This is a genomic window from Marinoscillum sp. MHG1-6 (genome assembly GCF_024714475.1).
Classification (GTDB): domain Bacteria; phylum Bacteroidota; class Bacteroidia; order Cytophagales; family Cyclobacteriaceae; genus JAMZMI01.
Genome location: NZ_JAMZMI010000002.1, coordinates 519,044 through 634,386, shown reverse-complemented (window position 1 = coordinate 634,386; position 115,343 = coordinate 519,044). Strand labels below are relative to the sequence as shown.

The window sequence follows — 115,343 nt, the reverse complement described above, 5'->3', positions numbered from 1 at the left end:
TGAGACTACAGCGGAATATTCGTATGTCTGAGAAAGTGAGGGAGCTGATCGCGGCCTGATCCGTCTTAATTCAAAGTATACCGGAAATAGTTATCTGAAGTTTCTGTGGCTTGAGAGCCATTAATAAGAAGCTTGTCTAACAGAATAATTTCCCCACAATTACCTTGTACGGTAGCATATTTTAAGGTCATTTCCAGCACATCGGCAGTATCAGCCAACTGTATATTATAGAGACTGGAGTCGCCTTCCGTATCAAAATAAATAGCAAGAGCTCCCGGAAAGCTGCCTCCCAGGTTTTCCTGAAAAGGTATATCGTTGCCCGTTTCACTATTCCAGATTTCAATCGAATCAGGATCGTAAATTCCTAAATCCCCGATAACAGGATTGGAAGCTGAGTCAACAATGTAAAGGTTAAAGTATTGTGGTACCGGATCTTCACGGCATTGATCTTCCTGCCAGTCACAGCCCACAATTAAAAGCATTAAGCAAAAAATCCCGACAAAAGGGACGGGTATTCTGGTTGTATTCTGTCGGGATCTTTTCATTTTCTTTTTTTATTAAAAGGCAAGGCCAAAACCAGAATTGATCATTAATCCTTTGGACAAGATGCTTGGTACTGCTTCGGTGTCTGTCGATCCATCCGGATATTTCACCTTAAATTCTGAATCACCCAATAAGGCAGCATACCCGATTTCAGACATGAAATAGAATGTACCTCCGGATTTTACGCCAAGCTTAAAGTTGAGATAGCTAAGATTTACGCTACCAGATCCTTCCAAACCACTTTTAGTGTAAGATCCTTTAAAACTTTGATTACCATACCCGACATGTGCGTATGGACCTTTGCCTTTTCTTAGGTAAACGTTGCCTCCCAGGCTAAAGTATGAGTAATCGAATTCTGCACCGAACAATGAGATTGTTGGCATTTTCGTAAAGTCAACATTGGGGGCGATTCTCCCACCAAGAACAGGGAGTACATATTCCCCAGTTAAGCCGGCCAGGTTAGGGAAACCAAACTTTAGTCCTACGCGTACTTTCTTGTCTTGAGCTGATACTGTTGCTAGCAATGCTACGCTCAGCGTTAAATAAATAAAGAGTTTTTTCATTTCTGATGGTTGAGTTGAAATTGAATTATGAGGGATCAATTTATTTATAATTTTCTTCTAAATACAAGCTGATCCACGGCTTCTTTCCCATTCTCAAATACCGGCTCCTTATAATATTGGATAAAATGTCCCTTTACGGTGGTTTCATGTTCGAATTTTAACTTTTTGTAAAATTCGATTTGATGGTCACTTACATCGGCCGTCTTCACGATTAGAGACTGGTACGTTTCCATACGCGCCTGTCTGATAGCATACTTAATCAATTCCATCCCAATGCCCTTTCCCTGGAACTGAGGATATACAGAAAGATTTTTGACTTCTAATTCATCGTCAGATATTGGGGCCATAAGAAATCCGCCCACGATTGTCTCACCCAGCTTAGCACAAAATGCCTCACTAAAGGGGAGGTATTTTTCAATGAGATCCTCAGAAGGGTCGCCAACAAGGAGCAGGTCCATGGGCAGACTTTCTGAATGATCCATTTTGCTAATTCTTAACTCACTTAAATCCATGGCGCGAAAATAACAAGCCTATGCAATCTCACTTCAAGGAGTGTCAACAATTTTGAAGCATGATCAAGCTTTAAGGGTATTTTAAGAAACGGTGATGCAGGTTTGTTTGAAGATAACTTATTTTCTCCTGACAACCTAGATATGCACAAATCTTGACCTGACCTCTGAACCAAAAAAATGAACGGCGTGCTGATCAAAGTTAGTGGTGGAATCGGTGGTTAAAAACGTCTGTGTGCCTCCGATAGAACATTTTTCCACCATCTCAGGATGTCTGCTTAGGTAATCTTTCAGACTGTCCGCAACGACTTTTCCCTGACTAATAATTTGAATGTGCTTGGGAAGAAATTGCTGGATTTTGGAAAGTAGGAGGGGGTAATGTGTACATCCCAGTAATAGGGTGTCAACCTTTTCTGATTGGTTGAGAATGGCATTGAGGTCTTTTTGAATAAAATAATCCGCGCCATCTCCTTCGTACTCTCCATTTTCCACCAGCGGTACCCACATTGGGCAGGCATGTTGATAGACCGCAATCCCCGGTGTCTGCTTTTCGATCTCGATAACATAAGAATCAGACTGAATGGTGCCCGAGGTTCCAAGGACACCGACATGGCCACTTTTAGAGATTTTGCCAATCATTTCCGCAGTTGGGCGGATCACTCCAAGTATGCGCCTATCCGGGTCGATCCCGGGTAAATCGCGTTGCTGAATGGTTCGAAGGGCTTTCGCGGAAGCGGTATTACAGGCCAATATGACCAGGTGGCATCCCTGATCAAAAAGAAACTTCACGCATTCCAGCGTGTATTCATAGATAGTCTCAAATGATCTGGTCCCGTAGGGTGTTCTTGCATTGTCACCTAGATAGATATAATCATATTCCGGCATGGTGGATACAATTTCTTTCATCACAGTGAGTCCACCATAACCGGAGTCAAAGATGCCAATCGGGCCTTTTTTCATCAGGTGAGCAAATTAGAACGGAAGCAGATCAACTATCTTTTGCATTTTCCGATCGGAATAGCCTCCACTTGTAGCATAAACGATCTTGCCACTATCATCCAACAAGTAGAAGTAAGGAAGGTTCTTATCATCAATGCCCAATGCGTCTTTATATTCTTTCAATGTTCCTTTATAAAAGAGTACATGTGGGTGAAGCTGTTTGTCCACATCTTCCTCTACTTTTTTCATAACCTGCTCATAGGCCGGTCGCTTCGCACCCGTCAGCATAGGTACGAAGAATACGTTCACATCATAATCCATCGCAAACAGTTCATTCGGGCTTGGTTCTTTTATCAACTGCTGATAGACAGGGTTAAACCAACCTTTAAGATCGGTCTCTGATTTTTTTGAAAAGGCTAACCCAATAAGCGTGTACTTGCCCTTGGTATCTTCAGGGATATTGACAGCGCCGTGTACCAGGCTTTCACCGTCCAGATTAGGGAACATATCTCCGGTTTGTGCTTGTGCAACGCAAACCAAACCAAACAGTAGTGGGATAATGAATTTCTTTAGCATACCTCAATTTTAATAGATTCCAAATGATTCCTTTTAGTGTCGGCGGTATATCGTTTTGATCTACAGGCGAATTTCGTGCCTAAAACTAAAAATAATCCGGATGGGTAGGTTTTGTTATGTTTTAATTATTTCAAGATTTTTTATAATAAAATCTGCTTCCGATGATTTAAATTAGTCATCCACCTTTATTGTTACTTAATATGCCGTTCACTCCCTTAGCCGATCCGCTCGGTAAAAAGAGAGCCGCCCATTTTTTGAGAAGAACCTGCTTTGGAGCGTCTATCACAGATATTGACACCTTTGCAGCACTCACTCCTGCTCAGGCATTCGCACAGATTTATGATACCAATTTGCCGTCAGTGCCATTGCCCATTGATCCTGCTACAGGGTCGGAATGGATTACCACGGGCACCACAGATGCCAATAGTGAGGAATTTGATTTGCGCAGGTTTCTGAATGCATGGCAAGTTAGGCAGATGTTGGCGGCGGATGTTCCTGATGCCCAGCAACTGGCATATAAGTTTAGAGAACGACTGGTCTTTTTTCTGCACACTTTGTTTACTACCAAGCAATCAATCGTGGCCAATAGTCGGTCACTTTATTATCAAAGTGCGCTATTTAGGAAGTACGCTTTTGATCGTGAAGACGGGACAAGGCCCGCTGAAGATCCATTACTGCCGGATGTGGATGTGCCAGTAAACCTGAAGGCGTTGACCAACAAAATTTCTGTAGAGAACGCCATGTTGGTGTTTCTCGATGGGCGCTATAATGTGAAAGGAAGCCCAAATGAGAATTATGCCCGAGAAATGCTGGAGCTGTTTAGTATAGGCAGGGGCCTGGAGGGGTTTGTTCCCGAGCCGGAATTTGATGGAGATTATTACAACTATACTGAAACTGATGTTCAGGAGGCCGCGAGAGTGTTTTCAGGGTTCAATTTTGACGATACCTTTTCGAATCTTGATTTGGATACAGATCTGCCAAGGGGCGTGGTTCGGGGCGACGCGGAAGAAGCCATTCAGCATGATAACGGCACCAAAACTTTCAGTGCCAGATTGGATGGCGCCACCATTAGTCCAGACCCTAATCTTTTGGTGAATGGTGCAGCTACGGAGGACAGTGCATTGGAGGAGATCAGCCAGCTGGTGGATTTGATTTATTCTAAAGAAGAGACGGCAATTAATATTTGTCGCAGGCTATATCGGTTCTTTGTTTATCACGAGATCAATGATGTAATACAAGCAGGTGTCATTCAGGATATGGCGGATGTTTTCGTTGCTAATAACTTTAAGATCTATCCCGTTCTGGAAGCTTTATTTACCAGTGAGGAATTTTACGGAGGAGGAGTCGGATATGATGATGACCAGTTTGGTAGTATCATTAAGTCACCATTGGATGTAGTAATTGGCTTTGTGAATAATTTTGAAATAACCATTCCTGATTTTAGTACTGAGGTTGGGACGGAATATGAATTTGCACGGGAACTACTCAGTGCGACCTCACTGCAGGGGATGGATTATTATGAGCCTTTCGAGGTGGCTGGATATCCGGCTTATCATCAATTCCCCATCTACAACCGGAGCTGGATCACAACGAATTACCTGACCTCACGATATGATTTTGTGGCGGAAACCCTGGCGAATGGAATCGGAGGAATGGATGGGGTTGACCTGTATGCTTTTGTGAGAGCCAATATTCCCGATAGTACGGCTCGGGTTGGGCAGGATTTGATTATCTCACTGGCAGAATATTTTCTTCCGGTATCCGACAGTCTATCATTCAGCACACCATCCACAAGCGAGCTGACTCCCGAAAGACTTAATTATTTCCTGGATGCTTTCTTGTACAGAGATAACATAGATGTAGATCCTGAAGCTTCATGGACGTTCAGGTATGATAATCAAACTGACCTGGAGACCATGTCAATGCAATTATCTAATTTGTTCAATGCACTGTTGCAGAGCCCCGAATACCAATTGATGTAATATGCGAAGACGAAATTTTATCAAGCGACTAGGTTTTGCGGCGGGAGCTCCCATCGCGTTCCATGGGGTTCCTCTACAGATTCTGGCTTCTCATAGAAACTTACAGGAACTGGCAGCGCAAAGCTCCAATGATCGAGTACTGATCATTCTACAAATGCATGGTGGAAATGACGGTCTAAATACCTTTATTCCACTAGCAAACTATGATGAATACTACAGCCGAAGAGCCAATATTGCTTTGCCTTATAAGTCCGGATTGAGGACGGTCATTCCCTTGGATAGTACCATAGCCGACTCCGATCAGATAGGGCTACACCCTGATATGCAGGATTTTAAGGAAATGTACGATCGGGGTAAGGCAGCCGTTTTTCAAGGTGTTTCATACGAAAATAATAATGGATCGCATTTCCGAGGAAGAGATATTTGGTTCATGGGAGGTGATGCAGATGATTACTTCTCATCAGGTTGGATAGGACGTTATCTCAACCAGGAATATGCGCCGCTTTCTTACCCTGATGATTTTCCTTCTGCTGATATGCTTGACCCTTTAGCGTTGGAGATGGGAAATGACGTATCACTTTTGTTTCATCAGACCGGAAACATTCCAACTTCAATCAGCCTCGGTAGCGGACCCTCGGGCCTCGCAGCTCTGGTGGAAAACCTGGAAGGATTTACCGATGAAGGGATCGACCCGCGCGGGACTCCACCTGCTTTTTTGAATAATAGCGCCTACGGTAAGGAGATGAACTGGATTTTGGGGCTGGAGGATAAATCTGAGTATTATATCAAGCGTCTTGCGGCTATCTATGAAAGTGCGAGCGAGACCAAAGTCACCTATCCTGAATATTACCCATTTAATGCCCCGGCAGGAAGCAGAAGAAACAATCTTAATGGACAACTTCAGTTAATTGCTCGTTTGCTCGAAGGGGGCATTAAAACCAAGGTTTTTCTGGTAAAAATTGGTGGATTTGATACGCATGCAGATCAGAGTGAGTCGTATGATTCTACAATGGGAGCTCACGGAGCCTTACTGTACCATATCTCTTCGGCCATGCGGGCGTTTGATGCAGATCTTAGTCAAAGGGGACTTGCCCAGAGGGTACTGACAATGTCGATGTCTGAGTTTGGAAGACGAATACACAGCAATGGTAGCTACGGGACTGATCATGGGACCGGAGGTCCGGTGATGATGTTCGGAGCTGGTGTGAAACCGGGGGTGTACGGGACCAACCCTGACTTAAGTCAGAATAATGTTCAGATGCAGTTTGATTACAGGCAGATCTATGCCAATGTCCTGAACGAATGGATGGGAGTTGAGCCCCAGGTGATTACAGATCATATTTTCTTCAGGGACTTTATTTCTGGTCCTGCGCCTGATGGGTCTAATTACGAACCAATGGATTTGATAAAAGAAACCATTACCTCAGGTTCTGATTTTTTAAGAGCGAAATATAAAATTGATTCTTTATATCCCAATCCAGCTAGCAACTATACCCAGGCTAATATTGTGGTCAATGACTACCAAGCGGTGACTGTTGAGTTGATCGATATGCAGGGGAAGGTGGTGATGCGAACAGTGCGTAATATGAGTCCGGGAAAGCATATTGTGACTTTCCAATTGAACAACGCCCGCCCGGGTATTTATTTTGTTAAAGCCAAATCTCAAAAACTGAATGACACGAAGCGTCTATTTATCCGCAAATAGAGGTCTGCTAACCATCGTTTGCTGCCTGTTTACATTAAGTCTCCTGGCTCAGCGTCCCAAGCAGATGCCGTCATCATTTGATTCTTTCCTGGATACACAGTGGTGGCTTGGTATTCGATTTGGGGCAAATTTCTCTCAACCTTTTCCGAGTGATAAAGTGAGTGCCTTTAGTCCAATAGATTATGAGACAAGCGAGTTGGAAAAGGATTATCATAATTTTCAGGATATCGGAGCCATGGCAGGCATGGATATCTCTTTTTATCATAAGGGCATTTCCATTGGACTGCAACCTTCTTACAAACATGTTAACTACTCGTACACAAGCGAACGACAATGGTTTGGGACAGGTGGGGAGACACAATTTGCCACGCAATATGATGTGAGTCAGTATGTCAACTTTCTGGAGATTCCGCTGGTGTTGCAATATGAGATTTACAGAAGAGGTCAAATTAGTCCTTTTGTCTTTGGAGGCTTATTTTATTCGTTTGTTATCTCAGCCGGAAAGGATGCTAAGGTTACCTATTTTGATTACAGCTCAGGTGGTGGGGTAGAGTCCCCGGGTGGGCAGTTTTCCATTGGAGTGACAAAGGAGTTTCAGAACTATTTTGGAGCCCTTGGTGGACTAGGAGCCGCTTTTGATTACTTCAATGTGAGGACGATACTGGCTGCGTCCTATCAACAGTCCTTTAGATCTATAACGGACAGGGAAAAGCAATACCGGGATAATGAACTATCCTCTTTAGGTGAAGCAAATGATAAGATCAATTTGAATAATATCAATGTCTCGGTCAGCCTGGTGTTTCCGTTGCGATATATTGACAAAACCTTTCAACCTTATTAATCATGAGAAGAGCGTATATAATTCTGCTTGCCGCTTACGGTTTCTGGTCATGTGGGGATGAAAGCTTTGATGCAACTGACTCATTTACCAAAATATATGATCACAGTTCAGCTGAGGTCGCTTATCACCCTATTGACATGGTGAAGACTGAAGAGGGCTTTCTGATTCTTGCAGCTACCCAGTTAGATGAATCTGATTTTAGCGGTGTCCAAGTGATACAATTGGATGAGAAGGGAGATTTCGTGGCTGAGCAAACTGCCGATGTTGAATATGTGGCTCCTGTGGGTGGTTTCATGCAAGTAGATACCGGGTATTTCTTCTTTGCCATGCATGAACCCACGTTGTCAACTGTATTGATATCAGTGACTCCTACATTGTCAGGCTTTAATATCGCGACGGCTGTGGCCGGACCATCTTATCCATTGGCGGGTTCGGTTAACGATGCGGATGAGTTGTTGGTGCTTACTTATAATCCGGAAGCACTTCAGACGGTCATTTCAAGGGTCTCCGCTGATGGAACTTTCTTGCAGGGTATTGGCTATACCATCGGGGCAGGGAGTGATGTTGAAGCTCAAATTATTTCACATTTCGTAGATAATGAAAGATCAGGACTCCCATTTTTCTGCGGGGAATTAGCGGGTACTGGTCAGGTGTACTTTAATGGCTTTTATAACTATACACTTTCCTTGGTGTTCAGCAGTTTTGGAGATGCGCCTGATGGCGTGTTGCAAGGCCAGGCAACTGATGGTGGAGTTTCTGCAGCCATGCCGGTAATAGGTAGCAACTTCTCGCTAGTGGGCTTCCAGTTCAATGACAATTTTGTCACACCTGCGGCTACCCTGGATCCTAATGGGATCAATTCAAGTATTGATTTGGCTCAAGGGACCATTTCGGAACTTAAATCAAGAAGCAAAGCGGATATTGTCCTTTGGGAAAACGGGGGCAATCAATATGTAGTTGTAGCTGCTGAGACTCAGAACAGACAAGTCGTGCTATATATCTATGATTACGCCTCTGGTCAGATGGTGGGCATTGAGCGAATTGGTTATCAAAATGCGTTTACACTCTCTTCAATAAAAGTTGATGATGAGAATGCTCTGTTGGTTCTTGGCTCAACCTATGTTTCAGGAAGGTTTGAGCGGGCATTTTTAAAGAAGCTTAGTGCAGATCAGCTAAAATCATTCATTCAGTAAATATTGTAAAGCTGTGTCACTATCCTGCTGACTGCGGGACAGATCAGCGTGTTGTTATAAGTTAAGTCTGTGATCTGAAACATTCTTTTACGATCAGTGTGAGGATATTCTCGGCACGCTTTAGGTCTGCTTTCATAAACGATGCATTTATTGTCATCACCCAGAAAGGGGCAAGGCGCCTGTTGTAGGATATAGTCTCCCTCTTCGTCCCGCTGGAGGTAACTATTAATAAAATCAGGAACTTTCATTTTCAGCGCTTTCGAAAGTCGCTCAATATCAGATTCCAGAAATAGAGGGGAAGTGGTTTTGCAGCAGTTAGCACATTCAAGGCAGTCAATTTCCTGAAACACTTCTTCGTGCAAGGCATGAAATTGATCATCCAGATCTTTAGGCTTTTGCTTCTTTAGTTTTTTTAGAAGCGAACGATTGGGCTTTCTGTTTTTGTCTGCTTGCTCCAGGTCTTTCTGGTAAATCATATGCAATGATAGACTCTCTAAGCTTTTGAGTAATGCTTTGTATGAGAAATGAGCATGTAGAGTTGGCCGAGATGATAGATGTCATGATGGATAATTCCCTTCAGCATATGCTCGAAGTTATAGTCCCTTCCGATAACTTTTTCTTTTAGCAGATCATCCGGTGTTTCTTCCAGGGTCTGTATAAGTATCTTTTGAGTTTCCCGAAGTTTACCCACCAGTAGGTCTTTATCGGATGGTAGGTATTTCTTTTTCGGCCAGTCAGCTTCATTGGTTTGCCCTATGGACCAGGTTTCAGTGCCACCATGAGGGTTTTGGATTTTGTCTATCACAAATTGCCGCCAATGAATCATATGGTTCAGTATTTCGCCAATAGAATTTCCTCCATCAATTGAGAAATTGAGCTCATCACCCTTTATCTCCTGGATGTAAGAGGATAGGCTTTGACCAAACCATGGGGTTCCTTCAAAGACCTCATTAAGATCCTTAATGGTTTCGTTGATTGTCATGATAGGCGTTGAATGGTACTAATAAGTTAGCGAAAAAACGATTAAAATTCTAATGCCTTTTTAACCAAATGAGCCTATTTAATGAGGTTGTGTGCCTTTTGCTTGATCACCTCAGCAACCGGACGGTTTTCAATTTTACTGTCTAGCCAGGAAATAATGTCAAAGTATACAAATGGTCGCTTATCATATTTGCTCGCTGAGAGCTCAACCATTTTCTTCCTTAGCCAAATGAAACGCTCTAAAAGGCTTGTTGTGGTGTCTTTGCTTAGGCTCCGAATGAAATCCAGAATATACTGCTGGTACAAGTGCATGTCGTGTTTTTTCAAAAGGAAACGGTAGGTAGATCGAATGTAATATTCAATCACATCGTTGTTCCCTAGCTCATAATGGACTATGAGGTTCAGGATTCTTGCGAAGGAGTGCACATCCTCTCGTATGTCCTGATCTTCAGAGTTGATGATACGATTGAGCCATTTAAGCGCATCCCTGTGATCATCATTTCCCAGGTAGAGGCTGGCGATTTTATAGAAAAGCACTAACTCGGAGTGCTTGTCCAGCATGCCGATAAAACCTTCCAATCGTTTCTCGATTTTTCTTAGAAGTTTCACGGCCTTTTTGAACTCTCCGGTCATTATATACCCATTGAACTGATGTGCGTAGGAGTATTTGAACAGACGTATCTGGATGTTTTCATTCATCTTAACAACCCTGTGGTTGGCTAACTCCCTCAACAGTCTATGCGTTTGGACAAAATCCGAACTTAGATAAAGTCGTTCCTGCATATTGAGGAGGTGATTTAATCCTCTCAGGTACTTTTCGAAGTTGTGAGAGGAGGAAGGAACCACGGGAAATAAGTTTACCCATTTATAAGCAAATTCATGTGCCTGCTCAAAATCCTGGATGAAGTTGTAGTAGCTAAAATGAATGTCATACCAAATCAGCTTTTCCGAAAAGGAGAGGACGGCTTCGTCATACTTTGGAAGCTTGTCTACGAAGATCTCGTTGATATGTAAGAAATCCTCTTTGTTTCTAAGGTAGCCCAACTTGATGTAGATGGCATTGAGCTCCACGGTCAGGTTTGTAAGCAGGTTGATACGCGAGATACGTTCGTTTACTTCGTTGCTTTCATCAACGATCTGCTTTACTCGTTCCTGATTATTTTTCCCCAGGGAATAAGGGAGGAGGTTTTTCTCCCATTTTAGCACTTCAAGGTGCAGCTCCTGATTATCGCTTTTCTTAACTGCCTTTTTGACCTTCTGCAGTAGCTGCATGCTTTGGCTGTACAAACTTCTATCAAAAAGGATTTGTATATAATCGATGTTTTCCCTGATGGATATATCTTCGTTTGTGCTGGTGGTATACTCTTTTAGGCTTTGGAGAATTTTCTTGTAAAGATTGGCTTTCAGATTACTGAATTGGTCCTTCCTGATCCACTCATTTTCTTTCAGTACCTTTTCCTCATTGAACTCCTTCATGTTGTCCATTTCATCAAAGAGTTTCAGGTATTTATGGTCAGATCCGCTTACAGGACTGTTTCGTAATTTAAAGTATCTTTTCTCACTCTTCTTCAGTGATTTGATGAGGGTGAATAAATGATCTGACCGTTCTTTAGACATTGTACTTAAATCGATTCATTTGTAATGATATTAAAATATTGCGAACTTTATTGAATAGGTACTTGCATTAGAAATCGTAATTAAAATCTAATTTGGTTTCTAATGGGCTATAAAGAGTCATACTTTTGTTGAAGCCCAAATTCAAGATTTGTGTGACAGGATAGCTGCGTCATAAAAAAGGGATTAACAGGAACGTTGTAGGGTCTGAATTGGGTTATATAAAAAGTTAAAAACAGTATTATATGAGCGATAAAGTTTATGTTTTTGATACCACCCTTAGGGATGGTGAGCAGGTGCCAGGTTGCCAGTTGTCTACTCCGGAAAAAATCGAAATTGCGAAAGAGCTTGAGATACTGGGAGTTGACATCATTGAAGCTGGTTTTCCAATCTCCAGCCCGATGGATTTTAATTCGGTAATAGAGATTTCTAAGGCGGTAAGTGAACCTACCATATGTGCGCTGACAAGAGCCGTAGAAAAGGACATAGATTTTGCTGCGGATGCTTTGAAATTTGCAAAACACAAGCGAATTCACACCGGTATTGGGGCGTCAGATTATCATATCAAATACAAATTCAGAAGTAACCGTGAGGGTATTTTGGAACGTGCGATAAAGGCTACGAAGTATGCGAAGAAGTATGTTGAGGATGTAGAGTTTTACTGTGAGGATGCGGGTAGAGCCGATAATGAATATTTGGCTCGTATGGTAGAGGCAGTAATCGCTGCCGGAGCTACGGTTGTGAATATCCCGGACACTACCGGATACTGTCTTCCTGAGGAATACGGTGCTAAGATCAAATACCTTAAGGATAATGTAAAGGACATCGATAAGGCAATTATCTCATGTCATTGCCATAACGATTTGGGATTGGCTACAGCTAATACTATTTCTGGGGTGCTGAATGGAGCGCGCCAGGTGGAGGTGACCATCAATGGTATCGGAGAGCGTGCAGGTAACACTTCACTAGAAGAAGTTGCCATGATTCTTCAGACCCATAAGGATGTAGATCTACACACGAACATTCAGAGTAACAGAATATATGCCTTGAGCCTTTTGGTGAGCAAAATGATGCGAATGCCAGTGCAGCCTAATAAGGCGATTGTTGGTAGAAATGCCTTTGCTCATAGTTCTGGTATTCACCAGGATGGAGTGATCAAGCATAGAGAGAGTTATGAAATCATGGATCCGGCAGATGTTGGGGTTCCTCAAAACTCCATCATTCTGACTGCCAGAAGTGGTAAGGCCGCCTTGAAATATCATTTGGAGCGACTGAACTACGATCTATCAAACGAAAGGGTAGAGCAAGTTTACGAAGAGTTTCTAAAGCTAGCCGATGAGAAAAAGGACATCTCAGACGATGACTTGATTGTATTGGTAGATGGAAAACTTCCTGAAGGTGGCTTCAGTTTTGAAAATGTTCAGCTGTCGTATGAAAGCAATGGACAGGTAACTTCAACGATCACCATGAAGGTGGGAAGTGAAGAGATGACAGCCACTGCGACTGGTGAAGGTTCTGTGGAGGCTTCTTATAATGCTGTTGACAAAATCATTGGTGAGAAAGTGAACATTGATGAGTTTTTGGTGCAATCAATAGGAGACAGAAGCGATGCTGGAAAAGTTCACGTAAGGGTGAAGTACCAGGAGCAAATGTATATTGGATTTGGAGTGCACCAGGACGTCGTAATTGCTTCAATCAAAGCATATATTGATGCCATTAATAAGATTGCTTCCATAAAGAATAAGTCTCTGGCCGGTACGGTTTAAAAGATTTTTTCTGATTCATAATATTCAAAGGCCTTGATCATGTCCTCTTTTGAGTTCAGGTCAAGGTTTTTTGTTTTTATGTGATAAGCCATCCATTTGTCATCATCCCCAAAGACCTTCAAGATGTCTTTGTTTTTGAAGATTGGCTCCAGTTTTCCTTTTTCGAAGATAAAAAATGGAGGTGTTGTTTCGATATCGGTAGGGAAGTACTTAAAATTTTCCCGGTATACGATCATCATTCCGTTTTGCGCACATAACATTTCAAATAGTCGAGGGTTTTCCCCGGCGTCCAATCCAACGTACGTTCCTTCCGGAGTGACCGCTTTGGTGATTTCGCGTGCAGTAACCACCCGGTACCTTGATCCATTTTTCAATACGAGGTGGTCTTGATCCATTTTGATTTGAATTATGCCTTTAAGTGTATCCTGCTCCAGTATAACCAGGCCTTTGGAGTAGCCTGTGGTGGTAGTTTCGTCAGCTTCGGAAGGGGAGATGAATGTGTGGGTTAGTGCCAGTAGCGCGGTGAGTAATTGCATGATCTAACAGAATTATGTGCATGAAATTACCGGGTTACGGGAGGCATTCAAACCCAATTGAAGAGCTTAACGATTTATTAACTGGTTGGTAAGTAATTGGTTAAATGGCAGAAATATCATTAACATTCTCATAAAACTGCTCCATAAAAAAAACCTGCAATTAGCAGGCTTTCATCACGAGGTGAACAGTATTTTCTAATAGCGTTTTACTGATCCATTACCATCTTCTTCTATATTGATATTGGAGTTTCCTTTGTATCGAATGGTACTGGCTCCATCGGCTCTCGCTTCAATTGATTTCGAGCCAAATACAGTGGCTTTGGAAGCCCCCTCTGCTTCAATGTCAATGTGATCTACCAAATAATTCAGGCTGTTCAGGTTGGAGGCCCCTTCAACGTTAGCATCGAGGCTTAAGCCCTTACCCACTAAATCAATAGAAGCGATGCCCTCAAGATCAATATCCAGATCAGTGACGTTTACATTCACATAAAGGTCAGAAACTCCTTCAATAGTAATATTCATCTGTTCTTCATCGAATCCAATCACATCGCCATCGCAGGCTCCCTGAATTTCAAGGTCAGTCAGGTGAGGCATCTTTACCTGAAGTTTAATACGCTCCTTTTGCTGCTTTTTCCACCATTTCCATTCGTCTCGTTTGAAATTGACTTCCAACCGGTCACCTACCTGATTCAGGTAAACATCTTCCAATAGTTCTTCGTCACCGTACAGGACAACTTTGAATTCATCAGCACGGGAGATCTCAAGATCGAAAACAGATCCTATAACGAGTTGGTCAAATTTTTCAAATGGGTAGTCAATGTGGTGAACCCCATCATAGGAGGGTCTGGGGGTGACATCCAGGTCGTCTGTGGGGCCATAGTAGCTGATGTCGTCATCATCATCAGATCTGATTGTACAGGTGAGACAAACCAGACCTTCACCCTGTTTAAATACCCAGTCATTGCCCGGGATGTCATAAACCCGGTATCCACTTTGGTGAATGGTATTGAATAGGATATCTGACAAGTCTTCGTCCATCCTAAAAACCTTTCCATATGGGATGAAAAAAGTCACATTTACATGCTGAAAACGAAATTTGGCACTGTCGTTAAATGTGTAGTTAGAATTGAAGTAAATATCCTCTCCATCCTTTCTGATCGCATAGTCAACCATGGCTGCATTGGCTTGTGCCTGTGTTCTTGACTGACCTCGGCTTTCCGTTTCGATCAGTGCCGTGTAAACGCTATCACTTTGTCCCCTGAGCATAAGGTCCACTCCATCCCAGTCTATGCCGCCCAGATTATTAAGTTTTAACACAGGAGTAGCATCAGTAAGCGCAAATTTCTCTTCTCTTTGGATATCAGCCGTTTGATGGAACTCTGAAACAAAGGATGGAATGGTGACGGCTCCCAGGATAATTCCGACCACCCAAATGGTAAATAAGGACCACCCGACAGCTGAATTGATCAACCATTTTTTGGAAATGACTACCAGACCCAATATAGCCAGGAATAACGCAGGAATAATAGTGATAAAAAATACTCCCACAAGCATATATCCATTGATCGATTGCTGAATAAGTTCGAAAGGAATCAGGAAGTCTTCAACCATAAAATTCCCCGATGACCCATATAGTGCTGATATCATACCAATCAAGGCAGCGGTCATGATAAATCCAGCGAAGACAAGAATGGCTCCGAATAATACGCGAACCACGTCGACTACGAATTTGAGTAGTGGCCCCAGTATTCGGCCTATTCCCTGTATAAGGGCGGCGAGTAACCTAAAAGGGAAGAGCAGCACCTTGGTGAGGGGCTTTTCCTCACCTTCAGTCATCTTAAAGCTTTTTTTTAAACTGTCTTCGATGTTTTGGAGTGTCACGGGTTGTCCACTCATCTGCATTTTTTCCGTGACCGTTTTAGCTATTGGAGTAATGATCCATAGCACGATATAAAGCAAAGCTCCGGATCCGCCCAGGAACAAGGTCAAAACAAATAACAATCTGATGACTACTACATCGACTCCGAAGTAGGCGGCAATACCGGCAGCAACTCCTCCAAGAACGCGATCATCATTGTTTCTATATAATTTTTTGATCTTGGTGTTTTCCTGAAGATCATCGGACGGAGGCATCACGAACCAAAGGATAATGTACGCCACAAAAATGGCGGTGCTAAGTCCGTAAAAGAAAATATTAATTAACAGTGCAAGAAATAACAGTCTGACCCACAGCGGGTCAACTCCAAAATAGTGCGCAATGCCCGCAGCTACTCCACCTATTAAGCCTCTGTTGGTATCTCTAAATAGCCGCTTGGGTTCAGCTTCCTGAGCTTCTTCCTTAGGGGCTTCATCAGTCTTTGTCTTTTCTTCCTGCTTTTCTTGTTCGGATTCCGGAGCGTCCTCTTCGATACTAGCTTCGAAGTCGGTAGTTGTACCCATTGTCGCAATGAGTTCATTAATGTCTTCAACGTTCAGCGTCTGTCTGCCATCGTTGAGTTTCATTAAAAACAGTTCAGCGATACGTCCTTCAATATCTGACATGATCTCTGAACTTTCCTCAAAGGTTGAGAAGTAGCGATTGATGGAGTCCAGATATTGCTTTAGTTTATCGTATCCGTCTTCTTCAATGTGGAAGATAATGCCTCCTATATTGATGCTAATTGTCTTTTTCATGGGATTCAGTCAGATGCGTTTTTAGCGGAAATAATTTTATCGGTTGATGACACGAGGTCGCGCCAGGTTTCGTCCAGAGCGGAAAGAAAGGTTTCTCCGTTTTCTGTTAACGTATAATACTTTCGAGGTGGTCCGGAATTAGACTCTACCCATTTATAATCGACCAGCCCGGACTTTCTAAGCCGGGTCAGTAGTGGGTACAAAGTTCCTTCCACCACCATAATACGGGCAGAGGTAAGTTCGTCCAGCATGTCTGATGCGTATACCTCCCCTCTGGAAATGATGCTGAGTATGCAAAACTCCAGCAACCCTTTTCTCATTTGTACCTGTGTATTTTCTATGTTCATTGTCGTTGCTGTTCCCGAAATCCATAAGCAGATCTTTATCCGTACTTAAGACATTCGGTGATGATTGTTCGATAGTGTATACGAAAAGGTACTATGTAAGGCCAAGTACTGGGTGAAAAAATGTGTATTAGGGCTAATATTCTTTTTATATTCATAATTAAAATGTAAAAAGTTATATTTTTGAATACTCACCGATGAGATTAATCAGTTGATCTAAAAAGATGAGATTAATTGTATTGAAGGAGTAGTTTTGTGTCATACGTAGACGTCGAATGCGATATTTTACCGTCATATATATAGTTTGCTTCGCCAGTTCTATGCTCTTTGGACAAACCCGTACCGCACCTAAATACAGCAATGAATTTCTGAGTTTAGGTGCAGGAGCCAGGGCTTTTGGGTTAGGGCTTAGTGCAACTTCCTATGTGGATGATGCCAGCGCACCCTATTGGAATCCGGCTGGATTGAATAAGTTGAAGACTGACAACCAACTGATGCTGATGCATTCAGCCTATTTTGCTGGTATTGCCAACTACGATTTTCTGGCTTTCGCTACTCAGGTAGACTCAATAGGCTTTTTTGGCATTTCCTTATTACGTTTTTCAGTGGATGATATAGCTGACACGAGATACTTAATTGATGGTAATGGAGGTGTTAACTACGATAACATCAGGTATTTTTCTGCGTCCGATTATGCTTTGCTACTAAGTTATGCACGTAAAGTTCAGTTGCCCCTGGTTGGTGATTTGGACATTGGAGGAAACGTAAAGATCATCCGAAGGGTGGTAGGGAAATTTGCCAGCTCCTGGGGTTTCGGGATAGATGTTGGAGCCTGTAAGGACATTTCAGGATGGAAACTGTCTTTGATGGGTAGAGACCTTTTTGGGACTTTCAATAGCTGGTCTTATAATGACGTAGCGCTAAATGAGATCTATACTCAAACGGGAAATGAGATTCCTGTGAATGGGTTGGAAGTGACACTTCCAAGATTAATTCTTGGAGTATCTCGTCAGGTGGAAATTGGAGAACGTTTCAGTGTGCTCGGGACCCTTGACCTCAATAATACCTTTGATGGTAAAAGAAATACCCTGATCAGGACGAACCTGATTTCTGCGGATCCGTCCTTCGGAGTTGAAGGGGGCTTCAAGCAAATGGTTTTTCTGAGAATGGGAGTTAATCAATTTCAGCAGATCAAGGACTTTGATGGCAGTCAAAGCTGGTCTTTTCAACCGAGTATTGGGCTAGGCTTGAAACTTCAGGAGTTGACTATTGATTATTCCTTTACAGATATAGGTGATCAGGCGGCAGGTATGTATTCGCATGTGTTTTCAGTTAAAGTAGATTTTTATGACGCTAAAAAATAGACTTCAGCTGACCGTTGCTTTAATGTTATCCTGCATTGTATCTATGGCGCAATATGCTAATGACTGGATCGACTATAATCAGCGCTATTTTGAAATTCCTGTTTCTGAAGATGGGCTATACACGATAACCCAGAGTCAAATGATCGCTGCGGGCATTCCGGTCAATTCAATTAATCCGGACCGGTTCCAGATGTTCAGAAGAGGAGAGGAGCTGGCAATCAGGGTTGAGTCATCAGGTAATGTTGTTACCAAAATCCACTTCTATGCAAAGAAAAATGATGGGGTTGGAGACGCTGAACTGTATGAGGTACCCACCAATCAACCTCATCAATATTATAGCCTTTTTACCGAGACAGCTACCTATTTTCTTACCTGGAAACTTTTTGGAACGGGTAAGCGAATGACTTTTGATGGTGACCTCACACCCGCCACGCAGGAATCTTATCATTGGGAGGAAGACTTTAGGATTGAATTTGCGAATTATGAATCAGGGGAAAAATACGGATCCGGAAATATCCTCTCCTCTGGTCAATATGCTTTAGGCGAAGGCTGGACAGGAGCGGCCAAAGGTAAGACGGGAGTTTTTACCTATACGTTTGATCTCACCGATCAAAATAATTCAGTGGGGGCTTTACCCCAATTAGAGTTGTTGCTTGCCGGTAGAAACAATCTGGATCACCGAATGGAAGTCTCAATCAATGGTTCTATTGAGGATACGATTTCAGGATTCACAGGGAAAGAATACATTTTGCATTCAATGTCTATTGATTGGGGGTTAGTAGCCTCTAATCAAATCGTGGTCAGCCTAAAGGTCCTGGGCTATCCTTCCACAAGTGACCAGCTTTCGATTTCCTACATCCGCTTGAAATATCCTCAAAACCTCAGTCTGGGTGCTGGAGAGAACAAACTTTTTCAACTCCGTGAGTCCGCAGGGGGGAGTTTATATGTGGGATTGACCACCTCTGAAAGTGGCGCAGCGATTTATGATGTTACGGATCCCATAAATCCGGTGATTCGAGGAACCCAATATTCGTCGGGGACACTTTATTTTGTTGCGGATAATCCTGTTCAATCAAGACAAATTCAGGCAGTCACAACTGAAACGCTGGTGACATCGCTAACCGAGGCTATGCTTGACCCCATCAATCCATCCGGTGCAGATTACCTGATCATTACCCATAATGATCTACGTGCCCCCGCTTCAGATGGACTGGATCAGATCCAGGCTTATGCTAACTATCGATCCGCTGATTATAGTGTCTACATAGTCGAAATCAATGACCTTTTTGACCAGTTCAATTACGGTGATCCGAGTCCCCTGGCCATCAAAAATTACCTTCGATATGCTCTTGGTGTTACCAGTTTAAAATATGTCTTTTTGATTGGAAAAGGGACCACTCATAATTTCAACCCTTATAGACCCACCTCCACGGCATCTGTTCATTATATACCTACTTACGGAGTTCCCGGGTCTGATGCCTTGTTTGCGGTTGGACTGTCTGGGATGAATGGGAGTACCGTTCCGGAGATTCCCACAGGAAGGCTCAATGCCAGAACCAGTGAACAAGTCAAAAATTACCTTGAAAAGGTGAAAACGATGGAATCGTTAGGTTATACGGAGCTTTGGCGTAAAAACATGATTCACTTGAGCGGAGGGACGAATACGGGAGAGTTGACGATATTCAGGAATGCCGTGAATGACTTTATCGACATAGCTGAGTCTGATTATCTGGGTGGAAAATCATTTAATAAATCAAAGGAAACCGCAAGTGACGTTGAGTTCATCAATGTGGTAGATATAGTAAATGACGGAGTTGGGCTGATTACCTTTTTTGGTCATTCCAGTAGTCAGGCTACCGATATTGAGATTGGCTTGGCGAATGCTTCCAATGGGTATGCCAATACTGGCAAGAACCCGGTGATCATTCAGAATGGATGTAATGGAGGGGCTATTTTCGGGAATGCGCTGACCTTTGGTGAAAATTGGCTTTATGCCCAGGATTTAGGTGCCATTGGAGTGATAGCTCATTCGGATTTTGCTTTATCAACTAACCTGAGGAGGTATACCAATTTGATTTATGAATATGGTTTTGGAAGTGATGAAACCTTCGGATCTTCTCTTGGAGAAATCATGCTATTGACACAAAATGAGTTCTTTAATGCATATGGTACTTCTGAAACTGTTAAATCACAGGTTTATGGAATGTTGCTGGAAGGAGACCCTGCAGTAAAAATGTTTGATGCGGCTGCTCCTGACTATGAAACTACGGATCAGGATATCACCGCATCACCAATCAATGCTCAACGTATATTATCTACCTCTCCATCTTTTTCATTGGACATTGCCATTAGAAACTATGGTCGTACGGTGGATGATTCTCTGACCATAAAAGTGGATCGTACGTTAGCGGATGGCTCTATTGTTAGCTACACAAAACAATTTGAACGGCCGTTGTATCAGGACACGGTGTCCTTCGAAATTATTAATGACGGAGCAAACAGAAATGACGGGACCAATTTTTTCATTATTACCCTTGACCCTGATAACGCGACCCCGGAGCTGAACGAAATCAACAACAATGCAGCTTTTGAATTGTACCTCCCCAAAGGGAATACGATCAACCTTTTTCCTCAGGAGCACGGTGTGACAGATCAATCAACTGTGGAGTTTATATGGCAGCCTGCAAATATTTTGGAAGATGAACGCAGCTATAGCTTCGAGTTAGACACTACTATCAATTTTGATAGTCCATATCAGTTTTCAACGGAACTTTCAGGGAGTTCACTTCTCCGCTTAACTCACAACATTATGGGCTTGCCGGATTCAACAACTGTTTACTGGAGAACTCGCTTCGCTGAGAAAAAGCAGGATGAAGATACCTCATGGGTATTGACCTCATTCACCTACGTTGCTGACCAGGCATCAGGGTGGGGGCAATTTCAAGACGATCAGGTTAGGCAAAACAGCGTTACTGGCCTAACGTACGACGAGTCTGCCAGGCGTTGGGAGTTTCAGGAGACCACTCAAGCTGTTTTTATAAGCACCCACGGTCCGAATAATGAACTGGGATATGGTTACAATGATTTTCAGGTAAGGGTCAATGGTATCGATATTTTTAGTACCGATAGTCCCTCGTTTCCTAAGTGTGCAACAAATACAATTAACGCCGTGGTATTTGATCGTGAGACTGCCAACCCAAGGCCCCCTCAGGATTTGCTTGGTGGTAACTACAGTGCTTTATCCTGTGGTCTGGAACCCCGTTTGATTTGCAATTTCCAGTCCTCTGAGGTTGCAGCGGATTATGTTGATCTGATGATCTCCAATATGGAGGTGGATGATTGGGTGGTGATCTTTTCCCTTGACTCAGTGAAATACTCTGATTGGGATACTCAACTTAAGACCTCTCTGGCTTCTGTTGGAATTAGTGTTGATACGATTAATGCCTTAGTGGATGGTCAGCCAGTGATCTTTGTGGGCAAAAAGGGGCTGGCGGAAGGTGAGGCCGTGATGATTGTGGATAATGAAAGTGGATCACCCATAAAGGAACAGGTGCTGGAGCTGGATGACAATATTACCGGTGTGTATACTTCCGGAGTGATAAGCCTGAATGTTGGTCCGGCCAAATCATGGAGAACGTTCGGATACAAGGTCCAGGATCTTGGCACGGATGATATTTTTTTCCGTGTAAGAGGGATTCAGAATTCGGGGCAACAGGACGAGTTAATTTATGCAGATAAGAATCAGTCAGTTGATTTGAGCGGTATTAATGCAGATGTATATCCTAACCTGAACTTGAGCTTTGAGGTTTTTGATAATGACAATCAGCTTCCACCACAGCTCTCACATTGGGCGATTGACTATGTGCAGGTGCCTGAGGGGATTTTGATACCCGAGGATAAGAGCAGTATTGAGATTCCCGAGGGAGGGCAGTTTGAACGAGGTTTCAAGTTTGTTAATATTTCGGATCAGAACTTTGAAGATTCACTTTTATTGAATGCACGATTGATCAATATTTCGGGAGGAGATATGGCAACATCTGATCAGTTGATAGCGGGTCCTGCAGCCGGGGATACAGCTTTAATGGCAGTGTCCTTTTCAACCCTGAATTACCCGGGAGACAATAACCTTTCGGTTAGTGTTCGTGCGAATGAGGCAGAGCAATATGATGTCAATAATACAATCAACCTGACTAGGGTCCTAAATGTGAAAGAGGACATGACCAATCCGGTTCTGGATGTCACCTTCGATGGAATATATATCCTGGATGGAGATATTGTCTCTCCTGCACCTCGCATCTTAATTCAATTCAAGGATGACAATCAATTCCTTATTAAAGAGGACACGGTGGGGATGGATATTTGGCTGAAGGCACCTTGTGCCTCGTGTGATTATGAACGAGTGAATTTGTCCGATTCAAAGATCAGCTACACACCGGCATCTGAGAACAATGATTTTGAGATTGAGTACTTGCCCGGCCCGCTTGAGGACGGTATTTATCACCTGCGTATCCAGGGTGAAGATGCCTCTGGTAATGAATCTGGAACACAACCTTATGAAATTTCCTTTGAAGTGATCAATGAGTCGACGGTGACCCATTTTTACCCTTATCCCAATCCCTTTTCAACAAGTACAAGGTTTGTCTTTACGCTTACAGGCAGCGAGATTCCGGATCAGATAAAGATCCAGATCATGACCATTTCAGGGCGGGTCGTACGAGAAATTACACAGGATGAAATTGGCCCCCTGAGAATTGGGAATAACATGACTCAGTATGCATGGGATGGTCGGGATGAGTTTGGTGACCTTTTGGCTAATGGAGTTTATCTCTATAAAGTATTTGTTCAGCAGTCAGGAGAAAAGCTCAAGCACCGCACTACCTCTGCTGATCGTGCATTTAAGAATGGGTTTGGGAAGATGTATTTGTTAAGGTAAGATCAGAGTATGGAGGCCAGTTTCATGGCAACGGCCTTATCTCCATCGATTTTCATTTTTCCCATCATAAAAGCCATCATTGGATTAAGCTCACCCTCCAGCAGTTTTTCAAAATTATTGAGGTCCATGATGATCGTACAGGGTGTTTGCAGATCGTCATTGTTCACGGTCGTTGGGGAGGCAGTGTCATCTAAAAAAATAACACCCTCCGGAAACTGGAATTTCAATTTCGACTGCAACTTAGCCTGGTTCCTTTCCGCGAGCTCGGTAACTTTTTGGGTTGCTTCCTGTAGTGTCATAGATTTGGGGTTATTGCTCTATAAGTTCGATCTCAAAGAGTTTAGGCCAGAGTTTTCCGGTCACTAACAACTCTTTTGAATTCGGGTTAAATGCGATTCCATTCAAGACATCTGCACTTTGGTATTCTGAAGGTGTCAACAATCCTGATAGATCAATTTCTTTCATTACCCGACCTGTTTCGGGCTCAATGACCACCACATAGTCTGATCTCCAGATATTGGCGTAGATCAGTCCGTTGATGACTTCAAGCTCATTTAGCTCATCGACTTTATCTTCATTATTGTAGACTTCAATTTTTCCCACTTCCGAGAAATCCCGGGGATCGATCAAATGAATGACGTGAGAGCCATCAGTGATATAAAGCAGATCATTGTAGGCCGTAATTCCCCATCCTTCATACGAGTAATTAAAGGTACCAATTGGCTTAATCTGTCGATCATAAACGAAGCCTTGCTGAGAGGTATAGGTCAGCTGAATAATCTGTCCATTCCAGAAACATGTTCCTTCTCCAAAGTAATCCGATGGCATGTCATACTTTTGATAAATTTCTCCGGTTTTCTGGTTCAGTTTGGCGATGTAAGATTCTCCTCTTTGTCCGGTACTTTCTATAAGCGTGTCTTCCATAAAGAAAAGTCCTTGTGTGAAAGCAGTTTTGCTATGAGGGTAGGTGTTTAGAATAGAATAAGTATACTTTTTGGGTGCTACATCAGAAAGGAAAACAACTTTTGGATAATGAGTTTCACTTTCTCCACCAAAGAAAGCCTGAACCCTGATCTTTTGTGCGCCGGTTCTTTGTTTGGCGGCTCTCCATTCAAAAGCGGTTGTGTTGAATGTTTGTTCCTCACCTTCGTATTCGATAAGCACAGAGTCGATTGCTGTTTGTCTGGAGCTTAGCTCGAAATGTATAGAGTCACCTATAGTCAGAAAGGTTCCCGCTTTAGGAGAAACGATTTTCGTGTTTCTGATAATTCTTGGAGAATCACCTGAGCTGTCGCCAGTCGATTCGGAGTCTCTGCATGAAGAGGCTATCCCCGTAAGAAAAATGAAAATAACGATAAAGCTGTGCCAAATTTTCATGGTCGCAAATCTAAACGATTTGGATCAACGCAGAGTTTCAAGTTTGGTTTTAAGGTTAGATCAGAACTCCTTGTTTGATTTGAAGCGCGCGGTCATCAATTGCGGTACGGTTAACCCTTGGTACAGCACTGAACATACCACCACGATGTAAGTCATCGTCACGATGATATCTTTCCCATGAAAATCAATCAATGATAGCGACAGGGCTATCGGTAAACCACCTCTCAAAGCCCCCCAAGTTAGCACCGAGACCGTATTGGGTTGAAAGGTCCTTTGAAAGGACATTAATTTTATTGGAATGAAAACACTTAACCACCGTCCAAGCAATACAATATTCACCGCAAAGAATCCCGCAGCGAAATAGTCAAGCCTCCATGGAATCACCAGCATTTCCAGGCCGATCAATACAAAAAGCATCGCAGCCAGGGACTCTTCAATCAGGTTCCAGAATTTAAAAACGTAGTCTCCGGCCGCACTGGTAACGTGTTCACCTCGTCCTTCATTTCCAATTACCAGCCCCATTACTACTGCGGCTTGTTTGGATGAAACGTGTATGAAATCTGCCAGGAATGAACCAGCCATTACCACAGCCAGTGTGATAAGAATTTCAACCTGAACTTGCTCATTATCTACATATTTCAATAACCTGTAGCCAATATAGCCGAGGAATAGTCCGATGAAGATACCACCCCCAATATCTGCACATACAATATACCCTGTTTCAAATACACTCAGGGCATGATCTTCCTGGGCATGAGCCAAATCTAAAAGTGTTAAGGCCAATACCACCGCAACCCCATCGTTAAACAGGGATTCGCCGGCAATTTTGATTTCAAGCTCTTTGGCTAGTTTAAATTTCTTGATAGTCTTTGTTACTGCAATAGGGTCAGTTGGGGAGATAAGAGCACCGAATACAAAACAGTAAAGGATATCCAGTTCGATACCCAGAAAGTCCAGCATATAATGCACTAATGTTCCTATGACCGCCGTGGAGATGAGTACTCCTGTTGTAGCAAGGACGAGAACCGGTGTGCGTTCTTTTGATAATTTCTTAAAATCAATCTGTAGTGCACCGGAAAAGAGCATAAAGCTCAAAACGACCTGATAAAGTACCTCCGGATAGTCGTACTCTTCAAGTTCGGCAGCACCAATTGAAAGACTCGGGAATATTTTTCCAACGATTAGCAAGATCACCGACAAAGTAATTGCCAGAATCATGAGACCAATAGACGACGGGAGCTTTAAGAAAAACGTGTTTATGAAAATAAACAGTCCCGCAAAAAATATGAATAAAGCGATGATGTCAAATATGTGCATACCTTACTGCCTGACTAATTTGGTAACTGGATTGATCCAACTCAAAAATATTGCAATTTTGGATAAAATTGTCATGGTCATGCTTAAGTATGACCCGCTTGTTTCGTAAACGAGCACTGACATAGGGTGGTTTATAGGGGTATGACCTCTGTCATACTTGTATCGAAGATAGTTTTTTTCATTCTGAATCCAAAAACTGTTTCTCATAAATACTTATCTATCAGGTATTAAACTTGCAGTGCTTATAGGGATAACTTTAGATAATAAAGGAAAAACCATTTGTAAGAAAAAGGCGATACTTATCATAAATTTTTAATCATTAGGTTGCAATCCTTTTATATTCGCTAATCATGAATTCCACCCTCCAAAGAGAGTTTGATAAGATTGATAAGAGAAAATCCCGGCTGCTGGCACGTTTGGATAAGATTGATGATGATTACCTCACGGTACAGGTAGAGGAGGGGAGTTGGTCTGTGGTGCAGGTATTGCGTCATGTCAGTTTGTCGGAAGAAATGAGTCTTCAGTATATCAAGAAGAAAATTTCGGCCGGAGTGTTGATGCCTGATAGCAGTTCTTTTGATCGTTTCAAAATGAGATTAGTGAACTGGTATTTGATTTCAGGATTAAAATATAAAGCTCCCACTGTGCTTCCAAAGCCTGAGGACAAACTGAATTATCAGGATGTTTGCATTGATTGGTACAACACCAGAAAGGCTCTGGCTGAGTTTTTAAATAATTATCCGGACAGATTTCTATCAAAGGCGATTTTTAAGCATCCGATCGTGGGTCGAACGGATATTAAGTCGATGCTCGTTTTCTTTAATGCGCACCTAAAGCATCACGAGTATCAGATTAAGAGGGTTTTGGATAAAATACTTATTCCATGATTCAGATTGCCGGGTTAAGTCATTGCTTCAGCGATAATGTTGTGATCAGCTATCCCGACTGGCAGGTAGCGGATGGTGAACACTCCCTGATATTGGGTGCTTCCGGATCAGGGAAGACAACACTCCTTCATCTGATGAGTGGGTTGCTAAAGCCTACTAATGGAAGTGTTATTTTTGATACTCAGGAAATCAATCAACTGTCACCCAGTCGTATGGATAAGTTTCGTGGAGCACATGTTGGTTTGATATTTCAGAAACCCCATTTGATTGCTGCCCTGACAGTTAAGGAAAACATCAAACTATCTACTTTTTTGGGGAAGAAACCAGAGCACAACAGGCACATCGAAGAGATGCTGGATTCTTTAGGGTTAATTGAATTGGCACATAGAAAAGTACATCAGCTTAGTCAGGGACAGGCTCAGCGCGTTGCCATTGCAAGAGCTCTGATCAATCATCCCAAATTTGTATTTGGAGATGAACCAACTGCCAGTCTGGATGATGAGAGCTGCATGAAGGTGGTTGAGTTGCTTAAAAGGCAATCAGATCAACATGGTGCAACACTGGTCATTGCTACTCATGATCAACGGGTTAAAAATCACTTTTCAAACAAGCTAGAATTATGAATATTCCTTTGCTCAGCTTGAAGAGTATCTTATCCAGGCCATTAAGCACCTTGCTTAGTTGGTTGCTGATGAGTTTTGGGGTGACAATCGTTGTATTGATTCTCCTGGTCTCCGCTCAATTGAAAAATGAAATCAGCAAAAATGCTCAGGGAATAGATCTGGTAGTTGGGGCGAAAGGGAGTCCGCTTCAATTGATACTTTGTAATATTTTCCATGTGGATTTCCCGACAGGGAATATCTCATTGAAGGAAGCAAACAACCTGAGTCGGAATCGATACATTGAATCGGCTATCCCAATGTCGCTAGGGGACAGCTACCGTGGCTATCGAATTGTCGGAACGACGAAAGCCTATGGCGATCTGTATGGAGCAGAGATCCAGTCAGGTCAGTGGTTTGAGGAAGATATGAAGGCTGTTGTTGGAGCTAATGTTGCAAACCTGCTTGGTCTCAATTTGGGTTCGCAATTCCAAAGCCAGCATGGCATGTCAGAGGAGGGTGAAGAGCATGAAGAGCAATCAATCATCGTAGCGGGTATACTCGCCCCTTCAAGTACCATCCTGGATGACCTTATTTTGGTCAGCATCCCATCGATATGGAATGTGCATGAACATGAAGAGGAGCCCGGCGAACATGAGGGTGAAATAATTGATTTGCCAAAGTTGGGTATTGCGGTAAGCCAGGAACAATTAGAGGAAGAAGAGATCACGTCAATTCTGATAAAGTATCGGTCACCGATGGCCGCGGTAATGCTGCCTCGGATGGTGAATGAGGTTGGTAACTTTCAGGCTGCTTCTCCGGCCTATGAGACCGCACGACTTTTCAATATCATAGGTGTAGGGGTGGATGTGGTCAATATTATTGGTATTCTCATTGTGGTCATTTCGGCTATCAGTGTATTCATCGCTTTGTTACATTCTCTGAAAGATCGAAAATATGATATCGCCATTATGAGATCGATGGGCGCTACCAGAAGACAGATTTTTGTGCATGTTTTGATGGAAGGGCTTCTGATTGCCATACTTGGATGTATATCAGGTTTAGTGCTGGCTCATGCTGCCATAGGAATTTTGGCATTCTATTTGGAAAAACTGAATCTGTCATGGAGCTTTTTTGTTAATGACGAAGTCTGGGTGCTTACCGGAGGATTGATTATTGGCATGCTTGCGGCAATCATTCCGGCCGGTCTGGCGTATAAAACTGATATCTCTAAAACACTTTCAAAGGCATGAAATACACCTTAACGATACTTTCCATTCTAATAACACTGATCGGAACTGCACAATCCGTCGAAACTAATCATTGGAAAACCCTGGAAGAGCTGGAGTATGAAAAATCACAGGATGATTATGGTGAGATTTATATTCCAAAATTCAGCAATGCAATAAAAGCCTTGGCGGGAAAAGAAATTTCCTTGTCGGGATACATTATTCCATTCGAGGGGATGTTCAAGCCGGATCATCTAATCATCTCTTCCTTGCCTATTGCATCATGTTTTTTCTGTGGAGGAGCAGGTCCCGAATCTGTAGCGGAAGTATATTTGGACGAAACAGTGAAATACACAGCTAAGAAAGTTACGGTTAAAGGGGTGCTTACTCTCAATGACAAGAACATGGATGAGCTGATGTATATCCTGAAGGACGCCAAATTAATCCAGTAATAAAATGAAAAATATTATAGCTATTGCTATCCTTTCAATTGCACTCGGTGCTTGCTCGAGCACAGGTGAAAAAGCAGAAAAACCACTTTTCGATCAGGTCATGGATCTTCATGATGAGGTGATGCCTAAAATGGGGGATTTGAATAAAGCCAAGAAGGCTCTCATGGCGAAGGCGGCAAGTGCAGAAACGGATTCCGCAAAGCAAAGCCTTGAAATGCTTGCTAATAACATTGAACTGGCCAATGAAGCCATGATGGACTGGATGCGAAACTTCGATCCCAACTTTGAGGGCACCGAAGAGGAAGTGGAAGAATACCTGACCAAAAAGAAAAAAGGTATTGAAAAGGTGTCAGAGATGATGAATAACTCTCTCGCTAAAGGTCAGGAAGCGCTCAATTAATTTGAGCACTCGGTCAACCACTTTTCAACATCCTTTACTCCGGATAGACCCTTGCCATTATCCCATGCATTGGTGATGAATGTGAGTATTTCGGCTATCTCCAGTGGTGTGAGATCATTGGCAGGCATTATCTGGGTATACTCCCTGCCATTCACGACGATAGGATCTGTTGCTCCGTTTTTGATAACACAAGCTGCACGAGGAAGGTCTTCAAGCAAATAATCAGAACCAGCCAGAGGAGGGAAAAGATTTGCCAGTCCTTCACCATTTTGCTGGTGGCAATTGACGCAATAAGTGGCATAAAGTTGTGCGCCTTTTACCTGGTATTGCTTTAGACGGATTTCATTTCGGTCGTTGAGTCCATCATCGTTTGAAGTTGTTTCCTTATTGCCTTTTCCTCCGCATGCCGCTAATAGGATGATCAGGGAAAGGAGTAAAGTCTTATTAAATATTTTCATCGTTCTTTTTAGTCAGTTTTTTGATATCAGCAATTAGGAGATCCACCTGTTCGGGTACCGTTCCGTCGTACACGCCCCTGATCCTGCGTTTCTTATCAACTAATAGAAAAGCTCCACTATGGATATATCCTCCCGGAGCGTTGGGATCATCATTGGCCACTACCATGTAACTCGTTTCTCCAATAGTGTATATACTGTCTTGATTGCCGGTAACGAAGTGCCACTTCTCGGCCTTTACTCCCAGTTGCTCAGCAAACGCCTTCAATACAGCCACGCTGTCATGTTTTGGATCAATAGTATGAGATAATATGGCTACCTCCGGATTGTTTTCATAGGCCTCGTAAACGCGCAACATTTCACGCTTCATGATTGGGCAGATGGTTGGGCAACTGGTAAAAAAGAAGTCAGCAATGTATACCTGGTTCTGAAACGTTTCATTGGTGATGGTGTCCCCATTTTGATCAACGAAAGAAAAATCAGAAATGGTATGCTCAACAGTGTCCTTGACAATTTTACCGTTTACCTCTTTTTCAATTATTTCCGGCCTCCCAAGTACAGGAAGTTCAAAATTCTTTTTTTTGTTCAGGCTACAGCTAATCATCATTATTGTGGTGATTAACATGATACCCTTTAGTAAATGGCTTTGGTACATTACTATTCTTTTTTCGTTCTGATTTTTTTATAAATCTTGATGGCGAGCATTAGCAGCAAAGCAAATAAAGCCATGCCCACAACACCCCAAACCCAGTCAATATTGGATTTAACTACGATGAGAAATACAACTGCCACAAGAATGATTGTGGCTACTTCATTCCATATCCTGAGTTGGCTTGAACTATATTTTACTACACCATTTTGCAATTGCTTATAAATATGCTGACACGAGAAGTGATACAAATAAAGTAGAAACACAAAGGTCAGCTTGATGTGCATAAATGGCATTTGAAGCCATGAAGGTTGTGACCACAGCAAAGATCCTCCAAAGATCAATGTGAGTATGGCTGAAGGCCAGGTGATACCCAACCAAAGTCTTTTGGACATCAACGCGAATTGCTTAACCAAAATGGATTTTTCCGGATCTTCTTTTTGATAAGCTTCCGTGTGGTAGATGAAAAGCCGCACAATGTAGAATAGACCGGCAAACCATGTCACAATAAAAATGATGTGCAGTGCTTTAAGGTATAAATAATCCATCGGGACTTTTTTCTCGTATTTGTTGTTAAAAAATCAACTCGGCAAAAATGCGTATCTATTCTGACTTTTCAAGAATTTGTGTCATCGAGATCTGATTCCTTGATAAAAATGGTCAGTTGAATTTGAGTTGGCCAATTGAATAGCATGTGATAATTTAGAATTTGACCTAATAGTTAAACATGAGCGAACACTCCAATATTTGGTATTTTGAAGAAACGGATTTGTATGAAATTCTTTGTCCGCATAAAACCCCGGGAATGGAAGACAAGCACAAGCCCAATATTTATAAGAAGGATGAACATATCTATTTTCAGGATGCTGCGTCTGATACCATTTATATGGTTGCGAATGGAAGGGTGAAGATTGGGTCAAATGTGGACGGTGATAAGGAAATCGTAAATGCCATATTGACGAAAGGGGAGATTTTTGGTGAAATGGCATTGACCGGAGAAGGGAAGCGATCGGACTTCGCGCAAGCCATGGACAATGACACGCGGGTTTGTCCAATGACTATAGAGGACTTGCAGGGGCTGATGAAAGATAATAAGGAACTTAGTTTCAAGCTTTTTAAGATTATTGGGCTACGATTCACTCGCATGAAGAGGCGAATAGAGGCTTTGGTTTTCAAAGATGCAAGAACAAGAATTGTGGAGTTTTTGAGGGACACTGCTATAGAAAAGGGACAAAAGGTAGGTTTTGAGATGATGATCAAAAATCACCTTACACATAAAGATATCGCAAGCCTTACTGGTACATCGAGACAGACTGTTACCACTATCATGAATGAGCTGCGAGAAGAGAACATTATCAACTTTGACAGAAGACGTATTCTGATTCGGGATATGGAAAAGCTGGTGTAATCAGAGCTGATCTACAATCTGAAGAAAAACTAACCGCCAGTTCACTGTGGGTTTATGGGTGGAATTGACGGCAACTATCACAATGTCCTTTTTTGGCATCATATAGATATACTGATCGTAGAGCCCCTGGGCCATAAAGTCACCATATTCTTTGAGTCCAAGAATAACATGATATTGGTATCCCCAAATTCCACCTTCCTCCATGCTTCTCTCGTGTGTCTTGTCAATCCAGTCGGCAGGGATAATCTGCTCACCATTCCAATTGCCTCGATTCAGCATTAGACGGCCAAACCTTGCGAGGTCAATGGTAGAACTATTAAAGCAGCAGAATGCTTTTTCTACCGGTTGTTTTTCGTAGGTACTCCAGGAGGCATCAAGCTCAGTTCCGATTTTGGACCAGATACGGCTTTCCATATAATCAGCGATACTCATTCCCGTAGCCCGGATGAGTATCAAACCCAGTAGCTGTGTGTTCGCACTATGGTAATGGAAAGATTGTCCGGGTTCCGTTTCCAATTTCAGCTTTTCAATGGCTTTATAGACATCCTTGCCATAGTAATATCTGGCCACGTCATTATTAAATGGGTTGATATAGCGTTCTTTAAAACGAATACCGCTTGTGTGCTTTAATAGGTGCTCAATAGTAATTTTCTGAAATCCATGATCCGACAATGAGGGCAGGTAGTTGACGATTGGATCATGAATGCTGTTGATGCTACCCTCTTCCAATGCAATACCAATGAGCATTGAAATGATGGTTTTGCTCACTGAAAAAGTAGTAACGATAGATTGATCAGAATATCCGTCAGCATATCGCTCAAACAGAATTGAGTCATTTTTGATGACAACAAATGCAAGGTTATGCTTAAAGTCACTTAAGAATTCCTCCAGGGGGATGGCGTTCGACCCGTGGTGGCTATAATGATCAATATAAAAATTGGATGGCGTTAGTTCTTTTGCAAAATCAAAAGTGCTGCTGTCTTTTCTAATGGTATTAGAAGGAAATCTTTTAATGTCTTTCTGACCGGCAAAATTCCAGAAGAGGCTCCTGCTTACGGTGCAGGAGGACAGAGTCAATAAAAGAATACTTGCGCATAGAAGCGCCTTTGGGCATTTGATCATAAGGTACCACAAGTACGGGGACTGTGTCCCGTGGCTATCAATCGTCATCACTCACAAATTCAAAATCAATACCTGAATCTTTGAGGTCATCGAATGTGTCAATATCGTTTAATTCCGGTAGCAAGTGAAAGCTCAAATCTAACGAAGCAATCTCAGCAAGCAACTCTTTCAATACGTTTTCGTGACTGAATTTTTTGTTTTGAAAAAGGGCCGGAAAAAGCTCTTTCATGCCCAGTAAGTAATAACCGCCGTCAGATGCAGGACCAATCACTAAATCGTTTTTATCAAGTTCGTCGAGCGCTTCTTCAATATGAGTTTTTTGTAGTTCGAAACAATCAGATCCCACGATGATGGCCTTTTCATACCCGGCATCGAAGCTTTTCTGAAAGGCATTTAACATACGCTCCCCCAGATCCTTTCCTTTTTGAACTTGCATCTGATATTTCCCATTGTCGAAGATGTCCTCTATTTCCACATATTCCGAGTAATAAACGATTTTATCGCTTTCGACCTTGTTGGTTTCTTCAAAAGTGTGCTCCACTAAAAACTGGTACACATCTAATGCTCCTTCGATACCTATCTCTTCAGCCAATCTGGTTTTCACTGTTCCGGGGATCAGGTTCTTTACAAATAGGATTAATAGGTTCTTACTCATATACTTTTATTCCTTTTAGTAGCCACTTGGACCAATTCTCATTATACGTATGCAGACTGTCAGTCAGTTCGTTATTCTCATTGACCACCTGCATGCCGTTGTTTTTCCATTCAAAAATACCACCATATAAATTGCAGATGTTGGTAAACCCCAATTCTTGCAAGTATTCTCCGACTTTTTCACTTCTGTAACCCACGCTGCAGTAAACCACAATCGGGGTTTCTCTTGGTAGTTTTTCAAACGATCTGTCTGAAAAGGAGGAATAATCTATAAATGTTGCGTTCGGTAGATGGCTTACTTCAAACTCAACGGGAGACCGGGTATCAAAAATGGTGATATGTTTCTTGTTCAGTAATTGCCCAAGAGAGTCGACCTTGATCAGTGGGACTGAAAAGCTGTATATGCTTTCAAGCTTTTCATCATATGAACTTTGTCCACACGTAGTCAGGGTAAAAAGCGTGAGCAGGTTAAAGCCGACCCATTTTAATGTTATTTGTCTTGAGATAATATTCAAAACCAATGAAAATCCATAATCCGACATATTCCAAAACAACCCAAAACGAGGATAGTTCGAATCCTGTAATCTGATATCCGAAGTAAGACATAAAGATGAGCATACTCCAGGCAATCGGAAAATAATAACCTGATAATATGCCCAGGGGAATCAATGGGAGAACGTACCAGGGGTGAATAGTGGTAGTAAAACTTAGATAAATGAACAGGATGATGAGCCATATTTGACTTACTTCCCATTTTCGTTGTCCTGCGAACCATGAAATGAGTAAGATGGCAGCTCCGGATATGATAGATAAGATCGGTCCCAGCGTACCAATAATATTGTATCCTTTGATCATAAAACCTATTTCTCGGAACAGGTAATAGAAGGACGCGTTGAATTCGAAATGCTGAAAATATAGCCCCAGACTAGTACCCATATTTTGGAGATCCTTAGAAAGGAAAACGGGTAAGAGAGTCATGAGCCCCACCGAAAGAGAAATTCCTGAAATCAGGACACTTTTTTTCCAATCATATCGAAATAAAAGGGTCGGAATAAAAATGAGTGGTATCAGTTTAGTTCCAATGGCAAGTCCCATCGAAAGAGAGCCGAATAGATTTTTGTTTTTCTCCAATAGCCCCAGACCAAGTATCAAAAACATAATCATGAGTCCTTCAAAATGAACATTTCCCGCCATCTCCAGTATAACCAAAGGGTTGAGAAAGTACCAATAGGAGAGATTAGGGCTTTTGCCCTTTATAGTCAGCAGCTTCTTGAGAGCGTAAAAAGTGAGTAGGTCAGCAGCCAAAAGTACGCATCGAATGATATTGGTGGCTAGTAACCAACTTTCGCCTCCGGTTTTCACCCCAATCCAAAAAATAATTTGATTGAGGGGAGGGTATACCGTAAAGTAATCGGGTGAGTTTAGTTGTTGAAAAAGTGCATTGTCCACGCCAATGATACCGGTGGTATGTTGCATCACCATACTCGGTGTATCACCAAAAGGGTCCAGACCAGAAGCGCTGAGGTATCCATCCCATAAAAAACGATAGATATCGTCGGAAAGCGATGGTAAACTAAAAAAGAGGATAAAACGGATCAGAAGACCAAGAGGAAAAAGAATTTGGCTTTCAGAGTGAAACCTGACGATCCAGAAGTAGCTAAAAAATGCAGCGAAATAGGCGAGTCCCAGAATTACGGATTCTTCCCTGTTAATACTGAGACCAATAGTCCCAATACCTCCGAGAAATATAAAAATCAGACTATAGAAGGCACTGGAGGATTTTTCAGACTTCATTTGGATCTTAAAGTGAGATAGAACACCGCACCAAAACCTATAGAGAGCATTAAGTGGAATAGGATCAAGCCGTAATCCTCAATTTTGATCCCATAGTAAATACCATATAGGAAATATAGCGAGAGCAGGCCTTCAATAAACAGCACCGGACTCAAGGCCTTATTCAGGTATTTATTTCCTTTCCAGGTGTCTGATGAAGACGTTATGTTGAATTTAGGTGTTCGAATGAACGGTGTTTTTCTGCCAAGATACCCTTCAGCAACTGCAATGGCATTGTGAAGACTCAAGCCCATACAGAACGTTAAAAAAATAGGAAATTCATAAATGAAGTATTTCCAGGTGTTCCTGGGTCGATCAACCCGTGCTGAGATCCAATAGAAAATGGTTGTCCCCAAAAAACCGATAATGAAAACAATCGCCAGATCGAAGGCTGAGGAAAGGTCGGTCCTATGATGTTTCACCTGAAGTAACGGGATACTGAGTACAGCCCCGATTAACAGGAAAATAAATATCGAGGAATTTAAAAGGTGCATAAGCCCATGGAATTTCACCTTGAAAGAAAGCTTTGATCTGAATAGAGAGGCCAGGTTTTTACGTGCTGTTTCAGCTGCGCCTTTATTCCAGCGGTACTGCTGTGATTTGATCGCGGGAATAATTACCGGTAGTTCGGCTGGAGTAGTTACATCCTCGAGGTATTTGAATTTCCAGCCTTTCAATTGTGCTCGATAGCTTAGGTCTAAATCTTCAGTAAGGGTATCATGTTGCCATCCTCCCGCTTCTTCGATACAAGTCTTTCGCCAAACCCCGGCAGTTCCGTTAAAATTCATCAGTTTCCCCGAGGAGGACCTCCCCGTTTGCTCCACAGTAAAATGGGCATTTAGCCCAAACGCCTGCATTCGGGTTAGAATACTGTAATCCTGATTGATATGGCCCCATTTAGTTTGGACCATTCCCGTATCCTGATCAAACGCTGAAATGGTTTGGGTGAGAAAGTCTTTTTCAGGTAAAAAATCAGCATCGAAAATGGCAATAAATTCCCCCTGAGCCAATCCCATGCCATAGGCCAGTGCCCCTGCTTTATATCCTATTCGGTTTGGTCGGCGCACTAGTTTAATATTCATACCCCGATCGGACCATTCCGTAACTTTTTGCGTCGTCAGCTCCAGCGTCTCATCATCGCTGTCATCCAATACCTGGATTTCCAATTTTTCCGTGGGGTAGTCTAGTTGACATACCTTGTCGATCAATCGGTTTATCACATATTTTTCATTGTAAATTGGCAATTGTACGGTGATGTAGGGGTAGGCTTTCAGGTTGTTTCTCTGGTCATTTTTTTTTGATCGGGAATAGATCCATGCCAGATACAATTGCTCAGCGCTGAAAACGCAAATGACCGTCAGTGCTATTGAATATCCTCCTATAATGAGCCAGTCCATCGCTTACAAATATCTAAAAATGGTGAACAAGATTTTAAAGCCGGCCAAAACAGTTCCTTTAACCGTGCCGGAAACTTTGGAAGTACCGATCCTTTGACGATAGTTAACAGGAACGTCCAACGTGTTAAAACCCATTTTAGCTGCTTTTAACTGCATTTCAACCGTCCATCCATAGTTAGTATCCGACATGCCAATAGCCATTAACGAGCTGTATTTGATTGCGCGAAAGGGGCCGAGATCAGTATAATTTGCCTTGTAAAATAATTTTAACAGGCTGGTAGCAAGCCAGTTTCCAAAAATCTGCTGAGGCGTGATGCTACCTTTTTCTTTTTTTCCCAGGCTTCTTGAGCCGATGACCAAATCCGCTTTACCCTCGATGATCGGTGTGACAAGTTGAGGAAGCTGTTCTGGATAATCAGAATGATCCCCATCAATAAATACTATGATGTCGGGAGTTGAGTTGGATGTTTCAATGTACTCAAGCCCTCTGAGACAGGCCTGACCATATCCTTTTCGGGATTCTCTCAATGCTGTCGCACCTCTGCTAAAGGCAGTTTCATAGGTATTGTCTGTTGAGCCATTATCCACTACAATGATTTCATTTACCCAGTCTTTAGGTATTTCATCAATTACAAGTCCTACTGCGTTTTGCTCGTTGAAAGCGGGAATAATGACCCTGATATCCGTTTCCCTCAATGATCCGTTTGTTAAGACAAAGTCAAATTTAGGCTAATTGATTCCCACGAGCTTGTCTGGTAAGGGACAAATAAAAAACTTGTGTAGTTTAATCATCCATTAAAATGAAACGTCGAGACTTTAACAAGAAATTAATTCTGGGAACTTCGGCCTTAACATTTTCAGGTTTTGATATGGCTACACTATTTAACGATAACGAATTGCGGGCTTCAGACTTTGGTGAAAGTTTTGATTGGGGCTGTGCTGCGGCAGCCTTTCAAACCGAAGGAGCCTGGAAAATTGATGGGAAAGGTCTTTCAATTTGGGATGATTTCACCCATCAAAAGGGGAAGGTTCATAGTGGTCAGAATGCAGAAATAGCCTGTGATTTCTATCATCGATATACAACCGACTTAGACCTGTTAAAGGGGATGAATTTTGGGAATTTTAGATTTTCACTGGCCTGGTCAAGACTATTGCCTGATGGAGTAGGAAAGGTAAACCAAAAGGGGTTGGACTACTATCATCGATTAATGGATGCCTGTCTCGAGCGGGGTGTTACTCCCTGGGTGACACTCTATCATTGGGACTTACCATTAGCACTGCACGAAAAAGGAGGCTGGACCAACAGAGATATGTTGGGGTGGTTTAGCGAATTCACTGATCTCGCCACTCGTAGTTTTGGCGACAGGGTCAGGAACTGGATGGTTTTAAATGAGCCGGCGGCGTTTGTGGGACATGGATATGGATCGGGCTATCATGCTCCGGGTGAAAAAAGTGTGAAGAAATTTATTCAGGCGACGCATCACGCTGTATTGTGTCAGGCAGTAGGAGGCAGAGTGATTAGAGCAAATATCTCGGACCCACATATTGGTACCACATTTTCTTGCTCGGAAGTAACTCCTCTCCAGGAAGGAAGAGATAATAAAGCGGCCAAGACCTATGATGCGCTGTATAATCGCTTGTTCATCGAACCCTCCTTAGGATTAGGCTATCCAATTGAAGACCTGGCAGCCATTAAACCTATTACGAAATATATGAAAGCTGGTGATGAAGAGCGCATGAAGTTTGATTTTGATTTTATCGGCATTCAAAACTATTTCAGGATAGTTGTAAAGCGAAGTTTGTTCCCTCCGGTATTATGGGCAAAGGAGGTTATGCCGGAAAAAAGAGGAGTGGAAACAAACAGCATGGGGTTTGAGATTTTTCCAAAAGGGATTTATACCATGCTCAAAAAATTCAGTTCTTATGAAGGGGTCAAGAAAATCGTCGTGACCGAAAATGGTCTTTCACTTGATGAAAATATGGTTGATGGTCAGGTTAATGATGACAGGAGGGTACAATTTTTTAAGGACTACCTGACTAACACCCTCAAGGCGAAAAATGAAGGGGTGCCTGTTGAAGGCTATTTCGTTTGGTCATTAACCGACAATTTCGAGTGGAGTGAGGGCTATGATCCGCGTTTTGGGCTGGTCTTTATTAATTATAAAAACCAGGAACGGACCGTAAAAAAAAGTGGTCACTGGTGGAAAGATTTTCTTACAAAATGATGGGTGAAGGGACCAACATTCATGATAGAAATGGTTTCCACTTTGAAGATCATTCTTAGTTTTGAGGAAATTTTGATGATGAAAAAAATCTATTATTTATCAACTTGTAGTACCTGTCAGCGAATTATGAAGGATCTGAGGATAGGGGATGATTTTGTGCAGCAGGATATCAAAAAGGAGGCCATTACTCCTGAGCAAATAGATGAAATGCAGTCATTGTCAGGGTCTTATGAGGCACTTTTTTCGCGCGTTGCCATGAAGTATAAGGCCTGGGGGCTAAAAGAGAATAGTCTAGATGAGCAAGACTACCGATCCTATATTCTGGAGGAGTACACTTTTTTGAAAAGACCGGTATTTATCATAGATGGAGAGATATTCATCGGGAACTCCAAAAAGAATGTTGAGGCAGTACGTCAAAAGTTAAAGGCTTAATAGTTTTTCAACCTGTTTTAACTCCCTCTAACACAGTTCAATTTCCTTTCTCAAACAGTTGATGGACCTTCAATTCAAACTTTGAAGGAGGAATAATTCCTTGATTTAAGCTGTTTATTGATTTATTTGAATAAAAAATTATATTTTATCAATATATTATTAACTTTAAATTGATCCTTTGAGATAATGAATCTTAATTGCGGGAAAGGTATTACTATTTAATCACCCGCTTAAAGGTTTAATCATGTTTAGAAAATTCTGGCTGGATGTTATCCTGGCAACTGCGTTTATTTTCGGTGTCATGGGCTTATTTGCCTCGGCTACCGCTTTCAAGATATTTGATGTTTTTGACCCAATAGGTGAGGCTTTCAGTGATATGGAAGTGACCGATGTGGTGTTCTCACAGCTAAGGGATGAGCCCGTGGCTGATGATCGAATAGTGCTGGTCAATATGGGGACATTGAGTCGGGGAGAGATCGGCATGATGCTTCAGATTATTGGAAAATATAATCCGGCTGTCATTGGGATTGACTCCTTCTTTTATTTTCCAAAAGAAGATACTTTAGGTGATCAGATGTTGATGGAGGGATTGGCAGGTATCGAAAATCTGGTCCTTGCTTCTAAGATCATTTTTCAGGATGCAGAGGATGCCTCAATGGATTCTATGGCGTATTCCTGGGAGGCATTTAATCAATTTGCGGCCTCTACAGCTTATGCGAATTTGGTGACCGATGCACAGGAGCAGGCAGATTTGAAAATGTGCAGAACCTTTGTTCCTAAGCAAGACGTGAGAGGAGAGGAACGCTATGCATTTGGTGTAGAATTGGCGAAATATTACGATGAGGAAAAAGCCGAGAAGTTCCTTCAAAGGAATTATTTAGAGGAGGTCATTAATTATCGCGGAAATGTACTTGACTATGGAGCGACCAAGTTTGGTACGACTTACTTTGCCCTGGATATACCTGATGTATTTAATGAAAACTTCGTTCCGGAGATGATCGAGGGAAAAATTGTCATGTTTTGTTATCTCGGGAAATATCTAGGTGACAGGGAATCATTAGAAGACAAATATTACACTCCGTTAAATCAAACATATATTGGTCGTGCATTTCCGGATATGTATGGGGGTGTAATCCATGCAAACATTATTTCAATGATCCTGAATGAAGATTATATTGACTCCATGGGTGAGGAGCAAGGAATTGTTTTGGGAATTTTTCTCTGTCTGTTAAATGTGGCACTATTTTCGTGGGTGTATCGTAGGCTTCCGAAGTGGTATGATGGGATCACCAAATTATTCCAATTAGTAGAGATAGCAGCACTAACGTTCCTGATGATCTACGTGTTGGATTATGCGTCTTTCAAGCTGAATTTGGGGTTAGGTGTTGTGGCAGTTGCATTAGCAGGAGACTCACTGGAAGTGTATTTTGGAGTGGTTAAAAACGCATTCACCAAAGAAGGAAGAAGGTCATTGTTTAAAATGGATAAGTTGTAACTTTACACTAACTATTAACGCTATAATCATGAGAAATTTCATTTCTGTATCACTCACCATCGTGGTGTTACTTTTTGCCACCCTGGTAAACGCTCAGGGATACACATTTAGAGTGTTGGCAAATAAGGGGGATAACAAAGTAAAGAAGGCTGGATCAGGTACTGCTGTTGCTTTGAAAACAGGTGCGACTTTAAACGCTAATGATATATTGATATCTTCTAGCGATGCTTATATTGGATTAATGCATAAAACGGGTAAGACTACCGAAATTCGCGGTAGTGGTACCAAGAAAGTTTCAGACATTGAAAAGCAAGTCAATGTTGCGAGTACAAGTGTTGCTAACAGGTATGCTCAGTTCGTAATGAACAAGCTAAATGAAGAAGAAAACACTAATTACCGAGCGCGGCAGTATGCAACCGGAGCGGTATCCAGAGCAACAGGTTCTGCGGCTATTAATGTGCTTGCTCCTGAACAAGTGGAAGTTTTAGAAGATAAAACGGTTGTTAGATGGAATGCTCCTGAGGGAATGGAAGAAGGGGAGACCTATACAGTTAAAGTGAGAAATATTTTTGATGAGGTGATCTATGAAACCGAGACGGAAAAAACTTCTGTTGAATTGGATTTCACTGCTGAGTCTATGCAAAATGATGCTGGTTTGTATCTGGTAAAAGTTTACAAGACCTCTGATGAAGAAATTGCTTCAGGAGAAGTGGGTATTAAGAAAGTGAAAGAAAATGATAAGGTCGAGGTACAGGAAAGCCTTGCTGCCTTGAAACAGGAAGTTTCAGAGGACTCACCTTTGAATAAATTAATCTTCGCTTCTTTCTATGAAGAAAATGGTCTCATCCTGGATGCTCTGACCAAATATGAGGAAGCAATTAAAATGTCACCTGATGTTGATGATTTTCAGGAACTGTATCAGAACTTCCTGATCAATAATGGGCTTGCTCAGTAATTGATTTAGGAAAAAGAAAATTGGACCCCGGCATATGTCGGGGTTTTTTATTTATATCTCACCTAAAAATCCGGATTCCTATCTACGGATGTGTTGAGTACAGTTTGAAGTGATTGGTGTTTTCGATTCGTTAAATAATTGTGAATATGTAACTGAGGGCTTTGAACGGTTATTATGTTCAAAATCTGATAAAATTAGCAGTAGTTTTTTGGTGTTTTTGCACCTGATTTAGCGTACTTCATTTTTGTATCCAAAACGCATTGAGAATCCTCATTAATTGTATTTTTTAAAGAAATTTACCGGGGAATATGGTCATATGTGTTTCATTAATGGATTATAAAAAGTCAATGGCAAAACTCATTTTTTTCTTAAAAAAAAATCTGACAACTTTGATGTCCCTCTCTGTTATGGGTAGCTATTTTAAACCGCTTTAAAAGAGAAAAATTTCACCACCAATGCACCAGAAAATATGGGAGAATTGTCTCCTTTTTATAAGGGAGAGTATTCCGGGACAAAGTTTCAAGACATGGTTTGAGCCCATCCAACCTCTAAAGTTGGAGAGCGATGTCCTTACTATCCAGGTGCCAAGCCAGTTTTTTTACGAATGGCTTGAGGAGAATTACGTACATCTACTGAAACAGGCTATCAAAAGAGAAATCGGTCCAAATGGAAGATTGGAATATTCTGTTGTGATGGATCGAGGTGATGAAGTGCAAAAACCTGTCACCATCAATGTGTCAGGATCTTCGAATAGCCAAAACGCCAATCGAGTGAACGGGTTCGATCAATATAAGAATCCGGATTTTCTGGTTAAGCTAAAACATCACTCAGATTTAAACCCCACTTATCGATTTGATAATTTCATTGAAGGTGACTGCAACCGTCTCGCAAGATCAGCTGGATTTGCAGTAGCACAAAAGCCAGGGGTTACCTCTTTCAATCCTTTGATGTTTTATGGCGGTGTGGGATTAGGTAAAACCCACCTGGTGCAGGCTATTGGTAATGAAATTAAGAGTGAGCATCCTGGAAAGCGAATTGTATATGTCGCTTCAGAGAAGTTTACAAATCAGTTTATAGAGGCATTAAGAAATAATAATATTCAGGATTTCATCAATTACTTCCGGGAAGTTGATGTGTTAATCCTGGATGATGTTCAATTCTTAAGAGATAAGGAAAAAACTCAGGAGATTTTCTTCCATATATTCAATCATCTTCACCAGGGGGGCAAACAGATCATTATGACATCTGACTGTGCTCCAAAGGATCTGAAGGGACTTCAGGAAAGGTTGGTTTCCAGGTTTAAATGGGGGCTTACGGCAGATTTGCAGCAGCCCGACTTTGAAACCAGAATGGCTATCATTCAAAAGAAGATGCAGGAGGATGGGATCGCTATTCCTGATCAGGTTGTGGAATATATAGCCTATACGGTGGATACGAATGTGCGAGAGCTGGAAGGAGTGGTTATTTCCCTGATAGCACATGCGTCCCTGACAAAATCAGAAGTGAACCTGGAACTGGCGAAGCAAATCTTGAAAAATATTGTAACAGATATCGATTCTGAGGTAGGTATAGATTATATCCAAAAAACTGTTTCAGATTATTTCAATGTGCCTCAGGACGACCTGAAGGCAAAAACCCGTAAAAAGGAAATTGTTATTGCTCGTCAGGTGGCTATGTATTTCTCCAAGGACTACACAAACCATAGTCTGAAATCAATAGGATATCATTTTGGAGGGAGAGATCACAGTACAGTAATACATGCTGTTCAATCTGTCAATGACATGATTGATACCAATGCCAAATTCAGGTATTCTATAGATGAGCTAAAGAAGAAGCTCAAAATGAGAACAGCAATCGTATAACACGGCTTTTATTCCTAAGTATTTAGTTAATTAGAAGTAATATGGGTAATAGACCTTTCGGCCTCTTTTATCAATGCCGGAGATGATCACCCTACCCGAGATGTTTTCTAATATCTCAGTGAGCTCTTGGGGACTTTCAATAGTTGCATTGTTGATTTGGGTAATCACGAATCCCTCAGGGATTCCAAGCTTTGAAAAGAAACCTCCGGACTCGTATTCCACTACTTTGACACCATTTGGAATTCCCATAAGATCACGTTCGATTTTAGGCACTGATTCAAAGGTTGCTGCCAGTTTTTTCGACACATGAACTTCCCTTCGAATTACTCCGGTGGTACCCTCTCTGTTGGTCAGCGTCAGCGACTTTATGAGTTCTTTGTTCTCTCTTGAGATGGTTAATTCGATTTTGTCTCCAGGGTAAAGTTTTGCAAGGTACTCTTCAAGGGCAGCCTTGCTTTCAATTTTTCTTCCGTCGATCCGCTTAATTACATCTCCCTTTCTGAGGTTAGCCTTTTCAGCTGCACCATCTTTAATAACACTGGCCACCATAACTCCCTCCAGCGTATTGAGATCCATTTTCTCTGCTATTTTGCTATCGATATCTACAAAGTCCGCTCCGGTGAAAGTTTTTTGAACTTCACCATATTCCTTAATGTCACTAAAAACCTTATTGACGATGTTTGCCGGTATGGCGAACCCATATCCTGCGTAGGAACCTGTTCGGGATAGTATAGCGGTATTGATCCCAATAAGTTCCCCTTCCATATTGACCAATGCTCCTCCACTGTTGCCCGGATTGATTGCTGCATCAGTTTGAATAAAAGATTCAATCGGAAACTTGTCCCGAAGGATATTGATATTTCGTCCTTTGGCGCTAACTATTCCTGCGGTAACCGTAGAGGTAAGATTGAAAGGATTACCAACCGCAAGTACCCATTCGCCTACATCCACATTGTCCGAGTTTCCCATGGTGATCGCCGGAAGGTCTTGAGTCTCGATTTTGATGACAGCAAGATCCGAAGAGGGGTCCCGACCAATGAGCTGAGCATCGTAGGTTTTTTTTCCGTGAACCACCTTGATAGCATCCGCACCATCAATTACATGATTATTGGTCACGATGTATCCATCTTCCCCGACTATTACACCTGAACCACTACTGGTTTGTTGGGAAGAACGAGGTTCAAAGAACCAATCCAGCCAACTCCCTGTACGGTATTCATATTCGCTAAGGGTTTGAATGAAAACAACGCTTGAGGTGGTTTTCTGAGAAGCATATACAAAATCAGCTCGAACTGCTTCATCGGGAACTTCATCGATCCTTCTTGTTTGATCAAACAGGTTTGTGGTTTGATATGGTAAGTTGGTATTGGAGCCATTTTCAATGGTCGAATCTGATATTAATACCGCCTCACCTTGATGATTGATGATGTATTGAACAGTAAGTGCCGACACTCCCGCTGAAATCAGCACGATTACTCCTACGATAAGAACCCAACTACCTACATTTATCTTCATTTTCATCTTATTGCAAACTTCCTCAAATCAAGGTATTTAACTCAAAATAAGGGCTTTTAGGTTTGTTAAAAAACATTAAATCATTTTGTGCCTAACCTATAATTAAACAATAATTTAAACGAAGAGTTGCTTATTGGGATTTGGTAGAGGCATTGATTTACTTTGAGCGATTTTAAGTGACTATGGGAATTAGATCTATACTCAGTAAGCCGTTCGCTGCTTACATTGCGAAAGAAACCAGGCAGTGGTCGCTCGAACCAGGAAAATTTCAGCAGAAGATATTTAAGGGATTAGTAGAAAAGGCCAGTGGCACACAATTCGGAAGAGATCATGGCTTTTCTGACATAAATACCCATGATGATTTTGTCAAACAGGTTCCTATCAAGGATTATGAAGGCTTGTCATCCTATATTAATCAGGTTGTAAATGGTCAGGCCGATATTTTGTGGCCGGGCAAGCCCGCCTATTTTGCCAAGACGTCAGGAACCACCAGTGGCACTAAGTATATTCCAATCACTAAAGATTCTATCCCGAATCATATCAATAGTGCCAGAAACGCTTTGCTTTCTTATGTACATGAAACCGGGAATGCGAAGTTTTTGGATGGTAAATTAATTTTCCTTTCAGGAGCGCCAACATTAACGAAGAAAAATGGAATCCATGTAGGCAGGCTGTCAGGTATTGTGAATCATCATGTTCCGGGATACCTTAGGACCAATCAGATGCCTTCCTATGAAACCAATTGTATGGAGGATTGGGAAGCGAAAGTGGATCAAATCGTTGAGGAAACTCATGATCAAAATATGAGTCTGATCTCCGGAATACCCCCATGGGTGCAGATGTATTTTGATAAGCTGAAGGCAAAGACCGGTAAGCCGATCAAAGACATATTTCCGGATTTTTCCATGTTCGTTTATGGTGGGGTCAACTTTGAACCATACAAAGCAAAACTTTTTGAAACGATCGGTAATCAAATCGATTCTATAGAGACCTATCCGGCGTCTGAAGGATTTATCGCCTATCAGGATTCGCAGGTGGAACCGGGACTGTTATTGTTGGCCAATAGTGGTATTTTTTATGAGTTCATTCCTGCAGATGAATATTTCGATGATAACCCCAGTAGGCTAACGATTGAGGAGGTTGAGCCTGGAGTTAACTATGCCGTCATCATTAATAGTAACGCCGGGCTGTGGGGGTATTCCATAGGGGATACGGTGAAATTTGTAAGTAAGAATCCATACAGGTTGATCGTGACGGGAAGGATCAAACACTTTATTTCCGCCTTTGGGGAGCACGTCATAGGGGAAGAGGTAGAGTCTGCCATGAAAGCCACCTGTCAAAAATTCCCGGAAGTAGAGATTGTTGAATTTACCGTAGCTCCCAATGTTGCACCTAAGGAAGGGCTGCCCTTGCACGAATGGTATGTAGAGTTTGCATCCCAACCAAATGACATGGCAGCATTCGAAAAAGAATTAGATTTGCAGCTCTGTAATAAAAACACCTATTACGACGACTTAATAACCGGGTCGGTTTTACGATCCTTGGAAGTCATCAATCTTCAAAGAGGAGCCTTTATTAATTATATGAAGTCAATTGGGAAGTTGGGAGGTCAGAATAAGGTGCCTCGTCTGTCTAATGACAGAAAGATTGCAGATGAATTGATTCAATTCAAATAACACAAAAGCGGGAAGAGTTCTTGAGAATAAATAATCACACAGAAAAGAAAGGGTTGGCCATTTTGGGTTCAACAGGGTCGATAGGAACTCAGGCATTAGATGTTGTTTCTCGTCATCCCGATCACTTTTCAGTGGAAGTGCTTACAGCACAGAACAATGCGGATTTGCTGATCAAGCAGGCGGCAGCCTATAAACCGAATACAGTAGTTATCGGTAATGAGAATTTATACGATCAGGTTTTTTCAGCGCTGGATCCTCTGGATATCAAAGTTTACTCCGGAGAAAATGCCCTGACGTCAGTCGTGCAGATGGAATCTGTTGACATGGTGCTGACAGCTCTGGTAGGATATGCGGGATTAAAGCCAACGATCAAAGCTGTTGAAGCTGGCAAGCCTATCGCACTTGCGAATAAGGAGACCTTAGTGGTGGCCGGGCAATTGGTAACACAATTAGCCAGAGAAAAGGGTGTAAATATCCTGCCGGTGGACTCAGAGCACTCAGCTATTTTTCAGTGCATGGTGGGGGAGTTCCACAACCCAATTGAAAAGTTGATTTTGACTGCTTCAGGAGGACCATTCAGGGGAAGAAAGCGAGAGGAACTGCTGGCGATAACAAAGGATCAGGCTCTAAAACATCCGAATTGGGATATGGGGGCAAAGATCACCATTGACTCTGCCACCCTTATGAATAAAGGGCTGGAGGTGATTGAAGCTAAATGGCTCTTTGGAGTTGGGCTGGATAAAATTGATGTGGTTGTTCATCCACAATCCATCATACATTCTTTAGTCCAATTTGAGGATGGCTCCATCAAGGCGCAACTAGGTTTGCCTGACATGCGTATCCCTATTCAGTTTGCGCTAGGATATCCGGAAAGGTTAAAAGCCGATTTTCCAAGATTTGATTTTATGGATTACCCGAACTTGACTTTTGAGAAGCCGGATATGGAAACTTTTCAAAATTTAAGGCTCGCTTATGATGCTATTGAACGGGGTGGAAATGTTCCTTGTATCCTCAATGCCGCCAATGAAATAGCAGTTGCGGAATTTTTAAAGGACCGCATTGGTTTTCTCCAAATATCGGAGGTCATTTCAGAATGCCTCAGTAAGGTGTCCTATATTAGCGACCCGAGTTTGGAAGACTATATAGAAACAGACAAAGAAACAAGAATAAAAGCCACGGAAATAATATAAAGAATGGAAGGATTGATCATGGCAGCCCAGTTGATTCTGGGCTTATCAATATTAGTTGGATTGCATGAATTGGGGCACTTGCTGGCCGCCAAGGCATTTGGAATGAGAGTAGAAAAATACTCTATCGGATTTCCTCCGAAAATATGGGGTAAGCAGTTTGGAGAAACTGAATACTCTATTGGAGCAATTCCTTTGGGAGGTTTTGTGAAGATTTCAGGGATGGTAGACGAGTCGTTGGATACTGCATCGCTTTCTTCCGAGCCGGAACCATGGGAGTTTAGGGCAAAGCCAGCCTGGCAGCGCCTTATTGTGATGATGGGTGGAATCATTGTCAACGTAATCACCGGAGTGGTGATTTTCATAGCACTTACACTTGTGAATGGCGAATCATATTTACCCAAGCAGGAGCTCAACAAGAACGGTATTGTAGCACTTGAGTTAGGTCAATACATTGGGCTGGAAACTGGGGATAAAATATTGGACATTAGCGGAAAGGACTACGAGAAGTTTGTTGATCTAATGAGTCCTGAGGTGCTATTATCAACAGATGGCTACTTCACCGTGGATCGTAATGGAAACACTGTGAAAGTGAATATCCCTAATGACTTTATTGACAAGTTTGGAGATAAGGATCGTAAAGGATTTATTGAGCCTCGTACGCCTTTTAAAGTAGGGGACGTGTCTGTAGGAAGTGCTGCTGATAAAGGTGGGCTTGAAACCGGAGATAAATTCCTGGCGCTTGGCGGAGCTCCGGTAACCTATTTTGATGAGTTCAAATCAGTCATTGACACCCTGAAAGGTCAGCTGATCAATGCTACTATCGATCGATCTGGTGAGAGAAAGGAATTGACATTCCAGGTTAGCGATGAGGGTACGTTGGGTTTTGTAGCGGACAGAGAACTTAATTATTCATTTGTTCAGCATGGCTTAGGGAAATCCATGGTTCTGGGCACAGAAAAAGCTTTCGGAACGGTATGGCATAATATCGTTGCACTAGGCAAAATATTCACCGGAGATGTGTCTCCATCCAAATCCCTGGCTGGTCCGATAAAGATTGCTCAGATTTTCGGAGGCACATGGAATTGGAATCGATTCTGGGATATCACAGGTATGCTGTCAATGATCCTGGCATTCATGAACTTTTTACCCATCCCGGCATTGGATGGAGGACATGTAATGTTCCTTTCTTATGAAATCGTTTCTGGAAGAAAACCTTCGGATAAGTTTCTTGAAAATGCTCAGAAAATAGGAATGATCCTGCTCCTGGGCATTATGGGATTTGCCATTTTCAATGACGTTTATACCAGTTGGTTTAACTAATTAATCTCCGTAGGTTGCGTTACCCGCTGAGTCGATTTTGATGTTGATGGCCGGTTTATCTTTTGTCGCCGGTCTGTAGATCTCAAATTCGACCCGGCGATTAAGTGCCATATCGGCTTCTGTATGTTCTTCTACAATAGGGCGGGTATTTCCATAGCCCTCCCATTCCACGCGGATAGCCTCAACTCCTGCAAATTCTACGATGTAGTCACGGATGTTTTTGGCTCTGTCTTTTGAAAGCTGGAGATTGAACTCATCTGTTCCGTAGGAATCCGTATGTCCGGAAATAATCAGTTTGAAAGAAGGATTGTCGTAAAGGAAGTTGACCACTTTGTTCAGGTCAGCGTACATTTCCTCTTTCATTTCTGATCTGCCATTATCAAATTCAATTGATTCAAATTCAACGCGACTGGCAATTGGCTCAGTAACCTTGTCCAGACTGGTAGGGCCATCAAGAAAAAAGGCGTCTTCTATCCTGAAAAAATCATCTCCCTGTATAACAAGTAGATAGTTGCGTTGATCTATCAATTTAAACTCAAACGATCCGTCAGGACGTAGAAATTTAGGAGCCACCTCAATCCCTTCATCAAGGTCGATGATGGATACAATACCCTTGAAAGGTTGTCCTGTCAAACTGTCGGTCAAAGAACCAACAACTAAAGTTGTGGCTAATGGTTGCGCCTCCATCGGCAATGGAAAAGAATAGATATCCTGTTTATTTAAGTCCCTGGAAAGCGAGCGTGCGTAGAAGAGGAGTTCAGAGTTATTATCAATGGTAAAGTAAAACTCACTTCCTTGCCCATTGACCAATGGTCCAATATTTAAAGGTTCACTCCAGTCTCCATTGACCTGATAAGATTTGTAGATGTCAAACTCCCCAAAATTGTATAGCTGACCATTCGAACTAAAGTAGAGTACATCGAAGACCGGATGATAAAATGGGCTTACATCATTTTTTCGTGTGTTAATAACCGGACCCAAGTTTTGAGCTGGCGCCCATTGTCCATTTTTAGTTTTGTAGGTGAAATAGATGTCTGCCAGACCAAAGCCTCCAATTCGATCGGATGCAAAATATAGTGTGTCTTCTGAATGAGAAAGCGCAGGATGTGAGTCCCATGCTAAACTGTTGACATTGATGCCAAGGTTTTTGATCTCTCCCCAGGTACTATCTTCCTGTAAGGTAGCTGTGAAAATATCACAGTCCCCATAGCAATCTATGCAATCACACCGGCTGAAATAAAGGGTCTTTCCATTTTTGCTTAGGTAGGCCGAGCCTTCGTTGTAATTTGAGTTCACCTGTTTAAACTCCTTTGCCTGGGACCAATTTCCATATTCGTCTTTGATGCTATAAAAGAGGTCCTCATTCTGTTTCTTTCTTACCGTCAGGTCCAGTTCATTGCGTTTTGAGGTAAAAAACAGGACATTATTTTTAACACTCAATGTGGGGCCATAATCTGCCATAGGACTATTGATCTCCGGACCCATGTTAAGCAGGACCCCTCTAGGAGGTCTAAGAGTGTCTATGAGTTTACGGTATTCGACCAGTTCATAATAGTAGTCCAAAGGGACGTAGCTTTCCGCCTCCTGATTATTGAGTGTGTCATAATAAATTTCGATCTCACTCAGGTTGATGCCAGTATAATGGTGTCTCAGCACAAGTCTGTAAAGATCCTTTGCCATTTTAAAGTCACCATACAATTCCGTGAGCTTGGCCAGTCTCCAGATTAATCGCGTGTCTTTATAAAAGTTTTGAATACCAAATTCACTCACATAGGAGGATAAAAGAGGATACAATTCCTCCCATTTTCCCTCTTTTTCCAACTTCCTGATTTGAGCCATTTTGTCGGCATTATAATGGTCAGGAATCTTATTAATGTTTTTGAAATGATAGATATTGAGCTGGACCTCAGGCGGTAGCGAATCTAATCGAAAGTTGATAGCAGATCGCCTGGCAGGTTTGTTTTGAGCCGATGATTCACAAAGCCAAAATGTAGCTCCCAACACTTGGAGTATAAATAACACAACAACCCTGCTCATAAATATGCCTTTTCGGCAGACACGCTTAGATTTCTGGCTAAAGATAACAGGTTTTGGAGTACCATAGCTATTTTGGCATAGCTATTGAAACTTTAGTGGAGCACGAATTTTTTAGAGATGGAATGGCAGAAATCTGCCAAATTGACGCAGTATGTTAAAAGACAAATCCTCAAGATCAATCATATTATCAAATTTTGTCAATGATGAGTCCGGTGAAATGATTCACGTAGAGACGATTCAGGATACCGAGCAGGTTGACGAGAAAGATTATCCGGAGGATCTGGCGATTCTCCCCATAAAAAATACGGTCCTTTTTCCGGGAGTGGTCCTGCCGATCACGGTAGGGAGGTCCAAATCTATAAGACTGGTTAAAAAGGCCTATAAAGGCAATCGCATCATTGGAGTAGTTGCACAAAAAAATAAGGTTGAGGAGCCGGATTTTGGAGATATCTATCAGGTAGGATGTGTTGCTAAGATTTTAAAGATGTTGGTGCTTCCTGATGGCAATACCACGATCATCATTCAGGGACAAAAACGGATCAAGCTGGTAGAAGAGGTTCAAAATGATCCTTTCATTAAAGCAAGGTTTGAGGTGTTGCATGACGAGGGTGACCTCTCTGAAGAGGAAGTGGGCGTGATCACAAAATCTCTGAAGGAGGCTGCTTACAAGGTCTTGAAGCTCAATCCGGAAATTCCGAAAGAAGCACAGGATGCCCTTGACAATATCGAAAGTCATACATTTTTGACGCATTTCCTTTCTTCAAACGTCAATGCGGAAGTTTCTGAAAAGCAGACATTGTTGGAAATCAATAGTGAAAAGCGACGTGCAGAGCAGCTATTGCAGTTTATCTTGAGAGATATTCAGGTACTTGAATTGAAGCAGGAGATCGCCTCCAAAGTGCATTCGGATATTGATCAACAACAAAGGGACTATTATCTGCGTCAGCAAATGAAGGTCTTGCAGGATGAGCTTGGGCAGGATGGATCTGATCAGGAGATCAAAGCCCTGAAAATCAAAGCAAAAAATAAACTTTGGAATAAGGAGGTTAAGGAGCATTTCTTTAAAGAGCTGGATAAAATCGGACGTATGAATCCAGCCGCTGCTGAGTATCCGGTCGCGATGAATTATGCTGAATTATTAGTGGATCTGCCATGGGATGAGGTGACGGAGGATAACTTCGATCTGAAAAGAGCAAGAAAAATTCTCGACAAGGATCACTTCGGTTTGGAAAAGGTCAAGGAAAGGATACTGGAATACCTGGCGGTTAGGAAGTTGAAAAATGATCTCAAAGGGCCTATTCTATGTCTATACGGACCTCCCGGTGTCGGTAAAACCTCTTTAGGAAAATCTATTGCAGAAGCGCTTAACAGAAAATATGTGCGTATGTCACTCGGTGGGGTACACGATGAGGCAGAAATCCGCGGACATCGAAAAACATATATCGGTGCCATGCCGGGTAAAGTGGTCCAAAACCTGAAAAAAGCGGGCTCGTCCAATCCGGTATTCATTCTGGATGAAATCGATAAAGTGAGTTCAGATTTTAGAGGGGACCCCTCTTCTGCATTATTGGAGGTGCTTGATCCTGAGCAGAATAGTACTTTCAAGGATAATTACCTGGAGGTGGATTATGACCTTTCAAAGGTGTTGTTCATTGCCACCGCAAACTCTTTGGATACCATCCAGCCGGCTTTAAGGGATAGGATGGAGATTATAGACATTACCGGTTATACGCTGGAAGAGAAGGTAGAAATTGCCAAAAAGCATCTAATTCCTAAGCAAAGGGGAGAACATGGTTTAAAGGCGAGTAATGTAGCTTTTGACAAAAAGTCAATCGAAAAAATAATTAATGACTATACACGAGAGTCAGGTGTCAGGAACCTTGAAAGGAGGGTAGCGTCAGTAATTAGAAATGTGGCCAAATCCATTGCAATGGAGGAGGAGCATAGCAATAAGATCAATGCAGAAGCCGTTCGGTCTATTTTGGGGCCTGAGATATTCGATAAAGAGTACTACGAGGACAATAAGTTGGCAGGAGTAGCTACGGGATTGGCCTGGACACCGGTTGGTGGGGATATCCTGTACATTGAAGCCAGTGTCAGTAGAGGAAAAGGTAAATTGACCCTGTCCGGTCAATTGGGTGATGTGATGAAGGAATCGGCAATGACAGCTTTATCCTACCTTAGGTCAAATGCTGAGACACTTGGAATTGATTACCGCGTTTTTGATCACTACGACTTGCATGTTCACGTTCCTGCAGGTGCGATCCCTAAAGATGGACCGTCTGCAGGTATAACGATGTTGACGGCTTTGGCATCTGTCTTCACTCAACGTATGATCCAGAAAAAACTGGCCATGACCGGAGAGATTACACTTCGGGGTAAAGTACTGCCGGTAGGGGGTATCAAAGAAAAGATTCTGGCTGCGAAGCGCGCGGGCATCACGAATATTATCATGTGCGAACGAAACCTTCGAGATGTTGAGGAAATTGACGAACGTTACGTGAAAGATTTAAACATTCACTATGTGAATACTGTACAAGATGTGCTTGATCTGGCGTTATTACAAAAGAAAGTTTCAAAGCCCATTGAATTTATCATTCCTGAACCCAATAAAAACTAATTGAGATACGCTGCCGCCATACTCTTCTTCATTGCTTTAAGCGCCCATGGTCAGTATGGTCAGTTTCAGTCATTGAACGTGCCTTCAGGTGCCAGAAGTGCTGCCCTGGGGAATGAAATGGTGTCTTTGGCAGATGGAGAGTTGATGCAGTTTGTCAATAACCCGGCTATACTGGATTCGGTTGCGCTGACAGATTTGACTTTTTGTTTCAATCCCTATTTTGCAGGGATCTCAGTTTTCTCGGGAGCGTATTATGGAGACTTTGGGGTCATTGGTCCGTTGGCAGTCGGTTTGACGTATGTAAATTATGGTCAGTTTGATCAGACCGATCCAACTGGTGCTACACTGGGCAATTTCAACGCCAACGATTATGTGATTACCCTTGGAAAAGCTCATCAACAGGGACCATTTACCATGGGGATCAACTTGAAGTGGGCATACAATAGTATTGAAAGCTATTCTGCTTCAGCCCTGGTTTTCGATGTTGGCGGGATTTATCGCTCTCCGGTGAATGATATCACCATGGGACTGGCGATCAAGAATCTGGGATTTAGAACTTCTGATTATCTGGGATCAATTAGTTCAAAGATTCCGTTTGATGTACAGGCTGGGTTGACGGTAAAGCCGGAACATATGCCTTTTAGGTTTGTGATTTCGGCATATAACCTTGCTGGGCAGCGTGCGGCCTATTATATGAATTCTGAAGCGCAGCTTGCAGGCACAACCGAATTTTTTGATAAGATATTTAGAAGAATAAATATTGGGGCGGAATTAATTTTAAATAAAAGCATACAACTTGACTTTGCGTACAGCCATTTGCGTCATCAGGAGTTAAAAATGACCAATGCAGGAGGAGGCGCAGGATTTTCGTATGGTTTGACAATAGGAATTAAAAAAATAAGACTTAGGTATGCGCGTGCTACGTATCACGCTGCGGGTGGTGCGAACTTCATCAGCATAGAGACTAACCTAAAGTCCTACAAAAAAATACTTTAGCATGAGAGATTTAACACCAAAACAGATAGTAGCGGAGCTTGATAAATACATCGTCGGTCAGATGGATGCCAAGAAAAATGTGGCGATTGCATTACGTAACCGATGGAGACGGATGAATGTGAAGGAGGATATTCAAGGTGAAATTGTCCCGAATAATATCCTCATGATCGGCTCGACGGGTGTTGGTAAAACAGAAATTGCCAGAAGGCTAGCCAAAATTGCGGATGCGCCATTTACAAAAGTAGAAGCCTCCAAGTTCACCGAAGTAGGGTATGTTGGACGCGATGTTGAGAGTATGGTGAGGGACCTGGTGGAGCAGGCTGTGAATATGGTCAAAGTAGCAAAAAAAGAGCAGGTAAAAGAAAAGGCAGCTGAAATTGTTGACGGGATTATTTTAGATGCATTAATTCCTCCACTAAAAGCTGGTAGAAACACCCACGCCACAGGTTTGGTAGGTGATGCTTCAGGCGAAGATCAGGAGTTGAATGAAAAGACCAGAGAGCGATTCAGGGAGAAGGTTAAAAATGGTGAGATGGATGATCGCAAGATCGAAATCGATGTGAAGCAATCTGCTAATTCAGGTATTGGAATGATAGGTGGAGGAATGGACGAGGCCTCAATGATCAACATTCAGGAAATGCTCGGAAATATGCTTCCGAAGAAAACCAAGAAAAGAAAGGTGAGCATTGCGGAAGCGAGAAAAATCCTACTTGAGGAAGAAACTTCTAAGCTGATCGATATGGACGAGGTCAAAGAGGAAGCGTTGGAGAAGGCGGAAAATACAGGGATCATATTCATAGATGAGATTGATAAAATTGCCAATAGTGGCTCAGGAAAGGGTGGGCCCGATGTGAGCAGAGAAGGAGTTCAGAGAGACATGTTGCCAATTGTGGAGGGGAGTGCGGTGAGCACTAAGTATGGTGTGGTTCATACCGATCACATTCTGTTTGTTGCTGCAGGAGCTTTTCATGTGAGTAAACCTTCTGATCTGATTCCCGAATTACAGGGTAGGTTCCCTATTAGAGTAGAGTTGGAAAGCCTGACTAAAGCTGACTTCCTAAGAATACTTCAGGAACCGAAGAACGCCTTAACGAAACAGTATACAGCTCTGGTAGGTGCTGAAGATGTTAGTTTGTCCTTTCAGCCGGAGGCTTTAGAAGAATTGGCTGAAATAGCCTTCAGGATCAATGAGGAAGTCGAGAATATTGGAGCAAGAAGACTTCATACGGTCATGAGCAAATTGTTAAATGACATCCTTTTTGACATACCGGATACCATAGGAGCCAATGCTCAAATTGTCATTGATAAAGCTATGGTGCAGCAAAGATTGGCCGGACTCGTTCAGGATAAAGACCTAAGCCAATATATTCTTTAAACCAATAACTTGGGGGCATGGAAAAAGAGCCTTTTTCCTCTCTTTTGACCAAATTGGCGCCAGGAGTCTATCTCAAAGCCTATTCCCATAATGCCACAGGTGGGGATATTGTCGATAGGGTCATGGCTCATTTGATTATTGAAATCAGTGAAACCGGGATTATGTCCAAATATGGCAAGTGTATTTTCCTGGTGATGTTCATGTAATAGCTTTTGAATATCTCCTGTGCTGGCATGAAATAATCTTCTGTCAGTGATAATCTTTTCTTCGGGGTAGTTCCAATGGTCTGCAAAGTGTAAGGCGGTATACAGTGCGCGACTGGCAGTGCTGGTGATAATCAGGTCAGGAGCCGGAATTTGTTCACTGGTAAATTTTGAGAGTTTTTTAAGGTCTCTTCGACCCCTTGGCCCTAATGGCCTGTCGTGATCGCTCATAGAAAAAGCCCACGAGGACTTAGCATGGCGGACCAGGTAAAGTGTCTTCATAATGGTGGTTTAGGCGGAGTATAGTTTGACTAATATAAGTCAGGAAGAGAAAAACAAAAAGTGAAGTACAACTTGATAATCTTCACGATATTATGGCCAGATGATCTCGATGAGTTCCGTTTCAATCAGGACTGAAGATTGACGACAATTGGCTGGCCTGGTAATCTTGATTCTATCTTTTTTAGGACGAAGGTTAACTCGGTGGGATACATTTCTTTGGTCTTTTTTGTGATAGATGACTAATGTTTTTCCTGTTATATTTTCCTTGATTTTGAGAGCGTTGCCCTTTGGATAATATGTTTTAATACTTTCAGGTTTGAAATCAGGGTCATCTAAAAAACGAAGGATTTTGGTGCAGTCGGGAACTCCATAACCGACATAATTATTGCCGTATGGGTAGAAATTTCCTGATTTTTCGATCACCTCAATGAGCTGCTCATTTGACAGGGTAGAATCATATTCCATCATGCATGCAGCCAATCCTGTGATGACCGGGGCGGCAAAGGATGTTCCTAAAGTAGCGTAGACACTAATATTTGGTTTGATGTATTCAAGGTTCTCCGGTCCGATGGAGCTGTAATTGATTTTATCAAAAATCCGATACTTACTGGCTCCAACTGTTAAAACATTTTTAGCGTCAGCCGGGATGGATAGGGTTTCCCATTTTTTATCTCCGTCATTTCCGGCCGCAACGACGATCAATATACCTTTTTCTCTGGCTGCCATATCGAGGGCACGGGTGAGCATACTTGTTTTGCCATCTATTTCACTTTTTGAGTGATTTTCAGACGGATCTAAAAAGCCATCTGTATAACCCAGTGATAAGTTGATCAGCTTGACTCCTTGTTTGTCGAATTCTTCTAATGCCTGAATGATATATTCCTCTTCTATTCGCCGTTCATATCCACCGTGGTCTGTTCTGGCCAGGTAATAAATGGAATTTGTAGCTAAGCCGTATTGTATTCCGGTTTCTTCATTAAGACCACCGATAAGCTCCCAGACCTCGGTGCCATGGTTGTCGTCAAGACCTACTGCCCCTCCATAGGTCTTCAGGTCGGGGGTGACAAAATCCCGGTAGTAGACCACACGTTTTTCTTTAAAATGGAGGGATAAAGTTGCGCTCTGATCGGCATCTAAAAATCCGCCATCGATAATGCCAATTCTGACACCTTTCCCGGATAGTCCTTCTGATAAAAGTGCGTCAGCTTTAATTTGATCCAAAGCAAAAGCCAGGTTAGATGATTTAGGATGATTTCCAAGAGGAAAAAAACTCAGACATTTGGTAACCGTGATGTGGTTACGTTGGAATAATTGGAGTTGCTGATCATTTAATGAATAAGTGCATGCTTCAAGCCATTCAGAGCATGAGGAAGGCTCTAGTTTTAGGTAATTAATCAGATTTATAGACTGTTTGTCCGTTTGAGAAACCCAATATTTATTTTGCGCAGTTACCTCATTCGCCAAAAACAAAAGAAATAGTACCTTTAGGATTATCCAGGCCCTCATATAAGTAATGATACGAAAACTTAATATGCCGGTGGTATTTGTGTTGAAATTTTGATGGTAGCTCTTAAGCAGACATTACCCAATACCCTAATATGAAATATCATAGAGTTGATAGTCAGCTTTTTGTTGAGAACAGAAAGAGATTGATGGAGAAACTGAAGCCTAAGTCAGTTGTAGTTGTGCATGCAAATGATATTTTACCTACTAACGGGGACGGTACCTTGCCGTTTAAGCAAAACTCCAACTTGTTTTATTTGTCAGGTATTGATCAGGAGGAGACCATCTTGCTATTAGCTCCGGATTTTCCTGATGAAAAAATGAGGGAGGTACTATTCTTAAGGGAAACGAACGAAAACATTGCCATTTGGGAGGGTCATAAGCTAACCAAAAAAGAAGGCCTTGAAATTTCAGGAATTAAAAATATCAAATGGAATCAGGCATTTCATCAGGTGCTGGGGTCAGTTTTGGCTGAATCGGAGAATATTTATTTAGCTACCAATGAGCATATTCGAAGTGTAAATCAGGTCCAGGGTGCAAATGATCGTTTTATTAAATGGTGTCAGGAGCATTATCCTTTGCACAACTATGACAGATTGGCTCCGGTTGTCTATGGCCTAAGGATGATTAAGTCTTCGGAGGAAATCCGATTGATGGAACACGCCTGTCATATTACAGAAAAGGGTTTTAGACGTGTGCTTGAGGCCACAACTCCGGGAGTTTGGGAATATGAGGTTGAAGCAGAGTATGCTCATGAATTTTTGGTGAACCGATCGGCTGGTTTTGCGTATTCACCTATAATAGCGGGAGGTTCTAACGCCTGTGTCTTGCACTACCTGGATAACAATCAGCAGCTAAAAGATGGGGACCTGTTGTTAATGGACGTGGGAGCTGAATATGCGAATTATAATGCTGATATGACCCGTACGATTCCCGTTAATGGGAGATTTAGTAAGCGTCAAAGACAGGTTTATGATGCCGTTTTACGGGTTAAAACTGTTGCCACAGAGATGCTTAAGCCTGGGATTACGATACCGGAATATCACCAGGCTGTCGGGGAGGTGATGGAGGAGGAGCTAGTAGAGTTAGGATTGATAGATCGTACAGATATAAAGAATCAAAGTGCGGAGTCACCCGCCTATAAAAAGTATTTCATGCATGGAACATCACATCATCTCGGGGTGGATGTTCATGATGTTGGGTCAGTTTATCGTCCCCTGGAGGTTGGGATGGTGCTTACCGTGGAACCCGGAATTTATATCCGTGAAGAGGGAATTGGTATTCGCCTGGAGGATAATATCCTTATAACGGAAAATGGGCACAAAAACTTGATGAGAAACATTCCGATCCATGCCGAGGAGATAGAAGATCTCATGAATAAATGAATCATTAAGTAGTAGTGTCAGACAATTAAACTACCTATCAGTAGATGGTGATTTCTAGGTAGGTTTCCTTATTTTTGAGCAAAATACAAATACATGAGTTTAGAGTATAACACCCAGAGAGAGCACCTTACTTTGAGAGAGTATGGTAGAAATGTGCAGAATCTGGTGAAATTCATCAAAACCGTTGATGATCAGGAGAAAAGAAATAAATATGCTGGCCTGTTGGTAGAGTTGATGAAGGCAGTAAACCCTGAGTTTAGCAAAGACGCTGCTGAGTATACCCAAAAGGTATGGGACGATTTATATATCATTTCCAAATTTGATCTGGAAGTAGAGGGTCCGTTCCCTGTTCCGGAATCAACTATTTTGGATAGAAAACCAGATCGTGTAGGCTACCAGTCAAATAATATCAAGTTCAGACATTACGGACGAAATATTGAAATCCTAATCAATAATGCGATTGCTCTTGAGGATCCGAATGAAAAGGAAGGAGCCATCATCGCGATAGGCAAGCTGATGAAATCTTTTTATCAAACCTGGAATAAGGATTCAATCGAGGATGAAACTGTATTGAAAAATATCAAACAGCTATCTAAGGATCAGTTGGATATTGATATTGAGAAAGTAAAACAATACGGTCTATTCGATTCCGAAAAACGACCTTCAGATTTCCAAAACAGAGGAAACAAGAACAGAAACAGCGGAGGAAAAGGCGGAAAACGAAACTTCAAAAGAAGGAGAAATAACAACTAATGACTTCATTTAGAGTGAAGGGCGGCTTACGCCTAAAAGGCTCCATCGTTCCACAGGGAGCTAAGAACGAAGCACTTCAAATCATATCGGCAGTATTACTCACCAAGGGGACGGTACATATTCACAAGATACCGGCTATCAGAGACGTAATGAAGCTCATTGAGCTTTTAGCTGATTTAGGAGTAAGTATTGAAAAGACAGGGGAAGAGTCTTATAAATTCACTGCAAGCAACGTAAATCTTGCATTTCTCGACTCAGAAGATTTTAAGGAGAAGGCTGCCGCTCTTCGTGGATCAATTATGATTCTCGGCCCGCTTTTATCAAGATTTGGAAAAGGTAAAGTACCGAAACCCGGAGGAGATAAAATTGGCCGAAGAAGACTGGATACCCACTTCGTTGGGTTCCAAAAACTAGGAGCACAGTTTAACTATGATGTTAAAACAGGGTTTTATACGGTTGATGGAACCAAACTAAAAGGTACTTACCTGCATTTGGATGAAGCTTCTGTTACCGGTACAGCGAATATCATCATGGCTTCTGTTTTGGCTGAAGGTGAAACAACCATATACAATGCCGCATGTGAGCCTTATATTCAGCAGCTATGTAATATGCTGGTTCGAATGGGAGCCAATATTGAAGGTATCGGAAGTAACCTGTTGAAAATTACAGGTGTAGAAGAGCTGGGGGGAACTGAGCATACGATGCTTCCTGATATGATCGAGATTGGTAGTTTTATTGGGATGGCAGCGATGACCGGCTCTGAAATTACGATCAAGGATGCCAGAATTGACATGCTGGGCATTATTCCGGAAACCTTTAAGCGACTGGGAATAAAGATGGAGTTCCGGGGTGATGATATTTTCATCCCTGCTCAGGAGCACTATGCAATTGACACCTTTATTGACGGATCTATTCTTACTGTGGCAGATGCCATATGGCCAGGGTTCACACCGGACTTACTCAGTGTGGTATTGGTGACAGCTACTCAGGCAAAGGGGACAGTATTGGTTCATCAAAAGATGTTTGAGAGTAGATTGTTCTTCGTGGATAAATTGATAGACATGGGAGCTCAGATCATTCTTTGTGATCCGCATAGAGCGACTGTGATAGGGCTGGATCGTGCATTTCAACTAAGAGGTATCAACATGACATCACCGGATATTCGGGCAGGGGTTTCTCTTTTAATCGCTGCAATGTCTGCTGAAGGCACCAGTGTCATACATAATGTTGAGCAAATTGATCGCGGCTACCAATTCATTGATAAGAGATTGAATGCGCTGGGAGCTGATATCGAAAGGTTTGGATAAGCTATAAAAAAGAAAGCCGCAGGGATTACCTGCGACTCTCAACCAGCATTATTACTTAAAAACGGCTATATATACGTAAGCCATTTTAAGGTTGGATTTCAAAAGATGATTTTTTTTCGAAAAATATTAATCATAAAAAAAGGCCCTTCATGGGCCTTTTTGTTTTGCTTCAATTTTATGAGAGTTATACTTTTCCAAGGACTTGCATAGTAGATAGGGTAGGTGATTCACTACCGCCTTTTGGTTCTACCGTGACTGCGAAGGCATCGGCTTTAGCAATGTTCTTCATGATCTGAAAGGTACCAGTGCTGGCGTCAAAAACCCCAGCATCAATAGGCTGTCCATCCACCAGTGCCCACAACTGGTATTGTTGATCAGTTGGAAGGCTGGCTAGGGTTGAGCTATTTAAGAATACCTTTTCCTGTTTGGAGTTCCAATATATTACTGCTTTTACGTCAGGAGCGTTTTCAGTTCCATCCATGATGATTCTTTGGTATTCCGGGCTGATTAGCACCGCTACATCCTGTCTCAGGTTGTTTAAGTCGTTATTTACTCTGTTAAAACTTTCTGCCAGTTGCAAATTTTGAGCGATCAGGCTGGTAAGCTCATTATCTGTTGTTCGCCATTGGCTGTAGAAATATGCTGCTAATACACTTGTGAACAAAGCAAATAAGATGCTCGCAGCCATGGCCATTCTCCAACCACCTGATGAACCTTTGTCTATAGGTTTGATATGTGATGAAACAGATGGATGCTCCATGATCGTGCGCTTGATCACAGGAGACGCACTAATTCCCAATCTGATAGCCAACAGTTCGATCAGTTTTTGGATGTTGTAAAACTCCAGCATAGCTTCTTTATCGCTGGCGATCAATTCCTCCACTTCACGGGTCTCTTCGTTATTCAGATCTCCGGTAATGTAGCTCTCGAGATAACCTTGTGATATGATTTCTTCTTTATCCAAAATCTTTACTTAATTGGGTTCTGATGTTCTTTAAACAACTTCTTAATTTCGTTTTTACCGAACCAAGCGGCATGTCCTCATTCTTGCTTATCTCGGCATGGGAATAGCCCATGAAGAAATTGAGTTGAATCAGTTTTTTGCACATTTCGCCAATTTTTGAAAGTACATCAGCCAGGCCGATATAATCCTCTTTTCCTAAATCTGACGAGTCAAAAATATCTACGTAACCGTCTATGTCATTAGATTTCTCAAAGGCCTTGAAATTTTTTGATCTAAGCGTGTCAATGGCCTGATTGCGAGCAATACGATACATCCAGGTAAACAACGTACCCTTAGATGGATCATATTTATCAATTTGATCCCAAATTTTGATAAACACGTCATGAAGTGTTTCTTCAGCGGCTTCCTGATTTCTTAGTGTCCGGAGTATAATACCGAAAAGAGCTTCGGAGTAATTTTCATAGAGATAGTCGAGTGCGGTGGTATCGCGACTCTTTATCCTTTTGATCAGGACTGTATTTAGATCTAAGGTCTGCAATAAAATTTCTTTAGTTTCTTACCTAATGTATTAATTCTTTAGAACATACAAGTAAGTAAACCCGAAATTGTTCTAGATCAATGCGTTATGAATCGTTTTTAACGGAGCTTGTCTAAAATGGGGCGATTAATAATCGTCGTCCCCGTCATCATCATCGTCCTCCCCGTCTGAAAGGTAATCGGCCATATGGTTAAGGTCACCATATTTATCTTCATAATCATCTTTTACACTCTCCTTGAGCATACCATCTTCATCATAGTCTTCATCGTCCTCCACAATGGCTCTGGCCTCCTCACGCGTCATTCTTACCAGGTAGTACTTTTCGTCGGTCTCAAATGGTAGCGCCGTAACGCGTTTTCCTTCTCTATCTGTGAAGTGAATAAGTTTATCATGAAAACCGAATGGAAAAGCTAATTTGATCTGCTCCTGGGTAGTTGGGTCCAGTTTTTCAAAATCTTTGATTACACGTGGTTTTGATGATTGCATGATGATTTTTTTAGTAAAGTAAAAAACGGGTTTTAATATTCAAATTTTTCCGCGAAAGAAGTGCAAAATCTCATGATGGGCAATAGTGCATTCTGAGATACTACTATTTTTTTGATTGAATAATTACTCATTTGTCATTGTTATTCGAAACCAGAATTTCTAATTTCCATCAAATTCAGTATTTATCATGGCAAAAAAGCAAACAAATACGACTGAAGACCCTAAGGGTCAGGTTGAAAATATTTTAGCCGAGCTAGGTAAAAAAATTGATCATCTTATCCACGAGACCAAAGGAGCTAAAGATGAGGTCAGGGATGAGGTAGAAAAGAAGATCAAAGACTTAAAAAAGAAAAAGGAGAAGCTCGAAGAAGATTTCAATAACTACAAAGAAAAAAACAGCGATAAATGGGTGGATGCCAAAGAGCATTTAAATCTGGCGTTGGATGAGCTCCGAAAGGCTCTTTTGGTAGTGTTAAAAAAGTAACTAGATCCTTTCCAGTACCTTTTTAATAAGCGAATCAATGACCTTGTTTGGGTCTTTGGAAAATCGTTCTCTTACCCTGTTTGCAACAATGGCGTTCATGCTGATCATCTCATGTCCAAGCATTCTTGCCATGGCATAATAGCCGGCAGTTTCCATTTCCAGATTTGTGAGCCAAAGCTCCTTATGGTGAAAGTAAGTTAGCTGATCAATGAGATTGGGATACTTGATTGGAATGCGTAATTCCCTTCCCTGGGGAGCGTAAAAACCGTGACAGGTGACGGTATTTCCTATATTGAAAGCGTCACTGAATAGTTCAATGAGTTTGTCGGAGGCTCTGATGCAGTACGGCAAATAAGGTAGCTCGATTTCCTTTTGTAGCTTATGGCACACTTCCAATTCGAACTCGGTCATGTCCAGTTTGTAAAAGTGCATCATCGGGTCCAGCCCAATCCCGTATTCGCTTAGTACATGGGAGCCTAGCCTCATGTCTTCCTGGATACTTCCTGAGGTCCCAATACGAACAATCTGCAGACTTGTTTTTTTCTCTTTCGGCTCTCTTTTTTTAAGATCAATATTCACCAGTGCATCCAGCTCGGTCATGAGAATTTCTACGTTGTCAGTCCCCATGCCTGTACTGATCACGGTGATTCTCTTGTCCTTGTATTTTCCAACGTGAGTAATGAATTCACGCTTGTTCATTTCAAACTCAATCGTGTCGAAATGGCTGGAAACACGATGAACCCTACTTGGATCTCCCACTGTGATAATTTTATCAGAGATGTCTCCAGGCTTGAGATTTAGGTGATAGATGCTTCCATCAGGATTTACAATGAGGTCTGTATCCGAATATTTAGGCATGGGTGAGCTAGTTGCACGATAATTTAGTTTCTCGTTTCGTCATCACCAAATAAGTGCCCCTCAAGGAGCCGAAAAGCATATTAAAAAAGGGAGATTTAATTAAAACCTCCCTTTTTGATGCATTATGCAGTTGTTGTTTTCCGTTTAAGACCTTTATAAGGATTGTAGCCATTCATCTCCTTTTGGTAATACCCGGAACCATCGTAAGGTCTTACCTCCGGATTCTTTGAGCATTCTTCGCTACAGCAGCCGTTATAAATTTCAGCACCCTCCTCGCTCATTGGAATGTGCTTATTACAATGTGGGTTTGCACAGTTAACCATTCGATCGGAAGGCTTTCCAGTCACAAAGCATTTAGAAATAACCTTGGGATTTACCTGGTTAAGGTCTTTTACGATTCGGTTATCGAAGACATAGCATTTTCCTTCAAAGTCTTCACCTTCAGCTTCAATGCCATATTTGATAATTCCACCATGTAGTTGGTGCACATCTTCAAACCCCTGATCTAGCAAATAGGCACTTGCTTTTTCGCATTTGATTCCTCCGGTGCAGTAAGTGATCACCTTTTTGTTTTTGAGGTGTTCTAGTTCCTTTACCTTCTCAGGGAAGTCCCTGAAATTTTCAATGTCTAGGGTGATAGCATTTTTGAATTTGCCAATGTTATGCTCGTAATTAGATCGCACATCCAGAATGACCGTGTCTTCAGGTTGCGCTCTCAGGATTTCTCTGAACTCTTCCGGCTCAACATATCCTCCGGTCTTCTTACGAGGATCGATGTTTGGGAGGCTCGCGTGTACAATTTCAGGTTTTACACGAACATGAAGTTTTTCAAAAGTATGTTCGGGAGCAGTATCAACTTTAAATTCTATGTCCGAAAACCTGGGATCATCTTTTACCTCCTGCATATAGGTTTCACAGTCTGCTGCCAATCCTGACACTGTTCCGTTCAAACCTTCTTCTGCGATAATAATGCGACCTTTTAATCCCAGTTCAAGACATCTCAAGTGATGTTGCTCTCTAAACTCCTCCGGATCCTCGATCCTGGAGTAACAATAGTAAAGTAGTACTGAATATTCGTTCATAACTAAGTTCCGTTTCCTGCGGAATGTTTGAATGATCTATTTCAAAAGTAATTATTTCTCAATCGCTGTTGCCGGATTACCGAAAACAGTCACCTTATCCGCGATGTCAGCTACCACAACAGATCCTGCACCCACACGTGCATTTTTTCCTATTTTAACTCCGTTTACAACCGTAGCACCGGCTCCGATAAACGCTCCCTCCTCAATGGTTACATTGGCTCCAATCACTGCACCAGCCCCAACCTGAACGAAGTCACCTATTTCGACATCATGCTCAATCGTGGCCCTTGAGTGGATAAGGCATTGCTGACCTATCTTAGAATTTGCTCCGACCACCGCTCCTGCGTTAATGAAGTTTCCATGTCCAATCGAGGCAAAACCTGAAATGATAGCTGACTGATGGACAGCATTCACTGGCATGACCTTTCTGGAGTCAATCAACATTTTAACCCATTTTTTTCTAATGGGGTTTTCATCCGTTGCCACAAAGGCCTCACACTTTTGACCAATAAGTTTTAGGAAACCATGATCATCCGTTTTCCCTAAAACCGTCACATCGTCGATTTCTTTCCCATGCCACTCTTTATCATCTTCCAGAAAGCCATACACCACAATGTTATTGCTCTTGAAAATTTCCAAGGCTGCAGTTCCAATTCCCTTCGCTCCGAATATGATTACCGGTTTATCCATAGTTAAAAAATAAGTTTGCAAAGTTAGCTTTTTAGCCGGTCTTGTAAAAGAGAGGAGGATAATGGGATAGATATGATATATATCATCAACGGGAGGTAGATAGCTTTATACCTCATGAGTGTGCCAATATTGGGGGAGGAAAGGGGGAAAATAGTGGCACAAGTCAGGATATAACCTAAAACGAGTATAGCTGGAAAATGAATTTTCATCGGTCGCTTGATATAGTAACAGAATGATGCAATTGTTAATAAAGCAACGCACAGGTTCTCCAACCCATAAGGCAAATATATTAAGGTGTCAGACTTGAAAATGGGCCTGAAAAGGCCAATAGATATAGACTGAGGGAGGTTGGTGAAGATGCTGACCCAGGTTGGCTCAATATCAAAGCTAAAGTACTTACCATCCTGTGAGAGGCTGACCATCAAGTGGTAATTTTCGGTGATGGCATAGGGGAATCTTAGCAAGTTGAGATTTGCACTTAGATAACTCGCGGCAATGACCATGATTGGAAGTACGAATGACCAAAAGGTCAATTTTGACCTGATGGAAGTCAAAGCTGAAGCAAAATGGACCTCTATCAGGGTAATGATAAATCCGATGGCAGTAAGAGCAAAAATGAAATATCTAAGCTCCCAGATGAGATAAAAGGAGATCAAAACCCCAATGGCTTCCCATGGGGAGGTTTTTTTTCGGAGTAATAATTTGAGGCAAATAGCTGTGATGAATAAAAAAGCAGAAAAAATAATTGAATCTTTCAGAATACCAGATGTCCAAAAGATGGGGCCGGGAAAAATTAAGAAGCCTAATGCTGCGGCATATTTATGACTGGGGAATAAGCCGACCATGTTTTTATATAAATACCAGACCGACGCAAAAGATAAGAGGCTGAAGTAAAGACTGATAATCCAATAATTGTTGTTAGTTAATAGCGAGAGGATACTCACTATTTTGATGAAAAAGTCGTTTCGTGCTTCGGCTTTGTAATGCGGAAAATGGGAAGAGAGTAAATAATCGATGTACTGATCTGGTGTTACGTTAGCCAGGTCAGCCAGTTCGTTGGCTTTTGTGAAAAAATGCACCGTATCTCCCTCTTCGAAGTGAATAAAAAACGTCCACCCGAAGATGAGGGCCAGGGCCATGCGCCATATCAATCCTGCGTAGTACCAGGGTTTTAATTCAGAGTTGGCTTTAGTGCCAAAGAACCATACTACAAAGGCGATAAAACTTATGTGTGCAAAGAGAAGCATTACCTAATGCTGCAAGATAGCCACTCCGATATTACATTGGAGGCATTTTTTACGTTCACACAATTCGTTGTATTGATAAATCAATGCCTGAGAATCGTAGGCATTGTTGCACGGAATACTGATCTCCTGCCAGGCCCTGGTGATTTTATTGTTTTCTGCTTTAATAGCACTGAGCATATTGATGGCTTTGGCAATGAGTAGCTGGTCGTCTGAGTACTTTGAATAGGCGACCAGCAGGGGGACGACGGTATTAATGATAATATTATCAATTGATTGCTGTCCCAACCGGTTGGCTCCTTTAGTGAGGGGTTTTCCAAAATCATAATGACCAGTCCAATAGTCATTCAACTCAATATTCAAAGTTCGATAAAGGTCTTTAGTAGTTGTTGTTGACATGAAAAGATCAAATGGATGTTTCAGTTGCATAAGCACCTGCCCAAATTGAGCCAACCGAATGGTCGGGAAGTTGGCCGGACGAAGTCTTGAAAATTTCCATTCGTGCCGGGAGAGCATACGTTTGAGTTGGTATTTGGTCTTGAGAAACTGAAATTCTTTAAAGAGTGAAAAGGAATAGTCATCATTTGGATTGGCAAGCATGCCAGCAGTTCCAAATATCAGCGCCATAGTTTTTGATTCGGAATGCAGATTCTTTCTCAGGATGCTAAAGGGTAGAACTGAAGTCACTTGCTCAAAGGCTAGCTTGTTCGTTGAAAAACCGAAATTTCTTGCAAGAGCTCTGTAAGTTGTTTCTTCCCAATCAAATTGGGTCGCTTCGGCGATGTTCATTATCATACTTGATTTTTGCTCTAAACGTGCAGTTAAAGCTTTGTCAAACATGGATGTAATGTGAATATGGTCAAGACCTGAAATCGACCTTTCACACCGTAGCGTTTTGGGTTGATTGATATAGCAGCGGTAATTATACTCCAATAGGCCATCTGAGAATTTCGATATTTCAAAGGTAGGAATCTCTCTGCCTGCCTCGTCAAAAACCACTTTATCATGAGTATATACCACATGAAGAATGACGTTATTATAGTCGGGGTTGATCTCATGTTTATGATGGTACCAGTCACTGGATTTATGGTGTACTTCTACCGATCCGGACCATTCCAGTTCGTCTATAATGATTTTGGCCTCAAGGAAATCGGGACCGGCATTATGATTCTGGAATCCGGTTTTGATCACTCTAATTTCGGAACCATCTGTAAGGGTTAGAGGTAGTGGCTCAAACTTCTGATACTTCCAGAGGTATTGAATAAATAGTTCATCCATCTTAGCGGCGATTTGCCGTTAAGATAATAAACCGTTATTTGAATTGTTGTAATTGCTGTGACATATTTTGCTGAAGTTCCTTGGCCGCCTTACCAGCATCCTGAGCAAAATTCTTGTCATTTCCGGCATAGATGATACCTCTTGATGAATTGACTATGAGCCCACATTGCTTATTCATTCCATATTTGCATACGGATTCAAGACTTCCTCCCTGGGCACCGACTCCCGGGATTAACAGAAAGCTATCCGGTACTATCGTACGGACAGAAACAAGTGACTCTGGACGGGTAGCACCTACAACATACATCAGGTTGTCAGCATCTCCCCATTCGATACTCTTCCGGATAACCCGCTCGTAAAGTTTTTCCCCATGGTTTTCTATCATCAAATCCTGAAAATCAAAAGAACCATGATTTGAAGTAGCTGCCAGCAAGATGACCCATTTCCCGTCATATTGTAGGAATGGCGTTACAGAATCCTCACCCATATATGGGTTGACTGTCACGGAGTCAAAAGAGAACTCCTCAAAAAATGCCTTTGCATACATGCTGGAAGTGTTTCCAATATCCGCACGCTTGGCATCAGCGATCGTGAATATATCCTTGGGAATGTACTCAACTGTTTTCGCCAGGGATTCCCATCCTTTGGGGCCAAGAGCCTCGTAAAATGCCAGGTTAGGCTTATATGCGATGGTTGACTGATACGTCGCATCGATAATCTGCTTGTTAAACTCAAAAATGGGATCATCCTCGTTTAGCAAATGTGCCGGGATCCGACTAATGTCGGTATCCAGACCAACGCATAAAAATGATTCTTTGGCTACGATATTCTTGAAAAGCTCCTGACGGGTCATGGTTAAGTGATTTGGGGCGCAATTTACTGAGATTTGATAAAAGGGGAGGTGATGTATGGCAATGTTTGACTGGCCTAAAAATCAGTTGACTTTTCTGTTATTTATTAATCCACTAACTTTTAGTGGACCCAAGATGCGATTATGGATAACCCCAAGTCATTTACGGCTCTTGATTTGAAAACCAGGGTGGCCTGTCTGATCAGTTATGCTGCTGTTTTTAATGATGTTATTAGCATCAAAGAATTAAGCGAGCGCCTGTCGGAGGACCAAGTCAGGGTTATGGATATCATTAAGGTTTTGGAGATAGAGGAAAAGGTGATTGTCAGAAAAGGATTTGTCGGGCTGATTCATTTAGATGATAAAATCGATTTAAAGGCAGGAGATTTTCAACGAGCTCAAAAATTGATCAGGCAAAAGAAAAAGCGGTTGAAGCGGCTAGGGAAATTGCCTTTTATTAAGTTTTTGGCGATTTCAGGGTCTTTAGCAGCAGGTAATCCTGTTGAACTTAAAGGAGAGCACTTGGATGTTGATGTCTTTGTGGTCACACGTCGCAACTGCATATGGCTGGTCGGTATTTTCATGGCATTTTATACTTTTTTCAATAAGCATAAATGGGGTGCCTATTGCTTTAATCATATCTGGGATGAATCTGATTTGAAGGTGTACAACCCCAATATTTATACAGCTACAGACATCTACAATATGGTTCCTATTTATGGGAAGGGCTTTTATCAAAAGTTTTTGGCGGTCAATCCCTGGGTGCTCAACTTCTACCCATCTCTGAAGAAAACAACTGGGGGTTATGTCACATCAAAGATCGTTATTAATTGGAATAAATTTTTTTATTTACTCTTTACACTTGGCCGGTGTTTTAAAAATCTATCATGGCATCCATTAAGTGAATTGAACTTTAAAATGAACCCCAATCGAGCATTGAACTGGAACCGAAGAGGGGCGGAGCACGGGGGGTATCATGTTTTGGCAATGAAGCGGTTTAAGGAAACCTGTAGTCGGGCTTTTCCGGACATCTATTCTGATAAGCTATTGGAAGTTGTTTTTAGTGATGATTTAAGTCGCTTAATATTAGATAAAAACTGTGATGTTAAATCAATTATTCCGGAAGCTTACCTCGAAGATACTTTGGAGAATTACACCAAATATGAAAGCGCATAAAGTTTAGTAGCAGGGTGCAAAATGAGCGAAATAGTCTGTTATTAGCCTTTTCTACTCGTTTGGCCGATAAGTACCTGTTCAATGACCATTTTGGCTGATCAGAGCTATGTGAACAATGACATCCGATTCATATGGTCAAAGCTTAGTAATTGAAGCAATGCTGAACCGATGAATCGGGTAGATCCAGGTCTTAAGACCCCTTTTGTTTCATCGATTCAGAATAATGTAATCGCTTTTACCTGAAGTCAATCACTTCTACGCTCGGATATTTGGACGGGTTGAACGTGAAATAGGCATCAGAAAGATCCGGTCTTGCTTTAAAGTTTCGGATAGTGTAGGTATAAATATTTCCGGATTTCTCATAAACCCCAAAGTCCATTAACTCATCTTTACTATTAATGGTCATTTTTATTTTGTGGTAGCTTTTGTTTCGGTCCAATGGGTTGAGTTCAATAAATCGATCTCCCTGGGTGTTTTTTGAGACTAAATTGTATTTAAACCCATCCTTATAAAGGTCATAGATGTTACCCATGCTGATTTCCTGCTCCTCTGGCTCGTATGGACTGACTGTAACTTCCTGGATCTCCGGATTATAACTCCATATGTCAGTGCCATCATTATAGATTTGCTGACCAGCCACTTTCAATACATATTTCTCACCTTTTACGGCGATGGTTCCGTTGAAAGTCTCTTCTATATCAATTTCTTTATTGATCATTTTTTGTGAAAAATCAGCTTGATAAGCATTGATTTTTTTGTACTTGGCACTCATCGCATCGAGTACTGCAAGAGCATCAGCGTCGTACTGGGCATTGGCTTGTAGACTGATGATTCCTCCGATGAGTAAGACTAATAGTTTTCGCATTTTCTGGTCTATTTAATTTTTACTTGTCTAACTGTGACAATAATTGTTCCAAAGCGTATTCATCCTGAACTAAAACTTCTCTGGCCTTACTTCCTTCAAAGGGTCCGACGATGCCTGCGGCCTCCAATTGGTCAATTAGTCGGCCTGCTCTGTTATATCCTAATTTTAATTTTCTTTGAATAAGTGAGGTACTTCCCTGTTGGTGAGTCACAATGAGACGAGCCGCATCATCAAAGAGAACATCTCTCTCTGAGAGGTCAACGGCTCCAACGGCGCTGCTATCATCATCTCCGACAAACTCCGGAAGTTGGTATGCTGAATCATATCCTCTTTGATCTCCAATAAACTCACAGACTCTATCTACTTCAGGAGTGTCCACAAAGGCACACTGGAGACGAATAATGTCTGAACCCATAGACAGCAACATATCCCCCTGTCCAACCAACTGATCTGCTCCACCAGCATCCAGGATGGTCCTTGAATCTATCTTAGAAGTAACTCTAAAGGAGAGTCTGGCCGGGAAGTTAGCTTTGATAATACCCGTAATTACATTTACAGAAGGACGCTGTGTTGCTACGATAAGATGGATACCAATAGCCCTGGCCAATTGTGCCAAACGTGCAATCGGGGTTTCAATCTCTTTACCTGCAGTCATCATCAGATCGGCCAGCTCATCAATTACCAGTACTATATAAGGTAAATACCTGTGACCTTTTTCAGGATTAAGTCTTCGGGCTGTGAACTTTTGGTTGTACTCCTTTAGGTTTCTGCATCCGGCATCCTTTAGTAAATCGTAGCGACGATCCATTTCGATACACAAAGAGTTGAGGGTGTGTACTACTTTGGTCGTATCCGTAATGATGGCTTCTTCACTATCAGGAAGCTTGGCCAGGAAATGCCTTTCAAGTTTATTGAATAGTGTCAGCTCAACTTTCTTTGGATCAACCATCACAAATTTTAGCTGAGATGGGTGCTTCTTATAAATTAATGAAGTAATGATGAGGTTCAATCCAACAGATTTACCCTGACCTGTGGCTCCCGCCATCAACAGGTGGGGCATTTTTGCCAGATCTGTTACGTAGACTTCATTGGAAATGGTTTTGCCCAATACAATAGGCAGCTCCTTATCTGATTTACTGAATTTCTCTGTGGTGATCACAGATTTTACATCCACCATTTCCCGGTTTTTATTTGGTACCTCAATACCTATGGTACCTCTTCCCGGTATCGGAGCAATGATCCGTATACCCAATGCTGCGAGACTCAATGCAATATCATCCTCCAGGTTTTTGATTTTGGAGATTTTTACCCCGGCTTCTGGCACAATTTCATAAAGTGTCACAGTCGGGCCGATTGTCGCTTTGATACTGGAAATACCAATCTTAAAGTTGATTAGCGTTTCTATAATGCGATCCTTATTCTGCTCCAGTTCATCCTTAGAAACCTGAATGTCTTTAGCAGGGTACTCAGTTAGTAGATCCGGTTTTGGGTAATTGTATTTTGGAAGATCAAGGGTAGGGTCATAGTTTTCCATTCGATCCATTCGGACCTCATGATCTTCTGCCACCTGCACTTCCATGTCGTCCTCTTTATCTTCGACTGGCGTTTTTTCTTCCGGTATTTCAATAGAAAATGCAGGTTCCTCTGCTGGATTTGGTTTCTTTTTTGGTTTTTCCTCAATTTCCCAGGATTCCACGGTGGTATCGTCTTTCGAATGTCCGTTCTCCTCGAGTTCTACCTCTTGTTTTACCTGATTTAAAAGGAAATCAAGTGATTTGTCTTTCTCTTCGTCGCTTAGATCTTCCAGCGTGAATTCTTCATCATCGGATGATTCACTCTCGAGTGTATCGGTAGTATTGTTGGCTGTTGGTGAATCCGTAACCGTTGAAAATTTCGATTTGAAGTCACTGATGACATTATCTATTAGCGCAAGCCTGGTGATATTGAAGAAATACATATTGAAAACCAGGAACATAAAGATCAGGAAGAGGACCGCTCCCCATCCCATGAGACTCTCTACCAGAATTGCCATTTCATATCCAACACCTCCACTAAGGAACCCCCATTCGGATATCTCATCTGAGCTGAGCATGAAATAGCCCAAAAACATGCTTATCCATACCAGATAAAAGGTCGTAAAGCCAAATGTTTTTGAAATTGAAAGGATCTTTTTTCTCCAGACAATACGATGTCCCATCAAAAAGACCAGGGGAGGAATTAATAATGCTGCCACTCCGAACCATAAGAAAATAAAATAATGTGAAGTAATGGCACCTATCAATCCAAACCAGTTTTCTACTTCTGTCCCCGAAGCCTTGATGTCAGTTTGTGTAAATGCTTCTACTACACTTTGATCAGCCTTGCCGGTTACCAAATAAGAAATAAAGGACACCGCCATAAAAATGGAGCTGAGCAGCAAGAAGAGTCCCACGGCGAGGTGGAACTTTCGATCATTTATGAAGTTCGCCTTGAACTTAAATGATCTTGAACTGCGAGATTTTTCTTTCTGTGTCTTATAAGTGTTTTGCGCCATTATCAGGTATAATGAACAAAAGTAATGGAGTTTTGAGCCTCATCAAAAGTCTGATAGTATTGCTTTGTTGATGTCCTTAATCAGTCCCGGTCCTTTATAGACCAAACCGGAATAAACCTGCACCAGGTTAGCACCGGCTTTGAGCTTTTCTACTGCATCAGTGCCTTTTAATATACCTCCAACAGCAATGATGGGGATATTATTGTTTTTTGACCTAATGTAACGGATTATTTCTGTAGATCTTTTGAAAACCGGTGCACCACTTAATCCTCCGTTGCCAATATTTTCCAGAGTTTCATTACTGGTTACCAACCCTTCACGGTCTATAGTGGTATTTGTCGCGATAATACCATCCAGATTTATCGAACTGGCGATGTCCATGATATCATCAAGTTGACCATCGGTAAGATCAGGGGCGATTTTCAATAAAATAGGTTTGGGTTGGTTTTTTTTCGCATTGGCCTGTTGCAGACTCTGAAGTAGGTTTTGGAGCGGTTCCTTTTCTTGTAGCTTTCTTAGGTCTGGCGTGTTTGGAGAGCTCACATTGACTACAAAATAATCCACCACAGGGTAGAGTATTTCAAAACATTTGAGGTAGTCGCTTTCTGCTTCTTCATTCGGAGTGACCTTGTTTTTACCAATGTTCCCTCCTACAATAACGTCTTTTGGCCGCTTTTGAAGATTTTTGAATGCTTCGTCCATGCCATTGTTATTAAAACCCATCCGATTGATCAACCCATTATCTTGAGGTAGTCTAAATAATCTTGGCTGTGGGTTTCCCGGCTGCGCCAATGGAGTCACAGTGCCTACTTCAATAAAACCAAATCCCATAGAAGCGAACTCGTGAATGAATTCTGCATTTTTATCGAATCCCGCCGCAAGACCAACGGGGTTTTTAAAAGTCAATCCAAAAAGCTCTCTTTCGAGGCGAGGGTCTGAAAATTTGAAAATACCTTCGAAAATCCACCTGAAAGGAGGGAAGAAGAGTAATAGGCGAAGTGACTTGGTAGTGAAGTGATGAGCTCTTTCGGGAGACATCAGAAAGAGAAGGCTTTTTATCAGTGAGTACATTCCTCGTGTTTAAAATCGTCGTGCAAAAATAGAAGTCTTACGGGTTTAGACTTTACATATGACCGTTAATTCACAACACTTTTTGATGCCTGTTTTGAAGATTTGTATGGTAGTATTTTTTAAAATGTTGGCTTTATTTTTTGGAATTATGTCTTAAATTACTGGTTGAACCAGTTTTACTTGCCTTTATCCCAACTGAACTTCGAATAAAAATGAGGCTAAATTTAAGAGATAGTAATCTACTATTGATTCATAAAGGGATCATTACGCCCGACCTGATCAATATGATCATTGAATCACTTGAGCATAGTGTAACCAATTTAGAAAAGGATAGAAAAGTTCGTCGAAAGCTGACGAATGTGTTTATCGAGATCTTTCAAAATGTGGGTTACCATGGTGTGAAACATCCTGATTTTATGAACTCGGATATGGTTATTGTGATCAAGCGTCCTGAGTACTACAAAATCGGATCGAATAATATCATTGAAAAGTCTAAAGTTGAAGGTCTGAAGTCTATTTTGGATAAAATCAACGGCATGGATGCCGAAGAGTTGAGAGAATACTATAAGCATTGCCTTGAGAATAAAGACTTTTCAGAAAAAGGGACAGCAGGTCTTGGGTTTATCGATGTAGCCAGAAAAACCACTCAAAAACTTTATTACGATTTTGAGGATCTGGATGCGGATCATGCCTACTTCTACTTTGAGACTCGGGTGTTGACAGACTACAGTACTGAAGAGAAAACGAAAGAAAAGAAAATAGCACAGGGAGAGTAATTCTCCCTTTTTTATTGCTTAGCTCCTCGGGTGGAAGTCCATGATCACCTGCTTAAGGTACTCTCTGTCTAAATGAGTATAGATTTCCGTTGTGGTTATTGACTCATGACCAAGCATTTCCTGAACTGCCCGCAAATCAGCCCCACCCTCTATCAGGTGAGTGGCAAAGGAGTGTCTGAAAGTATGCGGGCTAATGGATTTATTTAGGTTGATGGATTCAGCCAGGTTTTTGATAATGGTGAAGATCATTACTCTGGTAAGTTTGGCACCTCTCCGGTTAAGAAAAAGAATGTCTTCATGACCCTTCTTGATCTCTAAATGCACCCGAACCTGATCCCGGTAAATTTTGATATATTTTAAAGCAGTACGCCCAATGGGGACAAGCCTTTCCTTACTTCCTTTACCAATTACCCGAATGAAGCCAATGTCTTCGTAGATATTGCTGATTTTCAGGTCGATCAACTCTGATACACGAAGTCCGGAGCTATACAGTGTCTCAAGTATGGCTCGATTCCTGGTGCCTAATTCTGTGCTATGGTCTATGGCTTGAAATAGTGCCTCAATTTCATGGATGTTCAGGGTATCGGGAAGCTTTCTTCCCAGTTTGGGGGCTTCCAGCAACTCCGAAGGGTCCAGGTCAATGAATTGTTCGTAAATCAGGAATCTATAAAAGGCTTTCAGTCCGGAAATGATCCTCGATTGGGAGTATTGAGACAGTCCAAATTCGTTGATATATTCAATAAAATCAATGAGGTCCTGCTGGCTTACTTGTAAAGGTGAGCGTTCAATTCCTTTGATTTCAAAAAACTGCCTTAATTTCGTGATATCCCTCAGATAGGCATCAATGGTATTTTGTGCCAATGACCTTTCCAACTTGAGGTAATTTTTAAACTGCTTGATGTAAATATCCCAATTCACTTCAGGCTAATTTAGATATTCGATGAAGATAATAATTATTAACGGGCCGAATTTAAACTTGCTTGGTACGCGCGAAGTGGATATTTATGGCACTCAAACCTTTGAAGATTATTTCAATACACTCAAAGCAGATTACGCCAATATCGATCTGGAATATTTTCAATCGAATGTTGAGGGCGAATTGATCAACAAGATCCATGAGGTGGGATTTTCCTATGATGGAATAATTGTGAATTTGGCAGGTTATACCCACAGTTCTATTGCACTTGCTGATGCTATTTCCGCTATAAAAACGCCGGTTGTAGAGGTTCATATTTCCAATATACATGCTCGCGAGTCTTTCCGCCACTTAACTTATACAGGTGCGAAAAGCGTAGGTATTATCTCAGGATTGGGATTGAAAGGATACGAATTAGCGCTTAATTACTTCATTTGATGAATACAGCTAATTTTTACCCTGGCCCGTCCAGAGTTTACTCAAACGTGCCGGAGTATATCTATGAAGCCTATATGCAGGGAGTGATGTCTATGAATCACAGAAGCCCGGAATGTATGGAGTTGGTTTCAGAGACCAAGATGATCCTTCGTGAGAAATTGAGAATTCCGGCAGCGTACGAGATTGCATTCACTTCATCTGCAACAGAGAATTGGGAAATTATTGCTCAATCACTTACTGAAAAAGGCAGTTTCCACTTTTATAATGGAGCTTTCGGTCAAAAGTGGTTTGGCTATGCCGATAAGATCACCAAGGCCAAAGGGGTCAAATTTGACATTAATGACGAGTTGCCGCAGGAGGAGGTAGGGGAAGAGTTTGATGTGATTGCCCTAACCCACAATGAAACGTCTACGGGAACGAAAGTCTCAGCAGCCAGGATGGCCCAGTTGAGAAGCGATTATCCTGAACATATTATCACCGTCGATGTCACATCCTCATTGGGAGGTGAACGTATAGATTTTGATTTGGCCGACTACTGGTATGCCTCGGTACAAAAATGTTTGGGTCTTCCTGCCGGTCTGGGACTGATGATTTTGTCACCAGCGGCCATGGAGAAAGCTTACGTTCTAAGTGAAAAGGGTCATTATAATAGTTTGGTAAACATTCTGGAAAACACCAGACACAACCAGACACAATATACCCCTAATGTTTTGGGCATCTATTTACTTAACCGAACTCAAAGAATTTCTAAAGGGATAGACGCCATCAATAAAAAGCTACAACAAAGAATAACATCGTATCACGCATTGGTGAATGATCTGGAAGGAATCGAATTTTTAATTTCAAATGAAAAAGTCCGTTCTCAGACGGTCTTGACTTTGAAGTGTGATGACCCTGCGGCACTAAGAGCTGAAGCAAAGGATCATGAAATAATTCTGGGTGCGGGATATGGTGATCTAAAGCCTCATACTTTCCGGATAGCTAATTTTCCGGCGATCAAAGGACGGGAGATAGATAAGCTCATGACGTTTTTAAGGAAAAAATTTGCGTAGTTATCACCGATTTTATCCTCTGATTGAATTCTTGGAAAATGCTTGTAAACGGTCATTAGCTTTGCGCTGCTATGTTTGAATTTAAGCAAATACTATCCGTTACCTTGATACTGTTTTCGGTTATCGACATCCTGGGAAGTGTTCCCATTATTATTGATCTTCGGAAGAAAATGGGGCATGTTCAATCCGAAAAGGCCACTTTGGTTTCGGGGGTAATCATGGTCGTTTTCCTTTTCCTGGGAGAGAGCATATTGAAGCTATTCGGGATCGATATAGGCTCTTTTGCTATAGCCGGTGCGCTTATCATGTTCTTTCTCGGAATGGAAATGATTTTAGGCATACAGTTTTTTAGAAGTGATGGGAGCGAGCCGGCAGGGTCGCACAGTATTGTTCCCATTGCATTTCCTTTAATAGCGGGTGCAGGTACCATGACTACGTTGATCTCGCTTAAGGCGCTTTATTCTACTTCTAACATTCTCGTTGGGGTCTTTGTTAATCTGGTCTTTGTTTATCTGGTGCTTAAAACCTCGGGGTGGCTGGAGAGTAAAATTGGAGCAGCCGGTTTTAGTATCTTGCGGAAAGTTTTCGGAATCATATTGCTGTCTATAGCAATCAAAATCTTTAAAACACATCTACTTACATTATGATTAAAATTTTCACTGATGGATCGGCCAAGGGGAATCCGGGCCCGGGAGGATATGGAGTAATATTGGACTATCAGGGAAAGAGAAAGGAAATGTCAGAAGGTTTTCGGCTGACCACCAATAACAGAATGGAACTATTAGCGGTGATCAAAGGCCTCGAAGCGATCAAAAAGCCGGGTTGGGAGGTGCTGGTCTATTCGGATTCCAAATACGTGGTGGATGCCGTGGAAAAAGGCTGGTTGGCTGGTTGGGTAACCAAGAATTTTAAAGGGAAGAAAAATTCTGATTTGTGGAAGCGATACTTAAAAGTGGCCGAAAAGCATAAGGTTAAATTCAATTGGATCAAAGGTCATGCCGGGCATCCGGAAAATGAGCGTTGTGACCGGCTGGCCGTTGAAGCTGGAGAAGGGGTGAACCTCAAGGTGGACGAAGTTTTCGAACAGGAGCAGGGATAATGCCTAATTCATATTTTCAGTTTAAGCAATTTCGTGTTGAGCAGGGGAAGGCCGCCATGAAGGTGACCACTGAGGGTTGCATTTTTGGTGGGTTGGTTGAGGTTCAGGATTCCTGCGTTCGCGTTCTGGATATAGGTGCGGGTACGGGGCTGCTATCCCTGATGATTGCTCAGAAACGTACTAATGTGGAGATTGAGGCGGTGGAGATTGAACAGGATGCTTATGATCAATGTCAACATAATTTTTCTCAAAGCCCATGGACCAATAGGCTCCAGGTAATTCATCATTCCGTACAGAATTTCAAGGCCGAAGGTGATTATGATCTTATTATCTCCAATCCACCATTTTTTAAGAATTCCTTAAAAGGAGCTCAAAAAAATGAACAGCTCGCGAAACATGAGCTGGGCCTGACTCAAAGGGACCTGATTGATGTGGTTATAAGGCTGCTTTCTGATGATGGTGCATTTTGGGTACTCTACCCCGAGCAGGAGGCCGATCAATTCCAGCAATTGGCGCTTTTAAAGGGACTGTATTGTCAGAAAGAATGGATCATCCGAAACCATTCACAAGGACCTGCTTTTCGCATTGTGAGGTCCTATTCCAAAAAGGGAAGTTCTTTTTCATCACTCGAATTTGTCATCAAAAACGAAGGAGAATATACTCCGCAGTTTATTAACCTGTTGAGTGATTTTTACCTCGCCCTGGATTAGCCTGGACTCTCCGGTTATTGTACTTCAGTTTCTGTGAATTCGAAGCCCATTTTATTGAGTTGTTCGAGTAATGGCGTGTAAATCTCCTCCGAAGTGGGAATATGAACTCCGGTCATACTCAGCCCCTCTTTTAGAATTAAGCGACCGACAATACCTAGTGGCAGACCCACCGATTTGGCCATTGCGGTATCTTCTTCATCTCCGAGGATAATCATGCTTGATTGAATTTCTTTTGTCTCGTTGGCTTGATTTTGATATTTGAATTTGTGCCACATGACAATCATATCGCGATCTTCCGGGCTAAGGGTCCAGGATTTTTTAAGGATATGCTCCAAGATTTGTGCGGGTGTCCCCTCTTTTAACCCCACAAGCTCTTCCTCAAAGAGTCCCAGGTGCTTGATCTTATACATTTCCTCTGAATCTCGACTCAGGTTCATGTAGTGAGCGAGCTTCAATTCAACCGAATCACTAGGATTGTAAGACAAAAATGAATTTAAGAACTGCCGATGGGTCATTTCATCCACATGCTCCATTTGGTAGCTGTCGTCCGTAGCGCCAAGCTGAACAAATATGTCCCAGGCCTTACAAAAACCGGGCCTTCGAAGGGTTCCGCGATATAGGGTTCTAATGCCCCTAAGGTTGTAAAGGTCAAGGTACTTTAATGAATCACGATTGGCATACCCCTCAAAGTATCCGTAGCCCGGAATATGAATGACTTCGGTACGCTTAAATAGTCGATGGTAGGGGATGTATTTATAGCGGCCCTCCTGAATGAATTTGACACTTCCGGTCCCTGCCAGTACAACGTTTCTGGGGTTCCAGGTAAATTTATAACCCCATGGATTGTCTACCCGGTTATTCTCTGCGAGAAGGCCTCCAGTAAAAGTCTCGAATGAGGTCAGTCGATGACCTTCAGATTTAATTTTATCCAAAACTTTCATCGCAGACATGTGATCAATGCCAGGGTCAAGGCCCATTTCCATTAAACACAGCTTTCCGTGCTTTTTGAATTGAGTATTAAGATTTCTGATCTCATCTGTTACATAGGAAGCTGTCAATAACGAGGTACCCAAATCGGCACAAATTTTAGCCACTTCAAAATGAAGCCCTGCCGGGAGCATACTGATGACGAGTGATGATTCCTGAATTAATTCAGATGCCTTAGTGGTTTCGGCAATGTCAAAAGGAATGATCTGGCAATTCGGATATTTACCCTGTAGGTTGTTACTTTCCTTATCTCCAATAATCAGCCTGTAACCATCTTGCTCAGAATGAGCTTTCAGGTATTTTATGAGCGAGGAGGCCGATCTTCCGGCGCCGATTAGCAGTATTTGCTTCATTGGGGGTGAGACTTTGATGGAGGCTTTTATTTGTTTTTGTGTACCGTGGTAGCACCTGATTGTGCCCGGGGTAAGATAAGCAGATCTGCAATATTAACATGATAAGGGCTGTTTACTATAAAGGCTATAGCCTCCGCGACATCTTGCCCTGATAGGGGCAGAAATCCTTCGTAAACTTTATCTGCGCGAGCTTTATCTCCTTTAAATCGTACTTCAGAGAATTCGGTATTGACCGCTCCTGGCTTGATTTCAGAGACCTTGATATTATGTTCAGTGAGATCATGCCTCATCGATTTGGTTAATCCATCAACTGCATATTTGGAAGCATTATAGACATTGCCATTTTTGTAAGCCTCGATTCCGGCGATGGAGCCCACATTGATGATATGGCCAGTTTTTCGCTCTATCATATTGGGAAGAACTTCGTGGGTTACGTAGAGTAACCCCTTAAGATTGATATCAATCATCGCTTCCCAATCTTTCAGGTCTCCTGCATGAATAGGGGCCAGGCCATGAGCATTTCCGGCATTGTTGACTAATACGTCAATGTTTACCCATTCTGTTGGAAGGCTCTGAATTGCCGAATGTACATCAGCCTGAATGCTTACATCAAAATTGAGGGTAACTACATCTGTCTGCGAGTGGAGGTTGGACCTGAGTTCTTCAAGTCTTTCTAGACGCCTTCCACAGATAATAAGTCGATGAGTATTTGCTAATACTTCAGCCGTTGCCTTTCCAATACCGCTTGTAGCACCGGTGATCATTGCAATTTCTTTCATGTTGCAGATGTTTGGATACGATCTAATGAAGGTCTTGACCTAACGTTTTTTTCTGTTTGCCTTACGGGCATTTCGGAGGTAACTGGGACCTCCTTCAAAGGTGATGTAGAACGCTACATTTTCAAAGGTCAATCTTTTGAACGGTTCCTCATAGGGACCTTTTTCTCCCGGAAGCATGTTCCTTAGTCCCCAGGTGTATCGGATTTCAGGGGAGAATTTGAAGAGTGGAAAGTAAAGGTCGAATCCTACACCGGCATCAAGTGAAACATTGAAGTTCCTGAGTTTGATATTATTTGAATTATCAAAATTATCCCCTCTGCCCGCGACTTCAAGTGCGGGGTTACCTCCTGCTACGGCGTAAATGGCAATATTTCCTTGTCTGGAAGACTTAAACTTAATTAGCGTCGGAAGCTCGACTGTAGTTGCGTCTTTTACTTCCGTATGCTGCGTTCCATCGAAACTATAGCGATAGGTGAGCGAGTTTTGGTAAAAGCCAATAGTCGGCAATAGTCTGACATCAAGATATTTATCTATGAGCCTCATATTGACGACAAATCCTACGCGCCAGCCACCGGTATTATTCGGAACTACAGAATGAAGCGAATCCAGTTCCGTTGCATATCGATCCGCATACTGAATTCTGTATTTAGAACTATGAACACCCATTGAGAAGCCATAATGGATCCACTCGTTATCATAGTCCATCAGATTTTCCCTATTATAATTTTGTCCCACAGCAGGTGCTGTTGTGAGCAGAATAAGGATCAATCCTATTGCTTGATACCTGTATAGATAGAACTTATGCCAAGGGTTTGTGGCTTGCATATAGTGTTTTTAAATCCTATTTCATTCAATACACCAAGAAAATCATCTCCATCAGGAAAGCTCTGTACCGATTCCGGAAGGTAAGTATATGCTGAATTGTCTTTGGATATTACCTTTCCAATTTTAGGGAGCACCCAATTAAAATAAAACTGGTAAAGCTGCTTAAAAGGAAAAATTCGCGGCTTGGAAAATTCCAGTATCACCACTCTTCCTCCGGGCTTTAATACCCTGTGCATATCGGCCAATCCTTTCTTCAGATTTTCAAAGTTTCTTACACCAAAGGCAACGATCACCGCATCAAAATTATTGTCGGGAAACAGTAAGCTTTCGGAGTCACCTTTCAGGAGCTCAATCTTATGATCAAGCCTTCTTTTCTTCATTTTTTCCCGGCCTACTTCCAGCATTCCTTCAGAGATATCTACCCCTGTAACTTTATCAGGATTCAAGGCCAGTGCCTCAATTGCAAAATCACCTGTTCCGGTGGCAATGTCCAGTATCTGTTTAGGCTCATCGCTTTTAAGCAATTTGATGGCTTTCTTCCTCCATGCGATATCAATGCCTAAACTCAAAAAATGGTTCAGAAAATCATAATTACTGCTGATGTTATCAAACATCGTCGCAACCTGCTCTTTCTTCGAGCCCTCCTTATCTTTGTACGGTAATACAGTCATAATCGAGTGCAATATTAAGTGTTTAACCCCGCGTTTTTGATGATTGTTAGAAATTATTGATCAGAGCGTGAGTGTTTGATTATCAATGTGTAAGTAGCACTCAATCATTACAGGTATATGAAACCAATAAAATCAGCTGTTTTTGTAAAGAGTAGTAGTAAAGTAAAAGAGTGTCCTGAGCCCGATAGGCCTGAGTATGCTTTTATTGGGAGGTCCAATGTGGGCAAGTCCTCCCTCATCAATCTGCTTACCAATCGTGGCAAGCTAGCCAAAGTTTCCTCTAAACCCGGGAAAACGAAGTTGATCAACCATTTTTTGATTGATGATGATTGGTTTTTGGTGGATTTGCCGGGATATGGTTGGGCAAAGGTGAGTAAAACAGAGCAGTCCAAATGGAAATCCATGATCAGGGATTATTTCGAAACCAGGGAAAATTTGGCTTGTGTTTTTGTATTGATTGATTCTCGGATTGATCCGCAAAAGAATGACCTGGAGTTTATTCAATATTTGGGGGAGATCGGGGTGCCGATCGGTCTGATTTTCACTAAAACGGACAAAGAGGGACACAATAAAATCCAATCCGGGATAGCGAAATTCAAGCGGGCATTGAAAACTCAGTGGGAGGAACTTCCAGTTAGTTTTGCTACCTCAACGGTCACAGGGGCAGGGAAAGATGAGGTAATCAATTTCATTCGGTCGGTCAATTTGGATATAAAAAACCAATGACATCAGGCATGTTGCACTGAGTCGAATTACATTTGCCCCGTAAACGAAAAACATATGGATTTTAGTGAAATAGCTTCAATCTCTGGAAAGGGAGGATTGTTTAGATTGGTATCACCTACCAGGTCAGGCGTAATTCTTGAGACGCTGGACGAAGCCAAAAAAAAGATGGTTGTTTCCGGACAAGGGAAGGTATCCATCCTTTCTGATATTTCAATTTATACCACCGATGAAGAAGGTGCTCGTCCTTTGAAAGAGGTAATGGGGAAAATTCATGCGGAATTCAATGGTGATACTGATTTGTCATCAAGTTCTGCTCCTGATGAGCTCAAATCATTCCTCAAATTCATCCTTCCGGAATACGATGAGGATCGTGTCTATGTTTCTGATATCAAGAAATTGGTGACCTGGTACAACTTGCTGGCTCAAACCTGCCCAGAGATTTTTGAAGGGAAGAAAGAGGATGAGAAAAAGTCCAAGGCCTAACATCACGTCAGCTTTAAGCTCAATCTTTCTCGATTATACATACGTCTACGAAGTGGGCGAAACAAATGAGAGTCCCTGAGTGATCCTGGCGATTCTTAATTTAATTCACTGGAAATGAATGAAGAGCGACTTTTGGTCTCAAGTGTGCAGCTCATTCAAGGTCATTTTGAGCTAAATGTATCTGAAACTGCACAAATCAAAGATTTCAAGAAACTGTTTGATCTGGTTCACGCTGAGGTGAAACAATTGTTGAACCGTGATTTTTCCGGGCTTTTGAATATCCTGTACAGAATAGATGTGCCCGAGATCAAGGTCAAGGAAATATTAACGCATAGCGATCCAGAGCTTATTTCTTATGACCTGACAGAGGCCATAATAACCAGATTCAGGGAAAAGGCCATTACCCGAATAAGGTACTCTAGCTAACCTTTCTGAATTCGGGATTCTCAAATTAATTTTTAGAGATATTGTAATTTAAAAGGACTTATCTATATTTGTGATAGCGGTGAATTGGCCCTGCTCTCTAGATCTAGATTGTGGGGCTTTTTTTATGACATTTCTTTCGATTCCTTAGCCACAAATTCCGAGGCTTTTTTCACCATATTTTTTGAACCAATATACAATGGCGACCGCTGATGGAATGCTTTTGGCTGAATCTCCAAAACCCTTTGTTGTCCATCTGTTGCAACTCCTCCTGCCTGCTCTGCAATGAATGCCAGAGAGTTACACTCATATAACAATCTCAGTTTACCTTCAGGTACTTTTGTTGTGGATGGGTAGATGTAGATACCGCCCTTGAGCATATTGCGGTGAAAGTCCGCTACAAGGGACCCTATATACCGTGCTGTGAGATTATTGTCCTTGCACCATGTGATGTAATCTCTTAATTCCTGGTCAAATTCATTCCAACTCCCCTCGTTGATGGAGTAGATTTTTCCATCCGTAGGGTAAGTCATGTTGGCATGAGAAAGCACGAATTCACCTAGTGATGGCTCAAGTGTGAAGCCGTTTACACCATGGCCGGTAGTATACACAAGCATAGTGGATGATCCATAGAGAATATAACCGGCTGCTACCTGCTCCGTGCCGGGCTGAAGCAAGTCTTCCTGTGTAACTTCAGCCCCCAAAGGGGAGAGGCGCCTGTAAACGGAGAAAATGGTTCCAATGGACACATTTACGTCAATGTTTGACGAACCGTCCAAGGGGTCCATGCACACCACATATTTTCCATTAGTATTCAGCTTGATGACCTCTTCATCTTCTTCGCTAACGATTGCGCAAACTTGCCCGCCATTATGCAATGCGCGTGTAAACCGTATATTGGCAATCACATCCAGTTTCTGCTGATCCTCACCCTGAACATTTTTTGATCCGTAGGCCCCACCGATATCGAGTAACCCCGATTTGTTGACTTCTCTATTGATGATTTTTCCTGCAAGACCTATGTCCCTAAGAAGTTGGGATAATTCACCGGTTGCATATTCGAATTCATCCTGTTTTTTTTTGATGAATCTATCCAATGTAGTTCCAATGGGTAGACCTAAGTTACTCGGGTTGTTCATGTGATTTAGTTGTGTAATGGCAGTAAAATTAGAAGAAATATTGGTTATTTAGCCTCTGTATGGAAGTTTTCAAGTTCGGAGGAGCCTCTGTAAAGGATGCTGAAAGCATCCAAAACATGAGGGAAATCGTTGAATCGCAAGCCCAATCTCAGCTCGTTATAGTGGTCTCGGCAATGGGTAAAACCACTAATGAATTGCAAACGATTGCAGATCAGATACTTAGCGGTGAACCCATTGATGATCAAGTGTTGGAGTTGCTAAATAGGCATGAAGAAACTTGTCGAGGTCTTTTAGGAGAGATTCCGAAAAAATTTATTGAGACTAAGCAAGATTTTTTCAATGATATCAAAGCTCCACCCACCAACGAATTGGAATTTTCTGATAGGATCATTTCTTATGGGGAGCTATTTTCAACAATAATCATTGCAGCATGCCTGGGAGCAGTCTGGTTGGATGCCCGGGATTTGATAAAAACGGATACCAGATTTTCAGAGGCCGAAGTAGATTGGGATATAACCACGACCTTGATAAAGGAGCGTTTTACAAAATCCTTGAACAAATCATCGGTAGTTGTCACTCAAGGGTTTATCGGGAGTGAGCCATCCGGACGAACTACCACTTTAGGTCGTGAAGGCTCAGATTTTTCAGCGGCTATTTTCGCGCATAGCCTGGATGCTACAAGTTTAACAGTATGGAAGGATGTGCCCGGCCTTTTAACAGCTGACCCTAAGGTATTGCCCAATGCCCTGAAGTTTGATCATATCTCCTACCAGGAAGTAATAGAGATGACATATTATGGTGCAAAGGTGATACATCCCAAGACCATTTATCCTTTAGCTCAAAAGGGGATTCCACTATATGTCCGGTCGTTTCTGAATCCCGAAACAGATGGCACCGAGATTTCAGAAGATAAGAAAGTTGCGACCATCCCTTGCTTTGTTTTTAAGCAGAGTCAGATGCTTTTTACCATTAGGGTAAAAGACAATAGTTTTATGGATGAGCTTAAAATGAGCCAGATTTTGGCCACGCTGAGTAAGCTTCACATTAAGGCAAACCTGATGCACAATTCAGCATTGACTTTCACAGTATGTATGGATCAGGATGAAAGGAAAGAAGCGCAGTTAATTGATGCCCTTTCGCCAATTTTTCATGTACTTTATAACGAAGGGCTTTGGCTGCTTACGATTAAGAATTACGATCAGTATTCATTCTCAGTGATTCCTGACAACGCTGAAAAGATCATAGAAGAGCAAACCCGAATGAACTATCAGGTAGTCTATCGACTAAACGAATCGTCGTAGGATACTATTGACACTATGGATGTAACCGCCACCGAAAAGGTTCACATGGACCAGTAATGGGTACAACTGATATAAATCCATTCGATCTACCCACCCGGAAAGCAGAGGGAAGGCTGCATGATATGCTTCATAAAATTTACGATCAAATCCTCCAAATAACCGGGTAAATGCAAGATCCATTTCTCGATGTGCAAAGTAAGTGGCGGGGTCATATATCCAGGCTTTACCATCCGGACCCGTCATGAAGTTGCCACTCCAGAGATCACCATGGATGAGAGATGGAGGCTCATCAGGTAGCAGATCCTGAAGTTTAGAGTAAAGCGTTTCGAATAGCTCTTCGGTTGTATGGGAAATAGCTCCATTACTCACCCCCATTTGAACCTGAGGAGTCAGACGATTTTTGATGAAGAATTCCGTCCAATTTATATCCTGATCGTTGTACTGCGGTAGGCTCCCGATATAGTTATCATGGTTCAGTCCGAATGTCGAATCAGAAACCCGATGCAGGGCCGCCAGTGAGTGGCCAAAATCTTCCCAATATTTCGAAATGGGTGCTGACCTTTCAATAAACTCCAGGATCAGGTAATCTTTGCCATTTGTACGGCCATAACCGAAGACTTCAGGAACACCTATGGTCTTTGTATTTTTAAGTAGTGCCAATCCTGAGGATTCTTTGGCAAACATTTCTTCAAAACTATTGTCCTGCCATTTTATACAGAAGGTGCCTTCTGTTGTCTCCAGTTTAGCGGCCAGATTGATATCCCCACCACTAAGGGCCTGTGAGCGATTAACCTTAACCACTCTTCCGAATGTTTGCTCCAAAGCATTTTCAAAAAAATCAATGTTTGACGAGCCGAACATTAAATGTTGTGTTTTTCCCGAATAAAATCAATTAGTTCTTCACAAGACCGGTCAAGCATTTGGTATACATCTTCAAAACCCTGTTGCCCACCATAGTACGGGTCAGGCACTTCCGCACCCCTTGACTCAGGATCGAAATCACGCATGAGATATAACCCCTCCGGCTGTTCTCCAAGCATGCTTACAATATTCTGGAAGTTTGACCGGTCCATAGCCATAATGTATTGAAATTCATGCTTATCAGATGAGCTTACCTGCCTTCCTTTATGAGAAATAGGGGTATGATGAGCCCGCGCAACCTCAATACTTCTGGGGTCCGGATCCTCTCCAATATGGTAGGTTGATGTGCCTGCAGAATCGGTCAGAAGTGAAGATTCCAGCCCGTACTCTTTGATTTTAGCATTGCATATTGCTTCTGCCAAAGGGGACCTACAAATGTTTCCGAGACAAACGAATAAAATTTTTATCATTTTTTTTCAATTAGGGGGTTACCTTTTTTTTCTAGCTCGTATACACCTATGCATAACACAAATTAATTCATACACCTGTTTGACAATTTGAAGAGTCCCGATCAATCGGGACTTTTCTTTTTTGCCCCTATTCGTACGGAATAAGGCGAGGCTTGTAGCTAAAGATATTTTCAAAAGTGATCGGTGTTGAAACCGATATGTTAATTAAGAAATTATCAATATTCGCATTTTGAGACCAGAATCTGGTTGCTCTTATTTCAAAGGTGTTAAATACCAAACTTTCATTTTTCATTCTAATACCAAGTCCGACGGATTGAAAATAGTTTTCAACTATGGAGGTGACGGTTCGGTTATCCTTGATTTTGCTGTAGCTGGTATATAAAAACGGGGCAAACCTAAAGCCATAGAAGTACCATGGCGTGTACCAAGAGGATTCCAGCTTCATGTAAAAGGCATTTTCACCATAAATACCATCTCCATTGATGTCTCGTATTCTACTTCCCAGATTCAGACTGCGAGCCATGGGTTGCCGGATTCCATTGGTATAGCCAAGGTTAAAGTAATTCCTGTTTTTATAGCCTGACCATCCCCAGAGCGGTGAAAAGTAGGAGACTTTGCATCCGATTACTCCCGTTTTGAAGGCGTCCTCTGCAAAACCACCAAATTGCTGACTAACCAGAAAGTATCCCAGATGATTGAAAAATCTTGAAAAGTAATAGTCAACACCGAAGTAGTTCTGGGTATAAAATTGGTTGAAATCCTTACCGTATAGGAAGGAGGCGCGATATCCAATGGGTATATCCTCAGAGATACCAAACCCCACAACATAGGATGATTTAATGAATTTCTGCTTGGTGTAAGCTATTTGACCTAAAACAAGCGTTCGATTGTAGTAGATTTCATTGGAGTCGGACGTGACCTGAGGTTGATTGTAAAAATGATTGTCGCGAATTCTTGCTGAAAGGGTAATATTCTTTCTTTCTCCACCGGTTTTGAGTTGGAAGGCTCTTCCGAACCAGATATCACGAAAGTCCATCCTATAGAAATCACCCTCTTCTACATCTCCATCGAGAGAGATGGTAGTGTCACTAATCATTCGATATTCGAAACCGCCACCATACCGGACTCTGGGAGTGACAAAGTTCTTTTGAGCCTGAATACCAAAGTCTTTCCGATCCCAATAGTCGGATCTATTGATACTCCAACTGGTGATCGCCTTTAGTGAGTTCTGTCCTCCGATTTGAAAGTTGTATCCGTTGTGAGGCGCATAATTATTATGATGGTAGTAACTCAAAGAAGCATATCTTCCTAATCCACCTACTGACCGATTATAAGCTTCCAACTCAAGCTGGTTGTCAGTGCTGTATCGGCCTCTGAAACCCCAGGCAAACCGATCTTTGATTACGATAATCACATCTACCAACTCTGAATCTGCGATTTCTGTGATATATATTTTCGCGTCTTCGATATAGAGCAGTCTTCTGATAAGTCTTTCATTATCAGAGAGGGTATATGGGTCAATTGGCTCACCTTCAGTAAAGCTTAGATTACTTTTCACTACCCAATCGCGTGAATGTGAATGGTACTTATTTGCAATGATGGCAATATTTGAGGATGCTGTTCTGCCTGTATCCAGCACGCTGCCCTCGAGTACATCCACATGTTTGAATTCGATACTTCGGATAAATTTACCTTCATACGGGGCAAAGACCTCATGGCTTGACTTTCCTGTTTCGGCCAGATCCTGAGTAGGCTTATCCGGCTCTGTTAAAAAGAGCTTGCTCAGTTTGTGGGCGACTTTATTTCCGCTGGCCTTCTCTTTGATCTTGCTGTAAAACTCTTCTGAGGTTGCGTAGGGGTTTCTGCGTAGTTTAAACCTGGTATGGGGATGGCAAACAAAGATGGTGTCGCTTGAGGGGGCGATGATGCTATCTTCAAGAATAAGTATTTGATCCTTTCGAATATAGATTGTATCCGTCTGAGCCCAGGACGAGCTAACAGCAAGGAATAACAGGATCAAACCAAGTATTTTCTTATTCAAGCAGATTTGGAATTAACAACCACAAAAAAAAGCCCCAATAAGGGGCTTCTAAATATATTGCGTAAAATATTTTATCTAATGCTCAGACCAACACCAGCTGTGAAGGTATTGTATTGTTGAAATGAGTACTCTGCATGAAGCGTCAAAATCAAGAGCTTCAGTCTAGCACCAACATTGAATTTAGCACCACCATTGTTGCTGGTAAGATTAATAGGATCAATGGATGACTCACCTGCGGGAAGTACGTTGGAATAGTCTCCCTTCAATTTGAAAGTGGTTTTGGAGGTAGTGAAACCCAGACCACTGTAGACAGTAAGAACTGCCAACTTTTTAGAAATTACTCCCTGAAGTGTAGTGCCACCCACTTCAAAATTAGCTTCCTGCCCCAGGTCCTCGTCAACGACAACTGAAGCGGCTAATTTGTTAAACCCAAAGAACCCTGATAGATCGAATGGAAGGTTTTTAATACCTGGAATCCATTGTTTCACATCATGCATCACTCCTAAACCAAACATGCTAAATGAGGCATCACCAGTATTTACCTTAATCGGCAATCTCATCTTGATTTCAGTATTTTTGATCAGACCAATACCCACTTGAGCGAATGGTGCCGGAACAGCAAGGAACGGTAGCTCCTCATCAATTCCCATCCCTGTTGGAGCCGTAATTCGGACGTCATCGCTGATCTCCGGCGTTCCCTGGTTAAACTCCAGATAGGGAATATCATCTGCGCTAAGATTAGGGCCAAACATAGTCGGAACCTTATTGTTACCATAGAGTGGAGAATTCGGATTTTCCGGATTGCCAATAGTCATGGTAGCTGTTTCGGCTACTTTGAAAAATTTGGCACTATTTGGGACCATGGCCATGTTAACGCCGAAAGTGAAATCAATTCCCAATAATTTATGTGGTCTTGCCGTATTGTACCATCCGGCGTTAAGTGCATACCCCAGACCAGCAAAAGCCGGATCCAGGTATCCTCCTACAAGTACGTTTGCATTTTCAATACCCCCTTCAAGTAAGTTGTCAATTTCCAACTGGGCATTTGCTGTGGTGCCTGCGATGGCACTGATGAGTATGGCTATAAATAGTTTTTTCATTTCTTCAGAATTTAGGTGGTTGGAGATTAGTCTCTTACTTTGGCTATTACATCAAAATAGAAGGTAAAATCGAAGTCTACGCTTCCTCCAAGTTCCTGGAAGTCAAATGTAGAGCTTACCTCCAGTGTATGCTCTTCTAGAAGTGCCTGCTCCAAGGCAGTATAGGAAATAGCTGTTGAGTCAATTTGAGTATATGACTTATTAGCCAATGGTTCATTTAGAAAAATAAAGAATGTACCAATGTCTGATGCCGTAGTTTGATCTCTGATGGTAACAGACACTTCATCCATTTGATAAGCTTCGCCAGCATCAACGTTAGAAACCTCGTAGCTGATTTTTTTCAGAACCACAGATTCGGCAGCATCCCCGGTTACCTCTGAGAGATTATAGGTATCAGAAACTGTGTATGCAGGAGGATTAACATTCACAAAGGGTAATTTGGGGTCATTGATCCCTGAAAGTTGGACGGGAAATTCAACAGGGATTTCTTTCCCAATGTTAAAGCCAACACCCTCTTCCCCGCAGCTCATCAGGCCAAGGAGAATGCATAACGATAAGACGGTAGTTAAAATTCTCATTTTCTAATTGTTTTCATTTTGAAATGGTAATTGGTGATCTGGAGATTGTTGATTTCATCAGCCAGACTGTAATGCAGAAACTTGCACTTTAACAAAAATATACATTTCCTGATTTTATCCATTTTAATAATGTTATTTCTCAATTATTAGATTGAGATATACCCACATTGGGGTATTCTTAGGAAATGTTTTGGTTTTGAAATTTCGGTATATACTTTTGCAGTAAATAAGAATTATTCCTATTTAGAATTGAATTCTAATACCTATCAAAATACAAAGGAACTAATAGCAACGGCTGGTTTAAAGGCAACACATCCGCGGATAGCTGTTTTGCATGAGCTGCTCACCAATGAAGAGCATCCTACAGCAGAACAGGTGCATACCGCCTTGCAGCCGAATAATCCAAGTGTTTCGTTGGGAAGCGTTTATCGCATTTTAGAAAAACTCGTTGAAGTGGGGCTGGCTAGGCCTGTTGCTTCCAGAAATGGATTGAAGCGTTATGACGCCCGAACCGATTCGCACAGTCATATCTATGCGGTGAATACTGAAGAAATCCAGGACTATTATGATGAGGAATTGAATGATTTGATAAAGGGGTATTTTGACAAAAAGAAGATCAGCAACTTTAAGATTACGGAAGTAAAGCTTCAAATCAACGGAGAGAAGGCTGATCCAGACAAAAAAGTAACTATTGTTTAATTCATAAAATCTAAAAACAAATTATGTCATTAGTTGGAAAACAAGCACCATTATTCAATACTCCTGCAGTATTAGACGGAGAGGAGATTGTTAATAGCTTTTCATTGGAGCAGTACGTGGGTAAGAAAGAAGTGATGTTCTTCTTTTACCCTAAGGACTTTACGTTCGTTTGCCCTACTGAAATCCTTGCTTTTCAGGAAAAACTAGCTGAGTTTGAGAAAAGAGGCGTGCAGGTTGTAGGAGCTTCTTGTGATACTGAAGAAACTCACCTTGCGTGGTTGACTACGCCTAAAGCAAATGGTGGTATTGAAGGTGTTACTTATCCGCTAGTAGCTGATCCTGCAAAAACAGTAGCAACAAACTACGGAGTACTTGCAGGTGATTGGAGCTACGACGAAGAAGGCTCGCTTACTTTTGAAGGTGCTCCTGTAGCTTACAGAGGGACTTTCTTCATCGACAAAGAAGGTGTGGTAAGACACGAAACTATCAATGACCTGCCTCTTGGTAGAAATATTGATGAAATGATCAGAATCGTAGATGCATGGCACCATGTTCAAGAGCACGGTGAAGTATGTCCTGCCAACTGGGAAGAAGGAAAAGATGCGATGCAAGCTACCAGAGATGGTGTTGCCTCTTACTTGTCTTCTCACTAAGAGATAGAAATATTTTTCTTTAAGGGCCGTCAAGTTTGTCTTGACGGCTTTTTTTGTTTGTGGTTTCATAGCTTTGCTTCCGAAATATGCAAGGATTGATCATCAAGTCGACAGGTTCATGGTACACGGTAAAAACCGATGAAGGAATACTTGATGCCCGATTGAGGGGACGCTTTAAACTTGAGGATAAGAAGATCACCAATCCCATTGCAGTTGGGGATAAGGTTACTTTGGTGAAAAATGAAGGTGGTCAGAACGAGTGGGTCATTGAGGAGATCCTGCCTCGCGAGAATTACATCATTAGGAAATCACCTCGAAAAAAGAATCATGATCATCTCATCGCTGCGAATGTTGATCAGGCAGTTTTAATTGTGACCCTTAAAAGACCGAAAACCTCCTTCGGTTTTATCGATCGGTTTCTGGTTACATTGGAGGCCTTCAGGATTCCGGGAGTCATTATTTTTAATAAAAGAGATCTACTCAATCAGGATGAAATAGAGGAGGTGCTATATGCCATGTATCGATATGATAAGATTGGCTATCAATGTGTTTTAACTTCCTTTACCGAGGATGGCCTTTCGGAAGATTTAATGAAATTGTTACGGGGTAGGGTTAGTCTGGTTTCAGGTCATTCCGGGACCGGAAAATCCACCATGATCAACCTACTGCTTCCAAATGTGGAGCAAAAAGTGTCTGAGATCTCAGACTTTGCGAATAAGGGTGTTCACACCACCACCTTTGCGGAGATGTTCTTTTTTGATGAGGATTCGGCCATTATTGATACACCCGGGATCAAGGAATTGGGACTGGCGGAAATAGAAGCCGAGGAGCTAGCGCATTATTTTCCCGAAATGCGAAATCATTTGGGAGAATGTCGCTTTCATAATTGTATTCATGTTAACGAGCCAGGTTGTGCCGTATTGGCGGAGGTGGAGAACGGTAATATCTCAGGAGAACGGTACCTGAGCTATTTATCAATGCTGGAAGGAGAGGATAACCGTCGCTGAGATTTTCGCGACTCTGAGATCAATTTCAAATATTTAGGAACGAGATGAAAATTAAAATGCCTGATGGCGTTTCGGATTTCGTAAAAGCCACGTGTACGCAAAGCCTGGAACTCCTCAGGTGTTCTGTTTAACTCCAGAATTTTATTGCATACGCGTAGCGTTGTCTCCCCATGTTTGTTTCTCCATTTAGTCTGCTCGTTGCCCAGGCCTGATTTCAGAATTCGTTTTTTTACCAAAGGGGCGTGATTGAAAATGTATTTGTAGTTGCGCGATGACCTGATCCAGAAATCAAAATCTTCATAATGGAGGTTTTCGTCATATCCATTCAAGGATTTCAGTACCTGTCGTTTTACCATCATGGTTGGAGGACAAATGAAATACTTTTTTATCAGCATTTTATAGACGTCACCATCAGGTACATGTTCATTAATTCTACCTTCGGCATCTCGGTTATAATGAGTGCCAGTTATCTGCCCACCGGCATCAATCAGAAAAGCATCACTGAAATGAACTCCGGAACCTTCTGCGTAATGGAGAAAGTCCGCAACGCCAACCTCAATCCTTTGTGGTAGTAGAACATCATCTGCCGCCAAATCGATAATAAAATCCCCGGTGCTTTGTGCGAACCCGAGATTGAATGCCCGGCAGTTTCCTAAATTTTTATCAAGGGCTAAAAACTTAACCTTTTTACCCGCAATTGATTTTGCTATCTCTGCCTGCGTGCCATCAGAACTCGCATCATCCACAACAATCAGCTCAATGTTTTGATAACTTTGATTGAATACCGAATTAATGGCCTCCTGGACAAAAGGTTTGTGGTTATGGGAGAGACAGATAACCGAAACCAATGGATCACTCATGCAGCAGTTCTTTTTAATTTGACCTAAAGTTAGTGTTCATCATATGAATTGTGTGTTTAGTTAAAACCCATTTAATTCGCCTATCCGACCAAGCTTGTTGATCTGATTTCTATGAATGTTTTTGTCATTCCGTCCTGGTACCCAAGTCCATCTTTTCCATCCACTGGCATTTTCCTTAAGCAGCAAGCATTGTTGCTGGCAAAGGAAAGGCCAGAATGGAATATTGGCATTAGTACATGGGGGGCCAATGACCCCAGATTCTGGCTTATAAAATCCAAACCGCTGGAAGTTTTGTTGAAACTCTTTGCGAAAAGACCCAACAAGCCTAAGGACATCTTATTGGAACCCAATTGCTCGGAATTGTTCTTCCCGGCCTATACCTGGACACGGAAAATCAAAAATGGAAATATTGAGGGTATCATTGAAGCCAATCGAAAAAACCTGCAAAGGTTTACCGAAGTCTTTGGAAAGCCTGATATTATTCATGCTCATATTTCTCACCCTGGTGGATTTGTAGCAATGAAGCTGTCAGAGGAACTAGGTATTCCTTATGTGTTAACCGAGCAAATGAGCCCTTTCCCATTGCCTTCTTACAAGGGAGATTATGAAAAATGGTTGCTGCCACCTCTGCAAAATGCTGCCGCTGTATTGTCTGTCGGTGAAAACCTGAGTGAGGAGCTACAGCAATTTGGTATTGCCACCACCCCAATGGTGAACTTCATTGATATGGATAGATTTTCTCCTAATTCAAATGACCCGCAACCCGTCCCCAGGTTGTTCGCTCTTGGACGATTAGAAGGGCAAAAGGGGGTTGACCTTCTGCTTGAGGCGATGGCTGCTTTGAGTGATCAAAAGTGGAAATTGAGGATTGGTGGAGATGGTAGTGATAAAAGTTTTCTGAAAGGACAGATTAGAAAATTGAAGCTGGAAGGGAGGGTTGAGCTGATCGGTGGATTGTCCCAGGATCAGGTGGCAGTAGAAATGAAGAGTTGTGATTTTTTCGTTCTGCCAAGCAGACATGAATCTTTTGGCATCGTGGCGATTGAAGCCATGTCTTGTGGAAAGCCGCTCGTATATACTCGTTGTGGAGGAGTAACGGATCAACTTGATGAAAGGGTAGGAGAGGCTTGTGAAGTCAACTTTCAGTCCTTGCAAAAGGGAATTAAAAGGATGCTTGAGAACTTTTCAGCTTACAAACCCGAAGACATTAGAAAATTTGTTGAAGATCGGTACTCTCCAGGCGTAGCGGTGGATCACCTTGAAACTATTTATCGTGCCGCTCTCGTTTGACGATAGGTTAGTCTATTGCTATGAGTTGATATATTTTGGACGACAGGAGAGCAAAAGGGTCTGATTATTGCCAATGAAGAGCATTAAAGATAGGGAAGGGGTTGACTGCTCAAAAGGATAAGTTGGCCTAAATTGCGATGAAAATTTTAAAGGAATCAGGTGTGATTAAAAAGGCGATCGTAGCCATTGGTTTTGTTTGCGTTGTGGGTCAGGTGAATGCCCAGTTATTTGATAACCCAAGGAATATCGAGCGGGTGAGAAATGCTGTGGATCATATTTACAATATGGAGACTGATCTGGCTAATACCTATATAGATTCTGTGGATCAGGTTCTGCCCGAACATCCGGTGGTAGCCCTTCTTTTTGCCATGAATATCCTGTGGTCCAATATCCCTGATATTACTGAGCTGCCAGCATTTGATGATTTTATCTTTTACCTGAATGAGACGGTTAGGTTGGCCCAGCGGCTTGATGGAGCCAGGCAGGAGCATCCAGAGGCTATCTTCTTTGAAATGACGGCTCACGGGCTCATGGCGGAGTATTATGCTGATGCCGGGAATTATATGAAGGCCATTACCGAAGCAGGTAAAGCATACACATTGATTCGGGAGTCTGATGACCTGCCCGAGGAAAATCCTGAATTTTATCTTCCGCAAGGGGTGTATAATTACTTTCGTGAGAAATATCCTGAGCGGCACCCTTCTTACAAACCGCTACTATGGTTTTTCAAAAGTGGAGATGCTGAGTTGGGATTAAATCAGATCAAAGAAGGCTGCCGAAAGGGAGTATTGACCAAGGTAGAGTCCTATGTCTATTTGGCCTACATCTATTTAAGATATGAGGAGCTGCCGCAACTAGCTCAATCCTATTTGCTGGAACTGTCCGGCATTTACCCGGGCAATTACTATGTGTCGGCAAAATACCTGGAGTCCCTTGCAGGGGTAAATGAGTTTGAAAAGGCGGAATTTAGTCATATTCAGAAGTTATTAGATGCGAAGAAGCCCTATTACACCCGGGCAGGAAATGCCTACATGGGTTTGTATGAGCAGGTGGTAAATGAAAACTGGGTGAAGGCTGCTCTCTACTATCATATGGTCGTGGATAAGATTGATCATGAGAATCAGGAAGATGACTACTATGTGAGTTTATCTTATTTGGGGCTGGCGAAATATCATATGAAAAAAGGGCAGAACCAAAAAGCCATTGATTACGCCCAGCTATCAATGAAATACGCAGAAACCAAAGAGGCAGAGCAGGATGCCAAGGCCATCATTTTTAGGTTGGAATGAAAAATGAATTCCGCACTATAGCTAAACCTACCGATGGTCTGTATAAGGAAAAAGGGAGCAAGTTTTTGGCATATGCTTACCCTGTAGAAAGTGAAGAGGAGGTGGCATCTATACTTTCCGCGCTGAAAAAAAGGTATTACGATGCACGCCATCATTGCTATGCCTACATTATTGGATTGAAGGACCAGCGATTTCGTGCCAATGATGATGGGGAACCTAATCATTCCGCAGGCGATCCCATTCTTGGACAAATCAGATCACATGAGCTTACGAATACCCTGGTTGTTGTGGTGCGATACTTCGGCGGGACAAAGTTGGGTGTTGGGGGTTTGATCCATGCCTATAAGACTTCGTCTGAAGATGCGTTAAGTAAAGTGGATGTGCAGGTCGTGTATTCCCAAACTTTGGTAGAACTTACGTTCGCTTATGATGAAACTGCTGCGGTAGAACGAATATTGGCAGATTTTGACCTTGAGTATAGAGATAAGCAATATACCGACGCGTGTAGGTACATTTTGTCCGTAAAGGACGAGGATGTTCCGAATCTCGAGGAGGCTTTTGAACTATTGGATGCAGAGCTGAAAGTCCAAGGGGCTTTATAGGTATCCACGTTCTTGCAATATTTCCAGAATCTTCATGCAAATCCATGAATCTGTAGCTGCATAGTTTTTCTGAGACTCCGTCAGTTGCGCATTTTCCCAATTAGAAGTTTGTTGACTTTTCGAAACTCTTCGATTTAGGAATATTCCGGTGAGACTTCTTACTCCAATTTGAGTGATGCTCATTCTTTCCGCAACATGATTGAGATCCAGGAACCCCAAGGGTTCAAACAAGCGTACTTTTTGAAGATCCCGTATATCGTCCCGAATGCTGATTCCTATTTTTTTGATTCGCTTATTTTCAAAAAAGGCCACCAGGTCGTTGGTAAACCCGGTCTTTTTTAGTCTGATCAAATAACACTGTGTCAGCGTGGACAGCTGTATGAGAGCTGGGTCGTAGTATTCGCCTTTGGTAAAGCTTGGTTTCGTCTCTGTATCAAAGCCGACGTATTCTTCCTGAGATAAATTGGACAGAGCCTTTTCAAGCTCCTCCTTGGTCTCAATGACATAGATGTCTCCCTCAAACCTGATCAGGTCGAGTGACTGTACTTCTTCTTTGGATATGAATGTTCTGAAATTCAAGCTACCTCAGGTTCTTTCTTTGTTAATTTTTTCACTTTATAACCAATGGTTCCAATGAGTATGGTCATAAGCGGGCTAATGATGTTGAAAAAACAATAAGGGGCAAACGTAAACGTAGAAACTGAAAGAACCTGAGAATGGTAAGCTCCACAGGTGTTCCATGGTACTAAAACCGAGGTTACGGTACCGGAATCTTCTAGCGTTCTACTAAGGTTTTCGGGGGCGAGTCCTTTTCTTTGATAAATATCTGAGTACATTCTTCCGGGAACTACAATGGCGAGGTATTGATCCGAAGCAGTAATATTGAAAAACACACACGTTCCCGCCGTAGAGGCAATCAAAGCACCAGTCGAATTGACAAGCCTGATGATGCTGGAAGCAATAGTTTTGAGCATGCCACTTCCTTCCATAACCCCTCCAAATATCATGGCGGAGATAATTAACCAGATGGTTCCAAGCATGCCTTTCATTCCACCAGAGCTCAGGAGCTCGTTCACTAATTCGTTAGAGGTAGTGATGTTCACGTCACCGAATAAAGATTGCACAGTGCCTAAGAAAAGTCCAGTAAATATTGGGAAAGCAGAACTTAAGCGATCCAACAGAAAACCATATGCTGTTACTTGCTCACTGGCTACGTCCATGACCATGTCCTTTTGAAAGATCATTGCAAAGATGGAGGCCAGTATCGTTCCTATTAGAATAGCGGGTAATGCAGGTATTTTTTTTACAATAAGTATGACTACTACAGCGGGCACAATGAATAGCCAGGGGCTTATGTAAAATTTATCATCTATGGCCTGAAGGATATCTGCTGTGGCGTTGATTGAACCTGATGAATCAAGATTAAATCCGATAAACAGGAAAATGATCAGGGTGATGCTAATACTTGGGATAGTAGTGATCGTCATGTACCTGATGTGTGTGAAAAGGTCCGTTCCTGCCATGGCAGGAGCAAGGTTCGTGGTGTCAGAAAGCGGTGACATCTTATCTCCGAAATAGGCTCCCGACAAAATCGAGCCCGCAATTAACCCTTCTGAAATTCCCAAAGCCTTTCCAATACCCATAAGAGCTATTCCGACCGTGGCCGCTGTGGTCCAGGAGCTTCCTGTTGCCAGTGATACGACCGAACACACTATACAAGATGCGAATAGAAATATAGAAGGGTTGAGTATCTGAAGCCCATAGTAGATCATGGCCGGAACCACCCCACTAAGCAGCCATGTGCCAGCAAGCGATCCGATAAATAGAAGAATGAGGATTGAAGCCATGGCTGAGTTGATACTCTTCAATATCCCTGATTCTATTTCTTTCCATTTAAAGCCAATTTTTAATGCAACTCCTGTGGCTACTGTTGCAGAAAGGATCAAAATGATCTGATTGGACCCGTCCAACGCAGCATCGCCAAACAATCCAACGTTGATGGACAGGGCAACGATCAGGAAAATGATGGGGATAAATGATTGGATTAAGTTAGGTTCACTTCTTTCTGTCGCCACAAGATTCACTTTTAGCCAAACTGAAAATTAAAAGAAATTTTTATAATCCCGATTCTAAAATTCGCTCAGATAGCTCTTCACCAACCATACTCCCGATCGCTACGCCCATTCCTCCTAGTCTAATGCCGATAAAACAATTTTGATCTATTTTTTGGATTATGGGAGACTTGGTAGCACCGAAGGCCATAATTCCCGACCATGTTTGCTCAATTGAATATTCCTGATCAGGTATGATCATTTCCTGAAGTAGCATCTCCAAATGATTCAGAATCCTCTCATTCGTGCCAAATTCAGTTGTTTCTTCCTCTTCTAACGCCAGGTTTCTTCCCCCGCCCAGAATGATTCCTCCCTTAAAATCTCTGAAATAGTTGTAACCTTCATCGTAATGAAAGGTGCCTTCAAATTGGAGCTTTTTAGTTGGCTTGACATACATCACAAGCCCCCTTCCGGGCTTCAGATCGATGTTGGAGGTTATAAACTTATTACTAAAAGCATTGGTGCAAATCGTGAGATTTTTACCCTGAAAGTTCAATGAGTTGGTTCTTACCTCAATGAAATTGTCTTGATTTTCGAAGTGGGTAACCTCAGCGCCCGTGATCACCTGAACCCCTAAACGCGAACAATATTGCCAAAGGGAATGAAGAAGTTTGCCGGAATGAAGCTGAGCCTCGAATTCATTGTAGATCAGATGCTTTACTCTCCTTAACCCAAAGGGTGAGATTTGATCATCCTTTTTATGAAACACGGGTTGGCCAAAGATTGGACGGATCAATTCGTTAGTGTCTTCAATTTTATCCAGAAGAAATTCCTGCGATTCGGTGATGAGTTCGTATCCTCCTTTTTTCTCAAGATCGATCGTGTTGGCCCCAAGTCGTTCAATCATCATTTGAAGCCCTTTCCACCGTTTTTCCACGAGCTCAACCATTCCCTCTTCGCCAAGAGTATGCCTGTCATTTAGTAATTCGGAGACACTTCCAAAGCATGCAAAACCGGCATTCCGTGTGCTTGCTCCAGTGGGTATAAGCCCTCTTTCCAGAATTAAAACTTTAAGTTCGGGATGTTTTTCCTTAAGACTAGCTGCCGTAGAGAAACCGGTGATCCCCGCTCCAACGATGATGATATCGAAGGATATAAAGGATTCCTTTTCCCATAGACTGATCATATTATGATGCGTAAGCTTTTTCGATGATTTTGGCTGATTTTTCCCAACTCAACTTTGAAGCCTGTGAAAGACACAGGTCGACGACCTCTTTTTTGTAAGGAACATCTTTTAGCAGTCGGCTTGCCTTCTGGATAAAGTTGAAAGTATCCCAGAGTTCAATCTGTACGAGGCCCGGGACGAATTCTGATATGCCCGTTCCTTTTGCTGCGAGTACTGGCACCTTATTGAGAATAGCTTCCAGAATAACCAAACCAAAAGGCTCCGCATAGGAGGGCGCGATTAACAGGTCAGCTTTCTGAAGCTGTTCCAGTGCTTTTTCTCTTACTAGAAAACCGGGGAATTCAAATCGGTCCGAAAGGTTAAGATGGTTGACCTTTCGGATGAGTTGTTCTTTTAGATAGCCATCCCCAATCATTATGAACTCGTAATCGCCTCCTTTGTTGAGCAGCTCACGAGCAATATCCACGAAGACAAAAGGGCCTTTTTGGTGGGTAAATCTCCCAACGAAAATGATTGTCTTTTTCTTTTTGGTTGAAGCTTTTTTGACCGAGGCCAATTCTTCCTCGAGGGCATTGGGTACAACTACAATTTTCTTTGGGTTGATTTTGTATTTAGAGACGATGGTGCGCTTGACCATTTCACTCACACTGAAGATTTTGGTACTGGCCTCAAAGCCCAATTTTTCTTCACGAATGATATCCTCCTGAGCGTAGCTGCCATTCCTATCGTACTCGGTGCTATGACAATGAACATAAAGTGGTAATCCGGTTTCTTTAGCGCATAATGCACCTGCTTTGAAGACAACCCAGTCATGTGCGTGGATGATGTCATATTTGTTTTTAAGACAATGCTGTGCCGCTAGCAAGGCATACTTGGATGTTTCACTAAGAAGGTTTTTGGTGTATTCACCTGTTAGCTCCACTTTGTCGAGTAATGCTGATTCTTGCTTATCCTCCAGTTTTTCAATGACAATTTGTTTTTTTCGTGCTATTTCAAATACTTCTGCTGGCAGGTAGGGAATAAGCCTTTTGGCTACCTCTGTTTCCCTGATTATTTCGGTCACTTTGACCTCTTTTTGCCACAACTTAAAATCCAATGAAATGGCATTTGAGTCTATTACCTTGAAAGGTTTGTTTTTATGGGCTCTGTTCTTTTTTGGAAGTAAAAATTCTACTTTGTGACCAAGATTAACCATTCCATTGGTAATTCCTTCACTGGCAACACCTAAACCTCCGGAAATAATGGGCGGGAGCTCCCACCCGAGCATCAATATCTTCATTCAATTTTATTTGTCCTGAATATAAGGATTATTTGGTACTGAAATTTAGCCATCAGAGATATTTGATTCTCATGATATCTGCATTTATGTTTTCAGTATCAAAGAAGTCCAGCCAAAAGAGCTGTTGAGCCGAAAGGTGGTCATTGGGGGACTTGATTTCGTAGAAGTGATACTGCTTTGACTTCCATACAAAAAGGTCGGGAAATCCTGCGCTATGATCTTTCATATTCCTGGCCATTTCCAACAGCACCTTTTTAAGCCCTTTTAGGGGAAGGAGCTCTACTGCTTTGATAACGGCCATCAGCAAGTCTTCATGCCAAACCACGAGGGGATTGTTGATGTTTTCTTTGCTGTAATAAGTCTCTGTCAGGTGATTTGCGAGCTGTTTTTTAGATCGAAACGTTTTAAGCTTCTCTCGAAGGGAAGGTTCCTGCTCGATGTAGAATTGTTCTGAACGGAGGTCTGAAGGCCCTCTTTCCAATGGATGGTGGAAGGTGGCACTGGATACGTCGAACAGCTCTTGCCAAAAAGTAAGTCCGAATAGTCCACGCCAGAGAAAGTTTTCACTATGCAGGCCTTGATATCCCTGATCTTCTAAATAGACCAGGGCTAGTTGTTCAACCCTCTTATTACTATCTGATTCAATCTCCACAACGAGTCCCTGTTTAATTCGCTCAGTGGTGCTTCGTAAAGTTCTGGCTCCTGTTTTGGCCAGAAAATCCTTCGCAAAAGTAAGCTCGGTAGCGTTGTAGGGTTTTTCTAATACAAATGAAGCCAGATCAATTGCCTCATCTTTCATCCCCAACTTATTGTAAATCCTAATTCTGCGTTCACGTCCGGGATGTTGATGTGCCAGCTCATAGTAGGTGATGGCTTCCTGAAAGTATCCAGATTTCTCAAAATATTCTCCCAAACGAAGCATGAGGCGATTAGCTGGCTTACGTGCATTTCTGTAATTAATGATACGACTCCAGTTGATGGGAGAAATAAGGTCGAGCACTTCTTCGGGTAAACCGAAAGAAATCAATTCTTTGATAAGCCGATTGAGTTTTGATAGCTCAAAAATGGCGCTAGCTTCCTCGTGACAATCAAACCAGGGCTTGAAGGTTCGGCCTTCGTGATCTTCCAGTTTAATATTTCCAATGTCCCGGATCACAAACTCGGTCATCATGCCATGATTATGTCCGAAGAAGAGGAGTTTCAGAAAGTCTACCTCTTCTTGTCTGACAAAATGAATAATGGTTTCCTTTCGGCTAAGCAGTTGGTAATCCTCTGTAGAGGCATGCTCTGCAAGAAATTCAAGGATTTCGTCTTTTTTAAGCTTTTGAAACTCGTAGTCCGGGAAGATTTTTATGAGCTCATTTTTGGTAAACAGGTTGAAGAGTAGCGGGTCAATGGGAGGGTCCAATGATGCGAAATCATTCTCGATTAATTCTTCAATACATTGCCCAATGTTATCTATCTCCTCATAACTAAATTTCGAGAGTCTGAAATATTCACCCTTTCTATTGGCCATACGGATCATCGTGCATTGGGAGTTTTCATCTAACTGTTTATAACAGTGAATGAAATTTTCTCCAACATCACCTAGTAGATGGCCCGAGAACTCAGTTACAAATTCAATTAAGTAATTGAAGTAATCGAGGTAATATTTGGGAGGGAGTATGATGGGTTCTTTGTCCGGCATATTTTATGACGATAGCAATAGGCTTTGTAATATTGCGGTGACCAAAACCAGCCCTTAGTGCGATATCTTCTTTTAGTAGTTAATCTATTCGTTATTACCACACTATTTGCTCAGCAAAGGTACATCTCCAGCGGCATTATTGCTTTTTCGGGAGGAGCCTATGAACGAGCCATTCGTGATATTAATCTGGCTCTAGAGAATCCGGGAGCCTTGTCCCTTGATGATGCCTCCAAGTCGTATTTCTACCGGGCAGCTTCTTACATTCGCCTTGCAAGAAAGGGAGCTTCCAGTGATCAGGGAAATGTAGCGCTGTTTTTATCAGCGTACAGTGATCTGAAGAAGGTTCGTTCTTTTGGAATACCTTCATGGGTTGAGCGTGCGAGCAAGGAACTGTATGATATCTATCCAGAATTAAAGAAGCAGGCTGAGTTAGCCTATGCCAATTCGCAAAATGTCTCAGATTCGTTAGCGAGGTGGGCATTATTGTCGCGATCATTAAACTATTTGAAGGCAGTTACTTTTATCGGACCCACCTGGGAAACTAATGAGTTAATGGGGAAAGTTTACCTGGGTTTAGCCACTATAGCAGCTCTCGAAGATCAGGAAACCGGTAAAAGATACTACAATGATGCGATTGAATCCTTTGAGGCTTCCTACAAGAGCAATAATGAATGTGATTGTGTCGAGGGACTATTGGAGGCATCCAGGAAAATTGGTGACAAGGAGAGAGTGGAGCGGTATGCGGTTGTGGAAAACTAAATACCGAAGTATTTCCTGATCACTCCTTTCCAAATTTTATATCCCTTCTCATTTAGGTGTAGCTGATCTTCAAGATAAAGTTCAGGCCGGGCAACTGCTCTTTCATTGAGCATGGAATCAAAGACATTTATTTGACCTGTTTTGGGCAGAGTCTTCAATTCTTTTCGGATGAGATTATTCGTGAGAATAATCTTCGGTTGAAGAAGTGTTCTTATCGGGCTCGGTTTAATCGTTATCACTGATATCGGTGTCTTGGGAAAATCCGTCCTGGTAAGCCCAACCAATTGTCGAAATTTCTTCAAAACCTTGTCAGGGGAAAGGCCATTGTCAAGATCATTGTCCCCACAATAAAAAACAATATGATCCGGCTTTTTCAGCTTGCTGAAAAGACGTTGATAATAATGTACACACCATCCAAATGAGGATCCTCCGAAACCCAAATTGATCACATTCAAAGGTGATAGATCTTCTCGCATGGTTGTCCAAAGGCGGATGGAGGAGCTCCCATAAAAAACGATAAGATTCTTATCATCCTCAAGTTCGTCCAGTTGATTCTCCAACGAGATAATTTCGTCTTCAAACATGTTTAATTCAATTGCTTTTTCTCCCATATCTTGGAATGCTAATCGGTTCGTTGGCCTGATCTGCAGTCAACTCTACATATTCCCTAAACTTCTCCCTTAATTTGGTAAGGAAAAGCTTCATCTCATTTTTATCTCCAGCCTTGCTTATATACTCACTTACCCTAAATGGCGGATTGATGATCACTGAAAAAGTGTTCTTTCGCACCCGTTTGTCAAAATTCGCAATTGAAATCGGTATAATCAATGGTTCCGGGCGAGTATTCAGAGCAAGTCTAAAGGCACCTGCCTTAAATGGTCCGGGAGATTCCTCTGTTCCAAATGAGGTTCCTTCAGGACTGATCAATAAATTAACGTTTTGTTTCAAATAGGCGCCAGCTACCTCATAGAACTCCTGTCGCTTTTTCTCGCGATGCTCTTTAGTGTTCATTTTGGGGTCTGATTCATTCGTGAAAACATCAATATGCCCAAGCCGATTGTAGTAATCCTGGTGACCATACTCGCCTCCTCTTCCAATCCGTACAATCCGTATTCCGGGATCCCCATATTTCTTCATGAGTATTTCTGAACTGATGAAGTGGGAGTCCAGGGTGATTTGGAAATTGTTCGGAAGTGTATTGAAAGGGTGGTTTCTTAGATGGTTGTAAATAAAAATATGACCTGGCTCATCAGGGAGATTTTCCCATCCCTCGATGACGGTTTTTGCATTTGAAAACACTTCGCTGAATGCATATGCACAATGTTTCCGCACTTCCGAATGCGTCCAGTCATCCGGAGAGTTAGTGACTTCTTGATACACATTGACCAATCCATTGTAGAAGTTAAGTTCCCGGGTCACCTCTACCACCGTGTCCAGACAAAGAGCCGCGATGTTTTTTTCTTGTGGGTCCCCTTTACGCTTCAAATTCTCCAGTATTTGAATGCCATTTTCAATGGTCAGCTTGTTCTGAAGCAAATGAGGAACCTTATGTAATTCAGAAGTCAGTTTGAGGTTCGTGCTGTTTTGCTCAATCAAATTGCTAATAGCAATGATCTCATGATTGAACTTTGCTGAAATCAAACGGGCCCGTATGGCTTGAAGCTGGTGACCTATCAACCAAAGCAGTCGGTAATGAAATTCTCTTGAAAACTTTAGATCCTTTTTTGCAAACCAGTTCAGAGATTCGATTGGGATCACATAAAGAACAGTTTCCTGCTTGGCGGTAGCACTTACCAGTGTTTTAGCACCAATAGAGGCGGACCATCCAACCATAAACCCTGGAGTTACCAGGTTTCTAAATCCGATCACACCCCCATTTTGATCTCTATAAGAGAAAGTAACCTTTCCCGAAACGAGTATATAAATGCCATCCGTTTCTGTGCCCTGCTCATAAATGACATCATTAGTTCGGTACTGTCTTCTTTCCAGGTGTCTGGCTAGAAACTCCAATTGATCTTCCTCAAAAATTTCGAAAAAAGGAGACTGCCTTAAAAACTGAACGATGTCTTCTTCTTCCGGAAGTTTGGTGCTTTGGTATTGTTCTACGGCTGCATTAATCTGATCACCATAGATTCCCGATGCCATGGTGGACAGTAACTCAGTTGCTTCCCTGATTAAAAAGGTACATCGTGAACAAATAAGGTTAATCAGGCTAATGCTCACACTGTCGTCGAGAAGCTTTTCTTCCAGGACAGAAAATTCCCAGCATAACAGGCGAGCATTTTCTGATGAGACAATTGCTGTTGTGGCATATCTATTGGGTGAGGTGAGCGCACTCCAACCGATAGGAGTTAGCGGCTCCTCAGTTTGTCCCACCATTAATTCTTCGGTACCTTCTTCAACTTTCAGAAAGAAACTTACTTTCCCTTCCAGCAAGAAATAGAAGTAGTCGGCTTTGGCAAATTGCTCGCTAAGCACATCACCCTCGTTGAGAGTAATTTCGTGTGCCTCATCATATATGGGACCCAGTAATTCAGGTTTTGGCAGGCTGAGCATTCAGAATAAAATTTTGATGCTAGCAATTTTAATTCTTTTTTATGCTAATATTTCAATGAATAGCATTAAAATTTAAATGAATTGCCGTGTTTTTGCGTTTTTATTGAAAATTACAACAAAAGCACGTAAAAGTTCTACGTCAAAACGTATCAGTCAACAATCCGGAGCTTCGCAAAGCTCAAAAGCAGTGTCTTTTCCCCTGCACTGTCAAAGTTAACCTTTGCTTTTCTGTTGGACCCTTCTTCGTCAATTTCGCTAACGGACCCAAAACCAAATTTCGGATGCTCTACTTTCATGCCTACTGTCAAAGTAGATGTGTCTGAGGGCTTGAAGTCAGGACTTGGGGTATGGTTGACTCGTGTTGCAAATTGCCTGTTGGCCTTATCTTTTTTGAGGTTGGATACAAAGTTTTTGGTAATGTAGCTGTCAGCTGATGATAACGGCGAGGTTGTAGAGAACTTTTTATTCACCTTGAGATAAGCCGGATCGACTTCTTCAAGGAATCGACTGGGTTCACAATTTTTGAGGGTCCCGAATCGATATCGGTTGAGGGCATAGCTCAGATGCAGTTTCTTTTTGGCTCTGGTGATCCCCACATAAAAGAGTCGTCGCTCTTCTTCCAGATCTGTACGGCTGCTGAGCATCATTTGTGAAGGGAAGAGCTCTTCTTCCATGCCCACGACGTAGACATAATTGAACTCAAGACCCTTTGCACTATGGATCGTCATCAGGGTGATAGCTTCTTCGGGATTTTCAGATCGATCCTCATCTGTTAGCAAGGTCACTTCCTGTAAAAAAGCACTTAAGGTTTTGTCCTCCCTCTCAGGGTCATCTGTGAACTCTTTGATGGCGTTGAGTAATTCCTGGACGTTTTCATAGCGGCTTAGGCCCTCTATGGTCTTATCTTCGTAAAGCTCCTTCATGAGACCGGATGTTTTTGCTACGTGTGCCGCAGTCTCGTAGGCATCCTTCTTTTCATTGGTCAGCCGAAAGCTCTTAATCAATGTTGCAAAATTTTCAACCTGGGTGCCACCACGCCCACCCACATGGCTGGTTGCTCTGTCAAGAATGTCACTAAGTGGCACATTGTTCTCGTTAGCCGCTACCACAAGTTTTTCGATCGTACCGGGTCCGATCCCTCGCTTAGGTAGGTTGATAATTCGTCGCATGGCCTGCTCGTCATTGGCGTTGACGATATACCTAAGGTAAGCGATAAGGTCTTTGATTTCTTTTCTTTGATAGAAGGAGAGGCCTCCCACTACCCGGTATTTGAGGTTGTTGCGACGAAGGGATTCTTCTATGGCTCGAGATTGACTGTTGGTTCGGTAAAGTACCGCAAACTCATTATTACTAGCCTGTTCCTTCATCCTGGTTTCGAAGATGGAGGAGGCTACAAGCTTGCCCTCTTCATTGTCGGAGGTCGCTTTGATCAGGTCGATCAGTTCACCATCCTCGTTATCAGTCCAGACATTCTTCTTAAGCTGTGCCGTGTTCTTAAAGATCACTGAGTTCGCAGCATTCACTATCGTTTTGGTTGATCGATAGTTCTGTTCCAGTTTGATAACCTTCAGATCAGGATAATCGCGCTCGAAGTTGAGGATGTTTTGGATGTCAGCACCACGGAAGGCATAGATACTTTGTGCATCGTCACCCACTACAGCTATATTTTGTCGAACGGCGGCCAACTTTCTCGCAATCACATATTGTGAGATATTGGTGTCCTGAAACTCATCAATGAGCAGGTAATGGAATCGCTGCTGATATTTGTTGAGTATGTCTATATGATCTCTGAAAAGGATATTGGTCTGATAGAGGAGGTCGTCAAAGTCCATCGCATCTGCCTGAAAGCATCGCAGCGAGTAGGCCTTGTAAATTTTCCCCATCTCCGGTCGGCGGTTGGCTGCATCATCCTCTGCGTAAATCGGATCGTTGAGGTATTGTTGCCAGGAGACCAGTCTGTTTTTAGCTGCAGAAATACGATTGTAAACAAGATTCGCCTTGTACAACTTGTCATCCAGTTTCATCTCCTTCACGATCTGTTTGATCAGCGTTTTGGAATCATCTGTATCATAGATGGTAAAGTTGCTGGGGTAGCCTAGCCGACTCGCTTCAGCTCGAAGAATTCGGGCAAAAACAGAGTGAAAGGTTCCCATCCATAGATTTCTGGCTTCTGCGCCTACAATAGCTTCAATCCTGTTACGCATCTCTTTGGCCGCCTTATTGGTAAAGGTCAATGCCATGATATTAAAAGGATCCACCTTGTGGTGTTTCATTAAATGGGCAATACGATAGGTCAAAACACGTGTTTTCCCTGAACCCGCACCTGCAATAAGCATAGTGGGCCCTTCTGTATTGATTACTCCTTCAAGTTGTGGTGGATTTAGCTCCCTTAGATATCCGTCCAGTTCTTCCCTCGCCATTTGGCAAATCTAGTTTTTATCGTTCATATGCCCGGACGGAAATCCCGTGAATTATACGAATTGATAGATGCTATTGAGCACGATGAATGAAAGCAATAGAATGAAAGCAACGATCTCAAAGAACAGTAGTAGGTTATTCCATTTGAGGTTTTGTTTTTTCACTTTCGACTATTCCTATTCTTTCACTTTGTAGGTGGGCCAAAGTTAAGCAAACATTAAATAATCGTGACCGTGGCTAAATGGAACATTCTTACATCTCCTGAATGAAGCTTTCCACGATGTATTTGGCAGAATCTTTTACGATAATCCGATCCCTAATGTCAGCGGATAAAAAATTCTTTTCGACCATTTCATCCAAAAAGGAAATCATAGCGTCAAAGTAACCAAGGACATTAAAAAAGCCACATGGCTTGTTATGATAACCTAATTGCTGCCAGGTGTAAACCTCAATGATTTCCTCCATCGTGCCAATGCCTCCGGGCAGGGCGACAAAGCCATCGGACATCTTAGCCATTTCCGCTTTACGGTCGTGCATGGTTTCTACCACGATCAGTTCGGTGATGCCATCATGACCTACCTCCATATCCAGTATTTTGACAGGGATCACACCATAAACCGCTCCACCAAGCCTCATCACCTCATCAGCCAATATCCCCATCAATCCAATTTTACCCCCTCCGTAGACGAGATCAATATTTGAATCGACCATCTGTCGTGCTAATTCCTTAGTAGCTTTTTCATATTCAGGGTGATTACCTGTTCGTGATCCACAGAACACGGCGATTCGCTTCTTTTTTTCTTTCATCTCGAGAGATCGGTTTTCATGCCAGGGTCTTCAGGTTTTATCCTAGCTTTGAATTCTTTGGAACGAAAATACGTAAAACGTGCAATACAGAAAATTAGGAAAAACAGGATTGGAAGTATCTGAAATCTCTTTGGGAACCTGGCAGGTAGGCGGAGGCTGGGGTAGCGGATTTGATGAGAGAATAGCGAACGAAATCATTGAAACAGCCCTGGTGAATGGAGTGAATTTTTTGGACACTGCAGATGTTTACGATGATCAGAGCAGCGAAAGAGCTGTCGGCAAATATGTTAAAGCCAATCGATCCAAGCTATACATCGCTACGAAAATCGGCAGGAGAATCAGTCCGCATGTTTCAGAAGGGTATACGCCACAAATATTAGAGCAATATGTAGATGAAGCACTAAAAAATACGGGTCTCGAGTATCTGGACCTTGTGCAGCTTCATTGCCCACCGACACCTGTTTTTTACCGGGATGAAATTTTTCAGAAGCTTGAGGACATCAAGGCAGAGGGAAAGGTGAACCATTTTGGTGTGAGTGTAGAGAAGGTAGAGGAGGCGATGCAGGCCAGTAATTATGATGTAGTAGAGACGGTTCAGATCATTTTCAATATGTTCCGACAAAAACCACTAAAAGAGTGTTTTCCATTGCTAAAGGAGCGTGATCTTGGAATCATTGTGAGGGTTCCATTAGCGAGCGGTTTGCTTTCAGGGAAAATGAGTCCTGACCAAACTTTTAATAAAAACGATCACCGTCACTTCAATAGGAATGGAGAGCTATTCGATAAGGGCGAGACCTTCTCAGGTGTTCCTTTAAATGAGGGATTTAAGGCTGTGGATGAATTGAAATCAGGACTGAAAACAGATAGACTATACGAGGAGGCTTTGAGATGGATTCTGAGTTTTGAGGAGGTGAGTACGGTTATCCCCGGCGCTAGCAAATCCTCTCAGGTGATCTCGAATATGGATGTCTCAGGAAGGCCGAAAATGTCCATCGAGGAAATGAAGGTAGTGAAATCGGTGTACGACCGCTACATTGCTGAACATGTGGAGGAGCTTTGGTAGTAAACCAAAGCTCCTTATTTCTTGATCTTTACCTGGTACAGGTCATTACGCCTGTCCTTTAGGTTACGAACACTTCCAAACTCGTGTAGTTCTTTGAGTAGCTCAAGGTCTACATCACCTATTACAGTCATTTCCGTGTTCGGTGTTGCTTCGGCCTTGATAGCATTAGTCGGGAACGCAAAATCTGAAGGAGTGAAGATCGCGCTCTGCGCATACTGAATATCCATGTTATTGACCTTGGGCAGGTTACCTACACATCCTGCGATGGCAACGTAGCATTCATTTTCGATGGCACGTGCCTGGGCGCAGTATCTTACCCGGTTGAATCCATTTTGGGTATCGGTCAGGAATGGCACGAAAAGGATGTGCAAGCCTTGCTCGGCATATATTCGGCTTAGTTCAGGAAACTCTACATCGTAGCATATCAGAATCCCTATCTTGCCTGCATCCGTATCAAATACTTCTACTTTGTCGCCTCCGGTCATGCCCCATGAGCTGGCCTCTCCCGGCGTGATATGAATTTTAGAGGTGCTGTCCCAGGATCCATCTCTCCGGCATAGGTAGGAGACATTGTACAAATGATCTCCACGGGTTTCAGGCATTGATCCGGTGATGATGTTGACATTGTACGAAATGGCGAACTCTGTAAATTTTTCCCTGAGTGGCTCGGTGTATTTAGCCAGTCCCCGAATCGCTTCATGTGTACCCAGTTGATTGAACTCCGCCATAAGGGGAGCGTTGAATAACTCCGGAAACAAGATGAAGTCGGATTGATAATCTCCAAAAGCATCGATGAAGTATTCCATTTGTTCTACCAGCGCATCAAAGTCTGCAAAAGGTCTCATCTGCCATTGTACCAGTCCGATACGTACGTAGGTGCGAGGCACATTGATCAAAGCTTCATTTTCCTGGAAATAAATGTTATTCCATTCCAGAAGGGTAGCAAAGTCTTTCGATTGGGTATCTCCCGGAAGATAGTTTTTCAGAACCTTTTTGACGTGAAAGTCATTGGAGAGCTGAAAATTGAGGATTGGATCTTTGATCTCGCCATTGCGTACTTTGATGATGTACTGTCTTGGTGTCAGCTCATTAGCATGCTTGGCATAATTAGGTATTCGCCCTCCGGCAAGAATCGACTTCAGGTTAAGGTTTTCACATAATTCCTTACGCCCGTCATACAACCTCCTACCCAATCTGAGTCCTCTGTATTCAGGGTGAACGAAGACATCTATCCCATAGAGTACGTCTCCAAGTGCGTCATGAGTACTGAAGGTTTCTCCTCCCGTAATTTGCTGATAGGTGTGATTGTCGCCATACT

The 115,343-nt window shown here is 42.1% G+C and carries 109 protein-coding genes (2 of these 109 running past the window's edge); 48 read left to right on the top strand and 61 right to left on the bottom strand.

Features of this window, described 5'->3' with window-relative positions:
* A protein-coding gene (locus NXR94_RS06525; protein WP_258103793.1) for a hypothetical protein crosses the window boundary here: on the top strand, nucleotides 1–59 show its final stretch. It extends 145 nt beyond the left edge of the window; the window shows 59 of its 204 coding nt (coding positions 146–204); its start codon lies off the left edge, out of view; its stop codon occupies nucleotides 57–59.
* Nucleotides 60–65: 6 nt separating this feature from the next.
* Here NXR94_RS06525 and NXR94_RS06520 read toward each other — a convergent pair whose 3' ends face one another.
* The 5 genes from NXR94_RS06520 to NXR94_RS06500 all read right to left on the bottom strand — a co-directional run bounded on the left by NXR94_RS06520 (nucleotide 66) and on the right by NXR94_RS06500 (nucleotide 3,130).
* Nucleotides 66–545, bottom strand: coding sequence for a hypothetical protein (locus NXR94_RS06520; RefSeq protein WP_258103792.1), 480 nt, complete (start codon nucleotides 543–545; stop codon nucleotides 66–68).
* Nucleotides 546–557: 12 nt separating this feature from the next.
* Nucleotides 558–1,106: a hypothetical protein gene (locus NXR94_RS06515; RefSeq protein ID WP_258103791.1), complete on the bottom strand. Its 549-nt coding sequence runs from the start codon at nucleotides 1,104–1,106 to the stop codon at nucleotides 558–560.
* 44 nt (nucleotides 1,107–1,150) lie between these two features.
* Nucleotides 1,151–1,588: a GNAT family N-acetyltransferase gene (locus tag NXR94_RS06510; RefSeq protein WP_258103790.1), complete on the bottom strand. Its 438-nt coding sequence runs from the start codon at nucleotides 1,586–1,588 to the stop codon at nucleotides 1,151–1,153.
* 165 nt (nucleotides 1,589–1,753) lie between these two features.
* Nucleotides 1,754–2,575 (bottom strand): glutamate racemase, encoded by an 822-nt coding sequence (gene murI, locus NXR94_RS06505; protein WP_258103789.1) that lies wholly within the window; start codon nucleotides 2,573–2,575, stop codon nucleotides 1,754–1,756.
* A 12-nt stretch (nucleotides 2,576–2,587) separates the two neighbouring features.
* Nucleotides 2,588–3,130, bottom strand: coding sequence for a mitochondrial ATPase complex subunit ATP10 (locus tag NXR94_RS06500; RefSeq protein WP_258103788.1), 543 nt, complete (start codon nucleotides 3,128–3,130; stop codon nucleotides 2,588–2,590).
* 254 nt (nucleotides 3,131–3,384) lie between these two features.
* Here NXR94_RS06500 and NXR94_RS06495 point away from each other — a divergent pair, with 254 nt between their 5' ends.
* From NXR94_RS06495 to NXR94_RS06480, 4 genes are read left to right on the top strand one after another with little or no spacing between them, the layout of a single operon-like run.
* Complete coding sequence (locus NXR94_RS06495; RefSeq protein WP_258103787.1) at nucleotides 3,385–5,112, top strand: DUF1800 family protein; 1,728 nt, start codon at nucleotides 3,385–3,387, stop codon at nucleotides 5,110–5,112.
* A gap of 1 nt (nucleotide 5,113) precedes the next feature.
* Complete coding sequence (locus NXR94_RS06490) at nucleotides 5,114–6,817, top strand: DUF1501 domain-containing protein (RefSeq protein ID WP_258103786.1); 1,704 nt, start codon at nucleotides 5,114–5,116, stop codon at nucleotides 6,815–6,817.
* Complete coding sequence (locus NXR94_RS06485) at nucleotides 6,786–7,658, top strand: PorT family protein (protein ID WP_258103785.1); 873 nt, start codon at nucleotides 6,786–6,788, stop codon at nucleotides 7,656–7,658. Before NXR94_RS06490 ends, NXR94_RS06485 begins: the two co-directional genes overlap by 32 nt.
* A 2-nt stretch (nucleotides 7,659–7,660) precedes the next feature.
* Nucleotides 7,661–8,851 carry a hypothetical protein gene (locus tag NXR94_RS06480; protein ID WP_258103784.1) on the top strand — a complete coding sequence of 397 codons (1,191 nt, stop codon included), beginning with the start codon at nucleotides 7,661–7,663 and terminating at the stop codon, nucleotides 8,849–8,851.
* Here NXR94_RS06480 and NXR94_RS06475 read toward each other — a convergent pair.
* The 3 genes from NXR94_RS06475 to NXR94_RS06465 form a co-directional block, all read right to left on the bottom strand.
* On the bottom strand, nucleotides 8,845–9,327 hold the full coding sequence (locus NXR94_RS06475; protein WP_258103783.1) for a YkgJ family cysteine cluster protein: 483 nt from the start codon (nucleotides 9,325–9,327) through the stop codon (nucleotides 8,845–8,847). The genes NXR94_RS06480 and NXR94_RS06475 overlap by 7 nt on opposite strands.
* 17 nt (nucleotides 9,328–9,344) lie before the next feature.
* Nucleotides 9,345–9,833: a DinB family protein gene (locus NXR94_RS06470; protein ID WP_258103782.1), complete on the bottom strand. Its 489-nt coding sequence runs from the start codon at nucleotides 9,831–9,833 to the stop codon at nucleotides 9,345–9,347.
* Between the two features lie 74 nt (nucleotides 9,834–9,907).
* Entirely contained in the window at nucleotides 9,908–11,449 is a 1,542-nt protein-coding gene (locus tag NXR94_RS06465; protein WP_258103781.1) for a hypothetical protein, read from the bottom strand.
* Between the two features lie 242 nt (nucleotides 11,450–11,691).
* Here NXR94_RS06465 and NXR94_RS06460 point away from each other — a divergent pair, with 242 nt between their 5' ends.
* Complete coding sequence (locus tag NXR94_RS06460; RefSeq protein WP_258103780.1) at nucleotides 11,692–13,212, top strand: 2-isopropylmalate synthase; 1,521 nt, start codon at nucleotides 11,692–11,694, stop codon at nucleotides 13,210–13,212.
* On the opposite strand, the gene NXR94_RS06455 is transcribed toward NXR94_RS06460, so the two are convergent.
* From NXR94_RS06455 to NXR94_RS06445, 3 genes are all read right to left on the bottom strand, one after another.
* Nucleotides 13,209–13,748, bottom strand: coding sequence for a hypothetical protein (locus NXR94_RS06455; protein ID WP_258103779.1), 540 nt, complete (start codon nucleotides 13,746–13,748; stop codon nucleotides 13,209–13,211). The genes NXR94_RS06460 and NXR94_RS06455 overlap by 4 nt on opposite strands.
* A gap of 195 nt (nucleotides 13,749–13,943) precedes the next feature.
* Nucleotides 13,944–16,421: a PspC domain-containing protein gene (locus tag NXR94_RS06450; RefSeq protein ID WP_258103778.1), complete on the bottom strand. Its 2,478-nt coding sequence runs from the start codon at nucleotides 16,419–16,421 to the stop codon at nucleotides 13,944–13,946.
* Between the two features lie 5 nt (nucleotides 16,422–16,426).
* Complete coding sequence (locus NXR94_RS06445; RefSeq protein ID WP_258103777.1) at nucleotides 16,427–16,768, bottom strand: PadR family transcriptional regulator; 342 nt, start codon at nucleotides 16,766–16,768, stop codon at nucleotides 16,427–16,429.
* Nucleotides 16,769–17,040: 272 nt separating this feature from the next.
* Here NXR94_RS06445 and NXR94_RS06440 point away from each other — a divergent pair, with 272 nt between their 5' ends.
* A complete protein-coding gene (locus NXR94_RS06440; RefSeq protein ID WP_258103776.1) occupies nucleotides 17,041–18,129 on the top strand; it encodes a UPF0164 family protein in 1,089 nt (362 codons plus the stop codon).
* Nucleotides 18,113–23,062: a C25 family cysteine peptidase gene (locus tag NXR94_RS06435; protein ID WP_258103775.1), complete on the top strand. Its 4,950-nt coding sequence runs from the start codon at nucleotides 18,113–18,115 to the stop codon at nucleotides 23,060–23,062. The genes NXR94_RS06440 and NXR94_RS06435 overlap by 17 nt, the downstream gene beginning before the upstream one ends.
* 2 nt (nucleotides 23,063–23,064) lie before the next feature.
* On the opposite strand, the gene NXR94_RS06430 is transcribed toward NXR94_RS06435, so the two are convergent.
* The 3 genes from NXR94_RS06430 to NXR94_RS06420 are packed head-to-tail and all read right to left on the bottom strand — an operon-like array spanning nucleotide 23,065 to nucleotide 25,756.
* Nucleotides 23,065–23,361 carry an SCP2 sterol-binding domain-containing protein gene (locus NXR94_RS06430; RefSeq protein WP_258103774.1) on the bottom strand — a complete coding sequence of 99 codons (297 nt, stop codon included), beginning with the start codon at nucleotides 23,359–23,361 and terminating at the stop codon, nucleotides 23,065–23,067.
* Between the two features lie 10 nt (nucleotides 23,362–23,371).
* On the bottom strand, nucleotides 23,372–24,439 hold the full coding sequence (locus NXR94_RS06425) for a glutaminyl-peptide cyclotransferase (protein WP_258103773.1): 1,068 nt from the start codon (nucleotides 24,437–24,439) through the stop codon (nucleotides 23,372–23,374).
* A gap of 60 nt (nucleotides 24,440–24,499) precedes the next feature.
* The gene (locus NXR94_RS06420) at nucleotides 24,500–25,756 is read right to left on the bottom strand and encodes a sodium:proton antiporter (protein ID WP_258103772.1); all 1,257 of its coding nucleotides are present in this window, start codon (nucleotides 25,754–25,756) and stop codon (nucleotides 24,500–24,502) included.
* A 350-nt stretch (nucleotides 25,757–26,106) separates the two neighbouring features.
* On the opposite strand from NXR94_RS06420, the gene NXR94_RS06415 reads away from it, so the two are divergent.
* Genes NXR94_RS06415 through NXR94_RS06395 form a run of 5 tightly spaced genes read left to right on the top strand, consistent with a single transcriptional unit; the run spans nucleotide 26,107 to nucleotide 29,323 of the window.
* Complete coding sequence (locus NXR94_RS06415; RefSeq protein WP_258103771.1) at nucleotides 26,107–26,643, top strand: DinB family protein; 537 nt, start codon at nucleotides 26,107–26,109, stop codon at nucleotides 26,641–26,643.
* On the top strand, nucleotides 26,640–27,266 hold the full coding sequence (locus NXR94_RS06410; RefSeq protein WP_258103770.1) for an ABC transporter ATP-binding protein: 627 nt from the start codon (nucleotides 26,640–26,642) through the stop codon (nucleotides 27,264–27,266). Before NXR94_RS06415 ends, NXR94_RS06410 begins: the two co-directional genes overlap by 4 nt.
* Nucleotides 27,263–28,495 (top strand): ABC transporter permease, encoded by a 1,233-nt coding sequence (locus NXR94_RS06405; protein ID WP_258103769.1) that lies wholly within the window; start codon nucleotides 27,263–27,265, stop codon nucleotides 28,493–28,495. Before NXR94_RS06410 ends, NXR94_RS06405 begins: the two co-directional genes overlap by 4 nt.
* On the top strand, nucleotides 28,492–28,923 hold the full coding sequence (locus NXR94_RS06400; RefSeq protein ID WP_258103768.1) for a hypothetical protein: 432 nt from the start codon (nucleotides 28,492–28,494) through the stop codon (nucleotides 28,921–28,923). The genes NXR94_RS06405 and NXR94_RS06400 overlap by 4 nt, the downstream gene beginning before the upstream one ends.
* A 4-nt stretch (nucleotides 28,924–28,927) precedes the next feature.
* Nucleotides 28,928–29,323, top strand: a complete 396-nt coding sequence (locus tag NXR94_RS06395) for a hypothetical protein (protein ID WP_258103767.1) — start codon at nucleotides 28,928–28,930, stop codon at nucleotides 29,321–29,323.
* On the opposite strand, the gene NXR94_RS06390 is transcribed toward NXR94_RS06395, so the two are convergent.
* From NXR94_RS06390 to NXR94_RS06380, 3 genes are read right to left on the bottom strand one after another with little or no spacing between them, the layout of a single operon-like run.
* A complete protein-coding gene (locus NXR94_RS06390) occupies nucleotides 29,320–29,781 on the bottom strand; it encodes a cytochrome c (RefSeq protein ID WP_258103766.1) in 462 nt (153 codons plus the stop codon). The genes NXR94_RS06395 and NXR94_RS06390 overlap by 4 nt on opposite strands.
* The gene (locus tag NXR94_RS06385) at nucleotides 29,768–30,385 is read right to left on the bottom strand and encodes an SCO family protein (protein WP_258103765.1); all 618 of its coding nucleotides are present in this window, start codon (nucleotides 30,383–30,385) and stop codon (nucleotides 29,768–29,770) included. Before NXR94_RS06385 ends, NXR94_RS06390 begins: the two co-directional genes overlap by 14 nt.
* Nucleotides 30,386–30,435: 50 nt before the next feature.
* On the bottom strand, nucleotides 30,436–30,975 hold the full coding sequence (locus tag NXR94_RS06380; protein WP_258103764.1) for a CopD family protein: 540 nt from the start codon (nucleotides 30,973–30,975) through the stop codon (nucleotides 30,436–30,438).
* Nucleotides 30,976–31,154: 179 nt separating this feature from the next.
* Between NXR94_RS06380 and NXR94_RS06375 the strand changes: the two genes are divergently transcribed.
* Nucleotides 31,155–31,835 carry a Crp/Fnr family transcriptional regulator gene (locus NXR94_RS06375; protein WP_258103763.1) on the top strand — a complete coding sequence of 227 codons (681 nt, stop codon included), beginning with the start codon at nucleotides 31,155–31,157 and terminating at the stop codon, nucleotides 31,833–31,835.
* Here the strand turns inward: NXR94_RS06375 and NXR94_RS06370 are convergent, their stop codons facing one another.
* The 6 genes from NXR94_RS06370 to NXR94_RS06345 are packed head-to-tail and all read right to left on the bottom strand — an operon-like array spanning nucleotide 31,836 to nucleotide 37,537.
* Entirely contained in the window at nucleotides 31,836–33,005 is a 1,170-nt protein-coding gene (locus NXR94_RS06370) for a serine hydrolase (protein WP_258103762.1), read from the bottom strand. It lies immediately after the preceding gene.
* Complete coding sequence (locus tag NXR94_RS06365; RefSeq protein ID WP_258103761.1) at nucleotides 32,995–33,612, bottom strand: TIGR04282 family arsenosugar biosynthesis glycosyltransferase; 618 nt, start codon at nucleotides 33,610–33,612, stop codon at nucleotides 32,995–32,997. The genes NXR94_RS06370 and NXR94_RS06365 overlap by 11 nt, the downstream gene beginning before the upstream one ends.
* Nucleotides 33,605–34,126, bottom strand: a complete 522-nt coding sequence (locus tag NXR94_RS06360) for a rhodanese-like domain-containing protein (protein WP_258103760.1) — start codon at nucleotides 34,124–34,126, stop codon at nucleotides 33,605–33,607. The genes NXR94_RS06365 and NXR94_RS06360 overlap by 8 nt, the downstream gene beginning before the upstream one ends.
* Nucleotides 34,080–35,405, bottom strand: a complete 1,326-nt coding sequence (locus tag NXR94_RS06355) for a glycosyltransferase 87 family protein (RefSeq protein WP_258103759.1) — start codon at nucleotides 35,403–35,405, stop codon at nucleotides 34,080–34,082. The genes NXR94_RS06360 and NXR94_RS06355 overlap by 47 nt, the downstream gene beginning before the upstream one ends.
* The gene (locus tag NXR94_RS06350) at nucleotides 35,402–36,841 is read right to left on the bottom strand and encodes a cellulose synthase family protein (RefSeq protein WP_258103758.1); all 1,440 of its coding nucleotides are present in this window, start codon (nucleotides 36,839–36,841) and stop codon (nucleotides 35,402–35,404) included. Before NXR94_RS06350 ends, NXR94_RS06355 begins: the two co-directional genes overlap by 4 nt.
* A gap of 3 nt (nucleotides 36,842–36,844) precedes the next feature.
* A complete protein-coding gene (locus NXR94_RS06345) occupies nucleotides 36,845–37,537 on the bottom strand; it encodes a glycosyltransferase family 2 protein (RefSeq protein WP_258103757.1) in 693 nt (230 codons plus the stop codon).
* A 104-nt stretch (nucleotides 37,538–37,641) separates the two neighbouring features.
* Here NXR94_RS06345 and NXR94_RS06340 point away from each other — a divergent pair, with 104 nt between their 5' ends.
* The 5 genes from NXR94_RS06340 (at nucleotide 37,642) to dnaA (ending at nucleotide 43,810) form a co-directional block, all read left to right on the top strand.
* Nucleotides 37,642–39,066 (top strand): GH1 family beta-glucosidase, encoded by a 1,425-nt coding sequence (locus tag NXR94_RS06340; protein ID WP_258103756.1) that lies wholly within the window; start codon nucleotides 37,642–37,644, stop codon nucleotides 39,064–39,066.
* Between the two features lie 3 nt (nucleotides 39,067–39,069).
* Nucleotides 39,070–39,498 carry an arsenate reductase family protein gene (locus NXR94_RS06335; RefSeq protein ID WP_258103755.1) on the top strand — a complete coding sequence of 143 codons (429 nt, stop codon included), beginning with the start codon at nucleotides 39,070–39,072 and terminating at the stop codon, nucleotides 39,496–39,498.
* 244 nt (nucleotides 39,499–39,742) lie between these two features.
* A complete protein-coding gene (locus NXR94_RS06330; protein ID WP_258103754.1) occupies nucleotides 39,743–40,993 on the top strand; it encodes a CHASE2 domain-containing protein in 1,251 nt (416 codons plus the stop codon).
* A gap of 28 nt (nucleotides 40,994–41,021) precedes the next feature.
* A complete protein-coding gene (locus tag NXR94_RS06325; RefSeq protein WP_258103753.1) occupies nucleotides 41,022–41,948 on the top strand; it encodes a hypothetical protein in 927 nt (308 codons plus the stop codon).
* A gap of 455 nt (nucleotides 41,949–42,403) precedes the next feature.
* On the top strand, nucleotides 42,404–43,810 hold the full coding sequence (gene dnaA / locus NXR94_RS06320; RefSeq protein WP_258103752.1) for a chromosomal replication initiator protein DnaA: 1,407 nt from the start codon (nucleotides 42,404–42,406) through the stop codon (nucleotides 43,808–43,810).
* 30 nt (nucleotides 43,811–43,840) lie between these two features.
* On the opposite strand, the gene NXR94_RS06315 is transcribed toward dnaA, so the two are convergent.
* Nucleotides 43,841–45,325 carry a S1C family serine protease gene (locus NXR94_RS06315; RefSeq protein WP_258103751.1) on the bottom strand — a complete coding sequence of 495 codons (1,485 nt, stop codon included), beginning with the start codon at nucleotides 45,323–45,325 and terminating at the stop codon, nucleotides 43,841–43,843.
* 182 nt (nucleotides 45,326–45,507) lie between these two features.
* Here NXR94_RS06315 and NXR94_RS06310 point away from each other — a divergent pair, with 182 nt between their 5' ends.
* Genes NXR94_RS06310 through rseP form a run of 3 tightly spaced genes read left to right on the top strand, consistent with a single transcriptional unit; the run spans nucleotide 45,508 to nucleotide 49,511 of the window.
* Nucleotides 45,508–47,001 (top strand): GH3 auxin-responsive promoter family protein, encoded by a 1,494-nt coding sequence (locus NXR94_RS06310; protein ID WP_258103749.1) that lies wholly within the window; start codon nucleotides 45,508–45,510, stop codon nucleotides 46,999–47,001.
* A gap of 20 nt (nucleotides 47,002–47,021) precedes the next feature.
* Entirely contained in the window at nucleotides 47,022–48,191 is a 1,170-nt protein-coding gene (locus tag NXR94_RS06305; RefSeq protein WP_258103748.1) for a 1-deoxy-D-xylulose-5-phosphate reductoisomerase, read from the top strand.
* A 3-nt stretch (nucleotides 48,192–48,194) separates the two neighbouring features.
* Nucleotides 48,195–49,511: an RIP metalloprotease RseP gene (rseP, locus tag NXR94_RS06300; RefSeq protein WP_258103747.1), complete on the top strand. Its 1,317-nt coding sequence runs from the start codon at nucleotides 48,195–48,197 to the stop codon at nucleotides 49,509–49,511.
* Here rseP and NXR94_RS06295 read toward each other — a convergent pair whose 3' ends face one another.
* Nucleotides 49,512–51,548 (bottom strand): OmpA family protein, encoded by a 2,037-nt coding sequence (locus NXR94_RS06295; RefSeq protein WP_258103746.1) that lies wholly within the window; start codon nucleotides 51,546–51,548, stop codon nucleotides 49,512–49,514.
* Nucleotides 51,549–51,699: 151 nt separating this feature from the next.
* On the opposite strand from NXR94_RS06295, the gene lon reads away from it, so the two are divergent.
* The 3 genes from lon to hslU are packed head-to-tail and all read left to right on the top strand — an operon-like array spanning nucleotide 51,700 to nucleotide 56,539.
* A complete protein-coding gene (lon, locus tag NXR94_RS06290) occupies nucleotides 51,700–54,168 on the top strand; it encodes an endopeptidase La (RefSeq protein ID WP_258103745.1) in 2,469 nt (822 codons plus the stop codon).
* Nucleotides 54,169–55,164, top strand: coding sequence for a type IX secretion system protein PorQ (gene porQ / locus NXR94_RS06285; protein WP_258103744.1), 996 nt, complete (start codon nucleotides 54,169–54,171; stop codon nucleotides 55,162–55,164).
* A 1-nt stretch (nucleotide 55,165) separates the two neighbouring features.
* A complete protein-coding gene (gene hslU / locus NXR94_RS06280; protein ID WP_258103743.1) occupies nucleotides 55,166–56,539 on the top strand; it encodes an ATP-dependent protease ATPase subunit HslU in 1,374 nt (457 codons plus the stop codon).
* Here the strand turns inward: hslU and NXR94_RS06275 are convergent.
* Nucleotides 56,536–57,024: a histidine phosphatase family protein gene (locus NXR94_RS06275; protein ID WP_258103742.1), complete on the bottom strand. Its 489-nt coding sequence runs from the start codon at nucleotides 57,022–57,024 to the stop codon at nucleotides 56,536–56,538. The genes hslU and NXR94_RS06275 overlap by 4 nt on opposite strands.
* Before the next feature lie 90 nt (nucleotides 57,025–57,114).
* Nucleotides 57,115–58,530 (bottom strand): S8 family serine peptidase, encoded by a 1,416-nt coding sequence (locus NXR94_RS06270; RefSeq protein WP_258103741.1) that lies wholly within the window; start codon nucleotides 58,528–58,530, stop codon nucleotides 57,115–57,117.
* Nucleotides 58,531–58,622: 92 nt separating this feature from the next.
* On the opposite strand from NXR94_RS06270, the gene NXR94_RS06265 reads away from it, so the two are divergent.
* The 3 genes from NXR94_RS06265 (at nucleotide 58,623) to murA (ending at nucleotide 61,972) form a co-directional block, all read left to right on the top strand.
* Nucleotides 58,623–59,912 carry an aminopeptidase P family protein gene (locus NXR94_RS06265; RefSeq protein WP_258103740.1) on the top strand — a complete coding sequence of 430 codons (1,290 nt, stop codon included), beginning with the start codon at nucleotides 58,623–58,625 and terminating at the stop codon, nucleotides 59,910–59,912.
* 93 nt (nucleotides 59,913–60,005) lie between these two features.
* Nucleotides 60,006–60,665, top strand: a complete 660-nt coding sequence (locus tag NXR94_RS06260) for a DUF4290 domain-containing protein (RefSeq protein WP_258103739.1) — start codon at nucleotides 60,006–60,008, stop codon at nucleotides 60,663–60,665.
* Nucleotides 60,665–61,972, top strand: a complete 1,308-nt coding sequence (gene murA / locus NXR94_RS06255) for a UDP-N-acetylglucosamine 1-carboxyvinyltransferase (RefSeq protein ID WP_258103738.1) — start codon at nucleotides 60,665–60,667, stop codon at nucleotides 61,970–61,972. Before NXR94_RS06260 ends, murA begins: the two co-directional genes overlap by 1 nt.
* Before the next feature lie 184 nt (nucleotides 61,973–62,156).
* On the opposite strand, the gene NXR94_RS06250 is transcribed toward murA, so the two are convergent.
* The 3 genes from NXR94_RS06250 to NXR94_RS06240 form a co-directional block, all read right to left on the bottom strand.
* Nucleotides 62,157–62,936: an anti-sigma factor gene (locus NXR94_RS06250; protein ID WP_258103737.1), complete on the bottom strand. Its 780-nt coding sequence runs from the start codon at nucleotides 62,934–62,936 to the stop codon at nucleotides 62,157–62,159.
* A complete protein-coding gene (locus NXR94_RS06245) occupies nucleotides 62,929–63,474 on the bottom strand; it encodes an RNA polymerase sigma factor (protein WP_258103735.1) in 546 nt (181 codons plus the stop codon). The genes NXR94_RS06250 and NXR94_RS06245 overlap by 8 nt, the downstream gene beginning before the upstream one ends.
* Nucleotides 63,475–63,600: 126 nt before the next feature.
* On the bottom strand, nucleotides 63,601–63,960 hold the full coding sequence (locus NXR94_RS06240; protein WP_258103734.1) for a hypothetical protein: 360 nt from the start codon (nucleotides 63,958–63,960) through the stop codon (nucleotides 63,601–63,603).
* Nucleotides 63,961–64,147: 187 nt separating this feature from the next.
* On the opposite strand from NXR94_RS06240, the gene NXR94_RS06235 reads away from it, so the two are divergent.
* Nucleotides 64,148–64,444, top strand: a complete 297-nt coding sequence (locus NXR94_RS06235; protein ID WP_258103733.1) for a hypothetical protein — start codon at nucleotides 64,148–64,150, stop codon at nucleotides 64,442–64,444.
* Here NXR94_RS06235 and NXR94_RS06230 read toward each other — a convergent pair whose 3' ends face one another.
* From NXR94_RS06230 to pyrF, 6 genes are all read right to left on the bottom strand, one after another.
* Nucleotides 64,445–65,302, bottom strand: coding sequence for a nucleoside phosphorylase (locus tag NXR94_RS06230; protein WP_258103732.1), 858 nt, complete (start codon nucleotides 65,300–65,302; stop codon nucleotides 64,445–64,447). It lies immediately after the preceding gene.
* A 122-nt stretch (nucleotides 65,303–65,424) separates the two neighbouring features.
* Nucleotides 65,425–66,384 (bottom strand): rhodanese-related sulfurtransferase, encoded by a 960-nt coding sequence (locus NXR94_RS06225; RefSeq protein WP_258103731.1) that lies wholly within the window; start codon nucleotides 66,382–66,384, stop codon nucleotides 65,425–65,427.
* Nucleotides 66,385–66,435: 51 nt separating this feature from the next.
* Nucleotides 66,436–67,074: an acetyltransferase gene (locus NXR94_RS06220; protein WP_258103730.1), complete on the bottom strand. Its 639-nt coding sequence runs from the start codon at nucleotides 67,072–67,074 to the stop codon at nucleotides 66,436–66,438.
* A gap of 23 nt (nucleotides 67,075–67,097) precedes the next feature.
* Complete coding sequence (locus NXR94_RS06215; RefSeq protein WP_258103729.1) at nucleotides 67,098–68,321, bottom strand: hypothetical protein; 1,224 nt, start codon at nucleotides 68,319–68,321, stop codon at nucleotides 67,098–67,100.
* Between the two features lie 3 nt (nucleotides 68,322–68,324).
* On the bottom strand, nucleotides 68,325–69,596 hold the full coding sequence (locus NXR94_RS06210) for a DUF2851 family protein (protein WP_258103728.1): 1,272 nt from the start codon (nucleotides 69,594–69,596) through the stop codon (nucleotides 68,325–68,327).
* A 34-nt stretch (nucleotides 69,597–69,630) separates the two neighbouring features.
* A complete protein-coding gene (gene pyrF / locus NXR94_RS06205) occupies nucleotides 69,631–70,449 on the bottom strand; it encodes an orotidine-5'-phosphate decarboxylase (protein WP_258103727.1) in 819 nt (272 codons plus the stop codon).
* A 141-nt stretch (nucleotides 70,450–70,590) separates the two neighbouring features.
* On the opposite strand from pyrF, the gene NXR94_RS06200 reads away from it, so the two are divergent.
* Nucleotides 70,591–71,622 carry a hypothetical protein gene (locus NXR94_RS06200; protein WP_258103726.1) on the top strand — a complete coding sequence of 344 codons (1,032 nt, stop codon included), beginning with the start codon at nucleotides 70,591–70,593 and terminating at the stop codon, nucleotides 71,620–71,622.
* A 235-nt stretch (nucleotides 71,623–71,857) separates the two neighbouring features.
* Here NXR94_RS06200 and NXR94_RS06195 read toward each other — a convergent pair whose 3' ends face one another.
* The 3 genes from NXR94_RS06195 to NXR94_RS06185 are packed head-to-tail and all read right to left on the bottom strand — an operon-like array spanning nucleotide 71,858 to nucleotide 76,091.
* Complete coding sequence (locus NXR94_RS06195) at nucleotides 71,858–72,487, bottom strand: outer membrane lipoprotein carrier protein LolA (protein ID WP_258103725.1); 630 nt, start codon at nucleotides 72,485–72,487, stop codon at nucleotides 71,858–71,860.
* 19 nt (nucleotides 72,488–72,506) lie between these two features.
* Nucleotides 72,507–75,020: a DNA translocase FtsK gene (locus NXR94_RS06190; RefSeq protein ID WP_258103724.1), complete on the bottom strand. Its 2,514-nt coding sequence runs from the start codon at nucleotides 75,018–75,020 to the stop codon at nucleotides 72,507–72,509.
* A gap of 42 nt (nucleotides 75,021–75,062) precedes the next feature.
* Entirely contained in the window at nucleotides 75,063–76,091 is a 1,029-nt protein-coding gene (locus NXR94_RS06185) for a quinone-dependent dihydroorotate dehydrogenase (RefSeq protein ID WP_258103723.1), read from the bottom strand.
* A 212-nt stretch (nucleotides 76,092–76,303) separates the two neighbouring features.
* Between NXR94_RS06185 and NXR94_RS06180 the strand changes: the two genes are divergently transcribed.
* Complete coding sequence (locus tag NXR94_RS06180) at nucleotides 76,304–76,867, top strand: SiaB family protein kinase (protein WP_258103721.1); 564 nt, start codon at nucleotides 76,304–76,306, stop codon at nucleotides 76,865–76,867.
* Between the two features lie 18 nt (nucleotides 76,868–76,885).
* Here NXR94_RS06180 and xerD read toward each other — a convergent pair whose 3' ends face one another.
* Nucleotides 76,886–77,785, bottom strand: coding sequence for a site-specific tyrosine recombinase XerD (gene xerD / locus NXR94_RS06175; RefSeq protein ID WP_258103720.1), 900 nt, complete (start codon nucleotides 77,783–77,785; stop codon nucleotides 76,886–76,888).
* A 22-nt stretch (nucleotides 77,786–77,807) separates the two neighbouring features.
* Between xerD and aroQ the strand changes: the two genes are divergently transcribed.
* The 5 genes from aroQ (at nucleotide 77,808) to NXR94_RS06150 (ending at nucleotide 81,082) form a co-directional block, all read left to right on the top strand.
* The gene (gene aroQ, locus NXR94_RS06170; protein WP_258103719.1) at nucleotides 77,808–78,221 is read left to right on the top strand and encodes a type II 3-dehydroquinate dehydratase; all 414 of its coding nucleotides are present in this window, start codon (nucleotides 77,808–77,810) and stop codon (nucleotides 78,219–78,221) included.
* The gene (locus tag NXR94_RS06165) at nucleotides 78,221–79,273 is read left to right on the top strand and encodes an aminotransferase class V-fold PLP-dependent enzyme (protein ID WP_258103718.1); all 1,053 of its coding nucleotides are present in this window, start codon (nucleotides 78,221–78,223) and stop codon (nucleotides 79,271–79,273) included. Before aroQ ends, NXR94_RS06165 begins: the two co-directional genes overlap by 1 nt.
* Before the next feature lie 71 nt (nucleotides 79,274–79,344).
* Nucleotides 79,345–79,920 (top strand): MarC family protein, encoded by a 576-nt coding sequence (locus NXR94_RS06160; RefSeq protein ID WP_258103717.1) that lies wholly within the window; start codon nucleotides 79,345–79,347, stop codon nucleotides 79,918–79,920.
* Nucleotides 79,917–80,372, top strand: coding sequence for a ribonuclease HI (rnhA, locus tag NXR94_RS06155; RefSeq protein ID WP_258103716.1), 456 nt, complete (start codon nucleotides 79,917–79,919; stop codon nucleotides 80,370–80,372). Before NXR94_RS06160 ends, rnhA begins: the two co-directional genes overlap by 4 nt.
* Entirely contained in the window at nucleotides 80,372–81,082 is a 711-nt protein-coding gene (locus NXR94_RS06150; RefSeq protein WP_258103715.1) for a tRNA1(Val) (adenine(37)-N6)-methyltransferase, read from the top strand. Before rnhA ends, NXR94_RS06150 begins: the two co-directional genes overlap by 1 nt.
* Nucleotides 81,083–81,096: 14 nt before the next feature.
* On the opposite strand, the gene NXR94_RS06145 is transcribed toward NXR94_RS06150, so the two are convergent.
* From NXR94_RS06145 to ubiE, 4 genes are read right to left on the bottom strand one after another with little or no spacing between them, the layout of a single operon-like run.
* Nucleotides 81,097–82,422 (bottom strand): saccharopine dehydrogenase family protein, encoded by a 1,326-nt coding sequence (locus NXR94_RS06145; RefSeq protein ID WP_258103714.1) that lies wholly within the window; start codon nucleotides 82,420–82,422, stop codon nucleotides 81,097–81,099.
* A gap of 26 nt (nucleotides 82,423–82,448) precedes the next feature.
* The gene (locus NXR94_RS06140; protein ID WP_258103713.1) at nucleotides 82,449–83,201 is read right to left on the bottom strand and encodes an SDR family NAD(P)-dependent oxidoreductase; all 753 of its coding nucleotides are present in this window, start codon (nucleotides 83,199–83,201) and stop codon (nucleotides 82,449–82,451) included.
* 39 nt (nucleotides 83,202–83,240) lie between these two features.
* Nucleotides 83,241–84,026 carry a PorT family protein gene (locus NXR94_RS06135; RefSeq protein ID WP_258103712.1) on the bottom strand — a complete coding sequence of 262 codons (786 nt, stop codon included), beginning with the start codon at nucleotides 84,024–84,026 and terminating at the stop codon, nucleotides 83,241–83,243.
* A complete protein-coding gene (gene ubiE, locus NXR94_RS06130; protein ID WP_258103711.1) occupies nucleotides 83,972–84,697 on the bottom strand; it encodes a bifunctional demethylmenaquinone methyltransferase/2-methoxy-6-polyprenyl-1,4-benzoquinol methylase UbiE in 726 nt (241 codons plus the stop codon). Before ubiE ends, NXR94_RS06135 begins: the two co-directional genes overlap by 55 nt.
* 117 nt (nucleotides 84,698–84,814) lie before the next feature.
* On the opposite strand from ubiE, the gene yihA reads away from it, so the two are divergent.
* The 3 genes from yihA to NXR94_RS06115 all read left to right on the top strand — a co-directional run bounded on the left by yihA (nucleotide 84,815) and on the right by NXR94_RS06115 (nucleotide 86,332).
* On the top strand, nucleotides 84,815–85,423 hold the full coding sequence (gene yihA / locus NXR94_RS06125) for a ribosome biogenesis GTP-binding protein YihA/YsxC (RefSeq protein WP_258103710.1): 609 nt from the start codon (nucleotides 84,815–84,817) through the stop codon (nucleotides 85,421–85,423).
* A 54-nt stretch (nucleotides 85,424–85,477) separates the two neighbouring features.
* A complete protein-coding gene (locus tag NXR94_RS06120; RefSeq protein WP_258103709.1) occupies nucleotides 85,478–85,906 on the top strand; it encodes a DUF5606 domain-containing protein in 429 nt (142 codons plus the stop codon).
* Nucleotides 85,907–86,020: 114 nt separating this feature from the next.
* The gene (locus tag NXR94_RS06115; RefSeq protein WP_258103708.1) at nucleotides 86,021–86,332 is read left to right on the top strand and encodes a hypothetical protein; all 312 of its coding nucleotides are present in this window, start codon (nucleotides 86,021–86,023) and stop codon (nucleotides 86,330–86,332) included.
* A 122-nt stretch (nucleotides 86,333–86,454) separates the two neighbouring features.
* Here the strand turns inward: NXR94_RS06115 and fbp are convergent, their stop codons facing one another.
* Nucleotides 86,455–87,468 (bottom strand): class 1 fructose-bisphosphatase, encoded by a 1,014-nt coding sequence (gene fbp, locus NXR94_RS06110; RefSeq protein ID WP_258103707.1) that lies wholly within the window; start codon nucleotides 87,466–87,468, stop codon nucleotides 86,455–86,457.
* A 59-nt stretch (nucleotides 87,469–87,527) separates the two neighbouring features.
* On the opposite strand from fbp, the gene NXR94_RS06105 reads away from it, so the two are divergent.
* Complete coding sequence (locus tag NXR94_RS06105) at nucleotides 87,528–88,769, top strand: aspartate kinase (protein ID WP_258103706.1); 1,242 nt, start codon at nucleotides 87,528–87,530, stop codon at nucleotides 88,767–88,769.
* Here the strand turns inward: NXR94_RS06105 and NXR94_RS06100 are convergent.
* The 5 genes from NXR94_RS06100 to NXR94_RS06080 all read right to left on the bottom strand — a co-directional run bounded on the left by NXR94_RS06100 (nucleotide 88,752) and on the right by NXR94_RS06080 (nucleotide 93,819).
* Entirely contained in the window at nucleotides 88,752–89,630 is an 879-nt protein-coding gene (locus tag NXR94_RS06100; protein WP_258103705.1) for a fructosamine kinase family protein, read from the bottom strand. The genes NXR94_RS06105 and NXR94_RS06100 overlap by 18 nt on opposite strands.
* Nucleotides 89,630–90,100 (bottom strand): low molecular weight protein-tyrosine-phosphatase, encoded by a 471-nt coding sequence (locus tag NXR94_RS06095; protein WP_258103704.1) that lies wholly within the window; start codon nucleotides 90,098–90,100, stop codon nucleotides 89,630–89,632. Before NXR94_RS06095 ends, NXR94_RS06100 begins: the two co-directional genes overlap by 1 nt.
* Nucleotides 90,101–90,227: 127 nt before the next feature.
* Nucleotides 90,228–92,141, bottom strand: a complete 1,914-nt coding sequence (locus NXR94_RS06090) for a hypothetical protein (RefSeq protein WP_258103703.1) — start codon at nucleotides 92,139–92,141, stop codon at nucleotides 90,228–90,230.
* Between the two features lie 71 nt (nucleotides 92,142–92,212).
* Nucleotides 92,213–93,241, bottom strand: a complete 1,029-nt coding sequence (locus tag NXR94_RS06085; RefSeq protein WP_258103702.1) for a DUF6588 family protein — start codon at nucleotides 93,239–93,241, stop codon at nucleotides 92,213–92,215.
* Between the two features lie 26 nt (nucleotides 93,242–93,267).
* Nucleotides 93,268–93,819, bottom strand: a complete 552-nt coding sequence (locus NXR94_RS06080) for a hypothetical protein (protein ID WP_258103701.1) — start codon at nucleotides 93,817–93,819, stop codon at nucleotides 93,268–93,270.
* Nucleotides 93,820–94,068: 249 nt separating this feature from the next.
* On the opposite strand from NXR94_RS06080, the gene NXR94_RS06075 reads away from it, so the two are divergent.
* From NXR94_RS06075 to rsgA, 3 genes are all read left to right on the top strand, one after another.
* Nucleotides 94,069–94,518, top strand: coding sequence for a Fur family transcriptional regulator (locus NXR94_RS06075; protein ID WP_258103700.1), 450 nt, complete (start codon nucleotides 94,069–94,071; stop codon nucleotides 94,516–94,518).
* Between the two features lie 23 nt (nucleotides 94,519–94,541).
* Nucleotides 94,542–95,171: a peroxiredoxin gene (locus NXR94_RS06070; protein ID WP_258103699.1), complete on the top strand. Its 630-nt coding sequence runs from the start codon at nucleotides 94,542–94,544 to the stop codon at nucleotides 95,169–95,171.
* Nucleotides 95,172–95,257: 86 nt separating this feature from the next.
* Complete coding sequence (gene rsgA, locus NXR94_RS06065) at nucleotides 95,258–96,178, top strand: ribosome small subunit-dependent GTPase A (protein WP_258103698.1); 921 nt, start codon at nucleotides 95,258–95,260, stop codon at nucleotides 96,176–96,178.
* On the opposite strand, the gene NXR94_RS06060 is transcribed toward rsgA, so the two are convergent.
* Nucleotides 96,139–97,038 carry a glycosyltransferase gene (locus NXR94_RS06060; protein ID WP_258103697.1) on the bottom strand — a complete coding sequence of 300 codons (900 nt, stop codon included), beginning with the start codon at nucleotides 97,036–97,038 and terminating at the stop codon, nucleotides 96,139–96,141. The genes rsgA and NXR94_RS06060 overlap by 40 nt on opposite strands.
* A 111-nt stretch (nucleotides 97,039–97,149) precedes the next feature.
* Here NXR94_RS06060 and NXR94_RS06055 point away from each other — a divergent pair, with 111 nt between their 5' ends.
* From NXR94_RS06055 to NXR94_RS06045, 3 genes are all read left to right on the top strand, one after another.
* The gene (locus NXR94_RS06055; protein WP_258103696.1) at nucleotides 97,150–98,328 is read left to right on the top strand and encodes a glycosyltransferase; all 1,179 of its coding nucleotides are present in this window, start codon (nucleotides 97,150–97,152) and stop codon (nucleotides 98,326–98,328) included.
* Nucleotides 98,329–98,465: 137 nt separating this feature from the next.
* Nucleotides 98,466–99,617 carry a hypothetical protein gene (locus NXR94_RS06050; protein ID WP_258103695.1) on the top strand — a complete coding sequence of 384 codons (1,152 nt, stop codon included), beginning with the start codon at nucleotides 98,466–98,468 and terminating at the stop codon, nucleotides 99,615–99,617.
* On the top strand, nucleotides 99,614–100,219 hold the full coding sequence (locus tag NXR94_RS06045) for a YigZ family protein (protein ID WP_258103694.1): 606 nt from the start codon (nucleotides 99,614–99,616) through the stop codon (nucleotides 100,217–100,219). Before NXR94_RS06050 ends, NXR94_RS06045 begins: the two co-directional genes overlap by 4 nt.
* Here the strand turns inward: NXR94_RS06045 and NXR94_RS06040 are convergent.
* The 5 genes from NXR94_RS06040 to NXR94_RS06020 are packed head-to-tail and all read right to left on the bottom strand — an operon-like array spanning nucleotide 100,214 to nucleotide 106,422.
* Nucleotides 100,214–100,798: a 3'-5' exonuclease gene (locus NXR94_RS06040; protein WP_258103693.1), complete on the bottom strand. Its 585-nt coding sequence runs from the start codon at nucleotides 100,796–100,798 to the stop codon at nucleotides 100,214–100,216. The genes NXR94_RS06045 and NXR94_RS06040 overlap by 6 nt on opposite strands.
* A complete protein-coding gene (gene nhaC / locus NXR94_RS06035) occupies nucleotides 100,795–102,294 on the bottom strand; it encodes a Na+/H+ antiporter NhaC (protein ID WP_258103692.1) in 1,500 nt (499 codons plus the stop codon). Before nhaC ends, NXR94_RS06040 begins: the two co-directional genes overlap by 4 nt.
* A 40-nt stretch (nucleotides 102,295–102,334) precedes the next feature.
* Nucleotides 102,335–103,456 carry an FAD-binding oxidoreductase gene (locus NXR94_RS06030; RefSeq protein ID WP_258103691.1) on the bottom strand — a complete coding sequence of 374 codons (1,122 nt, stop codon included), beginning with the start codon at nucleotides 103,454–103,456 and terminating at the stop codon, nucleotides 102,335–102,337.
* Between the two features lies 1 nt (nucleotide 103,457).
* A complete protein-coding gene (locus NXR94_RS06025) occupies nucleotides 103,458–104,735 on the bottom strand; it encodes a glycosyltransferase family 4 protein (RefSeq protein ID WP_258103690.1) in 1,278 nt (425 codons plus the stop codon).
* A 52-nt stretch (nucleotides 104,736–104,787) separates the two neighbouring features.
* Nucleotides 104,788–106,422, bottom strand: a complete 1,635-nt coding sequence (locus tag NXR94_RS06020) for a VRR-NUC domain-containing protein (RefSeq protein ID WP_258103689.1) — start codon at nucleotides 106,420–106,422, stop codon at nucleotides 104,788–104,790.
* Between the two features lie 57 nt (nucleotides 106,423–106,479).
* On the opposite strand from NXR94_RS06020, the gene NXR94_RS06015 reads away from it, so the two are divergent.
* Complete coding sequence (locus tag NXR94_RS06015) at nucleotides 106,480–107,181, top strand: hypothetical protein (RefSeq protein WP_258103688.1); 702 nt, start codon at nucleotides 106,480–106,482, stop codon at nucleotides 107,179–107,181.
* On the opposite strand, the gene NXR94_RS06010 is transcribed toward NXR94_RS06015, so the two are convergent.
* The 4 genes from NXR94_RS06010 to NXR94_RS05995 form a co-directional block, all read right to left on the bottom strand.
* Nucleotides 107,178–107,792 carry a GDSL-type esterase/lipase family protein gene (locus tag NXR94_RS06010; RefSeq protein ID WP_258103687.1) on the bottom strand — a complete coding sequence of 205 codons (615 nt, stop codon included), beginning with the start codon at nucleotides 107,790–107,792 and terminating at the stop codon, nucleotides 107,178–107,180. The two genes, NXR94_RS06015 and NXR94_RS06010, sit on opposite strands and share 4 nt — an antisense overlap.
* Nucleotides 107,773–109,737 carry a cyclic nucleotide-binding domain-containing protein gene (locus NXR94_RS06005; protein WP_258103686.1) on the bottom strand — a complete coding sequence of 655 codons (1,965 nt, stop codon included), beginning with the start codon at nucleotides 109,735–109,737 and terminating at the stop codon, nucleotides 107,773–107,775. The genes NXR94_RS06010 and NXR94_RS06005 overlap by 20 nt, the downstream gene beginning before the upstream one ends.
* 149 nt (nucleotides 109,738–109,886) lie before the next feature.
* On the bottom strand, nucleotides 109,887–112,157 hold the full coding sequence (locus tag NXR94_RS06000) for an ATP-dependent helicase (protein ID WP_374987998.1): 2,271 nt from the start codon (nucleotides 112,155–112,157) through the stop codon (nucleotides 109,887–109,889).
* A gap of 250 nt (nucleotides 112,158–112,407) precedes the next feature.
* Nucleotides 112,408–112,962: a TIGR00730 family Rossman fold protein gene (locus NXR94_RS05995; protein WP_258103685.1), complete on the bottom strand. Its 555-nt coding sequence runs from the start codon at nucleotides 112,960–112,962 to the stop codon at nucleotides 112,408–112,410.
* A gap of 79 nt (nucleotides 112,963–113,041) precedes the next feature.
* Here NXR94_RS05995 and NXR94_RS05990 point away from each other — a divergent pair, with 79 nt between their 5' ends.
* The gene (locus tag NXR94_RS05990) at nucleotides 113,042–114,025 is read left to right on the top strand and encodes an aldo/keto reductase (protein WP_258103684.1); all 984 of its coding nucleotides are present in this window, start codon (nucleotides 113,042–113,044) and stop codon (nucleotides 114,023–114,025) included.
* Between the two features lie 14 nt (nucleotides 114,026–114,039).
* Here the strand turns inward: NXR94_RS05990 and NXR94_RS05985 are convergent, their stop codons facing one another.
* A protein-coding gene (locus NXR94_RS05985) for a bifunctional GNAT family N-acetyltransferase/carbon-nitrogen hydrolase family protein (RefSeq protein WP_258103683.1) crosses the window boundary here: on the bottom strand, nucleotides 114,040–115,343 show its 3' portion. 250 nt of this gene lie beyond the right edge of the window; only the last 1,304 of its 1,554 coding nucleotides appear in the window; its start codon lies off the right edge, out of view; its stop codon occupies nucleotides 114,040–114,042.

What these genes read in the sequence shown, in the direction of transcription:
- NXR94_RS06520 (WP_258103792.1), bottom strand. Translation starts at nt 545, where the DNA reads ATGAAAAGATCCCGACAGAATACAACCAGAATACCCGTCCCTTTTGTC.
- NXR94_RS06515 (WP_258103791.1), bottom strand. Translation starts at nt 1,106, where the DNA reads ATGAAAAAACTCTTTATTTATTTAACGCTGAGCGTAGCATTGCTAGCA.
- NXR94_RS06510 (WP_258103790.1), bottom strand. Translation starts at nt 1,588, where the DNA reads ATGGATCATTCAGAAAGTCTGCCCATGGACCTGCTCCTTGTTGGCGAC.
- murI (WP_258103789.1), bottom strand. Translation starts at nt 2,575, where the DNA reads ATGAAAAAAGGCCCGATTGGCATCTTTGACTCCGGTTATGGTGGACTC.
- NXR94_RS06500 (WP_258103788.1), bottom strand. Translation starts at nt 3,130, where the DNA reads ATGCTAAAGAAATTCATTATCCCACTACTGTTTGGTTTGGTTTGCGTT.
- NXR94_RS06490 (WP_258103786.1), top strand. Translation starts at nt 5,114, where the DNA reads ATGCGAAGACGAAATTTTATCAAGCGACTAGGTTTTGCGGCGGGAGCT.
- NXR94_RS06485 (WP_258103785.1), top strand. Translation starts at nt 6,786, where the DNA reads ATGACACGAAGCGTCTATTTATCCGCAAATAGAGGTCTGCTAACCATC.
- NXR94_RS06480 (WP_258103784.1), top strand. Translation starts at nt 7,661, where the DNA reads ATGAGAAGAGCGTATATAATTCTGCTTGCCGCTTACGGTTTCTGGTCA.
- NXR94_RS06475 (WP_258103783.1), bottom strand. Translation starts at nt 9,327, where the DNA reads ATGATTTACCAGAAAGACCTGGAGCAAGCAGACAAAAACAGAAAGCCC.
- NXR94_RS06470 (WP_258103782.1), bottom strand. Translation starts at nt 9,833, where the DNA reads ATGACAATCAACGAAACCATTAAGGATCTTAATGAGGTCTTTGAAGGA.
- NXR94_RS06465 (WP_258103781.1), bottom strand. Translation starts at nt 11,449, where the DNA reads ATGTCTAAAGAACGGTCAGATCATTTATTCACCCTCATCAAATCACTG.
- NXR94_RS06460 (WP_258103780.1), top strand. Translation starts at nt 11,692, where the DNA reads ATGAGCGATAAAGTTTATGTTTTTGATACCACCCTTAGGGATGGTGAG.
- NXR94_RS06455 (WP_258103779.1), bottom strand. Translation starts at nt 13,748, where the DNA reads ATGCAATTACTCACCGCGCTACTGGCACTAACCCACACATTCATCTCC.
- NXR94_RS06450 (WP_258103778.1), bottom strand. Translation starts at nt 16,421, where the DNA reads ATGAAAAAGACAATTAGCATCAATATAGGAGGCATTATCTTCCACATT.
- NXR94_RS06445 (WP_258103777.1), bottom strand. Translation starts at nt 16,768, where the DNA reads ATGAACATAGAAAATACACAGGTACAAATGAGAAAAGGGTTGCTGGAG.
- NXR94_RS06440 (WP_258103776.1), top strand. Translation starts at nt 17,041, where the DNA reads ATGCGATATTTTACCGTCATATATATAGTTTGCTTCGCCAGTTCTATG.
- NXR94_RS06435 (WP_258103775.1), top strand. Translation starts at nt 18,113, where the DNA reads ATGACGCTAAAAAATAGACTTCAGCTGACCGTTGCTTTAATGTTATCC.
- NXR94_RS06430 (WP_258103774.1), bottom strand. Translation starts at nt 23,361, where the DNA reads ATGACACTACAGGAAGCAACCCAAAAAGTTACCGAGCTCGCGGAAAGG.
- NXR94_RS06425 (WP_258103773.1), bottom strand. Translation starts at nt 24,439, where the DNA reads ATGAAAATTTGGCACAGCTTTATCGTTATTTTCATTTTTCTTACGGGG.
- NXR94_RS06420 (WP_258103772.1), bottom strand. Translation starts at nt 25,756, where the DNA reads ATGCACATATTTGACATCATCGCTTTATTCATATTTTTTGCGGGACTG.
- NXR94_RS06415 (WP_258103771.1), top strand. Translation starts at nt 26,107, where the DNA reads ATGAATTCCACCCTCCAAAGAGAGTTTGATAAGATTGATAAGAGAAAA.
- NXR94_RS06410 (WP_258103770.1), top strand. Translation starts at nt 26,640, where the DNA reads ATGATTCAGATTGCCGGGTTAAGTCATTGCTTCAGCGATAATGTTGTG.
- NXR94_RS06405 (WP_258103769.1), top strand. Translation starts at nt 27,263, where the DNA reads ATGAATATTCCTTTGCTCAGCTTGAAGAGTATCTTATCCAGGCCATTA.
- NXR94_RS06400 (WP_258103768.1), top strand. Translation starts at nt 28,492, where the DNA reads ATGAAATACACCTTAACGATACTTTCCATTCTAATAACACTGATCGGA.
- NXR94_RS06395 (WP_258103767.1), top strand. Translation starts at nt 28,928, where the DNA reads ATGAAAAATATTATAGCTATTGCTATCCTTTCAATTGCACTCGGTGCT.
- NXR94_RS06390 (WP_258103766.1), bottom strand. Translation starts at nt 29,781, where the DNA reads ATGAAAATATTTAATAAGACTTTACTCCTTTCCCTGATCATCCTATTA.
- NXR94_RS06385 (WP_258103765.1), bottom strand. Translation starts at nt 30,385, where the DNA reads ATGATGATTAGCTGTAGCCTGAACAAAAAAAAGAATTTTGAACTTCCT.
- NXR94_RS06380 (WP_258103764.1), bottom strand. Translation starts at nt 30,975, where the DNA reads ATGGATTATTTATACCTTAAAGCACTGCACATCATTTTTATTGTGACA.
- NXR94_RS06375 (WP_258103763.1), top strand. Translation starts at nt 31,155, where the DNA reads ATGAGCGAACACTCCAATATTTGGTATTTTGAAGAAACGGATTTGTAT.
- NXR94_RS06370 (WP_258103762.1), bottom strand. Translation starts at nt 33,005, where the DNA reads ATGACGATTGATAGCCACGGGACACAGTCCCCGTACTTGTGGTACCTT.
- NXR94_RS06365 (WP_258103761.1), bottom strand. Translation starts at nt 33,612, where the DNA reads ATGAGTAAGAACCTATTAATCCTATTTGTAAAGAACCTGATCCCCGGA.
- NXR94_RS06355 (WP_258103759.1), bottom strand. Translation starts at nt 35,405, where the DNA reads ATGAAGTCTGAAAAATCCTCCAGTGCCTTCTATAGTCTGATTTTTATA.
- NXR94_RS06350 (WP_258103758.1), bottom strand. Translation starts at nt 36,841, where the DNA reads ATGGACTGGCTCATTATAGGAGGATATTCAATAGCACTGACGGTCATT.
- NXR94_RS06340 (WP_258103756.1), top strand. Translation starts at nt 37,642, where the DNA reads ATGAAACGTCGAGACTTTAACAAGAAATTAATTCTGGGAACTTCGGCC.
- NXR94_RS06330 (WP_258103754.1), top strand. Translation starts at nt 39,743, where the DNA reads ATGTTTAGAAAATTCTGGCTGGATGTTATCCTGGCAACTGCGTTTATT.
- NXR94_RS06325 (WP_258103753.1), top strand. Translation starts at nt 41,022, where the DNA reads ATGAGAAATTTCATTTCTGTATCACTCACCATCGTGGTGTTACTTTTT.
- dnaA (WP_258103752.1), top strand. Translation starts at nt 42,404, where the DNA reads ATGCACCAGAAAATATGGGAGAATTGTCTCCTTTTTATAAGGGAGAGT.
- NXR94_RS06315 (WP_258103751.1), bottom strand. Translation starts at nt 45,325, where the DNA reads ATGAAGATAAATGTAGGTAGTTGGGTTCTTATCGTAGGAGTAATCGTG.
- NXR94_RS06310 (WP_258103749.1), top strand. Translation starts at nt 45,508, where the DNA reads ATGGGAATTAGATCTATACTCAGTAAGCCGTTCGCTGCTTACATTGCG.
- rseP (WP_258103747.1), top strand. Translation starts at nt 48,195, where the DNA reads ATGGAAGGATTGATCATGGCAGCCCAGTTGATTCTGGGCTTATCAATA.
- NXR94_RS06295 (WP_258103746.1), bottom strand. Translation starts at nt 51,548, where the DNA reads ATGAGCAGGGTTGTTGTGTTATTTATACTCCAAGTGTTGGGAGCTACA.
- lon (WP_258103745.1), top strand. Translation starts at nt 51,700, where the DNA reads ATGTTAAAAGACAAATCCTCAAGATCAATCATATTATCAAATTTTGTC.
- hslU (WP_258103743.1), top strand. Translation starts at nt 55,166, where the DNA reads ATGAGAGATTTAACACCAAAACAGATAGTAGCGGAGCTTGATAAATAC.
- NXR94_RS06275 (WP_258103742.1), bottom strand. Translation starts at nt 57,024, where the DNA reads ATGAAGACACTTTACCTGGTCCGCCATGCTAAGTCCTCGTGGGCTTTT.
- NXR94_RS06270 (WP_258103741.1), bottom strand. Translation starts at nt 58,530, where the DNA reads ATGAGGGCCTGGATAATCCTAAAGGTACTATTTCTTTTGTTTTTGGCG.
- NXR94_RS06265 (WP_258103740.1), top strand. Translation starts at nt 58,623, where the DNA reads ATGAAATATCATAGAGTTGATAGTCAGCTTTTTGTTGAGAACAGAAAG.
- NXR94_RS06260 (WP_258103739.1), top strand. Translation starts at nt 60,006, where the DNA reads ATGAGTTTAGAGTATAACACCCAGAGAGAGCACCTTACTTTGAGAGAG.
- murA (WP_258103738.1), top strand. Translation starts at nt 60,665, where the DNA reads ATGACTTCATTTAGAGTGAAGGGCGGCTTACGCCTAAAAGGCTCCATC.
- NXR94_RS06240 (WP_258103734.1), bottom strand. Translation starts at nt 63,960, where the DNA reads ATGCAATCATCAAAACCACGTGTAATCAAAGATTTTGAAAAACTGGAC.
- NXR94_RS06235 (WP_258103733.1), top strand. Translation starts at nt 64,148, where the DNA reads ATGGCAAAAAAGCAAACAAATACGACTGAAGACCCTAAGGGTCAGGTT.
- NXR94_RS06230 (WP_258103732.1), bottom strand. Translation starts at nt 65,302, where the DNA reads ATGCCTAAATATTCGGATACAGACCTCATTGTAAATCCTGATGGAAGC.
- NXR94_RS06225 (WP_258103731.1), bottom strand. Translation starts at nt 66,384, where the DNA reads ATGAACGAATATTCAGTACTACTTTACTATTGTTACTCCAGGATCGAG.
- NXR94_RS06220 (WP_258103730.1), bottom strand. Translation starts at nt 67,074, where the DNA reads ATGGATAAACCGGTAATCATATTCGGAGCGAAGGGAATTGGAACTGCA.
- NXR94_RS06215 (WP_258103729.1), bottom strand. Translation starts at nt 68,321, where the DNA reads ATGCTTCTCTTTGCACACATAAGTTTTATCGCCTTTGTAGTATGGTTC.
- NXR94_RS06210 (WP_258103728.1), bottom strand. Translation starts at nt 69,596, where the DNA reads ATGGATGAACTATTTATTCAATACCTCTGGAAGTATCAGAAGTTTGAG.
- pyrF (WP_258103727.1), bottom strand. Translation starts at nt 70,449, where the DNA reads ATGACCCGTCAGGAGCTTTTCAAGAATATCGTAGCCAAAGAATCATTT.
- NXR94_RS06200 (WP_258103726.1), top strand. Translation starts at nt 70,591, where the DNA reads ATGGATAACCCCAAGTCATTTACGGCTCTTGATTTGAAAACCAGGGTG.
- NXR94_RS06195 (WP_258103725.1), bottom strand. Translation starts at nt 72,487, where the DNA reads ATGCGAAAACTATTAGTCTTACTCATCGGAGGAATCATCAGTCTACAA.
- NXR94_RS06190 (WP_258103724.1), bottom strand. Translation starts at nt 75,020, where the DNA reads ATGGCGCAAAACACTTATAAGACACAGAAAGAAAAATCTCGCAGTTCA.
- NXR94_RS06185 (WP_258103723.1), bottom strand. Translation starts at nt 76,091, where the DNA reads ATGTACTCACTGATAAAAAGCCTTCTCTTTCTGATGTCTCCCGAAAGA.
- NXR94_RS06180 (WP_258103721.1), top strand. Translation starts at nt 76,304, where the DNA reads ATGAGGCTAAATTTAAGAGATAGTAATCTACTATTGATTCATAAAGGG.
- aroQ (WP_258103719.1), top strand. Translation starts at nt 77,808, where the DNA reads ATGAAGATAATAATTATTAACGGGCCGAATTTAAACTTGCTTGGTACG.
- NXR94_RS06165 (WP_258103718.1), top strand. Translation starts at nt 78,221, where the DNA reads ATGAATACAGCTAATTTTTACCCTGGCCCGTCCAGAGTTTACTCAAAC.
- NXR94_RS06160 (WP_258103717.1), top strand. Translation starts at nt 79,345, where the DNA reads ATGTTTGAATTTAAGCAAATACTATCCGTTACCTTGATACTGTTTTCG.
- rnhA (WP_258103716.1), top strand. Translation starts at nt 79,917, where the DNA reads ATGATTAAAATTTTCACTGATGGATCGGCCAAGGGGAATCCGGGCCCG.
- NXR94_RS06150 (WP_258103715.1), top strand. Translation starts at nt 80,372, where the DNA reads ATGCCTAATTCATATTTTCAGTTTAAGCAATTTCGTGTTGAGCAGGGG.
- NXR94_RS06145 (WP_258103714.1), bottom strand. Translation starts at nt 82,422, where the DNA reads ATGAAGCAAATACTGCTAATCGGCGCCGGAAGATCGGCCTCCTCGCTC.
- NXR94_RS06140 (WP_258103713.1), bottom strand. Translation starts at nt 83,201, where the DNA reads ATGAAAGAAATTGCAATGATCACCGGTGCTACAAGCGGTATTGGAAAG.
- NXR94_RS06135 (WP_258103712.1), bottom strand. Translation starts at nt 84,026, where the DNA reads ATGCAAGCCACAAACCCTTGGCATAAGTTCTATCTATACAGGTATCAA.
- ubiE (WP_258103711.1), bottom strand. Translation starts at nt 84,697, where the DNA reads ATGACTGTATTACCGTACAAAGATAAGGAGGGCTCGAAGAAAGAGCAG.
- yihA (WP_258103710.1), top strand. Translation starts at nt 84,815, where the DNA reads ATGAAACCAATAAAATCAGCTGTTTTTGTAAAGAGTAGTAGTAAAGTA.
- NXR94_RS06120 (WP_258103709.1), top strand. Translation starts at nt 85,478, where the DNA reads ATGGATTTTAGTGAAATAGCTTCAATCTCTGGAAAGGGAGGATTGTTT.
- NXR94_RS06115 (WP_258103708.1), top strand. Translation starts at nt 86,021, where the DNA reads ATGAATGAAGAGCGACTTTTGGTCTCAAGTGTGCAGCTCATTCAAGGT.
- fbp (WP_258103707.1), bottom strand. Translation starts at nt 87,468, where the DNA reads ATGAACAACCCGAGTAACTTAGGTCTACCCATTGGAACTACATTGGAT.
- NXR94_RS06105 (WP_258103706.1), top strand. Translation starts at nt 87,528, where the DNA reads ATGGAAGTTTTCAAGTTCGGAGGAGCCTCTGTAAAGGATGCTGAAAGC.
- NXR94_RS06100 (WP_258103705.1), bottom strand. Translation starts at nt 89,630, where the DNA reads ATGTTCGGCTCGTCAAACATTGATTTTTTTGAAAATGCTTTGGAGCAA.
- NXR94_RS06095 (WP_258103704.1), bottom strand. Translation starts at nt 90,100, where the DNA reads ATGATAAAAATTTTATTCGTTTGTCTCGGAAACATTTGTAGGTCCCCT.
- NXR94_RS06085 (WP_258103702.1), bottom strand. Translation starts at nt 93,241, where the DNA reads ATGAAAAAACTATTTATAGCCATACTCATCAGTGCCATCGCAGGCACC.
- NXR94_RS06080 (WP_258103701.1), bottom strand. Translation starts at nt 93,819, where the DNA reads ATGAGAATTTTAACTACCGTCTTATCGTTATGCATTCTCCTTGGCCTG.
- NXR94_RS06070 (WP_258103699.1), top strand. Translation starts at nt 94,542, where the DNA reads ATGTCATTAGTTGGAAAACAAGCACCATTATTCAATACTCCTGCAGTA.
- rsgA (WP_258103698.1), top strand. Translation starts at nt 95,258, where the DNA reads ATGCAAGGATTGATCATCAAGTCGACAGGTTCATGGTACACGGTAAAA.
- NXR94_RS06060 (WP_258103697.1), bottom strand. Translation starts at nt 97,038, where the DNA reads ATGAGTGATCCATTGGTTTCGGTTATCTGTCTCTCCCATAACCACAAA.
- NXR94_RS06055 (WP_258103696.1), top strand. Translation starts at nt 97,150, where the DNA reads ATGAATGTTTTTGTCATTCCGTCCTGGTACCCAAGTCCATCTTTTCCA.
- NXR94_RS06050 (WP_258103695.1), top strand. Translation starts at nt 98,466, where the DNA reads ATGAAAATTTTAAAGGAATCAGGTGTGATTAAAAAGGCGATCGTAGCC.
- NXR94_RS06045 (WP_258103694.1), top strand. Translation starts at nt 99,614, where the DNA reads ATGAAAAATGAATTCCGCACTATAGCTAAACCTACCGATGGTCTGTAT.
- NXR94_RS06030 (WP_258103691.1), bottom strand. Translation starts at nt 103,456, where the DNA reads ATGATCAGTCTATGGGAAAAGGAATCCTTTATATCCTTCGATATCATC.
- NXR94_RS06025 (WP_258103690.1), bottom strand. Translation starts at nt 104,735, where the DNA reads ATGAAGATATTGATGCTCGGGTGGGAGCTCCCGCCCATTATTTCCGGA.
- NXR94_RS06020 (WP_258103689.1), bottom strand. Translation starts at nt 106,422, where the DNA reads ATGCCGGACAAAGAACCCATCATACTCCCTCCCAAATATTACCTCGAT.
- NXR94_RS06010 (WP_258103687.1), bottom strand. Translation starts at nt 107,792, where the DNA reads ATGGGAGAAAAAGCAATTGAATTAAACATGTTTGAAGACGAAATTATC.
- NXR94_RS06005 (WP_258103686.1), bottom strand. Translation starts at nt 109,737, where the DNA reads ATGCTCAGCCTGCCAAAACCTGAATTACTGGGTCCCATATATGATGAG.
- NXR94_RS06000 (WP_374987998.1), bottom strand. Translation starts at nt 112,157, where the DNA reads ATGGCGAGGGAAGAACTGGACGGATATCTAAGGGAGCTAAATCCACCA.
- NXR94_RS05995 (WP_258103685.1), bottom strand. Translation starts at nt 112,962, where the DNA reads ATGAAAGAAAAAAAGAAGCGAATCGCCGTGTTCTGTGGATCACGAACA.